This window comes from Shewanella sp. 6_MG-2023 (genome assembly GCF_030547195.1).
Taxonomy (GTDB): domain Bacteria; phylum Pseudomonadota; class Gammaproteobacteria; order Enterobacterales; family Shewanellaceae; genus Shewanella.
In genome coordinates, this window is record NZ_JAUOQU010000010.1 from 1 (window position 1) to 115,343 (window position 115,343).

The following is a 115,343-nucleotide window of genomic DNA, read 5'->3' on the forward strand; positions in this document are numbered from 1 at the left end:
TTTATTATTGAGTTCGAAGACAGAATTGTGAAGCATATTAACTAAATTGCAGTTACACAGAATCTGTTACACCCTCGAGCAGCGCAGTTATTACCGATTAAAACCAGTAAAGTACCCTCCCGACTCGCTCCCACTTTAACATGTATATGATTTATAGTGCCTGTCTATATCCTTCAGCAGAGGCAGTACCATAACAACTGCCGGTCAAGACTTTCTTACCTTCAATAGTCGACCATTCTATAAATCGCCACTCAGAGTTATACTCTAATATTTCATCTTTAAAACTGAGATTAAATGGCTCAAGAAACATTATCTCTTCTACAGAAATACCATTAACAAGCCTTTTTCTAGAGTAATCATCACTTATATTTAGAAATTCAATTTTACCGCTGTCAGTAAAGGATACCTTGGTTGAAGTTTCTTCTACGAATACATCGTTTTCTATTTGCGTAAATTCATAGAGTCCCTCTGCCCATAGCTGTTCTACTTGGATGTTTCCGACAATAGTTTTGACTTCTTCGGCATCACATTGAAAATCACTCCCGAAAAGTAATAATTCTTTGCCATCGGGGCCAATAATTGTATCCACCGTAACTGAATCGAACTGATGTGTGTATTGCCATTCACCGCAAAAATAATCTTTTTTCAAATTAAATTCATGCTTCCCTCTGATTAAACTCTTTGAAATGTCCCAGAAGCCATTCCCTGGAATGGTCAAAGTAAACTGGTATTCACTTTCTTCCTTTTTACTTAAGCAATTGTCTGGATAAGGAAATCTAAATGTATCACCTAAATTATCAGGATTATTAACCGTTGCTTTCGGCCCTTTTAGTTGCTCGTAAGAAAGAGCACACGCATCAATCTTAATCTCTATTCCGTTAATATTAGGATTGAGTTCTAAAGACTGCGTAATATCGGAGCAGACAGCAGCAAGCTTGTTTGCCAGTGTATTCTTGAAACGATTAAGTATGTCAAAAAACCCTTTTAAACCTTTAATTCCTCTTTGATTCGTTACCCACTTTGAAAGCTCATTCGAATTTTTTGCATCTAAGGTACCACCAGTATTAATGTAGTTATCCACAAACCCCTTCACCCTTGCGGAGTGTTGCAAGCCTTCAAGCTTGAAATTTTTCTTTATTATAATAGATATAAAATCAATGATGCCATCTACACCAAATTTGGCCAATTCAGGAATTTGATCTCTACACACATTTGTATTTTCTAATGTACCAAAAAAACCTAATTCATTAGGCTCATCAATCAGTGACAACTCTCTATCTTTTATTACTTTTATACCTAGAGAATTTCCACCCACTTTAACTCTTGGTAACAATTTAGACCATATTTCCCACCCTAAAGGCACTGATGGAACTAGCTCCATACATACGAATGCGGCGCTTAAGTCATTTACGCGTCCACCTTTGAGTATTTCGCGACATAATTCTTCAGCCTTATCTGCTAATGTATTTAAACGTCTCATATTTTCAGCCTGGACATTACTTCCCCATATCGCGGGAGGTGGACAGGATGCTGATCCATTTTGTAAGAGAAATGGTTCTTCGTTATCCAGTCCTAAATAAGCAGGCGAAGTATTCTTTTCAAGTGAGGTTTTATCCGCTGGTTCTTTCATAGTAATCAAATCTAAACTGGATAAGGTTTCATCGTTTACGTTTTCATTTTCTTGTGCCCACATATTCATTTTAGCGGCATATATTGAAAGTACCTCACTGGTAAACTCAACTAGAGGCTCCGGAAAATGCTCATTATTGTTAATAATGCTCATTTGCTCATCTACAATGCTATTCACCTCTGCAATGATAGATTCGACATTTAAACTTTCTGCGTTTACGATAGAATTAGAGGCAACTGTTATATTTTTAGACAGTATGATTTCCCCATCAACAATCAAGTTTGTTTCAATCTCTTTTCCCATGATTTCCACAAAAATATCATGTGGTAAATAAGCCATACCGTAACCAGGAAATGGTACGAATACGGATAATAATTTATCATCCACAGACAACTGAATACTTTCGGCTTTATCTATCAGTCTCTCATGAGATAGCGTGATATTCCCTGCCAAATTTATCGTATTTTCATAAATTTCAGGTAAGACTAATAAACCTTCACGGATAAGGCGATCCAAGTTGAGTCGATCATCTTTGTTAACATATCCATCCAAATTAATATCTGAATTTACAATATCAATTTCAGAGGGTTCAATAAGCCCAGAAAGGTAATTAGACAACATATCTAAATCTATTTCTGAAACAGTTCCGTCATTGTTGACATCCCCGATAGTAAAATAGTTATCCTCCACGACATTCAATAAGCTTAAAGTAGAAAAGTCTCCAGCTTTGGAATGAACCGAAATTGTATGCATTCCTGGTTCACCAATGAAAAAGGACACTTGTTCGGAATTTTCAACATCTATTTCAAGGCCGTTTAAACTCCAAATGAACTCAATATTTGTTAACACCTCCCCTGTAGAATCATAACCAACTGCCGAAAGGGATATCTCATCACTCAATCGATAAAAAGATGTTACACCTAATATAGATATTGTTTGTAATTGCTCGGTATTCTGTCTCGTATCAATACTCTCATCGTCATGACTATCCGTGCAGCCGAGAATAATTATTGAGAACAAAATGGCAAGTATCAACTGGTAGAGTCTATTCATTTGATTAACTCCTCATAGAATGAATGGTTTCACCATTCTAAATTTTAATGAGCAAACTATATTACTACGCTCACTTTACAACTTAGGTGGAAACTCAATCCCTAACCTCATCCAAATGGATGAGGTTAGGTGAAATAAGGAGTTTTATACTGAGGTAGCTGGAGAAATTGATTATTGCAATGACAATAAAGTGACTAGCAACTGGTTTTGCGAACTACAATTTACTTTGCTAAGGATATGTTTAAGATGGCTACGTAAAGTGTTATGACTGACCTGCTGTTGATCCGCTATTTCCGGTAGAGTTAAGCCTGTTAATAGCTGATCAATAAGCAGCAATTCTTTTGGGGTAAATTGATACACTAGTCGCCACCACTGTGGAATATCGGAGGCTGTTTTTAAGTTAAGTAAAAATAATGGCTCGTCACCCATCGACTTAAGCATGGTTAACTGTAGTTCAAGTAGCGGTATGCTAGAAAGGCGTAGAACCTGACCTTCAAAGTGTTGAAAATGGTTTACCTTACTAATGGTTTGAACTAACCAATCATGATGTCGTGGACAACGAAACTGCAGGTGTCCTATGTCGGTAGCAAGTAACTTTTGTTGCTGCAGGCAATTATAAAATGAGGTTGAGCAGTGATGTAGTACACCCTTGCAATCGATAATAGCCACCGCATCACCTGAGGATTCCAATGCTTGGCTGATATTATCCATTCGATTTTGTAGAAATAAAAGATTCTGGCGATTTTCTGAAGCGATTTTAATATGCGGAATAAGTTGATGTAATAAACACTCTTCATCAGCATCATAATCCGTTTGCAGGGCTCCCCGATTAATCGCAAATGCAATCATAAACTGTTTAGTATCAATAACTGTCGCACAAACATAACGGCTGTCCAAGTACTTATAATAGCCCCTGATAGGATGCTGCTGAATCTGCTTGTAAACATCGCTATTTAACTTAATAATCTGTTCATGAGGAAACTGCTCAGTAAAATGATAAAATGGATCGTCTGTTATCACATCTGAATATTCATTCATCAATTCTTTATTGCCACTATTACCGTCTGAAAGAGATAAATTAGCAGATTGGGCACCTGGATTTTCAAGTAAGAAGGCATTACCGCTATTTGTCATCCCTCGTAGTTCATCTAACATTGGATTGAACCACTGATCCGAGAAAGTATTGGCATGCAATAATTCAAGCAGATAAGCAAGCTGTTGAGTATTCATTTATGTTTACCCCTATACACACACACTAAAATTATAGGTAGGACTTGAACATAAATCCTTCTAGTTCACTTAAAAAGGAGCATTAGCGAATGTGCTAAAAATTCAATTTCAAAGTCTATTAGCATTAATCACTTGAAACTAGATAACTAAGCCTATGTTTACTTAAGATGTATAGGAATAAATTACGGCATTAAAAATGCTAACATTCTAGATGTTGATTACTTTACAACCACAATAAACCTACTTTCGGTTGATTTATGTTTTTTGTATTCTAAGTGCTGGAGCTATACGGAACGGAACAGCACAGTGATTGACTATGAAATCAAGCTCTCTTAAACGAGTGATGAAAAAACTCAGTCATCACTAAGTACATAGACACCAATAGTTAATGGTGGGTCAGAATAAACTAATCCAAACACCGCCGCAGACTCCAATATCCCCCATTTCAAGTTGCTGAAATACGCAGATAAAAATACCGTGTAGCCATCAGGATGATGGCTAAGGCTCGGCGGGACATGGTCGCGCTTTAGCATCCATTCTACTGCGACATGAGTAAATCCATTTACTTCAGATACCCATCTGAGCCGTTAGGTCTTATTTTAAACATGAGGATTGGAGTATGAAGCTTATTCGCTTTGAAAGAATAACTTGGTTGGGGCGGCAAGGGATATCGAAAAGGGAAATGCTGTTGTTTCCCTTTCGTCTGGTGTGGGCGAAGCGCCACGACTTTAATCAGCCGTTAGGCTGAAATGGCAGCGCCATAATCCAAACGAAGTTTGGAAACCTAAAGAGTAACCTTATGATTACTCAGGATCACTCTCTATTCAGGGTCACTCTTACTCAGGATCATAATCCAACACGGGTGCCAACCACTTCTCCGCTTCAGCCAAAGTCATGCCTTTACGCTTGGCATAATCCTCAACTTGATCGCGGCCAATATTGGTCACCCCAAAGTAACGTGATTTCGGGTGAGCAAAGTACCAACCTGATACCGCAGCGGTTGGAAACATGGCATAACTTTCAGTGATATTAAGGTTAATCGTTTCATCGGGTTTTAGTAAATCCCATAACAAGCCTTTTTCAGTATGATCAGGACAGGCTGGGTAACCAGGTGCTGGACGAATGCCTTTGTACTTTTCGCGAATGAGTGACTCGTTATCAAGCACTTCATCAGCAGCATATCCCCAAAATTCTTTACGTACCCGTTCATGCATACGCTCTGCAAAGGCTTCAGCTAAACGGTCGGCTAGGCACTTAAGCATAATGGCGTTGTAGTCATCATGGTTGGCTTCAAAACGTGCCACATGTTCATCAATGCCGTGGCCTGCGGTAACAGCAAAGCCGCCCATGTAGTCGGCGACGCCTGAGTCTTTTGGCGCGACAAAATCAGATAAACAGAAGTTGTCATTGCCCACACGTTCAAGCTGCATCCGCAAGTGATGGGTGGTCATTTCAACCGTGGTGCGTGTTTCATCTGTGTATAGCTCAATGTCGTCATGGTTGACGGTATTGGCAGGGAATAAGCCAATGACCGCTTTGGCAGTAAGCCACTTTTCACTGATGATGGTTGCAAGCATGGCTTTACCATCGGCATAGAGCTTACGGGCTTCTTCACCGACAATTTTATCATCTAAAATTTCAGGGAAGTGACCATGCAGCTCCCAGCTTCTGAAAAACGGCGTCCAATCGATGCGATCCACTAGATCTTCTAGTGGGTAATCATCAAATACTTGGCGGCCCAATTTGTTCGGTTTAAATGGGGTGTAGTTATCCCAATCGTGTTTACAGCGGTTTTCACGGGCAGCGTCAATTGACACTATGGTTTTGCGTTTGGTTTGTGATAACCGCTTTTCACGCATGATGTCGTATTCAGCATAGGTTGCATCAATGGTGGGCTGGCGAGTGTCGTTATTTACCAGTTTTGACACCATAGGCACTGCGCGCGAGGCATCGGCAATGTAAATTGCACCATGTGGATAATGTGGGGCAATTTTTACTGCGGTATGAATTTTCGAGCAGGTTGCACCGCCAATAATCGCCGGAATGGTTAACCCTTCTCGGTGGAAGGTTTTGACGTTATGCACCATTTCATCAAGGCTTGGGGTTATAAGCCCTGACATACCAATAATATCAATATTGTGCTCTTTTACGGCTTCAAGGATTTTTTCAACTGACACCATGACGCCTAGGTCGAACACTTCAAAGCCATTACAGGCTAGCACCACGCCGACAATATTTTTACCAATATCGTGCACGTCACCTTTTACGGTAACCATTAAAATTTTACCGTTTGATTGACCTTCAACTTTTTCCGCTTCAATGTATGGGTTTAAATAAGCCACGGCTTTTTTCATTACCCGGGCTGATTTAACGACTTGCGGCAGAAACATTTTGCCTGAGCCAAATAAGTCACCGACCACGTTCATGCCATCCATTAATGGCCCTTCAATCACATCAAGTGGGCGGGTGGCAGCGGCGCGCGCTTCTTCGGTGTCTTGGTCGATAAACTCAGTAATGCCTTTCACTAAGGCGTGGGATAAGCGCTCATTAACTGGCAGACTACGCCAAGCTAAGTCTTCCTTTTTAGCCACTTGTTTGCCGTCACCACGAAAACGCTCAGCAACATCTAGTAGTTGCTCAGTATTGCTTGAGTCGGCAACGGGGCAAGGTAAATTCAGTACCACATTTTCGACTTTTTCTTTTAAGTCTTTGTCGATGTCATCAAATATGGCTAACTGACCTGCGTTAACGATACCCATGTCCATGCCCGCTTGAATCGCGTGGTATAAAAACACCGCATGAATGGCTTCGCGGACTGGGTTGTTACCACGAAACGAGAACGAGACGTTTGACACACCGCCAGAAATCATTGCATGGGGTAGAGTGGCTTTAATGTCTTTAATGGACTCAATAAAATCGACGGCGTAGTTATCGTGCTCGTCAATGCCGGTGGCAATGGCAAATATATTCGGGTCGAAAATGATGTCTTCTGGGGCAAAGCCAACCACATCAACCAGTATGCGATAGGCGCGGGTACAGATTTCGGTTTTACGGGCGCGGGTATCGGCTTGGCCATCTTCATCAAATGCCATCACAATAGCGGCTGCGCCATAGCGTTTCACTAAGGTGGCTTGCTGAATAAAGGCTTGTTCACCTTCTTTCATCGAAATGGAGTTAACAATCGACTTGCCTTGAACGCATTTAAGGCCAGCTTCAATCACGTCCCATTTTGATGAGTCAATCATAATAGGCACCCGAGAAATATCAGGCTCTGAGGCGATTAAGTTCAAGAACTTTTTCATCGACTCGACGCCATCAAGCATACCTTCATCCATGTTGACATCGATGATTTGTGCGCCGTTTTCAACTTGCTCACGCACGACATCTAGGGCTTCTTCAAACTTTTCTTCTTTGATTAAGCGCAGGAACTTGGCTGAACCTGTGACGTTGGCACGCTCGCCGACGTTAACAAATAATGAGTTGCCATCAATGGTTAATGGCTCAAGCCCTGATAAGCGACAGGCAACGGGAATATCAGGTATGACACGTGGCTCATGGCTGATAACGGCATTGCGAATAACACTAATGTGCGCTGGTGTACTACCACAACAGCCACCCACAATATTGAGCATGCCTTCCCGTGCCCAATCACTGATCACTTCGGCCATTTCTTCTGGGGTTTCATCGTAACCACCAAACTCATTAGGTAAGCCAGCGTTAGGGTGGGCAGAAACATAACATTCTGCAATCCGTGATAACTCTTCAACGTAGGGACGCAACTCTTTTGGGCCAAGGGCGCAGTTAAGGCCAATGGATAATGGTTTGATATGGCGCAGTGAGTTGTAAAAGCCTTCGGTGGTTTGCCCTGTTAGGGTACGACCTGAAGCATCAGTAATGGTGCCTGAAATCATTACAGGTAGCCGATCACCAATTTGATCAAACACTAATTCGATGGCAAATAATGCGGCTTTGGCGTTGAGGGTATCAAAGATGGTTTCGACCATGATGATATCAGCGCCGCCGTTAATTAATGCGGTGGTTGACTCAACATAGGCTTCGACTAACTCGTCAAAGCTGACGTTACGAAAGCTTGGGTCATTAACATCTGGGCTGATAGAGCAAGTGCGGTTGGTTGGCCCAAGCACCCCTGCAACATAGCGTTTAATACCCGTTTGCGCAGTAACGTCATCAGCGGCTTCACGGGCAACTTTGGCGCCTTCAAGGTTAATTTCTGCTGACAACGACTGCATGTCGTAATCGGCCATAGCAATCGTGGTGGCATTAAAGGTATTGGTTTCAATAATGTCAGCACCCGCTAACAGGTATTTAGTGTGGATATCTTTAATGATTTGGCGTTGGCTTAGCACCAACATGTCGTTGTTGCCTTTTACGTCACAGTGCCAGTCTTTAAAACGCTCACCACGATAGTCGGCTTCTTCCAGTTTGTAGTCTTGAATCATTGTGCCCATGGCACCATCGAGGATAACTATGCGCTGTTTTAGCGTATTTGTAAGTTGTTCAAGTACCTGACTGTAGGAAGTCGACTTCGCCATAACGTATTACCTTAATTGCTTTTATGCTAATCACTTAATCGAGCGTTAAATAACACGCTAACTTAAGTAGTTAGTGGATTGTGTTAACGGTTTTAGATGAAATAAGCATACCTTTATTTATGCTTTTATAGGGCAGAATAATGCGAAATTCCCTGTAATAAAATTCATCTTAAAATATTTTGTTTGGACATTTAAACGTATAGACGTCCATAATACGTTTAAATAGATTGTAAGAGCAAGCCCATTGCTCACACTAAAAACATAAGCCAATTGAAACGGCCGATGGAGTCTCCTTAGATGAAGCAAGCTAAGATAATATTGTTACGCCATGGCCAATGTGAGGGCGACAGTATTTTGCGGGGTAAAACCGATGTGGCGCTAACTGATTTGGGGCTAACGAACATGCACCAGAGTGCGGCTAAGCTAGGGCTATTAGGTTGTTTGCCATCACTGCAGCTATACAGTTCGCCTTTGGTGCGCTGCCATGCGTTTGCCGCTGAATTAGCGCAGCAGTTAAACCAAGTGAGTGCTGATTTAGCTTTACAGGTTGAGATAATGTCTCAATTACAGGAAATTGATTTTGGCTTGTGGGACGGAAAAAGCTTTGCAGAGCTTTATCAGCATAGCGCTAAAGCGTTAGATGCCTATTGGGATAACCCTTGGGAGCATGGCGCGCCCCAAGCTGAGCCCATGGCTGAATTTGAACAAAGGGTGGCGCAGGCTTTTGCGCAAATAACCTTGCAAGCTTACAACTTGGCTGAAGCTCATACTGCTGAGGCTAATAGTGCTAAGGCAACAGCATCAGCCACTGCTCTGGTAGTGACTCACGGTGGAGTTATCCGTCATATTATCGCTTTGGTGTTAGGGCTTGAGCGCTGTAAAGGGCTATATGGACAACTGAATATAGATTATGCCGCGACGGTAACCATTGATGTGTTTTGGCCTGAAGCTGATGATAAATCGACTAAACCCGTCTATCGTTTAAACTGGAATAATTAGTTTTAGCCTAAAATTAGCAGAAAAAACTAACTTCACTTAGGCAGATATACCGTACAATATAAGCCGCATTTATTAAGTGCAATAAAATTTCAAATTAAGTCAATTTAGCTGCAGTTGAGTGCTTGTGTGAAATGCTTTAAGCAACACCAGTATCAAGCGGTTCGCTAAATGAGTAGGGAATCGAGAACTAGCCTAAATGCTGTTTAGCTCGAACTGTACCCGCAACTGTAAAATAGCATCTCATCACTTGTAAGATAAGTGATTAATGAATGCCATTAAGTCAGATACCTAGCTTAGTTTTTCTTGCTGAATTAGCAGCACCTAACAACAACTTGAGCGGGTAACTCAGGCGGAGTTTGTATCGTGATCAGTATTAAAACCCCTGATGTGGCTAAACATGCCTCTTGGATAACCGCAGGGGTAGTATCTTGACTACTGCGGCATTAACAGTTGATCAGCTAAGCTGGTCAGTTGCAGACAATGAGATCCTTTCTCAAGTCAGTTTTGCCTTGCAACGTGGTGAAATGCTAGGGCTTATTGGCCCTAATGGTGCGGGTAAATCCAGCTTACTGCGCTGCTTGTATCGCTATATCACCCCTGATGCTGGCAAAATCAGCTTATTTGGCGACAATATTAATGGTTTTTCTCATAAACAATTGGCCACTAAGGTTGCCGTAGTGCAGCAAGAGTCACCCCATTATTTTGATATGACCACCCATCAACTGGTTTCTATGGGCTTAACGCCCCATAAAGGACTTTTTGAAACCAATACCCAAGCAGATGCAGATGATATTGCCAAGGCGCTGGCTAAAGTGGGTCTTGAGCACAAAGCCTTGCAGCAATATGAGCAGTTATCTGGCGGTGAAAAACAGCGGGCATTAATTGCACGGGCTATCGTGCAAAAGCCGCAGTTATTGATCCTTGATGAGCCGACTAATCATTTAGATATTCGCTATCAAATCCAAATTCTTGAGTTGGTTAGGCAACTTGGCATTAGCGTGATTGCCTCTATTCACGATCTTAATTTAGCCAGCGCAATGTGCGATAGATTGCTGTTACTTGATCAAGGAAAGTGCATCGCTCAAGGTTTACCTGATGAAGTATTAACAGAAACCATTTTGGGGAACGTGTTTGATGTTTGCTGCCAAATATCAAGTCACCCACAGCACGGTAAACCGTTAATTACCTACTTTTATGGTTATCAAAGTCATTATGACAATGCTAATCAAAACACTTGTCAAAGCTCGCAGCAAAACGCATATCCAAGCTCTGAACAAAAACATGGCCAATCAAACCACGGGCAGGGCGATAAATGACAGCCATTGATGCCACACAATCAGTGAAGCTAGCAAAGCAGATGAGTTTAAGTTTTAAGCATAAGCTACTGCTGTTTGTTACTGCCATAGTGACCTTAGTTACTCCAATCGCCGCGGCAAGTTTCGGCGCTGCTAATATCAGTTTTGAACAGGTCGTTAGCTTGTTTGCTAATTTGGCATTAGGTACAGGTGAAACAGATTCACTAACGCAGCGGATTGTGTTTGAGCTGCGTTTTCCAAGAATTATTTTAGCCTTTGTGGCAGGCGCAGGTTTGGCGCTTGCGGGCAGTGTATTGCAAACGGTGACACGTAACCCGTTGGCGGATCCCTATTTATTTGGTATTAGCTCTGGGGCGTCATTTGGGGCGGTATTAGTGCTGAGCTTTTTTGGCAGCCAAGGCTTAGTGCTGCAATGGTTAGCAGAGTCTTCTGGTCATCTTGCCAATGCCATTTTACGTTCAGGCTTATTCAGTAATGATGCCTGGTGGTCTTGGTCATCCATTAGTTTACCAATTGGCGCTTTTATTGGTTCGAGTTTATCTGTGCTGTTGGTATTAGGTTTATCTGGTTTTGGTCGTGCTAGCCAAGTTGAGCGGATGCTATTGTCTGGGGTGGCCACCTCTTTCATGTTCGGCGCGCTAACCAGTTTGGTACTGTATTTTTCAAGCCCTCAAGCGGCGGCTTCAGTATTATTTTGGAGTTTGGGCAGCTTTGCTAAAGCTAGCTGGGCAGGCCTGGTTATCCCATCTGTGGTGGTAGTTTGCAGCATATTAATTATTTTAGCTTTTAAGCGTCAGGTATTAGCCATTCAAGCGGGGGATGAAACGGCGCACTCCTTAGGGGTTAACGTCGCCAAAATTCGCTTAGCAATGCTTATTTTGTGTTCATTAATTACCGCCACGCTGGTGGCAAGTTGCGGCGGCATTGGCTTTGTTGGCTTGATGATCCCTCATACCGTGCGGCTGCTCTATCCTGGGCAACAACCTATTATGATGACGGCATTAGTCGGCGGCATATTTATGGTATGGATTGATGTATTAGCCCGTTGTTTATTAGGCAACCAAGAGTTGCCGGTAGGTATTATCACTGCCGCAATTGGTAGTGTATTTTTTCTTTTTGTATTACGTCATCGTCGATGAGATTGCAGTTTTGGAGAGTAAGGGATGTTTGCGGTAGATCCAGTTAGTCATAAATTTGATGATCAAATACAGCATAAAATTAATCAGAAAACTAAGCCGCTAGGGGCGCTAGGGTTACTCGAAACGCTAGCAATGCAGATTGCGCAAGTGCAACTAACGCCACAAGCTAATATGAAACCAAAGTACAATATTAGGCATAAGTTGAGTATTAATAAGCCTGCTATGTTGGTGTTTGCTGGCGATCATGGTATTGCTGCTCATGGGGTATCGATTGCCCCCAGTGAAGTTACTCAACAAATGGTGGCTAACTTTGCCAATGGCGGCGCTGCGATTAATGTCTTTTGCCGTCAAATGGGTTTAAACCTTGAAGTGATTGATTGCGGCATGTTGCAGCCAGTTGATGACCCTCGTATTACTCAGCATCGTTTAGGCAATGGCACTCAAGCAATTCATCAAAAAGCGGCCATGAGTTTATTAGCGGTTAAAGATGGCTTTAGCTATGCAAGTGAAGTGGTGCAACGTCACTATGATTCAGGTTGTAACCTGATTGCGCTTGGTGAAATGGGCATTGGCAATACCTCGTCAGCTGCGGCGATTATGGCCGCATTATTAGGCTTAGATATTAAAGAGTGTGTCGGCCGAGGTACGGGGATTGATGATAGAGCCTTTGCTCTTAAAACCGAGTTATTGGGTGTAGCGCTTAACCTGCATAGAAGTAAATTTACCGATCCGGTTAATGTACTTGCCTGTGTTGGCGGCTTTGAAATTGTGCAAATGACAGGCGCTATTTTAGCGGCCGCTGAGAAAAAGATGCTGGTGGTTATTGATGGCTTTATTGCAACCGCAGCGGCATTAGCCGCAGTTAAATTACACCCTGATGTAAAAGATTACTTAATTTTTGCTCACCAATCAGATGAGCAAGGCCATATTAAAATGCTCGCCGCAATGGATGCTAAACCATTATTGCAATTAGGGTTTAGACTAGGTGAAGGTACAGGCGCTGCGCTATCACTGCCAATCATTGAAGCGGCGGTGAACTTCTACAATGATATGGCTAGTTTTGAAAATGCCGGCGTAAAGTCAGTGGTGTAATTGCGCTGCGAATCGAGAAGTAAATCGAGAAGTAAATCGAGAAGTAAATCGAGAAGTAAATCGAGAAGTAAATAACGCAGTAAATATTAACGCTGTGATAGCCAATTAGCTGTGATAGGCAATTAAAGGAAACGTCATGGAGCAACAGTCGTCATCTGAGGGGGCAAAAAATCAGTCTGATGAAACTGATTATCAAGCGCCTAAAAGTGGAAGTACACTAAAAAAACAACTGAATTTATTGCTTATTGCGTTAAGTTTCTTCACTCGAATCCCTGTGCCAGCTTGGGTTGAGTTTGACAGTGAAAAGCTTAATCAAGCTAGCCGTTATTTTGGCGTAATAGGGTTATTTGTTGGCAGCATAAGCGCAGCGGTGTTTTGGGCTAGTCAGTTTGTTTTGCCTAATGGCGTAGCAGTGATCTTGGCGATGATAACCGGCGTATTAGTCACAGGAGGCTTTCATGAAGATGGCCTTGCTGATACCGCTGATGGTTTTGGTGGTGGCTGGAAAGTTGCTGACAAGCTGCGCATCATGAAAGATTCAAGAATAGGCACTTATGGCACCTTAGCCTTAGTGCTTTGCCTATTATTAAAGTGGCAATTGTTAGTCGAAATTGCCCTTTATAGCCCGATTAATGCGGTCGTCGCCATTGTTGTTGCCCATGGTTTAAGCCGCGTGTTAGCAGGGAGCATTATCTTTTCAGGCCAATATGTTACTGAAGATGATGGCAGCAAATCAAAACCTCTGGCGCAGCATCAGCACATCAATGATTTATTGATTTTATGCTTAAGTGGCTTTGTGGTACTAGCCTGCTTAAACGGCGTAGTCGCCTTTGGGTTGTTATTGCTATTAGTGTTATTACGACAAGCCTTGATATGGGGCGGTAATCGTCAAATTGGCGGCTATACCGGTGACACGTTAGGCGCTGCACAACAGATTGCTGAACTACTGTGTTATGGCGCAATTTTAGTCATAGGGCTAAATTAAATTTTTGAAGTAAAAATTTTAGCTTAGATGAATGTTAATAAAGGAAAAACTGCATGATCCATCTGGTGCTTGGTGGTGCCCGTTCAGGTAAAAGCCGTTATGGTGAATCCCTTGCTGAGCCTTTCGCTTTGCAAGGGCATCGTTGCGTCTATATCGCCACCGCCACCGCACTTGATGATGAGATGAAGCAGCGAATTTTACGTCACCAACAAGACAGAGATAACTCAAATATTGATTGGCAGCTGGTTGAAACGCCGCTAGCCATTGCCCATACCTTAGTTAAATATGACTCCCCGAATACGGTATTGTTTGTCGATTGCCTCACGCTGTATTTAACTAATCATCTTGTGGCCAGTGAAGAGACCCACCGTGATGGTGTTGATGAATTATGGCAACAGCAAAAGCAGGCGTTATTGGCATGTTTACCCACTCTTGAAGCGCAGGTGATATTAATCAGCAATGAAGTGGGCTCAGGCATTGTGCCACTTGGGGAATTAAGCCGTCGTTTTGCTGATGAAGCCGGTTGGTTAAACCAAGCTATTGCTAAAATCGCTGACAAAGTCACCTTAGTGGTTGCAGGCTTACCCGTTGAGCTTAAACGCTAAACCTATGGCTAAGCTATATTCTTACAACAGCGATTGTATAAGCATGGTTAACACTGCCAATACCTCATTCACTTTCTCTAATGTCACGCCATAGCAGCTTAAATGACAGATAAAAATCAACCATGATGCAAATTAAAAACCAAACTAAAACTAGCACAAGCAATACGGGCAGTTCTGGCCATAGCTATCAAGCTGGAGCTGCTAAAACCTTAATGGTGCAAGGCACCACATCAGATGCGGGTAAAAGCACCCTAGTTGCGGGTCTTTGTCGGGTATTTGCTCGCCAAGGTACTAAGGTGGCGCCATTTAAACCACAAAATATGGCATTAAATAGCGCAGTTACCGCAGATGGCGGCGAAATTGGCCGCGCCCAAGCATTGCAAGCCGTGGCGTGTAAGCTTGCGCTGCATACGGATTTTAATCCAGTATTATTAAAGCCAAGTAGTGATACTGGCTCCCAAGTGATTATTCACGGTAAAGCCTTGACCACATTAGAGGCAAAAGCTTTTTTTGGCCCGGAAAGCCGTAACTATAAAACCCTCGCTATGGATGCGGTATTACAGTCTTTTGAGCGCTTGACCCAGCAATATCAGCTGGTGGTAGTTGAAGGGGCAGGTAGCCCTGCAGAAATCAATTTGCGCGAAGGGGATATCGCCAATATGGGCTTTGCTGAAGCGGTCGATTGCCCTGTCATTATTATTGCTGATATTGACAAAGGCGGCGTATTTTCCCACCTTGTGGGCACCTTGTCACTGCTCAGTGGATCTGAGCAACAAAGAGTTAAAGGCTTTGTGATTAATCGCTTTCGTGGCGATATTAGCCTATTACAATCTGGCATCGACTGGCTGGAAAACTACACCCAAAAACCGGTATTTGGGGTTTTGCCTTACTTACATGATTTACATTTAGATGCTGAAGATGCGCTGATTGACTCCCATGGGAAAGTCACAGGTTCGGAAAAGGACTTAGCCATTATCAATCATAAGCTCAAAGTGCTGGTGTTAGTTTTTCCAAGGATCAGTAATCATACCGACTTTGACCCTTTACGGTTGAATCCTTACATTGAGTTTCATTATCTTAGCCTGCAAACCCAATCCAGTAATCCAGATTTCCCCAAAGTGGATTTAATCATATTACCAGGCAGTAAAAATGTCAGAGCAGATTTAGAATTTATGCGTCAACAAGGCTGGGATCTTGAGGTTAATAAGCACTTACGTTATGGCGGTAAAGTCATAGGCATTTGTGGTGGTTATCAAATGTTAGGCCAATATATTCATGACCCCGATGCCATTGAAGATGTGGCAGGTAGCAGTAAAGGCTTAAGCTTACTGCCCATTGAAACCACACTGACGGCAGATAAAACCCTATGTAAAGTAAGTGGTCACTTAGCGCTTAATGAAGCTAAAGCAAGCATTGAAGGTTATGAAATTCACTGCGGGGTGACTCAAAAGCTAACTTCTGCAGATTTGCTAGCGCCTATCAGTCTCACATCACAGCAGAGTGATACGCAGTACGCAGAAGGCCTACTCAGTGATGATAACCAAATTTTGGCAACCTATGTTCATGGTTTATTTGATAGCCCAGATGCCTGTGAGCTTATATTGCAGTGGGCAGGGCTTGCTCAAGCCAAAAGCATTGATATAAACCAAATACGTGAACAACAATTAGAACGATTAGCAGATGTGCTTGAAGCGCATTTAGATATGGATAAATTAACAGGAAGTCTCTCATGAGTGATAATGAAAACCAAAACGAAAGCCAGAGCCAAACCAGTAATATCGATGCCACTAAAGCCGATCGCCATAAAGCGCGTCAGCAAAAAGTAAAACAAGGGGTTGATGCAAAAATTGCTGCCGCCCAAGATGAAAAAGGCATTTTGCTAGTGCTTACTGGTAACGGTAAAGGTAAATCGACTTCAGGTTTTGGCTCTGTTGCTCGCGCCGTCGGCCATGGACACAAAGCCGCAGTAGTGCAATTTATCAAAGGCACTTGGGCCTGTGGCGAGCGCAATCTGTTAGAAGGCGCAGGGGTTGAGTTTCATGTCATGGGCACAGGCTTTACCTGGGAAACCCAAGATAAAGAAAAAGACACTCAAGCGGCGATGGAAGTCTGGCTTGAAGCTGAAAAACTCTTACAAGATGAGTCAGTTAATTTAGTGCTATTAGATGAGTTAACTTATATGGTGAGCTATCACTACATAGAGGTTGAGCGGGTACTGAATGCGTTAAAAAATCGCCCAGCCATGCAACATGTTATCATTACCGGCCGTGCCTGCCATCGTGAAATCATTGAACTTGCCGATACAGTGTCCGAAGTTCAACCGATAAAACACGCTTTTAATGATGGCATTAAAGCGCAGCTAGGGTTTGATTATTAATCAAATTTATTTGTTGCTTTACCCTTGGTAACATTATGCAAGCCAAAGTGCTTAATACAACAGAATTTTAATAATTTAAAAAGAGAGATAATGATGAAAACAATGACCTGTAAACAGCTTGGTGGCGCTTGTGATGAAGTATTTCGCGCAGAGACATTCGAGCAAATGGTCGCGCAAAGTAAAATGCACGCTATGGCGATGTTTCAGCAGCAAGATGCCCCACACATGTTAGTGATGTCGCAAATGGCGCATTTGATGCAAGATCCTGCAGCGATGCAGCAGTTTATGGACGAGAAAAGACAGCAGTTTGATGCTTTAGCAGACGACTAAGCAGTCTAGCTATTCGGCAAAATGTGACATAAATGCAAAACAGTAAACGGACTTACAAGATCAATGAAATTAGCATTATTAAGTGATGCAACATCAATAGCATCCCAGCAAGCGATAGCAGCTATGGTGGCGACATTGTCGATTGCTGAAAAGCAAGCTGGCGTAGTTTATATAGCATCTGAGCCAGATGCTCAGCGAAGCTATTTTGCGCCAGTAGCTGCCATGTTTAAGGGCCTTGGCTTTGACAAGGTTAACTATATTGATCTTGAAGATGGCTATACCACCGAGTCGGAACGTATTTTACGCCAAGCAGGGCTAATATATTTATCCGGTGGCGATACTTATCGTTTCCTATACTGGTTAAAGCAGCGTGGGCTAGATAAGTTACTCTATCAACTGGCACTGGGTGATATAAGTCAAGATAGCCCGGAAATTGATCGCCTTAGAATTGATCGTCCTGTAAAACACAGTGCAGGAACTAGTACTGCGATTATTGGGATCAGTGCTGGGGCGATGATAATGACGCCATCAATTGATACAGCGCCTTTATGTGGTGATAGTAATCAAGTGGGATTAATTGATACCAGCGCTTTAGCCTTAGTGCCATTTTTATTTGTGCCGCACCTATCGGCCACAGAGATTAATGACGCACAAACGCAATCACTGTTTAAGTCGCTGCCATTAGCTAAACAGCAAGCATTGCTGTGTTGTTCAGATGATGATGCAATTGTGCTAGTCGATAAGCAATTGACTGAGTTTGGTGCACCAACGTGGATTAATCGGAGTTAATATGTCTGTTTCTAATGAGCCAACACTCAGTCAAACTGGCCCTAAACTGACTCGGGTTGACCATATTCATATTTATGTCAGGGATAGGGCAAAGGCATTCGCTTGGTATCAACAAGTGCTGGGTTTTAGGCTGGTCGAAGCGTTAGCCTTTTGGAGTCAAGGCGACGGCCCGCTAACTATCGAGCATGGTGATATTCATTTAGCGCTTTTTGAAAGTATTAAGCCTAAATTTACCACAGTCGCTTTTGGGGTGGATGCTAATAATTACCAGATGTGGAAACAAAAACTTGCTGAGAATAAGATAAAATATACTGAAAGCGATCATGAAATTACCTGGTCAATTTACTTTGCAGATCCCGATGGCAATCCTTTTGAAATTACCAGTTTTGAATATCAACAAATCACAGATACTAACAGCTAAAAGATCACAGCATTAGGTGGTCTTATTTACGGATTTATTACAGACACTATGACCCCAGCGATTAACACCCTCAAAAAACATAAAACTCCTCACACTATCTATGAATATGAGCATGATAGTAATGCCCAGTCCTATGGTGATGAAGCGGTAGAAAAACTTGGCGTGTCAGCGAGCCAAGTGTTTAAGACTTTAGTGGTTACAATAGACAGCAAGGAATTGGCCGTTGCGGTTGTGCCCATGACATCAATGTTGAGCCTTAAATTACTTGCTAAAGCTCTTGGTGGTAAAAAAGCGGTCATGGCGGATAAAGGGCTAGCGGAAAAAACCACCGGTTATGTATTTGGTGGAGTGAGCCCATTAGGACAAAAACGGCGTTTAAAAACCGTGATAAATAGCTCTGCCAAGGAGCTTAATACCATGTACGTGAGCGCGGGTCGCAGGGGCTTAGAAATCTCATTGGCGCCAGCAGATTTGCAAACGCTAACTCAAGCAACCTTTGCCAACATATGCAGTGAGTAATATCCAAGCGACATTTACAAGGTGATTGCAGCAGTGAGCGGACATTTTTGTATTCGATTACAGTGGTAATCATTGCAAATGTTCAACTCGGAAAGTTGAGTCGCTGAATACTGCATTGAGTCACCTCTGTTACGACTATTCCAACGAACTCGATTCAATAAAAAACGGCCTATTTAATAAATAGGCCGTTTTGATATTCAATTCGGTGCAACTATCAGCAGTTAAGTATCATTACCTCAGTAGCTGTAAATGTTAAGAAGCAATGTAATGTGTACGTCTTCTACGACGTCTCATTCTGGCTTCTTTTTCATCTTCAGTTTCTACAACTTCTTCTTTTTTATCAGTAGCTTTCTTATCATTGCTGTTAGCATTCGTTGATTTCACCAGCTGATCTGCATCATCCGGCGTTTCTGACTTTTTTGGCGGTGTCTTAGGATCCCCCTTGAAGACAGATTTGAAGATATTACTCACGCCAGATAGACCAGCCGCTTTTTCTTCAGCTTCAGATTGAGTATCTTCAGCGATGTCTTCAGAGAATTCTATTTTATCAATTTTTGCTTTAGCTTTTTTAGGTGCTACGGCAACAGGATCTAACGATTTCTTCGCTGTCAGTTCTGAGTTGTTGACGTCTTCTACTGCTGACATCATGCTTTCAGCAAGTGCTTTTTGAATTTGATCACTGATTGCAGAGACATTATCAACAGATAAAGCTGCCGAACTTACAGCAGCATCTTTAGCTACAGGAGCTGCGGTAACGGCTTTAGTATCGGTGCCGCTTTCAGCAAGCCGTTTGTTGACTCGTTGATTAAATTCAGTAACAGCTTCATTAACTTCAGTTTTAGCAATTGATAACGCACTAACTAATTCGTCAAATGAGTTTTGTAGCGAATTATATTTGTTTTCAAAAGGACTAATATTATTTTTAACTTCATCATTTAGATTATTCGTTAATTTTTTATAATTAGTAATTTCTTGCTCAAACTCAAGCAGGTAGGCCTTGGTAGAAATAACGCTTTCTTCCATGCTAAGTATTTTTGCTTGTAATGCTTTATCTTTAGCTGCAAATTCGGCGATTAATGCTTGAGGTATTTCAGCTGGTGGTGTCACTGCTGGAACAAAGGCGGCAAATTCGGGAATGCTGCTTGCAGGTTTCCATTGAGTGAATGATGGGTGCCATCCATAACAGTTACCATCACTGAGTAAAAATTCTTTTGCTTCAACTTCTGTAAATGGCCCAGTTATTTTGCCATTTTTGGAAAAAAACCATTTTTTCATAATCGTATTCTTAATGTTTTAGTTATAAACAAATGTTATATGCAAATCAGAGTAATAAGGTTTCTTTACTCAATCAGTTAACACCAGCAAGAGTCTTCTGTAATGCAGCATATTGCTCATTAACGCTTTTTAACGTTGCTTCTACTTTATCGTTTAAATCTTTGGTGGTTTGTTTAAAGCGATTGGTGTCGCGATCAATATCTGCCATTGAACTACTGATAGTTTGAATCGTATTATCTATTCGGCCTAGCGCAGCATTTAGCTCACGCTCTTTAGCTGTGAAATGCTCTATCAGTTGTTGCGGGATTTCCGCCGGTGCAGGTGGTGGAGAGCCAATAACATCGAACTCTTCTATATCACTTACAGGAACCCACTGCGCATAAGAAGGATGCCAAGCATAAACATTTGGATTTGACGCAATAAACTTATTTGATTCTGCCAGCCTTAATGGTCCGCTGATCTCACCATTATTTGAGAAATACCACTCTTTCATAGTCCACTTTTTTCCTTAAATAGTGCAGTAAGCCAAAGTTTTATTAATTTAATCAACAGCTTGTAGGAAGGCTAAAATTTATAACGTAGAAAACGTTAGCTTATTGGGTTGTTATCAATTAAATCGCATATCGTACGAACTTATTACATTAACTGATATTGATTAACATTTCCACTTGGAAATGGGGATTTTTAAGAGTTTTTATCAGTGCCAAATAGACAGAAAATTGACACTAATTCATTCAGTTGTTTAAAACTATTGTTTTATATTGTGATTATTCGAAGTCAGCATTAACTTCAAAGGTTATTCTGTGATTTGTATTAGGGTGAATAATCGACAGCAATTGAGCATGTAAATGCAGTCTTTGTGCATTTTTTCCATATAAATCATCGCCTAAAATTGGCATGTTCAAGCCTTTGGCGTGGGCGCAATGGACTCTTAATTGATGAGTTCTGCCTGTCTTGGGGAATAAGTGAATTAAGCAAGAGTTGTTTAATTCCTGTACTTTTTGCCAATGGGTTTGTGCATTTTTTCCGTGTGAATAACAGACAAGTTGCTTTGGTCTATCGTCTAAATCTACTCTTAATGGCAGTGTAATATCGCCGCGATCAAGCTGTGGGACCCCATCGATCTTAGCGATATAACGCTTGGTGACAGTACGACTGATAAATTGCTGCACTAAATGCTTATTGGCTTCTTTAGACAGCGCAATAACCATTAATCCTGAGGTCGACATATCTAGGCGATGTACTATGAGTGGCCCAGTGGCGTGGGGAAAAGCTTGCTTCATTCTGCTATATACTGAGTCGGTGATATTTTTACCAGGCACAGATAAAAACTCCGCTGGTTTATTCACGATCACAATATGATCGTCTTGGTAAACGATGGGAAGCTCGACCCCTTCAGCAGGGTTGCTAAGTAGTGGATTTTCATCAACCTGTAGGCCTTTAAGCATATGTCCTAAAATTGGGCGGCATTTTCCATGGCATGCAGGGTAATAGTTTTTATGCTGTTTAATTTCAGATTTGGGCGACATGCCCCACCAAAACTCAGCCATAGTGATAGGAGTGAAATTATGTTTAAAGGCATATTGTAGCAGTTTAGGTGCGGCGCACTCACCAGCTCCAGCAGGTGGTAAATGATTGGGCGCATCATTAAAAATCTTATTAAGATCGCTACTTTCACCTAGGGCATTTAAAAACTGATAGTGGCTAAATAACTTATGCTGTAGCCCATTAGATAGCTGCTTTCTTTGTTGTTTAATAGCACTAATAGCTTGTTCTAATTCAGCTAATGGCTCAGCAACCAGTTTAGTTTGCAGCTCCCAATGCTCTTTAAGCTCTGCTAAGCAATATTTATCATTAACGCTTTGTCTGCTCATTTCAATTGATAAGGTTTTAAAGTCAGTTTCATTGAGACTTTGCGCTTGAGCTCGCTGAGCTTTGCGATACTTTCTGTTTTCGATCATTTGCGATCGCTGCGCCGCGATGGCATTTTCAGCTTGCTGCTGCGTTAACGCTAGTTTAGTGGTCAACTGCTGTAATAATGGATCGTTTTCTAACTCAACCAGCTGGGCATTGAGTTGATTGATTTCGATATTTTCTTGTTTGAAAAAACTATTTTTACTGAGCATATCAAATACTGGCGGCACGAATTGTGGCCATAGGTTTTTATCAGCTAATTTACCTGAAAAAGCAGCTAAAAAACCCAGTTGTCCCTGAGTATTTTTGACCACTAATACCCCAAACATTTTACCTATGGCAGGAAGGTGTTTTGATGCTTCTCTTCTAAGCAATGCTTCAGTTGGTGCTGACTGATCATGTTCTTTATCGGTAATGCCAAAATTATGCAGCCAATCTGTTTGCTGTTGTAAATGCTCTTGTAGCTGCTCGGCGGCGATAATCGCTAATGGGTGTGGCTGATAATAAAAGGGGAATGTAAATTTTTCCGGCAATGTATATCCATCTACATTGGTGTTAAATGGCACAAAGCAGTGCTGGTTTGTAGTGGAATGGCTTGCGTTATTATCAGTTGGCATCTTCTACAGCTTCTTTTTCAATAAATTACTTTAAATGGTTACTAATCAGCTCTTGGGTGTGCTTGAGTAGTTCTAATCCGCCATTGTTGCCATGACCTGGTACCACAATGATTGCATCATTATAACGGCTTTTGGCTTTATCTAGGGTATTTGGCCACTCAGAAAGTGACGCTTGAGCAATATAGCCCATAGTTTTGCTAGCTTGACTTTTTATTAGGCATCCGCCGAATAGTAATTTCGACTCAGGCAGCCACACCACGAGGTTATCTTCTGTATGGCCTGCACCGAGATATTTTACTTCAATCTGCTTGTGGGCTAATTGCAACTTGTCGCCTGTAAAAGCCTGTTTTGCTAAAGGCTTATTATTGGCTTTTAAGTATGAATTGGTTAATTCAGAGGCGTTAGTATCAACCCCTATGGTATTTAAGTAGCCAATTCCGCCTGCGCGATCATCATGGGAATGAGTTGAAATACTCGCTCGCAGCGTAAAGCCTTGTTGCTTAATCCATCGCACCAGTTGAATGGTATCTTTTTCTGTCCATGGGGTATCAATCAAGTAGGCCTCTGAGCCATCGATAACCACTAAGCCATTGGCTGATACAAAGCCGTAATCTTGAGTTTGGAAGTAAGAGGTAAACTGAAATACATTGTCGATTAACGGCTTGACTGATAATTGGCCTTTTGTTGGTTCAAGCTGATTAGTGGCGCTTTTAAACTGTTCTTGGCTAGCGTGGGTGCTGGGCACTAACAGTAAAATATAAGCGAGGAATAATGCTATGGCCAATTTCATCATGCAGTCTCTGTCCAAGTGGTTACAGGCTAGAGTTTACCCTATTGCTATTAAGATGGTGCAGTCTATTAAGATAGTGTAGCCGCTTACTATTGTGGCTAATTTTACACAGGTAGCGCTTGAGGTTGATAGGCTTCAGTATGAGGGCCTTTGTTGAGCGGCATTATGAGCTATTTTGAGTGAGAGACGCTATTTGAGTTGCTGATGTCAGCCTTGGACAATTTAACAATCACATAGCGAGTATCAAGGCTATGTGATTGTTGGACTTTAAGTCATTTTTCAGTGTTTATCGTGCGGTAGAAATAACTTCAGTCGTTACTATTTTGTATTTACGACTGCGATTATTTTGGAAGTCGATGCAGTACACAAATTTTATTGCCATCAGGGTCGCGTAAATAGGCAAGGTACAAATTCATCGCAGGGTTTGAACGTACTCCAGGCGGTTCTTCACAAGGTGTGCCGCCATGAGCGGCGCCGACTTCATGCCATTTATCGCCCTGAGCAGCATCTTTAACACTAAAACCGATAGTGGTGCCGTTGCCGTGGGTTGCAGGTTCGCCATCGATGGGTTTAGTGATGGCAAAAATACCGCTTTCAGTGAAGTAAAAACAACGACCTTTATCATCGATGACCCCAGGTTCGTAACCTAAAACGGCGAAGGTGGCATCGTAAAATGCTTTTGATTTTTGTATATCGTTACTGCCGATCATGATGTGGCTGAACATGTCACTCTCCTTGTTGAATTATAAGGCGTTTATAAATTTTTTAATAAACGTCACTTTCTTATATGGGACTGTTTTATTATTAAACAAGCCTTTTGGCAATAAACGTCAGCGTTAAGTGCGAATGCTAGATGTTGTTTTGATGGCTTAAATACAGCTGCCTGACATCAATTTTTGCTTTTATGCGAAAGGCAAGTAAGTAGATACCGGCTAACTTGCGATGGATAAAAATCGCATCGGTTGGCGGTGTGTGCCATTCATCTTGTTTGGTGCTCATGGCCTTGGCTGAGTCGGTAATGCGTTTAGCGAGATTACTATTGGCAAAATCATATTCCCCTTCACATCGTAATGGCTCACAGGCTTGATGGAAAATATCGACAATGACTTGTTGCTGCTCTGGGGTAATGTGTTTTTGAAAAAAACCAATTTGCGCTGCAGCCTGGGTCATGAGTGCACTATCACTGGTCATAGCGCCTTGCATTAACATGTTATAGCCGCTGGATAAATCATCAGAAATGCTGCGGGTAGCACCAAAATCTAACAGCACAATTTTGTCAGGATCTGCTTGGTACATAAAGTTGGCAAAGTTGGGATCTGTTTGTACCAACTTAAAGGTAAACAGCTCATCTAAAAAAAGACTGAGTAACCGGGTGGCGACCTTATCGCGAATGCTTTGCGCCATATTGAGCACAGATTCTATTGGCACGCCTTCGATAAACTGCATCACTAAAATACTGTCGGTGCAAAGCTGCGAATAAACTCTTGGTACCACAAAGTGTGGCGTATCAGCGACCCAAGTGTAGTATTGCTGCAGTAAATTAGCTTCGTAGTGATAATCAGCTTCGTGGTGTAATTGTGCTTTAGCTTCAGTGAGTAACTTATCAAATTGCACATGGTCGGGCACTAACTGCGCCATTTTTAGCAGGCTCGCGACATTATCAATATCGCTGTCGATACTGTCTTTAATACCGGGATATTGAATTTTAACTGCTAGTTTTTCACCACTGTCTAGATAGGCTAAATGTACCTGACCAATAGAGGCGGCTGCAAAAGGGCGTAATTCAAATTGGGCAAAAGGAGCTAACCAATCTTGTCCCCATTGTTGTTTGAGGATCGCAACCAGTTGTTTATGGGGCATGGCTTTAGCATCATCGCGGAGTTTCGCTAAGATGTCACTGATTTCTGGAGGCAGTAAATCACCACTATCCATAGAGATCATCTGACCCACTTTCATGGCCGCGCCACGAAGTTGAGCGAGCTTTTCAGCCACTTGAGTCATATTCTTGGGAGTAAGTACCAGCTGTTGCAACTGAGGTGATTGACCTTTACTGAGCTGTTTGGCGCCTTCAAACAGTACGTTGCCAGCAACCCTTGATGCTAATGAGCCCATTTTACCTAAACGAGATAAACGACTACTGGGGATCTTGGCTACACTGCTCGCGCTATTTCTGTCAGTAACATCTCTATTCATGGGCAACTCCGGTACTTGCTCGCGTTATACTGAGTTAGATAATACGTTGGAAATTTATATTCAGATCAGAAGTTTAAAGCATAAAAAAAGGGTAATGTTATTACCCTTTAATATTGCGCTATTTAGTGTCTTTGGTGTCACTAAAACTCAAAGGTGTCTTGCCAACCGAGTAACACACTTTGTAGGCCATGTTTTTGCTCGTAACGCTCAAGCTTTTCAGGACTGGCATCACCAAGGGCAAGTTCACGGTATTTTTTGGCAAACTTAAGCGTTCGCAATAACTCTTGGTAAAAATGCTTACCTAAGTCTTGGCGAATGGTGTCTGCGAGTGGTTCTGGCAAGAGTGACAGCGCTCGGTCAGTGTGAATTTGGAGCACTTCAACACTAAACCACTTATCGTCTAACGCAATTTTACGCAGGCGCTTTTTCATGTCTTCACGTACACGAGCATCATCAAACATCATGCGATAAAGCACGGCTTCAGCCAGCACGCTTTCAAGCCCAAGACTAAATAATGGATCGAGTTCAGTTTTAGCGTAAAAGGTTTCAAGCAATACTTTCGTGGCTTCTTGACTTCTGTGGTCAGTAAGCGCTTTTTGATAATCTTGCCAACCTAGCCACTCATCTGTATCTGGCGGGGTCGAGATTTTTTCCATGAGTATTGGATTGATATCACCATAGAGTGATTTTTCACTGCCATGCATATGCTTACTCACAGTGGTCAACATGCTCCAGCCTTTTTGAAAGCATTTCATTATGCCATCAGGGGTTTTCAGCAAGTTGATTGAACCTACGGGTTCGTGACCGGTTAGTGCAATAAGCCCTAGGCTAACCACGCCAATGACATCATGGGCTGCTTGCTCCAGCAAATGCATTTTGTGCTTGTTATAAAACTTATCAGCAAGTTTAAGACTCATTAAAATCGCTTTCGATTTTATTTGGGTGACATGCTCATCGGTTAATAGTGCTTCACGGCGGCCATACTCAAGTACCCGACTAAAGTATGGGCCTTGATTGTTATCACGTAATGCTAACTGCATTAACTGGTTTCCTTAATCAAGAAAAGTAAACATATCATCGACTTCAGCGTACTCATCAGCCACTTGGTTTTTATCTTTTGCTTGTAACACCAGCTCATTAACGAATTTACCGATGATTTGTTCCCAACCAGAACTTTCATTACGCAGCAGATTTTTAATCGACTTGGCCACTTCAGGCGCAATTTGTTGAATTAATGCCAATAGGCTGCGGGGATCATCCATCGCTAGGCTATGGGCTTCTTCATCTGCTTGCCAGTTGCTATAACCCACTGTTTCACCATCATCTTCGTCATCATATGAGTCAAAAATAGTGTTGTGGTCTTGCTCGGCTGATGGCGCCAAAATCAACTCAATAAACGGAATTGATAAATAAAACAGCCCAGCAGGATCTTCTGCAATACACTCTAAAATGGCGGCTTGTTTTTCTTCAGTGCCCTGAATACGAATAAGGTAGGTTAAAAACTCAAAGGTATGATGCATTAATTCATCAACATTGGTTTTAATTTGCTCTTCCCAATACAAAGGTTGCTGACACACTATGTCGCGGATTTGCTCTGGGGTCATCAGCTCAGACATGATCGATGGACATGAAATATCATGATGACTATTGATTTGAGTTAAGGTAACAATATCCATATGCTCAATAACATCAACAAGTTGTGCATCATTCATTGTGTTGGCAATGATTTCGAATCGCTTACTGGCTTGTTGTGGCTCGACATCAGCGAGTGCTTTAATCTCTTCTGCGGCAAGTTCAATAAGATTGTTCATTAACGCTCCTCATCATCATATTGGTCGTAATAACCTTCTTCATCTTCGCTTTCTTGCTCGTCATCGTTGTTATAAGGATCATAGCCATCGTCACTATCACCACCTTCAGATGTAGCAAAAGATTTAGTCGGTGCAACTACGTTATCTTGAGTATTAAGCAGATACACCACGGCGCAGCTTTCAATTAATAGCTCTTCTGAATATTTGCGCACGGCAAGTACTAAAGGCACATCAGCATTATTAAACTGTATGGTGACTTTAAACTCGTCCCAGCTTGGCATTACCGCGCTATCGATCCAGCCGGCCCATTTGATTTTTGCTTCGTCTGAGAAACGAATACGGTTAAATAAGGCAACCGGTAAATACTCGGGTACCGCGGCTAGCATCGACGGATCGGCTAATAAAATCTCTTTCATTGAGTTAGTAAATTTAGCTAATGCATCAGGGGTATCGGGATCGTTGTACGATTCGATATTGTCATAGGCATTATTTTTTAACTCATTGATGCGTGAGATATTCAGTGTTTGGCTCATGGGTTTCTCAAGAATAAAATTGGTCCCACAGCTCGGTCATTGCCGCTGTAGGATTGGTCACGATGACATTATTAAAATCTTTAATAAATGCAGTTCTTAATTTTTTGTCAGATAAAATATCATAGGCATTTTTAACCCTTTGTAGCTGCAGGGCTGCTTGATGTTTTTCTTCTTCTGACGCGTTAAGCAGTTTATCGGGATGTAACTTATTTGATAAACGTTTATAGGCTTTTTTTATTTCGTCTTCTTTGGCACTGGCTTTGACACCGAGGACAGTGAAGTGGTTAATCATATTTTTACCTGTGGCGAATGAACTTGGATAGGCGAGTGCTAATCCATTAAATTATGATTATTTGGGTGCAAATAATAACAGAATTACTGTGTTTCCCATAAAACTATCAGTAAGTTTAGCTTAATACAAAATACACAGGTTAGATTTACAGCAATTTATTGACAATCTTGGGAGGATAAATCGAGAAACTAAGTTTGCATGCAGCAGTGTTTAGCGCAAGAAATGCGATTATTTAAGCCCAAATCATGCCCAATGATAAAGGTTACATGGGATTAAATATGACATCTAAAAAGCCATTTGCTTGGTATCAAAGCGCTAACAATCATCCATAAGGCTTTAATTTAGAATTGCTATTTGATCAACTTAAGTAATGATTTAAAGCGCTCGCCTGTCGCTTGATGTTGCAATTCAAATAAACAAGATTCAGTGTTAGTGAGTTTAGCGCCTAGGGCTTGCATCATTTCAATGCCTAAGGCTCTATTGGCCTCAATGCGCGATGACACCGCATCGGCAACTAAATGCACATGGTAACGATTAGCCAACAAATCCTGACAGGTTTGATAAACACATACATGGGTTTCAATGCCCGCGAGAATAATCTGATTGCGATTTAAGCGCGTTAACTGCTGCTGAAACTCCTGGCACTGCCATGCGCTAAAGTGAGATTTAGCAATCACTTGGGTAGTTTTAGATAAATGCTCGCTCAATTGCGCTGAGGTCGGACCTAATTTATCGGGCAGTTGTTCTAGCCATAAAATTGGGATATCAAATAATTGCGCCCCTTGGATCAAGATAGCGAGCTGATGATGCAGCGCCGAAGATTGCTGCATTACCTGTGCAAGTTTACCTTGCACATCCACAATCACCAGTACAGATTGATCCGCAGTTAACATAAAAACTCCTTTGTTTATGGCTCAATAACTGAGTTAGAGTAAACCCTGTTAGGGCGGGCTGACTATAGTCTAAAGGTCGAAGCTTTATCTGCTAGCAAGGATTGATACTATTTTATTACTTAGCACTTATTGCTGTAATTCAAGGAAGATATAATGAAAAAACGTATTGTTATTTGTGCCGATGGCACTTGGAACCGCCCAGAGAAAGACCTTAAAAAAGACTTTCCCACCAATGTGCTACGTATTGCCAGAGGTATTAAACCCATTGCCGATGATGGTGTGGCGCAACAGGTGTTTTACGATTGGGGCGTCGGCTCATATTATGACTCAGTATCTGGTGGCATAACCGGCAGTGGTGTTCAAAAGAACATTATGGATTGTTATCGCTATATCGTGCAAAACTACCACGAAGGCGATGAAATATATCTGTTTGGTTTTAGCCGCGGCGCTTATACCGTGCGCAGTTTATGCGGCTTAATTAATAACTGCGGCATTCTAAAGCGCCCCGATGCCAATCAAATTCAAGCGGCGTTTGAGCACTATAAATCCAAATCAAAACCTTATAAGCCTGATGGCGCAAAATCCATCGCTTTTCGTGAGCAATACAGTTACCCATCAAGGCAGGTCAAATTTGTTGGGGTGTGGGATACCGTCGGCGCCATGGGAATTCCATTCTCATTTTTAGGCTTATTTGAAGATAAAGATGAGTTTTACGACACTAAGCTTGGGCGTAATGTTAGCGTAGCGCGCCATGCTTTGGCCATTGATGAAGTGCGTGACGACTTTAGACCCACCATTTGGCAGCCTCGCAGCAACATGAATATTCAACAAGTGTGGTTTGCAGGGGTGCACAGTAATATAGGCGGCAGTTATAAGCCTGATGATGATCAGAGCTGTTTATCGGATATCGCGCTTAAATGGATGATGCAACAAGCCAGTGAATTTGACTTAGCATTTGAGACCCATTTGCATGACAGTTTGCGCCCTAATCCTATGGCGACCAAGCATAAGTCTAAAAAGCATGTGTATCGTATTCGTGGTGAATATCATCGCCCGCTAACTGACTGCGAGAAACCTATTTGGATACATCAATCAGTGAAACAAAGATGGGATGCTGACATGAAATATAGACCTAAAAACTTACAAGCTTACATCGATACTCACGGTTGGCCTGATACACTCATTGAGTAGCTCATTGACTGAGTTGTTTGAAGTAATAGTCGGTTGCAGATAGAGTCTGGGATAGCATTGACCCAATAACCCCAGTGTAATTTTTCAAAGGAAAAGCATGTTGTCACGAATTTCCATCAGTATCTTTTTTATCATCACCACTGTGGTAAGTCCTTTTTTAGACGCTAAGACAAAAGAAGCCGAACCCGCTAAACGTATCATAGCGCTTTCGCCCCACGCGGTTGAAATGCTCTATGCCATCGGTGCTGGCGAGTCTATTGTTGCCACTACTGATCATACTGATTTTCCAGAGGCAGCAAAGTCTATTCCCAGTATCGGTGGTTACTACGGTATTCAAATTGAGCGAGTGTTAGAGCTAAACCCTGACTTAATCGTGGTGTGGAATAGCGGCAATAAAATGGACGATATCACCCAGCTAACTCAGCTAGGCTTTAAGGTGTTTAATAGCGATCCTAAAAGCCTTGATGATGTAGCCAATGAATTAGAACAATTGGGTGAGCTTACGGGTAATCAAGATAAAGCGGCTAAAGTCGCAGCAAACTATCGTCAGCAGCTAACGGATATCCGCGCTGAAAATCAATTAAAGTCGCCGGTAAAAGTATTTTATCAGTTATGGTCAACGCCGTTAATGACAGTATCTAAAGGCAGTTGGATAGAGCATATTATCGAAGCTTGTCATGGTGAAAATGTTTTTATCGATGCAGCCAGTGAATACCCGCAAGTAAGCGTTGAGAATGTATTGCTCACCATGGCAGAAGTGATTTTACAAAGCCAAGATGAGGGCAACGTTATTGGTGTTGATTGGTCACAGTGGCCAGAATTACCCGCAGTTAAAAATCAGCATATCTATCAACTCAATGCTGATGTACTGCATCGCGCCTCCCCACGGGCTATTTTAGGTGTTGAAGCCTTGTGTGGTGCATTGGATAAGGTGCGTCAGCCCTAAAGCGGCTTGAATTAAGCAGTTCAATATAGATTGCCCAAAAGTGTCCGCGCGGACACTTTTTTGTTTTCGGACACTTCTCATTTTAATGCGGACACTTTACAGGGTGTCCGCGGACACTTTCGATTGTTGGTCGTATAATTAAAATATCTTAAGTATCTAATTAATATCATTATTTAATTTATGGCACAGCCTGTGCTTTATCCAATGCAATATGATTGATAAATGCAGCATTGAGCGCATTCTAGGATTAATGATGATTAAAGATACCAGCGGACAAGATAAGGTTATTCAGCCAAAGCTAACCAATAAGCTAAAAATGCCATTAGTGATTGGTACCCTTGGCTTGTTGATGAGTGCGTTGGTGTGGGCAAGCTTAGGACATGACAATAATATTCGCTCAATTGATGCAACTGACTTAAGGCTAGCAACACTGACTCGCGGCACTTTGGTTCGTGATATTGCCACCACCGGTAAAATCGTTGCTGCTAATGCACCTGTTTTATATAGCACTGAACAAGGTGTGGTGACTATGCTGAGCCAACCTGGCGATATCGTTGAACTTGGTCAAGTGGTTGCTCAAATAGAAAGCCCTAAGTTACAAAATTCTTATGAGCAGCAGCAATCATTGTATGGGGCAATGGAAAGTAATTTAGAACGGGCCAAGTTAGATGCTCGCCGAGAACAACTCAGAGTTAGCCAAGTGTTAGACATGGCCAAAGTGGACTTAGAGGCGGCAGATCGTGAAAGTCGCCGCGGCGATCAACTGATTGAAAGCCGTTTGATTAGTCGAATCGATTTTGAAAAGGGTAAGGATGATCTGCACAAAGCAAAATTGCTGCATCAACATGCCATTGCCGAAGTTGACTTAATGGGCGATACCTTAGCATTTGAGCTTAAAAATCGTGCCGAAGAAGTGTCTAGACAAGCGTTAGTGGTCAAGGAGTTAGCCCGTCAACTTGGTGCGCTAAATATTAAAGCCCCAGTGAAAGGCATTATTGGTAACTGGCTGGTGGAGCAAAAAGCCCGTATTGGTGCCAGCCAACCTATTTTAACCGTGGTGGATTTAAGTGCCTTTGAAGCTGAGCTCGCCGTACCTGAATCTTATGCTGATGACCTAGGTATCGGCATGGATGTAGAGCTGAGCTTTGGCAATATCAATGTCATGGGGCAATTGTCCTCAATCTCACCAGAAGTGCGTAACCGTGAAGTCACTGCCAGAGTTCGCTTTGATGCTGATGAGCAATTGTCATTACGTCAAAATCAGCGCTTATCGGCCCGAGTATTACTGGAAAACCGCCCCAATGTATTAATGGTTAAGCGCGGCGACTTTTTAAATCGCGGTGGCTCAACAGCTTATTTATTGACTGATGATATAGCCCAAAAGACGGCCGTGACTTTAGGTGTGAGAAGTATGAGTCAGGTGGAAGTGATTGAAGGCGGTAAAGAAGGTGATGTGTGGGTAATTTCAGGCACCGAAGCTTTTAGTAACGATGACACTATTCAGCTTAGATAAGCTCAAATTAGATAATCAGAATTTATAAAAACTTAAATTTTATCCAACAAATTTAATCCAAGCTCGGTAAGGATACGACCATGAAACAATTACAAACTAAACCCTTTATTAGTGTGCTGGCTTTGATGTTGTTAAGTTTAGCGATCAGCTACCGTATTGATGCCAGCCTAGATTGGTTGTCATTCACTTTTCAGCTCATTGATTTAACCGCTCAAGTGTCAGATAGCGCGACTGAAGCCGTTCAGAATGACTTAGTTAACGCCATCATCAAGTTCGATTTATTCTCGGCATTACAGATAGTGGTAATTTTTTAACGCAAATTCAATCATGCCATATCGATCATATATGGCAGGTTAAACACATTAATTGAACTTGAAGTGGTATGAAATACCGCCGAGTTAAATAAGGAAATACAACAATGTTATCAATGAAAAATATTAGCAAAGTATTTAAAACGGACTTAGTTGAAACCCATGCATTACGTGAGTTTAACCTTGAAGTGGCAGAAGGGGAGTTTGTTGCTGTAACGGGACCATCAGGTTCAGGTAAAACCACCTTCTTGAATATTGCCGGTCTACTTGAAGGTTTTACTGACGGCGAATATCACCTTGATGGCGTCAATGTATCAAACCTTAATGACAATAAAAGTGCCCAAGTTCGCAATGAAAAAATTGGTTTCATTTTCCAAGGTTTTAACCTTATTCCAGATTTGAATTTAGCTGAAAATGTTGAAGTACCTCTGCGCTATCGTGGCTTTAATAAGGCTGAGCGCAAGCGCCGTGTGGAATCAGCATTAGAACAAGTCGGTCTTGCTGCCAGAATGAAGCATTTACCGACGCAACTATCTGGCGGACAGCAACAAAGGGTTGCTATTGCTCGCGCGCTGGCAGGTGAGCCACGCTTTTTACTTGCCGATGAACCAACAGGTAATTTAGACAGCTTAATGGCGCGCCAAGTGATGGAGTTATTAGAAAATATTAATCAGTCAGGCACCACCATTATTATGGTAACCCATGATGCCGAACTTGCTCGCCGCGCTCAGCGCAATATCCAAATTGTCGATGGCCAGGTTTGTGATTTTTCGATGTATCAACAAGCTGACCACAGTGTGGTAGCCGACTTACAAAAAGCCGCTAACGGCGCTTAATGACCGAGTAGGAGAGTCACTATGTTTTTATACTATTGCGATCTTGCTTGGCGCAGCATCAAGAAAACACCCATGTTGTCATTGCTAATGATATTAGCCATATCTATTGGCATTGGTATTACCATCACCACCTTAAATGTCTATAAAACCATGTCCTATAACCCCGCAGGGGAGCGTAGCGAGCAAATTAACTCGGTGCAGTTGTGGAGCCAAGGATTAGATTCATGGGATGATTTTCAATCTAACCTCACTTATACCGATGTGATCAACCTTCGTAATAATAATGAGTTAGCGATAAAGGCAGCCTCATTTCGAACAGGGTTGGCCATGCAGTCAGAGGATCCAGAAATACAGCCAGTATTGAAAGGTGTGCGGGTTACCGATAGTGACTTTTTTACTATTTTTGAGGTGCCTTTTTTATACGGTGATCGCTGGGACAAGAGTGTCGATGCTCAGCCTACTTATCAAGTGGTGATAGGCGAGAAACTAAATCAAAGCTTTTTTGATGGGGTTAATAGTGTCGGCAAAACCATTTACTTAAACCGCAAGCCATATCAAATCGTTGGAGTCATTAAGGACTGGAATCCGCAACCTAAATATTACGACCCAACCAATGAACCTTTTAGTGACGCTGAAGAAATCTACATTCCATTTTCAATAACCCCGCTAGAAGAATTTGATGTCTGGGGTAATACCAGTGGCTGGAAATTTGAGCCGATGGTGACCTATCAAGATAGATTAAATTCTGAAAAAACGTGGATTCATTTTTGGGCGCTATTAAAAACAGATGCAGAGAAGCAGCAGTATAAAAGTTGGCTTAGCCAGTATGTTGAACAACAGCGCAGCTTTGGCCGCTTTACTGATACCGCCAAAACCCCAGCTGAAGCTGTGCAAATTAGCGATATTGAGAAGTGGTTAGTGGATAGTGAAGTTGTGCCACGGGATAACAAAATACTCGTCGGGTTGAGTGTATTATTTTTGACGGTATGTTTAGTCAATATTCTAGGTTTACTACTCACTAAATTTTTAAAACGCGCCCCAGAAGTCGGCGTACGCCGCGCCATTGGTGCTAGCCGCAGACAAATATTCAGCCAATATATGGTTGAGGTGGGCATTATTGGTTTTATCGGTGGTGTGGTTGGGCTGTTATGGGCTTGGGGAGCATTAACCCTGCTTGAGTCACAGTTTAATGTTGATGCCAGTGTGGCAGGGCTTGATAGCACTATGTGGATTATTACCCCATTAATTGCCATTTCAACGGCGGTGTTAGCGGGTGTTTATCCTGCTTGGGTGGTGTGCCGTACTAAACCAAGTGTGTACTTAAAAGCGCAATAGCCAACAAAAAAGGAATTCGACATGTTACATATCAAACCGATTATTTCGAGTTTATTGCGCAGTAAGAGCGCGCCTGTTCTGTTGTTACTGCAAATTATGCTTTCAGTAGCGATTGTGGCTAATGCCAGTTTTATTATTCACGAACGTTTAACCATGATGCAGCGTGTATCTGGCTATGCAGAAGAGCAAATCTTTAAATTTAATGTTTATAACTTTGACCCAGCCATTGATAACCTTGAACAAAACAAGATTGATCAACAAATACTACGCAATTTGCCTAATGTAATCGATGCATCATCTGCCAATATGATGCCATTAAGCGATAGCGGTTGGTCAGATATTTATAATGATGGACCTGATGCTGAAACGGCTAAACAAACGCCTAGTTTTGCTTTTTATTTAGGCAGTGAGCACCTGCTCAATACCATGGGAGCTAAACTCGTTCAAGGACGTAATTTTAGACCTGAAGAAATGAATGACAGTTTAGATGACAGCGGTATGTTGGCGATGGTGTCTCAGCCATTAGCCAAAGCGATTTGGGGCGATGAATCACCCATTGGTAAAGTCATGTATCAAGGTGAGAGTCCCATTGAAATTATCGGGGTGATTGAAAAGCTGCAAGGCGCTTGGATCAATAGTGATAACTTTGAATACAGTGTGATGCAAAATATTGATTTTGGTGGTCAAAGTGCCAATAAAACCTATATGGTGCGAGCATTACCAGAGCATATAGCAGATTTGGAAGCGGTCATCACCAAGGCTTTTCATGCTGAAAACCCGAATCGGGTTATTGCTGATTTTACCTCGCTGTCAGACCTTAAAAAACAGACCTATAGTAATCACCGTTTAATGGCGACAGTGCTGAGTATGATGGTGGTGCTATTGCTATTGATTACTGCATTAGGTTTGACTGGAATGGTGATGTTTAACATTCAGCGCCGCACTAAACAGATTGGTACTCGCCGTGCATTAGGGGCTAAAAAGCGCGATATAGTCAGTTACTTTATGGTGGAAAACTACTTGATTTGTATTGCTGGCGGTATTATCGGTGGCTTACTGGCGATGCAATTAGGTCAACAATTAATGACGCTATATAGCCTGCCTACGCTGCCCAGTGTTTACCCCATCTCTGCTGTGGTGGGTTTATTGTTGGTGACGACACTCGCTGTTATTATTCCTGCCGTTCGCGCCTCAAGTATTTCACCTGCTATGGCAACCCGCAGCGTGTAGGCAAGCTAGTTAAACTGAATGCTCGAGTAAACCGTAAGATACCCTCGTAAATGAGGCTATTTTACGGTAGTTTGAACCCCATAAGGGTATCCCTAAAAAAGAGAACAATGAACACACATGGATAGTATTTTAGTCGTTGATGATAATCATGCCATTTGTAGCGCTCTGACATTAATGTTGGATATTCATGGCTATAAATCATTAAGCTGCGAAACCCCAGAGCAGGCTTTGCTGATTGTTGCAGAGCAAGATATCAGCTTGGTTATTCAGGATATGAACTTCACCCAGGACACCACCTCAGGTGAAGAAGGCCGCCAGCTGTTCTATACCCTCCGGGAACAACAACCCAATTTACCTATCATCTTAATGACCGCCTGGACTCAGCTAGAAACCGCGGTTGAGCTGGTTAAAGCTGGGGCTGCCGATTACATGGGTAAACCTTGGGATGATGCCAAGTTGCTCAATAGCATCAGCAATTTACTGTCGATTTATCACCTTTCAAAACAGAATAATCAATTGTCTCGGGTTGATTCTGAACGCATGAGCGCCATTAAAGACGCTGACTTGTGCGGTATGGTATTTGGCAGCGGCGCCATGCAACGTTGCATTGACTTAGCACTGCAAGTGGCGCGCTCTGATGTGTCGGTGATGATCACCGGGCCCAATGGCGCAGGTAAAGATAAAATAGCTGACATTATTCAAGCCAATTCATTGTTAAAAGATAAGCCGTTTATCAAAGTGAACATTGGCGCCTTACCAATGGAGTTATTAGAAGCAGAGCTGTTTGGCGCCGAAGTAGGGGCTTTTACTGGCGCTAATAAAGTACGCATTGGCCGCTTTGAAGCCGCAGATGGTGGCACGTTATTTTTAGATGAAATTGGTAACTTGCCTTTATCAGGGCAAGTCAAATTATTGCGGGTATTACAAACGGGTGAGTTTGAGCGCTTAGGCAGTCATCAAACTCGAAAAGTGAATGTACGTGTCATCAGTGCTACCAATGCCGACTTAGCCGAAGACATTGCTAATGGTCAGTTTAGAGAAGATTTATTTTATCGCTTAAATGTTATTGAACTAGCGTTAGCGCCGCTTAATCAGCGCATTGATGACATATTACCCTTAGCGAGTTTCTTTGTCGGGGAGACATTTAGTTTTGATAAACAGGCGCAGCAAGCGCTGTTAAATCATCCTTGGTCGGGCAATGTACGTGAGCTTGAAAATGTCTGTAAAAGGGCGGTATTACTGGCTAAATCATCACAACTAAGCTGTGCTGATTTAGGGTTGTCAATGTTGCAAACGCTGACAGAGCAGAATGCACTAACAAAGACTTCATCGCACAACGTACCTCTTACTAAAGAGTTTCCTACTCAAGACCACACAGTTACGTCGACAAACACCACTGTAGAGCCTGATAAGCAACAAATTGAACAGGCGTTAACGGCTCATAATGGGGTGATTTCTAGAGTCGCTAAAGCACTGGGGTTAAGTCGCCAAGCACTGTATCGGCGGATGGAAAAGTATGGCTTGTCAGTAAATAAGTAAATTTTTGCTCAGCTGCGTGGTTATTGAACATCAACTTAGAGAACAAACCTTAAATGAGCCTACGTAACAAACTGGTACTGTCAAATTTAGTCTGCACCTTAGTGTCATTGTTGCTGGCTTACGGTCTATGGCAATGGCTTGGGGATGAGTCCTTATGGGCCGCGGTGGTTGTGAGCCTGGGTTTGTGTTTTTTACTCAGTATGTACCTGACTCGTCAGCTGGCTGAAAGTTTACAAGCGCTGGAAGTTGGGTTACTTAACTTTAAAGATAATGAATTTAGTGTGTCATTACCTGAATATGCTGAGCCGCAACTGAATGAACTGGCTGGTTTATACAATCAAGCCTCGGCCAAGCTGCGAAAAGAGCGGCAGTTTATTTATCAGCGTGAATTAATGCTCGATAAAGTGATACAAAACTCGCCTAACATCATGTTGCTGGTGGATGATAATCAGCGAATTATTTATGCTAACGATGCTGCCAGACACTTATTTAATCAGGGGATTAGAATTGAAGGCATGTTGCTTTCAGAGCTGATTGCAGTGTTACCAAGCGCGTTAAAGCAGGCATTAGAGAGTGAACATGAAGGCTTGTTTTCCATTGATGCCAATGGCGAAGGGTTAAGCGATGATAGCGCGGGTGAAATCGAAACATGGCATATCTCCCGCGGGCAATTTAATCAAAATAATCAACGTCACCATTTAATTTTACTTAAACAATTAACCAAAGAACTTAATCGCCAAGAAGTAGCGGTGTGGAAAAAAGTCATCCGCATTATCAGTCATGAGTTGAATAACTCTGTGGCGCCTATTGCTTCAATGGTCAATTCTGGCAGAGTACTCACTAAAGATTTTGATAACCAAAGATTAGCGCTGATATTCGATACCATCGAAAATCGCACCGCCCATTTAAGCCAGTTTATTTCCCATTATGCCCAATTTGCTAAATTACCCTTACCGAAAAAGGCGCCAGTTAATTGGGATAATTTAATCGAGCAGCTAGCCCAGCAGTATCGGTTCAGTTTAACTTCAGCATTGCCGCAACAAGCCATTGCCTTAGACTGTGTGCAATTAGAGCAAGTGTTAATCAATCTGCTTAAAAATGCCCAAGAATCTGGGGCTGATAAAGATGGGGTCACGGTGGCGTTTCTAGAGGTCAGTCATCCGCTAGTTGGGGTGGTGATCACCATTGAAGATAACGGTTTAGGTATGTCTAGCGAGGTGTTATCTCAAGCCTTATTACCGTTTTATTCAACTAAACAATCGGGCACAGGCATTGGTTTGCCCTTATGCCGCGAAATAGTTGAAGCTCATGGTGGCCATATCACCATGCAAAATCGTAAAGAGAAAGGCTTAAGCGTTAAATTGTGGCTGCCAAATGAGTAGTCGTACTTAGTTAATAACGGTAAGAATAAAGAAAGCCCAATAGATAGTCTCTATTGGGCTTTTTTGAAGTGTTAATCATAGTATTAATAACAATATCACTGTTTAAGCGAGTGATGATTGTTATTGATAAGTGCTACGTATAAGAGCTGTTTATAAATACTCAACTTCCAATGAAATCAACATCGCATCATCATCTTCAGAGGTGAACTCGGCTTTTAATACAAAGTCATCACTTTCGACATTAATGATCTCATACCATGCACTGGCTTGATCGCTAAAGTGTGCCAACATAGCTTCACGGGTGGCTGGGATATTAATGGATTTTAAATAAGCCATAAACTGCTCATCAGACTCAATAGGGTAGTTAATACTCTCAGAGAGTTTTACTTTTTGAATGACATTATTGTAATGCTTAACCTGCACATTTTTTGACAGTAAACTCCAAACGCCGTTGTTTGAAAATTGAATAACATTAGGCACAAAACGGTTAACTAGCGCATCGAGCGTGCTGGGTTGATTGTTCTCAGTAGGTAAAAGTACTTCAGTTAACTTTTGGCTATTGAGCTCCGAAAATAATATCTCATCATTATCACGGCTGTATTTTCTTGATTTAAAGGTGAAACCTGTGAGCAGTAATTCAGGCTCATCGCTGGTGATAGAAGAAAACTCATCAAACTCTAACGTCAGTAAGTTTTTATGATTGGAGACGATATATTCTTCAGTACTGGTTTGCTTTAAATAATCAAGCTTATTGCGCACTTGCAGTACTTCATCACGGTATCCGGCTTTATCATCAATCAGCCAGTTATTATCAAACCTTTCGTTGTAGCTAATTAAATTTTTGCCATTGTAGTTAAGTAATGAGCGATCTTTATAGGATATTTGCTGAATTTTATTGTTGTCGATAATAAACCACAGCTCGCGGCCATATAGCCATGCTTGGGATTGATCTTTTAGGGTAAATAAAGCGCTGGCAGGACCTAGTAATTCAATCAGACGTTGGGTTGAATCATCAATGCTAACCCCGTAGGCGCTAGATAGAGTCACATTAGTTGAAGGAAAGCTTGCTTCTCTTGCAAGGCTAGATAATTCTTTTTCTGACAGTATTGTAATCGCAGGGCTAATTTGTGACTGCGCTAAAGTGACTTGTGGCGCAGTGGTCGTTTTGGGTTTAGCTGTAATGCGATTGGTCGTTGCTGCTGTTGAAACCTTAGTGGCTGGCGCCGGTTTTTTAAAGCTAATGGGTTTACGACTAAGTTGATTATAAGCAGTTTTCACCGAAGATAACCGGTCATCTTCGTCGCAAAAATCAATTAAGTCAGCAGTGATAATAATTTTATTGGCTTCAATTAAATTAGTAATAATGACGGCATCGACCCGCTTTTGTTTGGCTTTTTTCTGGATCAGGCGAAAGCTGGTTTCTATTAATTTATCATTTGAGCTATTTTTAAGGGTATTTTCCACATAGATGCCATCGATCACTGTTGGCGTGCACACAGGCAGATGATCGAGTATCGGTGGTAACGATTTAGCTGAAACTTGTAAACTGACAAAGAGTAAAATGAGAACCAGTAATCTGTTCATAATTTAGCGCTTCCTTGTGGGTGTTTTTATTATTATCCATCACGAAATAAACGTCATTACATACACGATGGTTAAAAGTAACTAATCAATTAGCCTTCTTTTTCATGAGGTTATTTTTGTCACTCCAATTCATTATCAGCTGGAGCACAAGCTCTAACTTAACAATTCATTAACAAAGGTGTCAAAAGATTTTTAGGAATAAGTAGTTAAAAAATGTGCATAAAAACAACTGTTGTTGTTTAATAATAATACAGCTAGGGTGGCGAGTATTAGAGTCGTAATCTGCCAATGGTTTATCTATTTATTAGCAATGACTGACAAACCCTGAACGCGTGAAGGGTTGCGATCGTGACAGTGGCTCAAATTGCAGTGAACAGAGCACTCAGCTAAAGCTTTGATCTAAAGCTTTGAGCTAAAGAATTTAGCTAAAGTATAACTTATCGATATTGTGCATAAAATGGTTAGATTTATGCTGTCAGTAGGCTGGGGTTCATTGCTGGAGGATTACCTTTAGTAACCTCAATCAGGGCGCTGTATCAGTTGCATTGGTGAAGCTGTTACTAGGCTGTTATGACTGACAGCTAATTTAACCAAGGTGTGTTTCTGATTTTAAAGGCTTAATAATGAATCACTTTGTTTAAAATAAATTCTGATGACTGTGCATAAGTTAGTAGTAACGGTTTTACAGGGTGGAATGGTCCATGGGTAATCAATTATTTATAAAACATTAGCTGAATAAAACATTGGGCTTAAAAAGTAATTAATGATTTACTAGTAATTAATGACCTTAACTTACTCGGGCTGCTTTTATGCAAACGTTACTGATTTGTCTGTTTATCACAATCTTATTACCCTATTTAGCCAAGGGGCCAGTTGCTGTGGCAATGGCAAAACTCGGCGGTTATGACAATGCACATCCGCGGGCACAGCAAGCCAAGTTAACCGGTTTTGGCGCAAGAGCACTAGCAGGGCATCAAAACGCCTTTGAATCTTTGATCGTTTTTGGTTTATGCAGTTTAACCGCGATCGCAACTGATAATGTTAATGCTACTGTTTCGACGTTAGCTATGGTGCATGTGGTTGCTAGAGTGAGCTATCACTTGCTGTACTTAAAGGGCTTATCAACTATGCGCTCACTGGCTTGGTTTGTGGCAATTTTCTGTTCATTTGGCATTTTTTGGCAAGCTTTTTAAGCTTGGAAAATTTTAAACTTCTTTAATCGATATAAACCTTTCTACAATTTACCTTTAAGGTCAAATACTGGCATTGTAAAAATTTCATCATATAATTCTTATACCTATTGCTATCAATTGGGTTTATTAGAGGCGCTGCTATGTATACCGAGCAATTAATGATGTTAATCGCCGTATTTGAACGGGCAGCCTTAATGCTGATGCTGCTGTTTTTGCTTACTCGCACCCGCAGCTTTCAAAAAATCATCACCAAACCAAATCGAAAACCGATTGAGATGGCGATGATGTCGCTGTTATTTACTTTATTTGCGGTTATGAGCACCTACACCGGCATTGAGGTCGATGGCTCCTTGGTTAATGTGCGTATTATTGCAGTGTTATCTGGCGGTATCCTTTTTGGCCCTTGGGTGGGGATCCCAGCAGGTATCATCTCAGGGCTGCATCGTTACTTAATTGATCTTGATGGCGCGACTTCAACCGCCTGTTTAATATCGAGTATTTTTGCAGGCTTTCTGGCAAGTTGGATACATGTCGGTGTCGATAAAAAACACTATACCTGGTATGGCATTTTAGCGGGGGTTATCTGCGAGGTGCTGACCATGGTGCTGATTGTGGTGTTTTCAGATGATTATGAGCAGGCAATGGTGATTGTGCGTCACATTGGTTTGCCGATGATATTGGGCACTGTGTCCATCGGGCTGATTATCAAGTTAGTGCAAGATATTGACGATGAAAAAGATTGGATTGCTGCGCAGCAGGCAAAATTGGCCTTAGATATTGCCAATAAAACCTTACCTTATTTTCGTCAAAATGATCGTCAGTCGTTAATTGCGGTTTGCCAGATCATCCGCCTTGATACACAAGCGGATGTGGTGGCGATAACTGATACCACCTCAGTACTGGCTTATGTGGGTATAGGTCAAGAAAACTACCTAGAGCCCCACAATAAAATTAACGAGATGACCGAGCAAGCCGTTGCCACAGGCAAACAAATTATTAGCAATAACCTTGATGCCCATGACTTTCATTCATTGTTAATCATTCCATTAATGGAGAACAATGTCGTTACTGGTACCTTAAAAATATTTTACCGTGAGCCTTATCAAATTAAGTCTTCACTGCGGGAAATGGCGGTGGGATTATCGCAGCTGATTTCTACCCAAATGGAAGTGTCGCGCATCGAACAGTTAAAAACCATGGCCTCAAAAGCAGAGTTTTCGGCGCTGCAAAGTAAAATTAATCCGCATTTTTTATTTAACGCCCTCAATGCTATCTCTACGTTAATACGTATTCGGCCTCAGCAAGCTCGAGAATTGATCGCCAAACTAGCGGATTTTTTGCGCTTTAATTTAGATCACACTGATGAGCTGATAGATATCCAAGAAGAGCTGCAACAGGTGCGGGATTATGCCGCGATTGAGCAGGCGAGATTTGGGCCTAAATTAACCGTCAGCTTTGATATTGATGATGTACACACTTGTGTGCCAAGCTTACTGATACAGCCGCTGGTGGAAAATGCCATTTTACATGGCATTCAGCCTGCGTCTTATCCTGGTGAGGTGCTGATTACGGTTAAAAAGCAGCAAGATGATCGGGTGAAAATTACCATTCGTGATACTGGGGTTGGCATCGATCCGGCTTTGATTGATAAGTTGCACCAAGGAACCATAGACAGCACGAGCATCGGCTTGATGAATGTACACCAAAGGTTAAAGCTACTCTATGGTGCTGGCTTAGAGATTACTGCATTGACAAAAGGCACTGAGATGTCTTTTTTCATTCATTAGAAGACTATAGGGGGAGCTATGTTAAAAGCCTTGATTGTAGAAGATGAATACCTAGCACGAGAAGAGCTGATTTATTTGATCGCAACCCATAGTCAGATTGAAGTGGTAGCGACCTTCGATGATGGTCTTGAAGCTTTTAAATACCTGCAAAGCAATAAAGTGGATGTGATATTTCTTGATATTAATATTCCATCCATTGACGGTATGTTATTGGCGAGAAACATTCATCAATTTTCTGAAAAGCCGCATATCGTGTTTGTGACTGCCTATAAAGAGCACGCCGCAGATGCCTTTGAGTTAGAAGCATTTGATTATTTGCTCAAGCCTTTTAATGAGCAGCGGGCTATTGGGGTGTTGCAAAAACTTGAGCAAGCTCAAAAACACCTACCAGCGGCAGATATCAATGTCGAGTCTTTGCCAGTGAATACCGACAAGCCCAAGCCTAAGGCCAGCAGCCTTAATCAGACCATTAATTTAACCCAAAACAACCGCATTGTGGTCAGCTATATTAGTGATATTTATTATGCGGTTGCCAACGAAAAAATCACTGAGGTATATACTCGCGAAGGGGTGTTTCATGTGCCTTATACCATTACTGATTTGATGGAATGTTTACCGAGCGAATCGTTTTTTCGCTGCCATCGTTCCTATTGCATTAATATCGATAAAATTCGTGAGATCATCCCTTGGACCAATAGCACCTATCTGTTAAAACTGCGCGATATTGACGGTGAAGTGCTGGTGAGTCGCAGTAACATAAAAACCTTTCGAGCACTGATGAACTTATAACCGCTGCTGTCATTGGCTAGCTAACGAACTATTCAACACCGCCTACCCATAAAGACGACTCAAAAAACGATACAACCACCCTTGCTACTGCAGATAAGCTCACTCAGCATTTAACCCCCATAAATGCATTTCATGCCGATATATTGCATTTGATGCCGCTATTTTACAGCTCATGTTTTAGTTAATTCAGACTCTTGTCTTCCTCTCAAAAAGCCGTATTTTGACCACCATATTGTTAAATTAATCATTAATTATTGCTGTGGAGAGTGACACTATGTCAGCACAAATATCAAACCGAGCGCGTATTATGACGCTTATTGGTACCATTTTGGCGCAGTTCGCCTTGGGTTCGGTATACACATGGAGCTTATTCAATGCCCCGTTAGCTGAGAAACTGTCGCTTCCAGTGAGTAATGTGGCGTTTACTTTCGGTATTTTAAGTTTATCACTAGCCGTGGCTTCGTCAGTGTCAGGCAAGTTACAAGAGCGCTTTGGGGTTCGTAATGTCACCATTGGTGCTGGGCTATTAATCGGCGCGAGCTTATTTCTTACTGCGCATGCAGATAGCCTATTAATGCTATATGTATGTGGCGGCCTGTTAGTGGGTTTTGCTGATGGTACCGGTTACCTAATGAGCCTATCTAACTGCGTTAAATTATTCCCTGAACGTAAAGGTTTAGTGTCTGCTTGTGCTATTGGTGCTTATGGCCTTGGCAGTTTAGGCTTTAAATACATCAACATGTATATGCTGACCCATTCAGGTTTGGCGATGACATTTGATACATGGGCTGTGATTGCCATGGTGCTAGTCATTGCGGGTGGATTAATGATGAAAGATGCCCCCCTTCAAGAAGTCTCAACCGCAGAAAACAGCGTTGCAAACAGAGACTTTACACTGGCGCAAGCAATGAAATCATCACAGTTTTGGGTACTAGCATTAATCTTTTTAACCATCTGTATGAGTGGCTTATACGTGATTGGTGTGGCAAAAGACATTGGCGAAGGTTATGTACATTTAAGTATGGCAACAGCAGCATCTGCAGTGGCAGTGATTGCGGTGGCTAACCTTTCAGGTCGTTTAGTTCTTGGTGTGTTATCTGACAAAATGGATCGCATGAAAGTCATCAGCATTGCGCTTATTGTATGTTTAGCGGGGGTCGGTTCACTGTTATTTGTTCACTTAAATGCGTGGAGCTTTTACTTAGCCGTTGCCTGTATCGCCTTTAGTTTTGGTGGCACCATTACTGTGTTCCCATCGCTAGTGAGTGACTTCTTTGGCCTTAACAACTTAACCAAAATTTATGGCTTTATTTATCTTGGCTTTGGTATCGGCAGCATCATTGGCTCTATTGTCGCTTCGTTATTTGGTGGCTTTGTTCCGACTTTCTACTTAATGCTAGGACTTATCGTATTATCAACCGTCATCTCTTTCATGGTGAAGTTACCAGAAAACAAGCCTTCTTTAGCCATGGCTAGCTAGTTTTAATTACGCTATTGGGCCAAGAGGTCTGAATATTGCGTTAAGCTTTTTTCGTTCCAACCTCCTTTTCGCCGCAGCAATGCGGCGTTTTTTTATCTGAACTTAAACAGGTCAGCTTAAGTCTTTGAAAAAGTAGTGCACTTTAACTCGCCAAGCTGCTTTCTCATGTTTAGATTGGTGTTATTGGGGTATGATTCATTATTAATGAAAGGCCCTGAATGAGTATTAACCAATCCTCCTATGAATGAAGATATCACCATTGCACTGCCTTCGCTTATTCATCGCATCGGTGGCAGCGCCGCCAAGCAGGCTAAAGATATGGCTACGCAATATGGTTGTGAGCTTAAGCGAGTGCGTCGTTCTCGCAATTGGCAACTCGTGGGAGATGCCATTAATATTCAGTCTTTTGCCGCACAGTTATCAGGGCAAACTAATAATGAGTTTGCCTACCTGATTAAAAAGCTAAACATCGCACTGCTTGAACATAGTGACAAGTTAGAACCATTAGCCGTAAAACTGGTGCGCCTGCTCACTGAACGCCCGAGTACCACCTTAGCTGAGTTGATACAAAGCACCGGCTGCACAGAGGCTGAAGCCAGAGTGGCTCGTTTTGAGGCTGACTCTTAGTGATGATGCTTTAAGGTGTTATAAGCAGGGCAATGTTGCTGTTTAGATGAAGTATTACAATTTGAATTGGCTTCCATGCCAAGCTCACGAGTTCTCGGAATAAAGAGTGCAGCGTCTCGCAGTTGTATCTGCACATAAGGTCGCTGTTTCACATCTAACTCATAGGGATATGGGTTAGATGTCATTATGATGTAGGGAACATCATTGACTATGTGATCGCGACATTCGTATATTCTATATAGCACCTGCGGCAGGCAATAGATTAAACTGAAGTAATGGACTACTGAAAAAGAGCCAATATAAACGAAGTATAAAGTTGGTGGCTGTAACGCATTTATGCCCAAAAATGAGTTTAAAGTTGGTATATTTTGTAGTGAGCCCCAGAGTTTTCTAGCATTATCTGAACTTATCCAAATTTATTATATTGAGGGAATGCACAAACTCATTTCTGTCCAAAAGTGATTTAGGCGCTTAAATAATACTTGCCTACAAACTTCTCTAATACAAAAAAAGCAGCTAACCACGGTTAGCTGCTTTTTAAAATTCTTTAATTCTTATGTGTATTCAGAAGAATAAGTTTCTGAATAAGTATGAGAATACAGTTCAAATAGGTTTCCAAATGGGTCTTCTAGATAGACCATTTTGTAAGGCTTATTACCATCTTCTGGATGATAGCGCATGATGTCCATTCTGACTTTACCGCCGAATTTTTCAACTCGCTCGATAACGCCTTCAAAGTCATCTGTTTCTAACGAGTAATGGAAGATACCGATTTTAGTGAAGTCGACATGATGTCTTTCTTCGCGGTCTTTCATTTCAAATAACTCAAAGCCGATGCCATCAGAAGTGACGAGGTGGGCGATGTTAAAACCTTTAAAACCATCACCAAATACCGCAATACACATTCTACCAATGGCAGTTTGTTTTTCTTCGATGACTGTTGAATTGCCCATGACAATTTCAAGACCTAATGCTTGGGTATAAAACTCGACGGCTTTATCCATGTCACCAACCATAATACCTACATGACTCATTTTCATAATAATCTCGCTTTATACGTTAATTGCTAAGTTGTTGCTTGTTCGTTTTGATGGAAGAAGTATAGGGCGAAGTAATGATTTAATAAAATTATCAAATTTTATAAAGATAATAATATTTTGTTATTAAATGTATAGTTGGATCTAGTGCATGCTTGGGTCAATTGTATGCTTGGGTCAATTGTATGGTTGGAGCCGAAAGAGATTTGCTGAAGCGGTTCGTGGTTAAGGCTTAGCACCTTTCGCCAGTCATCAGCTAACTGGCTTTAAAGGAGGTTTTGAATATAAAAGTAGATTACTGAGCTTTCATTGAGCGCCAAAATAATTCAAAGCTTGCTTGGCGCTGGCTTGGGTCATTGCCCCATTGCGGGTTGTCAGTAAAATAGCGAATAGCGGCAAGGTATTGGCCGTGACAGTTTTCAAGCATTAGCGCAACTGGAAAATCAGCAATAATCTTTTGTTGCTGGCCTTTACTAATAAGCTGCACTACAAAATGCAAAATACCGTTCATGGCTTGACCGCGAATTGCCGCATCAATGTCGCTGGACATAGAAAATTGCAAAAAGAAGCGCTGCTTAATAGGGTGCTTTAAGGCCCAATCAATCGCTTGTTGCCAAAGGTATTCGGCATCGGTTTTTAAATCTTCGCCAGCATTGTCAAAGGTGGACAATGCTTGAGTAATGTCATCAGCAAATTCTTGTTTAATTGAAACAAATAAATGATTGAGTAAATCATCTTTACTGGGAAAGTGATGAAATAATGTCCCAGTGGCGACAGCGGCTTTTTTAGCGATGGATGCGGTGGATGTGCCATGAAACCCTTGCTCAACAAATAGCTGTAAAGCGCTATCGAGTATCGCTTGTTTCTTGTCTACTTTAGGTTTTTTGTTGGCTACAGTTTGGGTCATATGCTGTTCGTATTTTCAATGAGCTATTTATTAATGGGCTCTTTATTAAAGGAGTGTTGATGAGTGAGCGATTTATCAATCGGGATTTTGAGCGTGCGAGTTTAGCACCAAGGCGATAATCGCACACTCAATTATTGGCATTTATCTAGCGCATTAGCGTAAGAAAAACTTCATCAACAAGGCTTGGATTTTAGTGCCATAAGGCGGGTGCACAAATAAACCTGAATTGAACTTGCCGCTTTTTAAGACCGTTTTCGCATGGCTAAAAGTCAAAAAGCCTTCCTTACCATGATAATGGCCCATACCTGAAGGGCCAATACCGCCAAACGGGGCGTCATCGGCTGCCACATGGAAGATAGTTTCGTTAATACATACGCCACCAGAGTGGGTTTGTTGGATAATATTTTGCTGGGTTTGACTGTCAAAACTCATGATATAAAGCGCTAATGGGCGCTCATTGTTATTGATATATTCAATGGCTTCATCAAGGTCTTTATAACCGATTATCGGCAGTAATGGCCCGAAGATTTCTTGTTGCATAATGGCCATATCAGCACTGACATTGGTCACTAGCTGTGTTGGTAATTTACGTATTTCGCTATCAATGCTGAACTCAGTTGCGGGGTGAATGGTCGCGCCTTTTTGTTTAGCGTCATCAAGTACCGCGAGTAAGCGACTGTATTGACGCTGATTAATCACATTGCCGTAGTCTTCATTACTGGCAAAATCTGGGTACATGTTATTAAAACGAGTTTTGTAGGCACTGATTAGCGCATCGATTTTGTCTTCTGGACATAAAATATAATCGGGTGCGACGCAGATTTGGCCTGCATTTAAACACTTACCGTAAATAAGGCGCTCAACAGCAGTATCGATATCAATATCAGGCGCTACAATGACTGGTGACTTACCGCCTAGCTCAAGAGTCACTGGGGTGAGGTTATCAGCAGCTGCGCGCATGACATGGCGACCCACTGTTGTAGAACCTGTAAATAATAGGTGGTCAAAGGGTAGGGCTGAGAATTGCGCGGCAACATCGGCTTCGCCTTCCACTACGACAACTTCATCTTGGCTAAATATCTCTGCTAATAAGCGAATCAATACTTGGTTGGTGTCTGGGGTAAATTCTGACATTTTAAGCATGGCGCGATTACCTGCTGCAATGGCGGTAATTAACGGGCCAACAGCCAGCATGACAGGGAAATTCCACGGCACGATTATGCCAACAACGCCAAGGGGTTGGTAATGCACTGTGACCGAAGAAGGGGACAGCAATAACCCTGCATGGCGTTTATTGGGTTTCATCCATGATTTTAGATGTTTCAGACTGTAGTTGATGTTATTCACACAAGGCATGATGTCTGAAATCATGGTGTCATTGGCTGAGCGATGGCCATAATCTGTGGCTAATGCACTAACAAATTGCTCACTATAACTGAGCAAGCCGGCTTTGAGTTTATTGAGTTTATCAACTCTGGATTGGTAACTAGGCGCAGGCATTGACTGATAGGCTTGGCGTTGCTGCTGAAGTAATTGTTTTAATGGACTTTGCTGAACATTGTTAGCGGCCATATTCATAAAGCGCTCCTAGAGTGATATTGATACTGACATCATTTCAATAAATTAAAAAAACCGACTGATTAGTCGGTTTAGTATGTGCTGAGTTAGGTCTAATTGCAAGCCTTTGGATTCTTGAGCTGGGTCAAGGTGGTTTTTTACTATTTGCACTACACTTTAATTAGGAGGATATTTAAGTAGTTTGTATCTGAAACTATCATGTTAACGATGGTTATTTTTTATAACTATGGTCATGATTACAGTGATGATGCTTATGGAAAAGTGACTGAAATTGTTCATACTTTTAGTTTACTTTATACCGCTAGCTATATTTACTTAAATAAGTGGGATAAGTTTGTTTAATGCTAAAGCTCACTTATTTTATCTACAGGAGGAACTCACATGCGTTCACGTTCAATATTATGGCCAACAGATTTTTCTGAAACGGCATCCCATGCGCTGCGATATGCCATTGAAATGGCCAATTTATATGAAGTGGGTATTCGTATTTTACATGTGGTTTCTCAGCCCCTTGGTGACGAGAACTACATGATTTTGGCTATTACTCCTGAGGAACTCGCTAAAAGCATGGAAGAGGCTGCAGCCACCAAAATGCAAAATTTACTTGCTGATTTAAATACTGACTTGAAGGTCGAAACCGTAATTAGGCGTGGTGATGCCATTGAAGAAATTGTCGATGAGGCCAACAAAGGCGACATTGGTATGGTGGTGATTGCCAGCCATGGACGCAGTGGTCTAGCGCATTTTCTGCACAGTAATGTTGCTGAAGAGGTGGCTAATCAGGCCAGTTGTCCTGTGCTTGTGGTTAAGTAGCGCTAGTTAACAAGTGCTAGTTAACAAGTGCTAACTAGCGCTAACTCGCATTGGTTGATTATTTAGAGCTAGTTATTCACCATTAGCCAATATGCCATTAAGATAAGCGTTTATATCCAATTACGGTAATCTTGCTTAATGGTTTGCATGGCTTTTTCGGCAATGAATAAGGCGTCTTTTTCAGCGATATAGGGCAGAGTTAAGCTGCCGCTAGCTAGGCCAATTTCGATATAGGCATGACTGCTGCGTTGTTGCCCTTTTGTTTGGGTGATAGATACGTGCTGTATTTTTTCATAAGGGATCCGTTTCCAATGATGGCCAAATAAGCCGCTATGTTGCCATAACACTTCATCTTCAATCACATAGCCCCACTGCTTGTACCGCAAAAATGTTAGTCCCATAACCGCAGTAGCAATCAATAAAGCCACTTCAGAGATCGGATTTAAGCCGGTAAAGATTAAAATTAATAGCGCTGGAATGTACATTAACAAGCCGCGTCTTAAAAACCATGCCAAAGCAATAGCTTGGTATCGCGCTGGGATATTAGTTGTCCCGCCTGCTAATTGCGGTATTTGCGCCAATATTGCAGCAATCTCTGCAGTTTTAACGCTGGGCAGTAACATATGCTCAGTAGTTTTTTGCTCAACCTCTTGGCCTTTAACCTGCTTAAAATACAGTGTCCATAAGCCTAATAATTTAGCTAAAAATGGCTGACTAAAGTGCACTAGCTGCACTCGGCGAATAGCTAATGCGTCTTGCTGGTGGGAGATCACCCCGCCGCTGCGCTGCAGGGTTTGTTGCTGTTTTTCTAATGTATAAGGATGATATTTAAGTACTGCCGCCACAATAGAAATTATTGAAAACAGGCAATATACCAACAACAATGTCAGCATAATGGCAATGGCTTGTAGAGCAATACTTGGGCCGCTATAGCTGACAACAGCGCTCCAAAATTGTTGAATAATAGGAAGCTCGACGATCTGCTCCCATTTAATTTGTCCCATAATGGGGCCTGCTATCACCGCAAACCAAATCAAATTATTTTGATAAAAACCAAATTGGATTAGCTGCTTTAAATTACGCACTACAATCGTGTTGTGGGTTTTATCGCTAGGTGTGTTAACACTATTGGCAGTGTTTTTAGTGCTGATTTCATCGACAGCGTCATTAGTTGCAAGCTGCTGGGGAGCGAGTTGCAGTAATTGCTGTTTAAGCTTGCTGGCTTGGGCTGCATCTAGCGCCGATAAATGCGCTTCGTCATCTTTTGAGCCTGCAGTTTCAACGATTAAGGTGCCGAGCTTAAATGGCTTGAAATAAAATGGCTGGCTGTAACGAATATTTTGAATTTTGTTGAGTGGGATTTCATCTTTACGGGTAAAAAACAGCCCACGTTTAATATTGAGTTGTTGCCCTGAAAGCTTAAAGCGGTAGGTTCGCCATTGAATGAATGAGAATATAGTCAGTAAAAGTATTGCCGCAACAAAGCCGAGCAGGCCCATTTGTAAATCAAAACCACTCTGCCAACCGGCATACACCACAGGAATGATGGCGTAACCATTAGATAAAATGGCTTTTGCGCTGCCAAAAATAAAGCTTAGCATTGACCAAGGAGACAGCGATTGCCATTGGGTTAAGGCATTGACATTTTTGTCAGTTGTAGTGGATTTTGAGCTTGACGTTGAAGTCGCTTTTTTTGCTTGTGATGAAGGATTCTCAGAGGTTTGCAGTGAAGAATGCGCTACTGAAATCTTGTTATCTTTTTGAGGCTCATTTGGCTGGTTACTCATCAGCGGCCTCTTTTGTTAGCGGCTTTTCAGTGTTTATTGCAGGGCTTATATTTGAGCTTGTATCTGAACTTATATCAGAGGCTATATTAGAGCTTATGTCGGAGCCTAAATTAGAGCTTATATTAGAGCTTGTATCTGAGCTTATGCCAGAGCCTATATTAGAGCTTATGTCAGAGCTTATATCTGAGGAGAGCGGTTGTTGATGATAAGAGGCTTTATTCAGTAAGTGCTGCCTTAACTTTTCTGCCAAGGTAAAGCTCAGTCCCGGGAGGAAAATCTCTGCCGCGCCACTGCCAGCACTGAAGCACTTTATGGTGGCTAAGTTGAAGCGCCTTTGCAATGGGTTTTGCGACAAACTCACGTGCTGCAAGCGGCTATAAGGTAAAGCTGTGGTCTTTATCCACCATAAGCCTTGGCGTATTAATATTTCATGTTCAAGTACGCCGTAGCGCAACTTTTTAGCCGCCAAAAAGCGGATCAATGTCAGCACGACTCCGGCAATCAATACTCCACTAATGATGAGGTATTCATTACGCCCTAAGGCTTGGTTTAATGTCATGACGACAACTAACGCGGCTAATATTAACAGTAACAGCCCAATGCTTTGGCTGAATATTTGCTTCGGGTAGTTTTTATCTACCTTGGTTAATGTCACTTCTGTATAGCTCTGCCACTTTGCCTCAGCTATGAGCAGTTTTTCTGAGGTGCTAGCTACTGTCACATCTGATTCTGGTGTGGCCGACATATATAAATCCTTTTGCTAAGTTAGTCGCAACTGTTTGCTAAAAGCTTGTTTACTAAAAGCTTGATTGGTAGAGATTGATGAATAATAAGTGTCGATTAGTCTTTCTTAACCACTCATAATCCATTACTTTAAGCTTATATAGTATATGGGATTGAGTAATATGGAAAAAGTAACTGCTGCAGCGGCTAATAATGGATTTTTAGTGCGACCTGTCTCTAAAGCGCAAAAAGCGTTTTTACGTAAAATCTATCTGGCGGGACTCATTGAGCAGCAACAGCATAATTTGTTGTCATTACAAAAGCAGACCCAAATGCCAAGACGCACCTTGCAAGACAACATAGCAGCTTTCACTGACATAGGCATTGATGTGCAATTTGTACAGCAGGGGCAAAGACACAATGCGGGTTTTTATCAGCTGCTGGATTGGGGGCCGATTAATGGAGCTTGGGTAAACAGTCATTTTGATAAAATTACATTAGCACTTGAGCTATCTTTAACTGGCGACGCTATGGGTTAATGCCTGTTCACTATTACATATTCTGTTTCTGCCGGCTCGTTTAGCTTGATATAGGTGTTTATCGGCTTGTTCAATTAAGGCTGGTAATTGATAGATTTCAGCATTACTGGTCACTATGCCAATACTGGCTGTAACCTGCACTTTAACGTGTTGGTGCTGCAAATTGAGTTTGGCAATATTTTCACAAATCCGCATTGCTAAACTATCGGCCTCTTTTGCAGCCGTTTGCGGTAAAAAAACAATAAACTCTTCGCCACCCCAGCGCGCCACAATATCATTTTTTCGTAGGGTATCTCTAATGATAGATGCGACTTTAACCAAGACTAAATCACCAAAAATATGCCCATATTTATCATTAATATCTTTAAACTTATCGATATCAATCATTACGATAGAAGGGGTATTACTCGGCGATTCCATAGTGCCATTGGCTTGATTAAATTGCGGCTCCACTAATTGGTAAAAAGCGCGGCGATTATTAAGCAGGGTTAACGGATCCATTTGAGCCATCTTTTCTGCGATCAGTTTTTCATTTTCGATTCGTCTAAATCGCTCAGTTAATGCTAATGCCAGTAAAAGTACATCAATACCTACCCCTATTTCAGCAGCGCGATAAGTAAAGTCATTAAATGGAATATATGACCACACCGCAAGCGCGGTTATGGCAATACCTATCATTGATGATATTGAAGCCAGTAAAAATAACCGTGCGGAAATATTGCCGAAATTTAATGACAGCACCCCTAATACAATCATCAAGCCACTGAATAACAGCATCAAATCAAAAGCAAAAATCAACCCTAATACTCGGTCTTGCAGTATCACTGCCAACAGCATCAATATTGGAAAAAGTACGCATAAGCTTTTTAAGATGTTATGTAATAGCGGCAGTTGATATCGCAGACGTAAAAAGTGGCACGCGAATACAATGCCACTGGAGCAGAAGGTGACCATAAGGATTGGCACAGCCCATTGTTGCCAATAAGGCGAATTTGGCCAAAGCCATAACGAACCATGACCGCTATATGCCATATTTAATATTAGAAAGTTAAGCAGGTATAGGCAGTAGTAAAAGTAGCTTCTCAGACGTAAGCCTAAAAATAAAATAAAGTTATAAATCAGCAGCGCAATAATCGCGCCGTATAAAAAACCGTAACTATAGGAGTTAAATATACTGTTTTGAGCGCTTTGGCTTTCATCAAATAAATATACCGGAATGACCATGGCATCTAAGGTTTGAAGCCTAATTAATACCGTGGTTATACCTGGTGGATAGCTATATTGAAAATTATAGCTGGGTTGAAAAGTCGGTTGTTTATAAAATAGCGATAGATCACCTTGGTGCTCAAAATGAGCAATTCTATCTGAGCTTAGCCAATAAGCACTGACTTCATCGAGCCAGTAATTATCAAAGTGGATGATGCGGTTTATCAGAGTTTGAGTTGGATTATTAATGGATAGACTAATCCATACAGGGTTAGAGCCGATGCCGTAGTTGCTAATTTCCTCGCTGCCTGACTGGAAGTGGCCATTACGGAATAATTGATAAGCTTGCGATGCGTTAATACGATCTGTTTCGGTGTAATACCCTATAGATTGGCCTATTGGCGCGGTGTAAGTCTCAGTTAAGTTGAGCTTTTCAGCATGGGCATTGCTGATGTTGAACATGGCAATGCTTAAGCAGAACATAATGCTTAGATTGACAAGCAGATCCAATATCCATTTCATAAGTGCAATAAACTACCTTTATCTTTTATAGACTAACAGTGCTAAAACCGCCGATAAGATAGTGGCGGCGCTGCTGCAATGACGGTGTTGGGATAAACATTAAGGCGGTTCACCTAGCTTAATAAAACAGCTTACGTTGTAATTTTAGGCTCTCATAAAGTTTAGTGAGTTAATGTTAGAAAAGTGTAAAATAATGTATTGATATACTAAAGGATTAGTCACAAAGTGTCGGTTGTCAACGTTAGCCTCTCTTTAAGAGGCAAAAGGAGGGCGGGGGTGAAACAAATCGAGTTTAAATTATCTGATCAGCACAGCAGTGACAATCAAAATAGCCCCAGCGCTAAATCCAAGAGCCATGGCGCGCCAATAACTGCGCCAATAACGTATATAAAGGGCTTTTTATCACGCGGGGAGCAGCAACAGTTGCTAGCCGATGCCGATAGCTACCCCTTTGAAAAACCGATAATTACGCTTTTTGGTAAACAGCATCCTATCCCTCGCGCTCAAGTATGGTTTGCTGATCCTGGTTGTGAATATCAATATTCTTCTTTATTAATTTCACCGCAGCCTTGGCCACACTTATTAGCAGATTTAAGGCAGCGGCTGCGGGATGAACTGCAGTTTAATTGCAACGGGGTATTGGTTAATCGTTATCAAAACGGTTTAGATTCTATGGGCTGGCATAGTGATGATGAGCCTGAAATAGTAGCCAATAGCGCAATTGTGTCAGTCAGTATTGGCGCCAGTCGAACTTTTGCCTTACGGCATAAAAGCCTCAATATAAAACAAAACGTTGAGCTTGAAAGCGGTGATTTACTCATTATGCATCAAGGGATGCAATCACAGTGGCAGCATGCAGTACCAAAGCGTTTAAAGGTTAAGAACTGTCGGTTAAATCTAACCTTTAGGCAGTTAATTGTCGGCTATCATCAATTGAAGGGATAATTCATCAGCGTAATCTTTAACTTACTAGGTTAGCTTGCATTGTTAACTAAAATTGCCACTTAAATCAGATTGCCGACTGGCTAGTTTGATTTATGGGGAGTTAAGCAGTAGTCTTCAAACTTTAAAATGTAGTTATAAAGAGTTTGTTATGTCAGTTGAACAAATCATTAGCGATAAACTGAACCAGTCTTTTAGTCCGATACATTTAGATGTGCTTAATGAAAGCAATCGCCACCATGTGCCGCCTAACTCAGAAACACACTTCAAAGTGGTGGTGGTGAGTGAGCAGTTTGAAGCGCAGCGATTAATTGCCCGCCACCGAGCAATAAATGCTGTGTTAGCGGATGAGTTAGCCAACGGCGTGCATGCACTTTCCATTAATGCATATACTCAGGCTGAGTGGCAAGCATTAGATGCAGTGCCTAAAACGCCAAATTGTAAAGGTTAATCCATAAGGCCATTTATGGTCATTGTAGATTAAGGCAAACTAGCCAAATTAGCTTAAAAATCAAAACCTCGTCTTTAGATGAGGTTTTTTGCTTTTTAGTCTTTAGTGTTTTAATAAAAGTAATAAGTATCGGTCATCAGTTTGTCACACAGACAGGTTATTACATGAAGATAACTCCGGTTTATCCCATGTTTACATAGCTGTCTGGTTTCAATTTTGATGCTATGATGCCAAACATCTTTTACTTAGCCTTAAGGAATGAGTCATGCCTTTACTTGATAGTTTCACTGTTGATCATACACGAATGGAAGCTCCTGCTGTGCGTGTCGCAAAGCATATGAGTACACCTAAAGGTGACACCATTACGGTATTTGACTTGCGTTTTTGTACGCCAAATAAAGATATTTTAAGTGAACGTGGTATTCATACCCTTGAGCACTTATTTGCCGGTTTTATGCGTGATCATTTGAATGGTGACTCGGTAGAAATTATTGATATATCGCCAATGGGTTGTCGCACCGGTTTTTACATGAGCTTAATTGGTCAGCCGACAGAGCGGGTTGTTGCCGATGCGTGGCTTGCAGCAATGGGTGATGTACTTAAAGTGGTTGAACAAAGTGAGATCCCTGAATTAAATGAGTATCAGTGTGGCACTTATGACATGCACTCACTTGATCAAGCCCAAGATATTGCTCGTGCAATCATTGCCGCTGGTGTAAGTGTCAATCGTAATGATGACCTTAAATTGAGTGACGACATTTTAGGTACGCTATAGGCTAGCTGTTAATCCTAGGTTTTAGTTTGACACCAAAGCGGCTTCGGCCGCTTTGTTTTTTTTGTGGTTAATTTTATTAAAATACTGTTTTTATTTGCATGAAAACGTTATTGTTAAAAGTTAGTAATAGGATGTTATTTATAATAATAAAGGCGTAGCGGATTGCGATGCCGATGATGTATTTTGGGAGTTAACCATGTCTAAAGGCCAATTCAGCTTGTCTGTAATTGCTTCTGCTGTGCTGTTTGTGTGTCATTCTTCAAGTTTTGCTGCAAGCTCTGTGACGGCATCCTTGGATGAATCAAATAATACTGTTGTACTCGACCAGCCTCAGACAGCTCCATTTCATTATCGCAGCAGTACAATACCCCTAGCATTGTCAGGAATGACAATCATGCCTGCTGCCATGGGGCAAACCACTGACATCAGTCATCGCGGCGCGGTCAATGGCATTGCGATTTCTCAAGATAGAGTATCCTTTTCACCGTCTCCTTATTCAGCGCCTCATTTAGTGTTACAACCGAATTTAGCCTTACAAACCCAAGTGACTACAGCCAGCATGACTGGAGTGACAAAAGGCGGTAAAGGGGCTTTTGGTAGTGTGGATTACACCACGGCGCAGATCAGCCCAACAAAATTAGATGCTCAGGCTAACATCGAAATTAATGATAATGGTGGTGGCCGCGTGGGCGCCATTGCCAGTGGCTTAAATAAAGAATACGGCATGCTGTTTGCGGTGGATTACCAAAATACCGCCGAAGAAACAGGTTTTGTGACCAACCTTGATAGCGACCACAGCCAAACCGATATCATGTTCAAAATTAATGCTGATAGTCTTGCTGGCGCTAGAAACCCACAAACGACAGAGTTTATGTACCAATACACTAACTCAGAAAATGATCACTCCAATATCGGTTTAACCAGCCAAGATTGGCAGGCTAAACCGGGTAGGGCGTATTCGGCTACCGAAAATGATAACCGTGAAGGCCAGCGCCATAAGTATCAAGTGAGCCATATTGTTAATCTTAGTGATGGCTCGGTGGTGATGTCCGATTTTTATTACCAATCCTATGATGAGCAAATCTCGCAATTAAACTCGTTATCTGGCGTGTTTATTGGTACAACAGAATTATCAGCGATTTCAGCTTTTGATAAAGCCCCGACTACAGGCGGTTTGGCTTTAGGCTCTATGCTTGAAGATAATCAATATTCGGGCTATGGCTTGCAAACGGAAGGTGTAAGTCAATATGGCGCTCATCAAGTGACCTATGGTGCGCTGTTTCATTCAGATAAAGCCAAAATGCGTTTTGGCCAGCAAGATTGGACCTGGAGCCAAGATAGAAGTCTTGCGAGCACCAATATTGATAATGCGCTGCTAGCTTATATCGACGATGTTAACGTACTCATTACCAGCGCTGACGCCAAACTCAACTATGGCGCTTTGTCGATAAACTTAGGCTTGAGCTTTGAAAGTGTCAGTACTACTCGCGAAATTGACGTTGAAGCCTATGGCATAGAGGCGGCTGATTTTTCTGATGATGGCTGGATCCCGGCAATCGAAATTGCCTATACCACAGGTGCTTGGAAAGCGGCTGTTTCAGCTAAGCAAGCTTGGACAGCTGCATCAGCGGGCAATGCATTGCAACAAGCGCAGGAGTCGTTGCAGTATCAATTAGCACTTGGCTATAGCAATGATGCACTAAATGTTGGTTTAAATGCTTACGTACAAGACTTTGATAATCAACATGTGACTTGTATGTGGAGTATGGCGTGTGATTATTCACAGCGTTATGTACAAGACAATTTTAACGATACGTCCGTTAACGGCATCGACTTGTCGGTCGATTACACTGTCGGCTTTGATAGCTTTTCAATCCCTCTTTCTGCTCAATACCAATACAGCCAAGCTGAGTTTGGAGACTCTGGTTTTAACGACTTAATCGGTCTTTATGTAAAAGGCGAACAACTTCCTTGGGTACCTGAGCAACAATTAGCTTTAAATGCGGGCTTAATAATGGGTCAATTTAGTGTCATCGCCCAAGCTTTATATCAATCAGAAATGGGTTATGCCACTGCCATTAATGGCGGTGAACAAATTGATACACAATGGAAGCTAGACTTAGCAGCTAACTATCATATTTCTAATGTGCACGAAGTTTATTTGCGTATAGAAAACTTACTTGACGAGGATTTAGTCAGTCAACAGTCTAATTTAGGCATTACTTCTCAAGGCGAGATGCTGAGTTACCTTGGATATCAGGCCAGATTTTAACTGTCTCACCTCTTCTTCCTCTTGTAGGTGCTTGTTTTAATTCTGCTTTAGTATGGGCTATTTTAGCTCGTACTAAAGCGAATTTTGTTAACAAATCCGTAAATCACTTCTTATATTATTTCTTTTAAAATTAATGTTATAGTGCCTGTGTTACTGAAATATTGCATTCAATGACGTTAAATCAGACTGTTCCACACCCTATTTGAGTGAATTGTTTAAAAATGAACAATCTAAAAATTCAATCACTGGTTTTTTTCGTGGCGATAGCGCACATTTTGGGGTAAAATGCGCGCGACCAGCGTGATTGCGATCGCATTTTCGTGATAAATCTGCGCTAGCTCAACACTGAAGTGTTTGTTAACACTTTGTTTTCTTTTGGGTAGGAACGCGGCGCATTGTCTTTCCTTCAAACGTAGTGCTTGTGGATATGATTACAATAAAGAAAGGATTGGAACTACCTCTAGCAGGTGGCCCTGAGCAAGTTATCCATAATGGCCCAGCCATTAAGAACGTAGCGACTTTGGGTGAAGAGTATATTGGCTTACGTCCAACGATGAAAATCAAGGTTGGCGAAAAAGTCTTGAAAGGTCAGGTGATTTTTGAAGATAAAAAGAACCTTGGCGTTAAATATACTGCTTTAGCTAGTGGTACTGTATTAGAAATTAACCGGGGTGCGAAACGTGTACTTCAGTCAGTGGTTATTGGCGTTGAAGGTGATGATAAAGTCAGCTTTACTCAATATAGTGCTGATAAACTTAACACGTTAGATGCTAACGTTGTCAGAGAAAACTTGATTGAATCAGGTCTTTGGACAGCTTTACGAACTCGCCCTTTCAGTAAAGTACCTGCTGTTGATTCAGTCGCTGCTGGTATTTTCGTCACCGCAATTGATACTCAACCACTTGCTGCAGATCCTGCTGTAGTGATTGCTGAGCATAAAGATGATTTTGCTAACGGCTTGACGCTACTAGCGAAATTAACAGAAGGCAAACTTTTCCTTGCTAAAGCGCCTGGTGCTGATATCCCTTCTGGCAATGCTCAAGTTGAAGAGTTTGCAGGTATACATCCTGCTGGCCTAGTGGGCACTCACATTCATCATCTTCTTCCTGCTTCTGCAACACGTACGGTTTGGCATATTGGCTACCAAGACGTGATTGCTGTTGGTCAATTATTCACTCAAGGTGAACTTAACACTCAACGTGTTATTGCGATTACTGGCCCTGAAGCTAAAAACCCACGTTTAGTTCGTACAGTATTAGGTGCTAGCACTGTTGAATTAACTGCTGGAGAAATTGAAACTGACAATGTTCGAGTTATCTCAGGTTCAGTATTAAGCGGGCGCCAAGCGGCGGGTCCTCATGGCTATTTAGGTCGCTATCATCAACAACTTAGCTTGTTGAAAGAAGGCAATGAAAAAGAATTATTTGGTTGGGCTATGCCTGGTGCTGATAAGTTCTCTATCACTCGCGCATTCTTAGGTCACTTAAACCGTACAGGTCTGTTCAATATGACCACAACTACGGGTGGTTCAGATCGTGCCATGGTGCCAATTGGTAACTATGAACGTGTTGTTCCATTAGATATCTTACCGACAATGTTACTTCGCGATCTTGTTTCTGGTGATTATGACGGTGCTGCTGCACTGGGCGCACTAGAGCTAGATGAAGAAGATTTGGCATTGTGTACCTTCGTATGTCCAGGCAAGTATGACTATGCATCATATCTGCGTGATTGTTTAGATACGATCGAGAGGGAAGGCTAATGAGCTTGAAAGATTTTATCGAGCGTATTGAACCGCAATTTGAAAAAGGCGGCAAGTACGAGAAGTGGTACGCCCTTTATGAAGCGGCTGCTACTGTGTTTTACACTCCAGGTAAAGTAAACAAAGGCACCACGCACGTGCGTGACAGCCTTGATCTAAAACGTATGATGATTACGGTTTGGGCCTGTACTTTCCCGGCAATGTTCTTTGGTATGTACAACGTTGGCTTGCAAGCTCAAGATGCGCTGATGGCTGGCTTTGCAACTCCTGATGTATGGCAAGTCAGCCTATTCAGCCTATTTGGTACTGAATTAACCGCAAGTTCAGGTGTGCCTGCACTGATGTGGTATGGCGCTTGTTGGTTCCTACCTATTTATGCGGTGACTTTTGCCGTTGGTGGTTTCTGGGAAGTCTTATTCGCGTCTGTACGTGGCCATGAAGTTAACGAAGGTTTCTTTGTAACTTCCATTCTATTTGCGCTGACCTTACCAGCAACTATTCCATTATGGATGGTTGCACTGGGTATTACCTTTGGTGTTGTGGTTGCAAAAGAAGTGTTTGGCGGCACAGGTCGTAACTTCTTAAACCCAGCGTTAGCGGGTCGTGCATTCTTATTCTTTGCGTATCCGTTAAGCATGTCAGGTGACACAACATGGGTTGTGGCTGACGGTTTCTCTGGTGCTACGGCATTGAGCCAAGCTGCACAGGGCACGTTTGAATATACTAGCGCTAACTGGTGGGATGCCTTCTTAGGTTTCATTCCAGGTTCCGTGGGTGAAGTCTCTACCTTTGCTATTTTGCTAGGTGGTGCAGTTATCGTTTATACCCGTATCGCCTCATGGCGTATTATTTCAGGTGTGATGTTGGGCATGATTGCAGTTTCTTACCTACTTAACTTTATCGGTAGCGACACTAATGCAATGTTTGCAACACCTTGGTATTGGCATCTTGTTTTAGGTGGATTTGCCTTCGGTATGATGTTTATGGCGACGGACCCAGTTTCTGCGTCTTTCACTAACAATGCTAAATGGGCTTACGGTATCTTAATTGGTGCAATGGCAGTGTTTATTCGCGTCATTAACCCAGCGTTCCCTGAAGGAATGATGTTAGCCATCCTGTTTGCTAACTTATTTGCACCGTTATTTGACCATTTCGTGGTTCAAGCAAATGTGAAGCGGAGGATTGCTCGTGGCCAGTAATAAAGAATCAATCGGCAAAACATTATTTGTTGTAATCGGCCTGTGTTTTATCTGCTCAATGTTGGTATCAACTGCAGCAGTATTACTTAAGCCAATTCAGCAAGAGAATAAATTGCTAGATAAGCAAAAGTACATTCTTGAAGCGGCAGGTTTAGTGGATACTAAAGCTGGCAAAGTTGAGAAAGACGTTATTATTGCAAAGTATGGTAAGTACGTTGAAGCTCGTCTTGTTGATTTAAAAACCGGTGAGTTTGTTGAAGGTGATGCTGATACTTTTGATGTTGAAAAAGCGGCACGTACGCCTGCAACGTCTTTTAAGCCTGAAAATGACATTGCCTCTGTTAAGCGCGTTGCAAATCAAGGTGTTGTTTATCTAGTTAAAGATGACAACAATGAACTACAAACCGTGATTATTCCTGTTAAAGGCTACGGTTTATGGTCAACCATGTTTGCATTCTTAGCGGTTGAAGCGGATATGAATACCATTCGCAGCTTAGTGTATTACGACTTCACTGGTTCTGGTGAAACACCGGGCCTAGGTGGTGAAGTTCAAAACCCTCAGTGGATTGCTAAGTGGGAAGGTAAAAAACTTTATGACGACAATGGCGACTTAGCTATTCAAGTCACTAAGATCCCGACAATTGCATCTTCAGTTCACGGTGTTGATGCCTTATCTGGTGCGACGTTGACCAGTAACGGTGTTCAGTACTCGCTAACGTTTTGGTTAGGTGAAGAAGGTTTTGCACGCTTTATCGAAAAAGCACGCAATGGAGGACTAGGCTAATGGCTGACGTTAAAGAACTTAAACAGGTTCTGACTGGACCTATCATTAATAACAACCCAATTGCTCTGCAAATTCTGGGTGTATGTAGTGCACTGGCTGTTACCGCTAAAATGGAAACGGCTATTGTTATGACATTAGCATTGACTGCGGTGACCGCGTGTTCGAACTTATTTATTTCGTTACTACGTAATCATATTCCAAGCAGCGTTCGTATTATTGTGCAAATGACAATTATTGCTTCATTAGTAATTGTTGTAGACCAAGTATTGCAAGCTTACGCCTATGACGTAGCGAAGCAATTATCAGTATTTGTTGGCTTGATTATCACCAACTGTATTGTAATGGGTCGCGCAGAAGCATACGCAATGAAAACGCCGCCTCTAATGAGCTTTATGGACGGTATTGGTAATGGCTTAGGCTATGGCGCCATCCTATTATCAGTTGGTTTCTTCCGTGAACTACTCGGTAATGGTTCATTGTTCGGCGTTGAAATCCTCAGCAAAATCTCTGACGGTGGTTGGTATCAGCCTAATGGCTTGTTACTTCTTCCTCCAAGTGCGTTCTTCTTGATCGGTATGCTGATCTGGATTATCCGTACTTATAAGCCAGAGCAAGTAGAAGCAAAAGGGTAGGCGCAATGGAACATTATATTAGTCTGTTAATTCGTTCGATTTTCATTGAGAACATGGCGTTAGCCTTCTTCCTCGGTATGTGTACTTTCTTGGCGGTATCAAAGAAAGTCACCACTGCTATGGGTCTAGGTGTTGCGGTAATTGTGGTACTGGCAATTTCAGTGCCTGTTAACCAAATCATCTATCAAGGTTTACTGGCTCCTGGCGCATTAGCTTGGGCCGGTGTACCTGATGCAGATTTGAGCTTCTTGAAGTTCATTACCTTTATTGGTGTTATTGCTGCATTAGTACAGATTCTGGAAATGGCATTAGATAAGTACTTTCCACCTTTGTACAACGCATTAGGTATTTTCTTACCATTGATCACGGTTAACTGTGCAATTTTTGGTGCGGTTTCATTCATGGTTGAGCGTGATTATAACCTTGGCGAGAGCTTGGTATTCGGTATCGGCTCAGGTGTTGGTTGGGCATTAGCAATTGTATTGCTTGCCGGTCTACGTGAGAAAATGAAGTATTCTGATGTGCCTAAAGGGCTACGTGGTTTAGGTATTACCTTCATCACTTCTGGCTTAATGGCGCTAGGTTTCATGTCGTTCTCAGGTGTGTCTCTTTAAGACACCCGTACGACGTATTAATTTGAACCTTAAAGGATAAGTTAATGGATATTCTTAAAGCTACTCCGATAGATGTTTATCTAGGTGTGAGTATGTTTACCGCGATTGTACTGGTTTTAGTATTAGTGATTTTATTTGCTAAATCTAAACTAGTAGCCAGTGGTGATATCACTATCTCAATTAATGATGATAGCGAAAAAGCAATTAAAACCGGTGCTGGTAGCAAGCTGCTCGGCGCACTAGCTAACAATGGTATTTTCGTTTCAAGTGCTTGTGGTGGCGGTGGCTCATGTGGTCAGTGTCGGGTAAACATTAAGTCTGGTGGTGGTGATATTCTGCCTACTGAACTTGATCACATAAGCAAAGGTGAAGCACGTCAAGGTTGTCGTTTAGCCTGTCAGGTTAACGTTAAAACTGACATGGAAATCGAACTTGATGAAGAGATTTTCGGCATCAAAAAATGGGAATGTGAAGTTATCTCTAACGATAACAAAGCGACGTTCATTAAAGAGCTTAAGCTGCAAATCCCTGATGGTGAGTCTGTGCCGTTCCGCGCGGGTGGCTATATTCAAATTGAAGCCCCAGCTCACCACGTTAAATATGCTGACTTTGATGTACCAGCGCAATACCGTGGCGACTGGGAACACTTTGGTTTCTTCAACTTAGAATCTAAGGTTGATGAAGAAACTATTCGTGCATACTCAATGGCTAACTACCCAGAAGAGTTTGGCATCATCATGTTGAACGTGCGTATCGCTACGCCGCCGCCAAGAAACTTAACTTTACCTTGCGGTAAGATGTCATCGTTTATTTGGAGCCTCAAAGAAGGTGACAAAGTAACGATTTCTGGTCCATTTGGTGAGTTCTTTGCTAAAGATACCGATGCTGAAATGGTGTTTGTCGGTGGTGGTGCAGGTATGGCGCCAATGCGTTCACATATCTTTGACCAACTTAAGCGTTTACAGTCTAAACGTAAGATGAGTTTTTGGTATGGTGCTCGTTCTAAGCGTGAAATGTTCTACGTAGAAGATTTCGATGGCTTAGCGGCTGAGAATGAAAACTTTAAGTGGCATGTTGCGTTATCTGATCCGCAAGCGGAAGATAACTGGGATGGCTACACAGGCTTTATTCATAACGTATTGTACGAAAACTACTTACGTGACCATGACGCACCAGAAGATTGTGAGTTCTACATGTGTGGACCTCCAATGATGAATGCTGCGGTAATTGGTATGCTTAAAGACTTAGGCGTTGAAGATGAAAACATCTTACTCGATGACTTTGGTGGTTAGTGACTAACTGCTAACCCTTTGCAAAAGACATTGAACGTCATAAATTGCAGCTAGCTGACACGGTGGTCACCATTGTTAAGCTAGCTGCAATTTTTATTTTAGGGACTTTGTAGTTTAGTCGTTGTTGCTTTAGCCACTGTTGCTTTAGCTAAGAATGATTTAAACATTAACCATATAAAAATTGAGAATTTGAACATTTACATGATAAAAATTTCGATGAAGACGCTGGCAGTATTTTTTGGTTTGTTGATTTTAGTCGGCTGTGGAACTGAAGATAAGATAGTGTCACTGTCAGGCAATACCATGGGGACCACTTATCATATAAAAGTGGTACGTAATGAGCGCCTGCCAACCACTCAACTACTACAAGCTGAAATTGATATCGCTCTTGAGTTAGTTAATGATCAAATGTCCACTTACAGACCGAAGTCAGAACTATCACGTTTTAACCAGCTAGGTGTTAATCAACGCCTGAAAGTTTCAGCGGATACAGCCAAGGTTTTAAATGAAGGCTTACGCCTTTACGACACGACTCAAGGCGCGCTGGATATTACCTTAGGGCCATTAGTTAACCTATGGGGCTTTGGTCCTGATAAGCGCCCAACAGCGATCCCAAGCGCTGAAACGATTGCCGAGATGAAAGCTAAATCGGATATTCATGGTTTTAGTGTCAAAGATTTAACTGTCACCAAGTTAAGCCCTGATCTCTACATTGATTTATCTTCCCTTGCTAAAGGCTATGGTGTCGATAAAATTGCTGCACTACTCAATAAATACCAAGTAGAGGGATACTTAGTGGAAATTGGTGGTGAGATTAGCGTTAAAGGTGTTAAAAATGACGGCAGCCCATGGCGTGTTGCAGTTGAGAAACCTTCGAGCCAAGGGGCGGCTATTCAACAGGTGATAGAGCCTGGTAATATGGCGCTAGCGACATCTGGCGATTACAGAATTTATTATGAAGAAAACGGCGAGCGTTTTTCGCATTTAATTGACCCTAGAAGCGGTTATCCAATAAAGCATAAGTTAGCGTCAGTAACCGTTTTGCACCCTAGTAGTATGACTGCAGACGCTTATGCAACTGCAATGATGGTATTAGGTACGGAAGAGTCTTTAGCGTTAGCTGAGCGTGAGAAACTGCCAGTTATGCTGATTGAAAAAGACGACGATGATTATGACGTATTTTATAGTGAGTCGTTTGCACCTTACATTCGTTAATGGCATTTAAAGATTTATTTGATGACCAATTTAGCTTGGAGAATATGATGAGTACTTTTATCGCAGCATTTGTGGTGTTGTTATTATTTTTTTTATTAATGTCCGTGGGCTATATCGTGAAGCGCAAGGCGGTTGAAGGCAGTTGTGGTGGTTTAGGTGTTTTGGGTATTGAGAAAGCTTGTGATTGTGATGACCCATGCGATAAACGCAAACGCCGCATGGCTGAAGCTGAAAGAGAAGCAAAACTGAATCAAAACCGGATTATCTAGTGCGCCAGCATTAACTTTAAGCCCACTTTCAAGTGGGCTTTTTTACGACTGTTACAAAATTTACAAAACTAATTACAGCTAACATTTACCCTTACTAGTGTGATTATTGTCACTATTAAAAACCAGCAAAATTAGCTAGAGATGTGATTCTATTAAGAAATATTCAAACGTGAAAATGCTGAAGCGAGATAAGAACCTAAGTTATAATGATAATAGTTATCAATGACTAAGTTTATGATAATAAAGGGGAATTGTTTTTTGAAGTCACATGTACTATGCTGGTCGAAATTGATCCAGATCAATCTAGCATTTAAGGACTAAATCATGAAAGGCCATCCAAAAGTAATTAGTCAGCTTAATCGTGTACTGACATGTGAGCTCACTGCCATTAATCAATATTTTCTTCACGCGCGTATGTTCAAGCATTGGGGACTCGAAAACCTCAATGAGAAAGAATATAAAAAATCTATTCAAGATATGAAACATGCAGACAAGTTAATTGAGCGGGTATTGTTTTTGGAAGGTTTACCTAACCTTCAACAATTAGACAAGTTACGCATTGGTGAGCATTGCGAAGAAATGTTTGATTGTGATCAGCAAGCGGTAGTCGAGCAGTTGGTCGTTTTACGAGAGGCGATTAAGCTTTGTGAAACAGAGCGCGATTACGTTACTCGTGATTTATTAGAAGATTTACTTGAAGATGAAGAAGAGCATCTAGACTGGATTGAAACCCAAAAAGAGCTGATTAACCAAACCGGTATTCAGAACTATCTTCAATCACAAATTAAAGATTAATAGGACATTATCATGAAAGGTAATCCAGAAGTTATTGCAGCTTTAAATGCATTATTAACCGGTGAGTTGTCAGCGATGGATCAATACTTTGTACATGCACACATGTACGAAGATTGGGGATTTGATGAGCTTTATACGCGCATCTTACATGAGTCAGATGACGAAAAAGCCCATGCTGCTAAGTTAGTTCAACGCATTCTTTTCTTGGAAGGCACGCCAGATGTTGCAAGTCGTGAAGCATTAAACATCGGTAAAGACGTAGAAGAGATGCTTAAAAATGACTTGAGCTACGAATATCAAGTTGCTGATCATTTACGTGAAGTCATCGCTTTATGCGAAGTAAAAGGCGACTTCCAAACCCGTGAAATCTTAGAAGTACTACTTGATGATACTGAATCTGATCACATGTATTGGTTAGAAAAACAAATTCGATTAATTGATCGCGTTGGTTTACAAAATTATCTGCAAACCAAAATGTAATCATTGAGTTTGCTACAAAACAAAAGCCTAACTGAGTTAGGCTTTTTTTATGGGATTTTTAAGCGTTATAAATTGGTAACGCTATAGTTTGAACTGATTAATCATATTGGTTAGCTCCACATTGATTGTGGCAATATTATCCGTTTCATTTCGCTGCATAATGCCTTCATCATTTAAGGTTTCAACCATATCGTGAATTTGGTGCATGCTTCGATTAATTTCCTGAATAACAATATTTTGCTCATTTGCTGAAGTGGATATCTGGCTATTGAGGGCATTGATTTGAGCAACAATAGTACTCATGGTTTGTAAATTATCAGAAGTATTACTGACCTCAGTAACCGTGTCTGAGCAGGCTCGTTCAGTACTGCCAATGGCCGCCACCACCGCAGTGGCTTCAGCTTTTAATTTTGCCAGCGCGATTTCAATTTCACTGGTACTTGTTTGGGTGCGACTGGCAAGGGCGCGCACTTCATCTGCAACCACAGCAAAACCACGCCCTTGCTCTCCGGCCCTTGCAGCTTCAATCGAGGCATTAAGCGCTAACAGGTTGGTTTGCTCTGCAATACTCCCAATCACATCAACAATGCTTTGAATACTGCTGGTTTCATTATTCATGTGCTCGACATTACCAGCAGTTTGATGGATTTCAGCAGCTAAACCTTGGATACCCACTTGGGTTAAGTTAATGGTCTTCAGTGATTGCTCGCCAGTAATATTAGCCTCATTAGTATGCTTGGCTGCGGTTTCGGTATTCTCAACCACAGTGACAGCGGTATTTGATAGCTCTTCAATGGCGGTCACAATTTGGGTTGTTTCATTGGTATGGGCTGTCAAAATTTGTTCGCTGTTTTGGCTATAGTGCTGCAGCTTATCAATACCGGTAGATAATTTAATTGTCGATTTATTGATGGCTAACAACATGGTTTGTAGTTGTGAAATAAAGGCGTTAATTCCGAGGGAAATTTTTCCGATATCGTCATCATTTTTGACTTCCAAACGACGGGTTAAATCACCATTACCTTGAGATAAGCCAGTGACTAAGTCACGTAGTTCATTAATCGGTTGATAGAGCTTATTCAGTAGTATTAATAACGCCACAACAGATAAGCCAAGTACCAATAATATGATGCCGCTGAGTTTTAATGTGGCATTAACAAGCGGTGCGAAAGCTGTTGCTTCATCGAGGGTGACAATCACATACCATTGGTTGTTATCAATTAAAGGGATTTTTTGACTAGCAATAATCGTGCTAACGTCATTTATATCACTGAGCGCCCATGAGCTATCCTGACCGAGAATACTTTGATAGATCTCGCTTAGTTGGCTATTGCTGCTGATATTGTCTTTTTGATTAGTTAAGGCTGAATTAGAGGCTAACACTAAGCCATTTTTATCAATAATAAAGCCAGTGGCACCTTCAATATCTGCTAATGCTTGTAGTTGCAGTTGCAAGTAGTCAAAACGTAAATCCGCCATGATGATCCCGCCATCAATTGGGTGCATAACCCCGACCATAGGTATACCGTCTGTACGGGTAAAAAACACTTCGCTGAGGGACAAGGTATTTTTTTGTTTGCCGTTTTGGTACCAAGGACGAGTGCGGGGATCATATTTATCGACTACACCGACGCCGTCAGGAAAAGACTCTGAAGCAATAGAGGCAAAGGATTGGCCATCATCAAACCCCATAATGACTTTAGAGACGCCACCTAATTTCGCTGTGTATTGAGTCATGGCGACATGGCCGGCATCCACATTGTTATGACGGTATAGACTCGCGAGTTCAGTTACCGCGGAAGTGGTGCGATTAAATGAGCTTTCTATTTCACTGACTTTGGTTTTTATTTGGTGGTGGATGTCGGTTGTCAGCTTGTCTGTTATTTGTTGTTTTAATAATTGGTGAGTGACCAGCCCGCTAATGATCAAGGCGAAAGCTAATAGAATTGTTAACGCAAATAGTAAACTCGCTTTAAAGCCAAACTTGTTCATAACTCACCTAATTGTATTATTATTTTTGTTTGATTGTACCTGCTTATAAATCAAAATATACCCTAAGCTCATAAAAAAGTTAGTGATTTGCATCATGTAATGTTGATTTTGTTTTTGTGTTGTCTGATGTTTAGTGTTCTTACTGTTATTTATTTGTATTGCAAATTAGCGCTATTTTGTAATTTGAAGCTTTCAACGCGACTGGTGATAAAGGTTTAATTTGAACACTGTTTTTATATACAGTATCATGATGTCATTCAGTGACTTCTTTATGAAAACGCCATGCGTAAAATTATCCACATTGATATGGATTGCTATTATGCCGCAGTTGAAATGCGTGATTTTCCACAATTGCGTGGTAAACCTATTGCTGTAGGTGGGCGCAGCGATCGCCGTGGTGTTATCAGTACCTGTAGTTATGAGGCGCGTAAATATGGCGTTCGTTCTGCTATGTCGAGTTATCAGGCATTAAAACTCTGCCCAGATTTGATATTGGTGCCAGGCAGGATGGAGGTTTACAAAGCGGTTTCGCTGCAAATCCGTGAAATATTCCATCGTTATACAGAATTAGTTGAGCCGTTATCATTGGACGAGGCGTATCTTGATGTTACTGATTGTGATGCATGTAAAGGTAGCGCCACCTTAATTGCTGAGCAGATCAGAGCTGAAATCTTTACGGTAACCGGGCTTACTGCTTCCGCGGGAGTCGCACCGATTAAGTTTTTAGCTAAAATAGCTTCTGACTTAAATAAGCCTAATGGTCAATATGTGATCACGCCTGCTGAGATCCCTTCGTTTATAAAATCATTATCCTTAAGTAAAATCCCTGGGGTGGGAAAAGTAACCTCGGCTAAGCTTGCAGCGCTCGGGCTTGAAACCTGTGAAGACGTGCAGCGCTACCCGAGTGACAAGCTCATCAGCGGTTTTGGTAAATTTGGCCGCGTGTTAATTGAGCGCACTCAAGGTATCGATACACGTCAAATAAGCCCAAATCGTATCAGAAAGTCGGTTGGGGTTGAGACCACCTTAGCCCAAGATATTTTTACTATAGAGCAATGCAGCAATGTCATGCCGCAGTTAATCCAAGAGCTTATTAGCCGGGTGCATCGCAGTGCTAAAGACCGGCAAATTCATAAACAGGTAGTAAAACTTAAATTTAACGATTTCAAGCAAACTACCATTGAGCATCGCAGTGATGAAATGTCGCTTAACTTATTCCAGACATTGTTAACTCAAGCACTAGAGCGGGCCAATGGCCGAGGTATAAGATTAATCGGTGTCAGTGTTGGTTTAGCTGATAATAGCCAGCCAGAAGTGGTTACAGATGATAATAGCGAGCAATTAGATTTGCAGTTCTAGTGATTATCGCTAGAAACAAAAAGGCTGCCTTTTCTTATATCAAGAATAGAGCAGCCTTTTTATTAAGCGCGTAATTTAATAGAGAGTTAAAGCTCAGTCTTTTGCTGGAATACGCTCTAGTACCGCAAGCAGTAGTTCCCAATATTGGCCAACAGTGGTGATGTTCACCATTTCGTCTGGGCTATGTGGGAAACGAATGGTTGGGCCAATAGAGACCATATCCATGGTTGGGTATGGTTCTTTAAATAGTCCACATTCAAGACCGGCATGGATAACCATAATCGTCGGGTCTTTCTTATAAATATCATTATACGTTTCACGGACAATGGCCATCACTGGTGAGCTATTATCAGGCTTCCAACCAGGGTAAGCGCCTGATAGATCAATGCTAGCACCTGAAAGGTTTGCTAATGCCGTTAATTGCGTTTCAATTTGCACTCGGCCTGAGTCAATCAATGAGCGGATAAGACATAGCACTTCAACAGATTCGTTGTCAGTGTTAATCACTCCGACGTTAAGCGATGTTTCAGTCACACCTTCAACTTCATCGCTCATACGCATTACGCCGTTAGGGCAGGCGTGCAGTAAATCGATTAAGGTATTTTGCGCATCTTCACTCATGACTTTTGCTGGAGCGTCAATGGCTGCAAGTGTTAGCAACATGTCAGGGTCAGCAATTGCCAGCTCTTCACGAACAATCGCTTGATATTGAGCAATGGCTTGCTCAAGCTTGGCTTTATTTTCGCTTGGCAGCATAAAGTTGATGCTAGCTTCACGGGGGATAGCATTACGTAAAGAGCCGCCAGTGAAGTTAACTAATTCAATTTGTAAATCATCACCATAACTAAATAAGAAACGGGCTAATAATTTATTGGCATTGCCGCGACCTAAATGAATGTTGACGCCTGAATGGCCGCCCTTTAAACCTGAAAGGGTTAAGCTAAAGCTGGCATTGCTTTGCTCAGGTGCTTGCCATGACATAGGAACGCTTAGCTGTGCATCAACACCGCCAGCGCAACCCATGTAGATTTCGCCTTCTTGCTCTGAGTCAGTATTAATTAAAATATCAGCATCAAGGTAACCTGCTTCAAGGCCGAAAGCGCCAGTCATGCCCGCTTCTTCATCAATGGTAAGCAGCACTTCTAATGGACCATGTTTAATGTCGTCAGCGCCAAGAATTGCTAACGCTGAAGCCATACCAATACCGTTATCAGCACCTAAGGTGGTGCCCTTGGCTTTTAGCCATTCGCCATCTACATAGGCTTCAATAGGATCTTTTTCAAAATCATGCACTTTATCGGCATTTTTTTGTGGAACCATATCAATGTGGGCTTGTAATACCACAGTCTTGCGTTCTTCCATTCCAGCATACGCTGGCTTTTTAATGATCAAGTTACCGACTTTATCTTCGACGACAGGCAAACCTTTCGATTTAGCCCATTGCTGGATATGTTCACTAAGTGCTTGTTCAAACTTGGATGGATGCGGAATCGCACAAATTTGTTCAAACCATTGCCATAATGGCTGGGGATATAATTGATTAATGGCGGTCACGAAGACTCCCTAAATGCTATGAATGTGGGAATAGATGCGCTGAAGTTTACCATATTGTCGTTACTAAGTAGTGACCTAGAGCAAGTAGAGAGGCTGGGTTAAATTAATTTTTGTAAATATATTTTAACTCTATCGTAAAGCTAAGCTTATATACTTTAACCACCATTGGTCGTTATGATTTGTGATTCAGCACCTGAAATTACTGATTAGCAAGCAATAATAACAATCTATTTAAAAAGGATGCCCCATGTTTCAAGTCAATATCGTTGATGTAGCAAATGATCAAGCCATTTTTGAAGGCCATGGCTGGGACGCCGTAGTGGTAGTCGCCACCGATTTAGCCGCCATTGCCCAAGATGAAATAAAAATACTCGCCAAGCATGCGAAACAAATCGATCAGCGCATTGGTCAGTCGGCAACATTGTTACTGGCGCCCGGACTTGCGGGTGGCAGACTGATTGTCGCCCCAGTTGTTAATGCCACTAATGAATACAGTGATGTGAGTGTGTTTGCCAAAGCAGCTAGAGAAGGCGTTGTTATTGCTAAGGCTGCGGGAGCAAAACAACCGCTGTTGGTGGTAGAAACCAGCCAAGATAAGCGCTATCAATTTGCTAAACAGGTTGCTGCACTTGCCTGTGGTCAGGAACTATGGCAATCACTGGAGCTGCGAGAAGCCACAGCAATTACCCCAGCATTTAGCGCCATTGGTTTGCTTGGCAGCGACAATTGCAGTGGCCTGCTCAATGCTGTCGAAGCCGGTAAGATTTTGGCAAGGGATCTATGCGGCACTGAGCCAGAAAGAATGGCGGCGCCAGCATTTGCTGATTATTGCGTTGAGGCGCTAAAAGACAGTGGTTTAGCAATCAGAGTCATTGAAGAACGTGAAGAGTTAGAGCGCGATTACCCGCTGCTTTGCGCAGTAGGGAGAGCCTCATTTAATGTGCCTCGGCATCAACCTCGCGTGGTTAAACTGGAATATGTGGCAGAGGGCGCCATTGATCGCACCTACTTGTTTGCTGGTAAAGGAGTTATTTACGATACTGGCGGCGCAGATATTAAAGTCGCCGGTGGCATGGCGGGTATGAGCCGAGATAAAGGCGGCGCTGCAGCGGTGGCAGGCTTAATGAAAACCTTATCTATCTTAAAGCCCAAAGGCATTAGAGTGATAGCAGAGTTAGGTTTGGTGCGAAACAGTATTGGCAGCGATGCCTTTGTTCCTGATGAAATCATTACCAGCCATGGCGGTGTTAGAGTGCGTATTGGTAATACTGATGCCGAAGGGCGCTTAGTGCTGGCAGACTTATTATCTCACTTAAGACTTCAGGCAATGACAGCAATTAAGCCGCAAGTATTTTCTGTGGCAACCTTAACCGGCCATGTGGTGCGCTGTTATGGCGGCTATACCGCACTAGTCGAGAACAAAGTGGCACAACAAGCTGGTATGGGTCACACCCTAGCTGGCATTGCTGAGCAATGGGGCGAACCATTTGAGTTATCTAGTTTGCGTCATGATGATTTTGCCAAGGTACATAATATCTCTGGCCAAGGGGAGTTATTGTCATCTAATAACGGCCCTTCTGCCATTACTGCCAGAGGCCATCAATATCCCGCAGCATTTTTAATTAATGCTTCAGGCTTGGGCCAACATGGCACAGGCTCTGCCATGCCATTGCCTTTTGCGCATCTTGATATTGCCGGTAGTGCCACAGAAGGCCATAGTTTGTATGGGAAACCCACAGCCTCGCCTTTGGTAACTTTATTACAAAGCGTTTTGGGCGGCAATGTGTAGTTTGTTTTTTGCTCAACCACTATATATTGTGCTATTTAGTGGTTGATTGTTTACTAATGAGAACTCTAAATTCTTAATTTGTCATACAAGTGTGCTTTTATTTCATTTTTTGATTGAAATATAAAATAATTAAATAAATACTTGTAATAAAATTACACTTTGGTATTATTCCTCTCGTTGGACAGCGACGGTGCTTTCCAATTCTAGTTAATCCAGGATGGATATAGTCTCCAAGGAATCGAGTGATGAGTTGTCTCAATGGATTGAGAAAAGTTTGTTCCAAGGAACCGAGCCAAGCAAGACTAGGTTTTCGCAACTTTATTTGGAGTATGATTATGTCTTCTACAGACAGCTATACTATTTATGGACAAGGCACTTGGTTAAATCCAGCTGTTCTGTCTTTTGGCATTTATGCCATGACGTTTAAGGGCTAACCCTCCTTATTCATTGATTTACCGTATCAACCCTTTTTTCTGTCGCCTTTGGGCGGTTTTAGACAACAAGTAAATTGGTTCTCTATTGCCAATTTACTTTTTAAGTTTTATCACTTAATTGTGATGCAGTTTTCCTCTCCCCATACGGAAAACTTTTAACTTGTCTGCCTACTCTTTTGAGTAGGCATTTTTTTTGCCTGAAATTTATCAACCACTGGCTTTTCATTGAGTTAAATTGTCTTTCATACGAATATAAGTGTTTAGTTATCTAACATGGCTATAAACCTTATAAGTACCTATAATCCGAACGAATTAATTCACCTCTGATTTTGACTGTAATTAGCCAGTAGCGGCTATAGCAGCCAATTACACCCCCTTTTCAAGGAACAAGGCTTCATGTTAGAGAAACTGTTTAAACTCAAAGATAATCAAACGAATTTAAAACAAGAAGTTGTCGCGGGTCTCACTACCTTTCTCACCATGGCTTACATTATTTTTGTTAACCCTATGATGTTAGCTGATGCCGGCATGGATCATGGTGCAGTGTTTGTGGCCACTTGTTTAGCCGCGGCAGTGGGCTGTTTAGTGATGGGCTTAGTGGCCAATTACCCCATCGCATTAGCGCCGGGTATGGGGCTTAATGCTTTCTTCACTTATACCGTTGTCGGCGAAATGGGCTATAGCTGGGAAACTGCACTTGGCGCAGTATTTATGTCTGGTATTTGTTTCTTAATTTTATCTTTGGTGAAAATTAGAGAATGGATAGTTAACAGTATTCCAATGAGTCTGCGATTAGGTATTGCCGCGGGTATCGGTTTGTTCTTGGCCTTTATTGGCCTTAAAAGCGCCGGTATTGTGGTGGCAAGTCCGGCAACATTAGTCACTATGGGGGATATCACTTCATTCTCAGCTGTGATGGCTGCGGTGGGGTTTTTCTTGATCATTGCTATGGTACAGCGTGGCTACAAAGCGGCGGTGATATTAAGTATTTTCATTGTCACAGCCATTGCATTGTTAGCTGGTGAAGTGAGTTATAACGGCGTTATGTCGATGCCACCATCGATAGCACCGACATTCATGAAAATGGATTTATCCGCAGTGCTTGAAATCAGTATGATTTCAGTGATATTTGCCTTCTTGTTTGTGGATTTATTTGATACCTCAGGCACCTTGGTTGCAGTCGCGCAGCGTGGCGGATTTTTAGATGAACAAGGGCGTTTACCAAGAGTGAAACGCGCCTTAAGTGCAGACAGCTTAGCCACCATCGCAGGGGCGACGTTAGGAACATCAACGACCACTAGTTATATTGAAAGCACGGCAGGCGTTAGCGCCGGTGGCCGTACTGGCTTAACCGCTGTTGTCGTCGGTTTGTTGTTTATTGCTGCATTATTTTTTGCCCCACTTGCCGGCATGGTACCCGCTTATGCTACCAGTGGCGCCTTGTTTTATGTGGCGATTTTGATGATGTCTGGCTTAGTCAATGTTGAGTGGGAAGACTTAACAGAAGCGGCGCCTGTGGTCATTGTGTGTTTATTGATGCCATTAACCTTTTCAATTGCTAATGCCATAGGGTTTGGTTTTATCTCTTATGCGGTGATTAAACTACTTACTGGCCGTTTTAAAGAGTTAAATCTTGGTATCTTGTTTATTGCGGCACTATTTTTAGCTAAGTTTATTTGGGGTTAACCTTGGCTTTGCTCGCCATAACACCTGCTGAGTAAGGTCATGTGTGGGTTATCAAGCTGTAATTAAGCAGCAATGATAAATTAGTGATTTTTGTTAAGGGTTATGCAATGCATAGCCCTTTTTTATGCTGTATAACAAATAAATATAGTATTTGTTTACTCAATTATGGGCTTTACTATGAATTATTCGCTGAATTAGGTATAAAAATATTTCAGTCAATATTTTTGAGTTTGAAAAGGCAGTCATGACTTACAAGCGGGTCGTCGTAAAATTAGGTACCAGTGTCTTAACTTCGGGCAGTAACAAGCTCGATAAAGCACATATGGTGGAACTGGCCAGACAAATGTCTGTGCTTGTGCGTTCAGGTATTGAAGTTGTATTGTGCACATCTGGCGCAATAGCGGCTGGTCGCGAACATCTGCAATACCCCGTATTGCCCGATACTATGCCCAATAAACAATTATTAGCCGCCGTGGGTCAAAGTCAGCTTATTTTAGCTTGGTCAGAACTGTTCAGTATTTATGGTTTGCACGTGGGACAGTTATTGTTAACCCGCGCCGACTTACATGATCGTGAACGCTATCTAAATGCTCGAGATACACTCAATGCATTGTTAGATAATAATATTATTCCGATTATTAATGAAAATGATGCCGTTGCCACCAATGAAATTAAAGTGGGCGACAATGACAATTTATCAGCTAGGGCCGCATTATTATGTGATGCTGACTTATTAGTGTTATTGACTGATCAAATCGGCTTATTTGATGCCGATCCACGCAATAACCCCGATGCCAAGTTAATTACTTCAGTGGTCAATATTGATGATAACTTACGCTTGTTAGCGGGTGGCGCAGTTTCAGGTTTAGGCACTGGCGGCATGGCGACTAAGTTAGAAGCGGCCGATGTGGCTAGGCGAGCAGGTGTTGAAGTGGTCATTGCTTCAGGTCATTTGCCTAATGTGATTTCACAAGTAGTCAGTAAAGAATCGGTCGGCACTCATTTTAGTGTCACTAAAAATCCCCTTGAAAGCCGAAAACAATGGATTTTAGCTGGCCCTGCAACAGAAGGGCGGCTGATATTAGATGGTGGCGCCTGTAAAGCGGTCGTTGAAAATGGTCGCAGCTTATTGCCTAAAGGGATTGTCAGCGTAGAAGGGCAATTTGAACGTGGCGCAACTGTGTTGATTGCCGATAAATCAGGTCACGTGCTTGCTAAAGGCATGAGCCGTTATTGTGCTAAAGCATTAACGATAATTGCAGGAAAGCACTCCAACGAGATTGAAACATTACTTGGCTATGATTACGGCGTAGCAGCAATACATCGTAATGACATGGTGGTACTAGATAGTGAATAAATTAAAGGACGAAAACATGTCACAGCAGCAATATTTAACCACGCTAGGTAAGCAAGCAAAAGCAGCAAGCTTTGCCCTTGCTAATTTATCGAGCCAAAACAAAAACGCTTTGCTTCGTTGTATTAGCGAGCAACTAACGCTAAATACCGAAGCGATTTTAGCGGCGAACGACCAAGACGTGCAGGCAGCAAAAGCCAATGGTTTAACCGATGCGATGATCGATAGATTATTGCTAGATAGCGAGCGATTAGCTGGCATTATTGCTGATATTGAAAATGTGATTAATCTTGCCGATCCTGTGGGCAGTGAATCAGCTAGCCAGTTATTAGATAACGGTTTACGTTTAACTCAACGCAAAGTGCCACTGGGAGTTGTTGGGGTGATTTACGAAGCACGCCCTAACGTCACTGTTGATATTGCCGTACTAGCACTAAAAACCGGTAATGCAGTGATCCTTCGTGGCGGTAAAGAAACCTTAACCTCAAATAAAGTTTTAAGTGAGGTGATCCGCACAGCGCTGACATTACAAGGTTTACCTGAAGATGCTGTGCAGCTGATTAACTCTACCGATCGCGACTTAGTGACTGGCTTACTGCGCCTTGACCAATATGTGGATATGATTATTCCTCGCGGCGGCCAAACCTTACAACGCCTTTGCGCTGAAAAAGCCAGTATTCCGGTGATTTTAGGCGGCATTGGTATTTGTCATTTATACCTTGATAAATCAGCGGATTTATCTCGCAGTGCTGAGGTGATCATTAATGCAAAAGTGCAGCGTCCAACAGTGTGTAATGCCTTAGATACCTTACTGGTTCACGAAGCTGTTGCGGCTGAGTTTTTAGCAGATTTGTTTACGCAGATGTCGGCATTAGGCGTGAGTTTTTATACTTGTGAAAAAACGCAGCAGTTATTTGCAGCAAGTCAGTTTGATATTCATCCTGCAACGGATGAAACCTTCAGTACTGAGTGGTTGTCATTAACACTTGGGGTTAAGATTGTGACTGATATTGACCAAGCAATTACCCATATTCGTCAACACTCTAGCGGTCACTCTGAAGCGATTTTATCTGACGATATTAATGCGACCTGCCACTTTATGAATCAAGTAGACTCAGCAGCGGTATATGTCAATGCAAGCACCCGTTTTACGGATGGCTCGCAATTTGGTTTAGGGGCTGAAGTGGCGGTCAGTACCCAAAAGCTACATGCTCGCGGACCAATGGCTCTTGATGCACTAACGACTTATAAGTGGTTGGCAACTGGTGATTATACTTCTCGCAGCTAAAATAAACTAACCCAAGCCAGATTTGAAGCTGACGATGCTGTGAGTGACAAACTGACTTGATTTGCGCTTAAAACTTAAAAAGCACCTCGGTGCTTTTTTTGTTTTTTTGAGCACTGAAATAGCAGCAGCTTTGAAATGTGCCGCTAGAGGTTATTGTCGCCAGAGGTTATTGCCGTTATAGGATTATTGCAGGTATAGCCCATGGCTGGAAATCGCAGGAGTAGATAAACGTATATAAGTGGTGTAACACCAAATCAAAAAGCTGCTCAGCGTCATAAATATGCTTACAAGCCTAGCTGCTTGAACATACTCCATGATAAGCGGGAAGTACTTTTCTTGTATGCTATTAGTGAAGTAGACCGCAGGAAAAACAAAAATACATATATACATGGCGGGGTATTGGGTTGAGATATCACCGTTGAGATATTCATAAAGCATAATAGCCGCGGTAAGCATTAAGCTATAGCTGCGAATTTTATTTTCAGTGGTGTCACTTAAATTCCATCTCGGCATTCCCATTGCCAATCTCCTCCTTGAAGCATCCTTTGTATCTTGTACACCGTATTAACTGCACACCTTATTAATAGCAACTAACTGCCATGTTGACAATAAAGTTTAAATTTTAATCGTTTAAATATCGTAAAATGCTTTAACCACTGCTACTTATTATGCTTATGGCTGATCTTTAAACTGGATTTTCTCAACAGCTGTGGGATTACCTTTTGCAATATTAACCCCGTTAAAATAAAGCATAGACCAATATAGGTACTGCTGGCGATTTGCTCTTTTAAGATTAGCGCGATAAACCCAACAGACAGCACAGGGGTTAAAAATACAAGCGTGGTGATGTTAGAGGTTTTCTCGGTGCTTTTAAGTGCCATAAGCCATAAAACAAAGGTGATACCCATTTCAAATAGCCCCACATACACTCCAGCAGTTAGCGCTTGCCAACTAAAGTCGCTTATGGGTTGATGGATTAGCATGGCAATAGTCACTAAAGGTAAACCAATTAAAAAGCTAAGTAATAAGCTTACAGTGGCATCGCCGTCATCCTTGGTATTGGTTACCCAATATAAGCACCAAATCACCGTACTGCTTAATACAAAAGCAATCCCTTTAGGGCTATCAAAGTTAAATGCGGTGATATTGCCGCCGGTTGCGATAATGTAAACGCCGCTATAGGCAATCAGCGCGGCAATGACATCAACCTTTGTGAGCTTATGACCCAGCAAAGGGACAGCTAAAATGGGCAATAAAATCGCCCAAGTGTAATTAAGGGATAAGGCTTGTTGAGCTGGAAGCAAATCGTAAGCTTCAAACAGCACAAAGTAATAAAGAAACGGATTCAGAATACCGCTAAGCAAATAAAATCCTGGGCGACGTTTAAATTGTCGCAGCATTAATGTGTGCTTTCTTTGCCATAGGATAATCACACTCAATGCAATAATAGAGGTGAGCACTGCAACAAATACCAATTGTAAGGGTGTATAAAAACTTAGCGCGACTTTAAATGCAGTCGCGACTGTCGACCAAAGTAAAACGGCAACTAAACCATAGATATAGGCAAGAGAAGTGTTTGGCAAAATCATTCCTAATAATAGTAATTATGCATAATATCCAAGGGGTGGATTAGTAAAGCAAGCAAGTATGGATAGATTGTATGCAATATACAAAATGAGGTCACGGCATATTTACTTAAGATATTTTTAATAATTTTTTTGATCAGCCCTTGTATTTTAGTTAGCTGTCCCAATATATGCAGTAAGGCTGATATGAGAGGCAAAAATTAGGACTTGAAAAATCAATTCCTGACCCCATATCAACAAACATAATCAAATTAGTTACATTAAAATTTTATATTTCGGAGATCCTCATGGGCAAAATTATTGGTATTGACTTAGGCACAACTAACTCTTGTGTGGCTGTCCTTGATGGCGGTACTGCTCGCGTAATCGAGAATGCTGAAGGCGAACGTACAACAGCATCTATCATCGCATATACCGATGACGAAACATTAGTAGGCTCACCTGCTAAGCGTCAAGCAGTTACAAACCCAACAAATACTTTTTTCGCGATTAAGCGTTTAATCGGTCGTCGTTTTAAAGATGACGAAGTTCAACGTGATGTTGACATCATGCCTTTCAAAATCATTGGTACTGACAATGGTGACGCATGGGTTGAAGCTCACGGCAAGAAAATGGCACCACCACAAGTATCTGCTGAAATCTTGAAAAAGATGAAGAAAACAGCTGAAGATTTCTTGGGTGAAGAAGTAACAGAAGCGGTTATTACTGTTCCTGCATACTTTAATGATTCACAACGTCAAGCAACTAAAGATGCTGGTCGTATTGCTGGTCTTGATGTTAAACGTATCATCAACGAGCCAACTGCTGCTGCACTAGCTTACGGTATCGACAAAAAACAAGGCGACAACGTTGTTGCAGTATACGATTTAGGTGGTGGTACTTTTGATATCTCTATCATTGAAATTGATAGCAACGATGGTGACCAAACTTTCGAAGTACTTGCTACTAACGGTGATACTCATTTAGGTGGTGAAGATTTCGATAACCGCCTAATTAACTACTTAGCTGACGAGTTCAAAAAAGAGCAAGGTCTAGACTTACGTAACGACCCGCTAGCAATGCAACGTGTTAAAGAAGCTGCAGAAAAAGCGAAAATTGAACTTTCAAGCACAACACAAACTGAAGTTAACCTGCCTTACATCACTGCTGATGCAACAGGTCCTAAGCATTTAGTGGTTAAAATCACTCGTGCTAAGTTAGAGTCTTTAGTTGACGACTTAATCCAACGTTCTTTAGAGCCATTAAAAGTTGCGCTAGCTGATGCAGACTTATCTGTTTCAGACATCAACGAAGTGATTTTAGTTGGTGGTCAAACTCGTATGCCTAAAGTACAGGCTGCAGTAACTGACTTCTTCGGTAAAGAGCCACGTAAAGACGTTAACCCAGATGAAGCCGTAGCCGTAGGCGCAGCAATTCAAGCTGGTGTACTTTCTGGCGACGTGAAAGACGTATTGCTACTTGACGTTACACCACTATCATTTGGTATCGAAACCATGGGTAGCGTAATGACTAAGCTTATCGAGAAGAACACCACTATCCCGACTAAAGCGAGTCAAACGTTCTCAACTGCTGAAGATAACCAAAGTGCAGTAACAATTCACGTACTTCAAGGTGAGCGTAAGCAAGCTAGCTACAACAAATCTCTAGGTCAATTCAACCTAGAAGGTATTGAACCAGCGCCACGTGGCATGCCACAAGTTGAAGTATCTTTCGACATCGATGCTGATGGTATCTTAAACGTATCAGCAACTGATAAGAAAACCGGTAAAGCGCAAAACATCACTATTAAAGCTAACTCAGGTCTAAGTGACGAAGAAGTAGAGCAAATGGTTCGTGATGCAGAAGCTCACGCTGATGAAGATGCTAAATTCGAAGAGCTAGTGACTGCACGTAACCAAGCTGATGGCATGGTTCACGCAACTAAGAAGCAAATCGAAGAAGCGGGTGAAGCATTACCAGCTGAAGAAAAAGAGAAAATTGAAGCAGCAATGGCTGACGTTGATACCGCAACTAAAGGTAACGACAAAGAAGCAATTGATAAAGCGACTCAAGCATTAATGGAAGCGTCTGCTAAGTTAATGGAAATCGCTCAAGCGAAAGCACAAGCGCAACAAGGTGAAGCTCCAGCACAAGATGCGCAAGAAGCTAAGCCTGAAGATGACGTTGTTGATGCTGAGTTTGAAGAAGTAAAAGACGACAAAAAGTAAGCTAAATTAGTTAGTTAACTTTCAGGCGGGCGTTGGGAGAAATCTCTAACGCCCGTTCGTACAATACCTGCTTGAGAAAACTGAGATTATGTCAAAGCGAGATTATTACGAAGTTCTAAGTGTCGGTCGCGATGCCAGTGAACGAGAAATCAAAAAAGCCTATAAGCGTCTAGCGATGAAATATCATCCTGACCGTAACCCAGGCGACAAAGAAGCTGAAGTTAACTTTAAAGAAGCTAAAGAAGCTTATGAAATTTTAACTGACGCGAATAAGAAAGCGGCTTATGACCAATTTGGTCATGCAGGCGTTGATCCTAATCGTGGCGGCGGTCAAGGTGGCGGCGGTGATTTCGGTGATATCTTTGGTGACGTGTTTGGCGATATCTTTGGCGGCGGTCGTCGTGGCGGTGGACAACGTCAAGCGGCTCGCGGTAGTGACTTACGTTACAACTTAGACTTATCACTTGAAGAAGCGGTTCGTGGCCTTACTAAAGAGTTACGTATTCCTACCTTAGCATCGTGTGATAGCTGTGATGGCAGCGGCGCTAAGAAAGGCTCGTCAGCAACCACTTGTGGTACCTGTCATGGTCAAGGCCAAGTACAAATGCGTCAAGGCTTCTTTGCTGTTCAGCAGGCGTGTCCGACTTGTCATGGCCGCGGCAAGATCATTAAAGATCCTTGTAAGAAGTGTCATGGCGAAGGCCGTGTTGAAAAGAGCAAAACCTTATCAGTTAAAATACCAGCTGGTGTTGATACTGGCGATCGTGTTCGCTTAACCGGTGAAGGTGAAGCGGGTGAGTTTGGCGCGCCTCCGGGTGACTTATATGTACAGGTGAGCGTTCGTGAACATAATATTTTTGTTCGTGATGGTAATAACCTCTACTGCGAAGTGCCAATTTCATTCAGCAAAGCTGCATTAGGTGGCGAGATTGAAGTGCCAACACTTGATGGTAAAGTGAATTTGAAAATACCTGCAGAAAGCCAAACTGGCCGTATGTTCCGCTTGCGCGGTAAAGGTGTTAAATCGGTTCGCAGCCACGCCGTTGGTGACTTACTTTGTAAAGTCGTCATGGAAACACCAGTTAAACTTAACGAAAAGCAAAAAGAGCTACTTCGTGAGTTTGAAGCGACCTTAACCGGTGAGTCAAAGAAGCACAGCCCTAAAGCTGAAGGGTTCTTTGATGGCGTAAAAAAGTTTTTTCACGATTTAAATAGCTAAATTTATTTATTAAATTTAGCTATTAGCGAGTCGATTAAAAGGTTAATTACTGCAAAGTAATTAGCCTTTTTTATTGGCAAGTTTTTAAAGCACTTTGCAGGCTATTAAACAAACACAGCTTAAGACAATGACGTCAGTGTGCGGTAGACTGCATCTCATTGCTTCTTTGGATCACTATTTCGATGTCTTTTTTACAGTTAAACCTCAATCCAAGCCTTATCTCAGCTTTACCTAAGCAATTAACAGCGGCCACTAAAATTCAAGCGCTGGCCATTCCTGCTGTGTTATCAGGTAAAGATGTATTGGCTTTAGCACAAACAGGGAGCGGTAAAACTTACGCCTTTGGTTTGCCTATGCTGCAAGCTATTGATCTAGATAAAGCTGACCCTGTTCAAGCGCTAGTAATTGCGCCGACTCGTGAGCTGGCTAATCAGGTTTATCAAACGCTTAATCAGGTTGCGAAGCCTTTAGGCATAAAGGTGCAGCTTTTATGTGGCGGCATTGATGTTGAAGCCCAAGTCGCTGATTTGAAGAGACCGCCGCAGATTATCATCGCCACCCCATCAAGGTTAGTGCAGTTTATAAAGCTGGAACATGTGTCTTTATCAGCGCTGAAGTTGTTAGTACTTGATGAAGCAGACCGGTTATTAGATATGGGCTTTTGGGCAGACATTAAAACCATAGTGCAGCAAACGCCGGTAAATAAGCAGACACTATTATTTTCAGCCACCATAGATGACACAGTAGCTAAACAAGTTAGTGTGATTTTGAAACATGATCTGATCCGTATTGAAGCTGATAAAGCCAATTCAGTGGTAGATCACATTGAAGAGCAGCTTTATTTGGTCAATAAAGGCAGTAAAGCACAAGCACTGATTGCGCTAATAAAGCAGCATCAATGGCAGCAAGTGTTGGTGTTTAGCAATACTAAAGATAGCGCAGATGCACTAACCAAAAAGCTGGTAAAAGCTGGAGTTAATGCGGCAGCATTGCATGGCGATAAAGAGCAAGCGATACGCACTAAAACCTTAAAGGACTTCAAATCAAAGGCGTTAACCGTATTAGTGGCAACTGATGTGTTAGCCCGCGGTATAGACATTGATGCATTACCTGTGATTATTAATGTGGATTTACCCGCAAGCGCAGCAGTGTATGTGCACCGCATTGGCCGCACGGCAAGGGCGGGTGCTAATGGTTTGGCGCTATCGTTAGTGTGTCATGGTGAATCTGATGCACTACAAGCTATCAGAACCTTAACTGAGCGCGCGCTGCCAACACTCGTCTTAGCAGATTTCCCGGTGACGGATAAACCGAGTTCGGGTAACAGTCAACGGCCAAAAAAAGATAAGCAAGCAAATCGCCGCAGTCAGAAAAAGCGCAGTATTAAGGACTTTAAAGGTAAATAAACACCAAGGTAAGCTGCTGTTTTTAGTGATTGCTGAGCTAAAAATGACTTACAATAGCGCGCAATAGGTTCATTTGTAATCAATCTATTGAGTACTAAATATATGATGAACTATTGCCAACGCTCACAAAATAATAAAAGGATAATTATTATGAAAGCCGTTTTTTGGGGGCTATTTGCCACCATTATTATCTCAGGTTGCGCAACCCACAAATCCCCAACTGGCCGCAGCCAAATGCTGTTATTTGATGAGTCTCAAATGTCGCAAATGGGGGCGCAATCATTCGATGCGATGAAAAAAACGGAAAAAATCAGTACCGATAAACAGCAAACCGCCTATGTGAACTGTGTTGCCAATCGCATTACTGCAGTATTACCTGATCAAAGCTTAAACTGGGAAGTTGTGTTATTTGATTCAGATCAGATAAATGCTTTTGCACTGCCTGGTGGACATATTGGCGTGTACACAGGATTACTTAAGGTGGCGAGCGATCAAGACCAGTTAGCGACAGTAATAGGTCATGAAGTAGCCCATGTGCTAGCAAGGCATGGTAATGAGCAAGTTTCGCGTTCACAAATGACCAATGCAGGTATGCAAATGGCTGATATAGCCCTAGGTGCTGGCGGCGTGGCCAATAAAGATCTTTATATGGCGGGCTTAGGCTTAGGTGCGCAAGTCGGTATTTTATTACCCTTTGGCCGCGATCAAGAAAGTGAATCCGATGAGCTTGGTTTAGAGTTAATGGCTAAAGCGGGTTTTAATCCTGCTAAAAGCGTTACGCTTTGGCAAAATATGGCCAAAGCCGGTGGTGAACAAGGCCCTGAGCTATTTTCAACCCATCCATCTCATTCGACACGTATTGCCGATTTAAAAGCCCTTCAAGCTAAAGTGACACCAGTGTATCAAGCAGCTCTAAAGAATACGCTTGCCAAGTGTCATTAAGGCTACTGAAAAATAGTCATAATCGAGGTAGATTAGCACCCATCAGCAACGAAAGTGTGGTAAACTGCCCCGCAAATTTTAACCGATGAATTAAGAGTAAATACGATATGTCAGAGTTCAACACAATGGAACAGCAAGCAAGTTACGGTGTAGGTCGTCAAATGGGTGAGCAATTAGCTGCTAACCCTTTCGAAGGCATCGATATCCCTGCTGTACAAGCTGGTCTAGCTGATGCATTCGCTGGTAAAGAAAGTGCTGTAGCTATGGAAGACTTACAAGTTGCTTTCACTGAAATCAGCCGTCGTTTACAAGCTGTTCAAGAAGAAGCTGCTGCTGCAGCATCTGCTGAAGGTGAAACATTCCTAGCTGAAAATGCTAAGCGTGAAGACATTATTGTTACTGAGTCAGGACTTCAATACGAAGTTATCACTCAAGGTGAAGGCGAAAAGCCAACGCTTGAATCAACTATTCGTGCACATTACCACGGTACTTTCATCAACGGTGAAGTATTCGATAGCTCTGTAGCTCGTGGCGAGCCTGCTGAATTCCCAGTTTCTGGTGTTATCGCTGGTTGGACTGAAGCATTACAACTAATGCCTGTTGGCACTAAGCTTAAACTATTCGTTCCACAACACTTAGCTTATGGCGAACGTGGTGCTGGCGCTTCTATCCCGCCATTCTCGGCGTTGGTATTTGAAGTCGAATTATTAGCAATCGTTTAATGAAAAGCGCCTAAGTTTACTTAGGCGTTTTTGTATCACTGGGAGAAGTAAATGACTGCAAAAGTAAGAGTCGCTGTTGTTGGTGCCAGTGGCCGTATGGGTCGCACACTGATTGAAGCTGCAAAGCAACATGAGGTGATATATTTGGGTGCTGCTATTGAGCGTACAGGTTCAACACTGATTGGTGTTGATGCTGGTGAGCTTGCTGGTGTTGGTACTATGAATGTCGCGATTACAGATTCATTAGATATTGCATCAGAACATTTTGATGTATTAATTGATTTTACCTCTCCAGAGTCGTCGTTGGTTCACCTTGATTGGTGCGCTAAAAACCATAAGGCGATTGTGATTGGTACTACTGGGTTCAATCATGCTCAAAAAGAGTTGATTGGTGCTTATGCTGAGCAAACACCGGTTGTGTTTGCACCGAATATGTCAGTAGGCGTTAACTTAACGCTGAAACTATTAGAGTTAACGGCAAAAGTAATGGGTGATTATACCGATATCGAAATCACCGAAGGCCATCATCGCTTTAAGAAAGACGCCCCTTCAGGGACTGCATTAAAGATGGGCGAAGTTATCGCTGAAACTTTAGGTCGTGATCTTGAAGAGTGTGCTGTATATGGTCGTGAAGGTATGACTGGCGAACGTGATAGAAATACCATTGGTTTTTCTACTATACGTGCCGGTGATATTGTTGGTGATCATACGGTGATGTTTGCAGATATTGGTGAGCGAGTTGAAATAACGCATAAAGCCACCAGTCGAATGACCTTTGCAAATGGCGCAATGCGCGCCGCCTATTGGCTATCCGATCAAGATGCTGGTCTTTATGACATGCAGCAAGTATTGGGACTCAATTAATATTTAAAAAAACCACCGTTGGTGGTTTTTTTTTGGGAAAATATTGTTCCCAAAAAAACATAACTCAAGCATAGACGCTTACACATAATTCATATAGAATCGCTGGAATTTGCCAAATTTTCGTAATTTTGTAAATCTGTAGAAATTAAAATTCAATAATTTCAGTGGTTTGACTCTTATTTTTGGAGGTCGCGTTGACACAGTCTGCCTTACTCGTACTCGAAGATGGAACCGTATTCTCTGGCACAGCAATTGGTGCCGATGGACTTACTGTTGGTGAAGTCGTTTTTAATACTTCAATGACAGGTTATCAAGAGATTTTAACGGATCCGTCATATTCTCGCCAGATTGTCACTTTGACTTACCCGCACATTGGTAACACCGGAACAAACGATGAAGATACCGAATCTGATTCAGTTCATGCCTGTGGTCTAATCATCCGAGATCTCCCTCTATTAGCTAGCAACTTCCGTAATCAACAATCCTTAAGCGATTATTTAAAAGCGAATAATGTTGTTGGTATCGCTGATATCGATACCCGTAAATTAACTCGTATTTTACGTGAAAAGGGTGCCCAAGCCGGTTGTATTATGGTCGGCGATATCGATGAAGCTAAAGCATTAGCAGCAGCCAAAGCATTCCCTGGTTTGAAAGGCATGGATTTGGCTAAAGAAGTGACCACAGAGTCGACCTACCAATGGCGCAAAGGCACTTGGCGCTTAGTGGGTGGTTTACCGGACGAAACTCCAGCGTCAGAGCTTAAGTTTAAAATTGTTGCTTTTGATTATGGTATCAAGCGCAATATTTTACGCATGCTAGTTGACCGCGGTTGTGATGTTACTGTTGTCCCTGCACAAACACCGGCAGCTGAAGTATTAGCAATGAATCCTGATGGGATTTTCCTATCAAATGGCCCTGGCGACCCAGAGCCATGTGATTATGCGATTACGGCTATCCAAGAAATTTTAAAAACTGAAATCCCAGTATTTGGTATTTGTCTTGGTCACCAATTACTTGCATTAGCATCTGGGGCAAAAACTTTGAAAATGAAGTTTGGTCATCATGGCGCTAACCACCCGGTAAGTAATATTGAAAAAGGTAATGTGATGATCACCAGTCAAAACCACGGTTTTGCTGCTGATGAAGCGACGTTGCCTGCGAACATCAAAGTGACTCACAAATCGTTATTTGATGGGTCTTTGCAAGGTATTCACCTTACTGATAAACCAGCGTTTAGTTTCCAAGGTCACCCAGAAGCAAGCCCTGGACCGACCGATGCGTCACCACTGTTTGATCACTTTATTGAGTTGATTGAACAATATCGTCAAAACGCTAAATAGTTAGGTCATTCGGAGAATAGATAAGCAATGCCAAAACGTACTGATATTAAAAGTATTCTGATCCTAGGCGCTGGCCCAATTGTGATTGGTCAAGCCTGTGAATTTGACTATTCTGGCGCACAAGCGTGTAAAGCGCTGCGTGAAGAAGGTTATCGAGTTATCTTAGTTAACTCTAACCCTGCAACCATTATGACTGATCCAGAAATGGCTGATGCGACATACATCGAGCCAATTCACTGGGAAGTTGTGCGTAACATTATCGCTAAAGAAAAACCTGATGCGATTTTGCCAACTATGGGTGGCCAAACCGCACTTAACTGTGCACTGCAGCTAGAAGCTGAAGGTGTACTAGAAGAGTTTAACGTTGAAATGATTGGCGCGACAGCTGACGCAATTGATAAAGCTGAAGACCGTAGTCGTTTTGATACTGCAATGAAGTCAATTGGACTTGACTGTCCTCGTGCTGGTATTGCCCATACAATGGAAGAAGCTTACGGTGTTTTAGACCAAGTTGGCTTTCCGTGTATTATTCGTCCATCTTTCACCATGGGTGGCAGTGGCGGTGGTATTGCGTATAACAAAGAAGAGTTTGAAGACATTTGTTCTCAAGGCCTTGAGTTATCGCCAACTAGCGAGCTGCTAATCGATGAGTCACTAATCGGTTGGAAAGAGTACGAAATGGAAGTGGTTCGTGACCGCAATGATAACTGCATCATTGTGTGTGCCATTGAAAACTTCGATGCCATGGGCGTGCATACCGGTGATTCAATCACTGTTGCACCAGCGCAAACACTGACCGATAAAGAATACCAATTAATGCGTAACGCTTCTTTAGCGGTACTGCGTGAAATTGGTGTTGAAACCGGTGGTTCAAACGTTCAGTTTGGTATTTGTCCAAACACTGGCCGTATGGTCATTATTGAAATGAACCCGCGTGTTTCTCGCTCTTCTGCGTTAGCTTCTAAAGCAACCGGTTTCCCGATTGCTAAAATCGCCGCGAAATTAGCGGTAGGTTTCACCTTAGACGAGCTAATGAATGATATTACTGGTGGTCGCACCCCAGCATCATTCGAGCCTGCAATTGATTACGTTGTGACTAAAGTGCCGCGCTTTAACTTTGAAAAATTTGCTGGCGCTAATGACCGTTTGACGACGCAAATGAAGTCAGTGGGTGAAGTCATGGCCATTGGCCGTACTTTCCAAGAGTCATTACAAAAAGCATTACGTGGACTTGAAGTTAACCGTAACGGTTTTGACCCGATTGTTGACCTTGCATCGCCTGAAGCAATGCAAACAATTCGTCATGAGTTAAAAGAGCCTGGTTGTGACCGTATTTGGTACATTGCTGATGCCTTCCGCGCTGGTCTAAGTCGTGATGATATCTTCAAGCTAACTAATGTTGATCATTGGTTCTTAGTCCAAATTGAAGATCTTATCGCCCAAGAAGCTAAAGTGGCTGAAGTGGGGATGTCAGGTCTTAACGAAGCCTTCTTACTGCAACTTAAGCGTAAAGGTTTCTCTGATGCACGTTTAGCACACATCTTAGGTGTCAGTGATAGCGAAGTGCGTAAAATTCGTGACCGCTTTGATATGCACCCAGTGTATAAGCGTGTCGATACCTGTGCGGCAGAATTTGCCACAGACACTGCTTACATGTACTCAACTTACGAAGAAGAATGTGAAGCCGCGCCATCAACCCGTGAAAAAATCATGATTCTTGGTGGCGGCCCTAACCGTATTGGTCAAGGTATTGAGTTTGATTACTGTTGTGTTCATGCGGCATTAGCATTGCGTGAAGACGGTTACGAGACCATTATGGTTAACTGTAACCCTGAGACAGTTTCGACCGATTATGACACCTCAGATCGCTTGTACTTTGAGCCAGTGACCTTTGAAGATGTGCTTGAAATCGTTCGTATTGAGAAGCCAAAAGGCGTTATCGTACAGTACGGTGGTCAAACACCGCTAAAACTGGCACGTGAACTAGAAGCGGCAGGTGTACCGATTATTGGTACAAGCCCCGATGCCATTGACCGCGCTGAAGACCGTGAGCGTTTCCAGCAAGCGATTCAACGTCTTGAAATGAAGCAACCTGAAAACGATACCGTAACAACGGTTGAAGGTGCGGTACTTTCTGCTGCCCGTATCGGTTACCCGTTAGTGGTTCGTCCATCTTATGTATTAGGTGGACGCGCAATGGAAATCGTTTATGACGAGCAAGACTTACGTCGCTACTTCAATGAAGCAGTAAGCGTATCTAACTCATCACCAGTATTGCTTGACCGTTTCCTCGATAATGCCATTGAAATCGATATCGATGCAGTTTGTGACGGCGAAATCGTGGTTGTGGGTTCTATCATGGAGCACATTGAACAAGCGGGGGTTCACTCAGGTGACTCAGGTTGTTCGTTGCCGCCATACAGCTTAAGCGAAGATGTTCAAAACCGTATGCGTGAGCAAGTGGCTAAATTAGCCATGGAGCTGGGCGTAATTGGTTTGATGAACGTTCAGTTTGCGGTTAAAGATGACGAAATCTACATGATTGAAGTCAATCCACGTGCTGCGCGTACAGTGCCATTTGTCTCTAAAGCAACCGGTATCCCGCTAGCGAAGATTGCTGCACGTGTAATGGCTGGTCAAAGCTTAGCATCGCAGAACTTCACTAAAGAAGTGATCCCACCATACTTCTCAGTAAAAGAAGTGGTATTGCCGTTTAACAAGTTCCCAGGTGTTGACCCAATGCTTGGCCCCGAAATGCGCTCTACAGGTGAAGTTATGGGTGTGGGTGAAACCTTTGCTGAAGCTTATGCTAAAGCCCAGCTTGGCGCCACAGCTGAAGTACCTAAGTCTGGCCGTGCATTAATTTCTGTGCGTAACAGTGATAAAGCGCGTGTGGCTGAACTTGCAGCTGAACTGATTGAGCTAGGTTATCAAATTGATGCAACTCATGGCACTGCAGTTATTCTAGGTGAAGCAGGTATTAATCCGCGTCTAGTTAACAAGGTACATGAAGGCCGTCCACATATTCTCGACCGTATTAAAAATGGTGAATACACTTACATCATTAATACCACTGAGGGGCGTCAAGCGATTGAAGATTCTCGTCAAATTCGTCGTGGTGCACTGCGTTATAAAGTGAACTACACCACAACATTGAATGCTGCATTTGCTACCTGTATGGCCCATTCAGCAGATGACCGTAATAACGTCAATTCAGTACAAGAATTGCATGAACGAATCGCTAAAAGTTAATAATATTTAATTTAACGTCGATTCGGTTAAAAAGGCTGCAGTCATGCAGCCTTTTTTATTACTATTTTTTGACACTCACTAGTAACTACTCGCAAGCTTATGTAAGCTTAGCTATCATCATTTGCTAGCCCTTCAGCGCGCGAGACTGTTTTGTTGCCACATGTCGCTATAAGTGAATGTGAGCATGACGACTCGACGTTTAATAATATAGATTTTACTGTGTTGATATGCGTGTCGACACGGGGTGCTTTTGTTTTTAAAGGAGACATAAGACATTATGAATACCGTCCCTATGACGATCATCGGAGCTGAACAGCTGCGTAAAGAATTAGATGAATTAAAATTTGTGCGTCGTCCAAGCATTACTGAAGCTATTGCTTCTGCACGTGAATTAGGCGACTTGAAAGAAAATGCTGAATATCATGCAGCCCGTGAAGAACAAGGTATTTGTGAAGCACGTATTCGTGATATTGAAGGCAAGTTATCAAATGCACAAATCATTGATGTGACATCAATGCCAAACAATGGCCGAGTGATTTTTGGCACAACAGTGACCATTGTCAATGTTGATACCGATGCAGAGTCAACTTACCGTATCGTCGGTGATGATGAAGCAAACATTAAAGAAAATCTTATTTCAGTGAATTCACCGATAGCGCGGGGATTAATTGGTAAGAACCTTGATGATGAAGTTGCCATTACCACACCTGGTGGCACCGCAGAATATGAAATTATCGCTGTAGAATACGTTTAATAAGTTACGACTTAAGACTGGTTTGCTATAGCGATAAAAAAACCACTGCATGGCAGTGGTTTTTTTAGGTCATATTCAATACCAGTTAATCAACAATCGACTAATATTAAGTAACCCAGATGTTTGACGAAATTATTTTGCTTTTGGAACGGCAATTTTCATTTCAGCAGACTGACGGAAAATAACTAAGGTGTGACCGATAAGCTGTACTTTGGTAGATTGAGTTTCGCGAATAATCGCGTCAACTACAGCATTTTTAAGCTCTCTATCAGAAGAGCCTACTTTCACTTTAATTAGTTCATGATGAGTGAGTGCACTATCAATTTCAGCCAGTACACCTTCGGTCAAACCATTAGCACCAAGCAGCACTACAGGCTTTAAATTATGCGCCAGGCCTTTTAAATGCTGTTTTTGTTTGGTTGTTAAGTTCATTTGTACCAACTTTTTAAATGTTACTGTTGAAAAACGGCTATTCTACCCTTATATAAGCATGATGTAACTCCAAATCGTTACGGAATTTAAATGGCAACGAAGAAACGCTCGGCAAGTTCAAGCCGATGGATGCAAGAACATTTTGATGATCACTATGTAAAACTGTCTCAAAAGCGAGGTTTACGCTCTCGAGCTGCATTCAAGTTGGAAGAAATCCAACAAAAAGACAAATTAATTAAACCTGGTATGACAGTAGTAGACTTAGGCGCAGCGCCTGGCGGTTGGTCTCAAATTGCAGTTAAACTAGTGGGAGAAAAAGGTAAATTAGTCGCATGTGATATTTTACCTATGGATCCCATCGTGGGCGTCGACTTTTTACAGGGCGATTTCCGTGAAGAAAAAGTACTTGATGCTTTACTTGACCGCGTTGGTGAAGATAAAGTTGATGTAGTACTATCAGATATGGCGCCTAATATGAGTGGTTCAGATGGTGTGGATCAACCAAGGGCAATGTATTTAGTAGAATTAGCATTAGATATGTGCCATCAAGTTTTGGCATCTAATGGTAGTTTTGCAGTCAAAGTTTTTCAGGGGGAAGGCTTTGATGAATATATGAAAGCAGTGCGACAAGCTTTTACAACAGTGAAAACACGCAAACCAGATTCATCACGACCACGTTCACGTGAAGTTTATATAGTGGCGACTGGTTACAAGTTATAGTAGTCTAACGATTAATTATCGTGGGTCTTCAAGAGGTCTAACAATTTGAGTGACATGGCAAAAAATTTAATTCTCTGGGTTGTCATCGCCGTCGTGTTGATGTCAGTGTTTCAGGGCTATTCCCCCTCTTCTTCGTCAACGCAGAAGATGGATTATTCCGTATTCTTAGATAGTGTCCGAAACGGCAATATCAATTCGGTAGAAATTAAAAGTGATCAACGTACCATTGAAGGAGTAAGACGCTCTGGAGAGAAGTTCACTACAATCATGCCAATGTATGACCAAGATTTAATCAATGATCTTGATCGTAAAGGGATTTCAATGAAGGGGCAAGAAGCTGAAGAGTCAGGCTTCCTAACCCAAATCTTTATCTCTTGGTTCCCGATGCTGTTATTAATTGGTGTGTGGATATTCTTCATGCGCCAAATGCAAGGCGGTGGCGGTAAAGGCGCGATGTCATTTGGTAAGAGTAAAGCCAAATTGATGAGCGAAGACCAAATTAAAACCACTTTTGGTGATGTTGCAGGTTGTGACGAAGCAAAAGAAGACGTAAAAGAATTGGTTGATTACCTAAAAGAGCCAACCCGTTTCCAAAAGCTTGGTGGCCGCATTCCTACCGGTGTTCTTTTAGTTGGCCCACCGGGTACGGGTAAAACCTTACTTGCAAAAGCCATTGCTGGTGAAGCTAAAGTTCCGTTTTTCACTATTTCTGGTTCTGACTTTGTTGAAATGTTTGTCGGTGTCGGTGCATCACGTGTACGTGACATGTTTGAGCAAGCTAAAAAGTCTGCACCATGTATCATCTTTATCGATGAAATTGATGCTGTAGGTCGCCAACGTGGCGCTGGTGTTGGTGGCGGTCACGATGAGCGTGAGCAAACCTTGAACCAAATGCTGGTTGAAATGGATGGTTTTGAAGGTAACGAAGGTATTATTGTTATTGCTGCGACCAACAGACCAGATGTGTTGGATGCTGCATTGCTACGTCCAGGTCGTTTTGACCGTCAAGTGGTTGTTGGCTTACCGGATGTTCGTGGTCGTGAACAAATTTTAAAAGTTCATATGCGTAAAGTACCGTTAGCAGATGGTGTCAAAGCCAGCGTTATTGCTCGTGGTACCCCAGGGTTCTCAGGTGCTGATTTAGCAAACTTGGTGAATGAAGCTGCGCTATTTGCTGCTCGGGGTAATCGCCGCGTAGTGAGCATGGAAGAGTTTGAAAGTGCTAAAGACAAAATCATGATGGGTGCTGAGCGCCGCACTATGGTGATGTCTGAAGATGAAAAAGAAATGACCGCATACCATGAAGCAGGTCATGCGATTGTTGGTTGTTTAGTGCCTGAGCATGATCCTGTGCATAAGGTTACTATTATTCCACGTGGCCGTGCATTAGGTGTGACTTTCTTCTTACCTGAAGCTGATGCAATTAGTCAAAGTCGCCGTAAACTTGAAAGCCAAATTTCAGTTGCCTACGGCGGACGTTTAGCGGAAGAGATGATCTACGGTACAGAGCGCGTATCGACAGGTGCTTCACAAGACATTAAATATGCAACGTCAATTGCACGTAACATGGTGACCCAGTGGGGCTTCTCTGAAAAATTAGGCCCGGTACTTTATGCTGAAGATGAAAACGAAGTATTCCTAGGACGCAGTATGGGTAAAACCCAACATATGTCCGACGATACCGCCCGTATCATCGATGCCGAAGTAAAACACTTAATTGATTCAAATTACGATCGTGCGCATACTTACTTAAATGACAACATGGATATCCTCCATGCCATGAAAGATGCGTTAATGAAATTTGAAACCATCGATGCCGATCAAATTGATGATTTAATGAATCGTCGCGAAGTTCGTCAGCCAGCCGATTGGGATGCTGATGACTCAATTGATGATAAAGATAAAGGCACGCCTGCAAACGCGACAGAGACTAAAGCTGACTCTGAAGCAGCAGACGCAGATAAAGCAGATGATAAATCAGAATCGACACCAGATACTGATGCGCCTGCTAAATAACGCTGAGTTAAATTAACGTAAAAAACCCCGAAAGGGGTTTTTTTATATTTATTGCTTTGTGAACAAAAGTATTTTAATTCAGCTAATAGAGTTAAATATTATCTAACTCATTAAATTGAGTATAAGTGAGGTTGTGTGTTTGAACTTAAATCGGGAGATAAAACCCTCTCGCTAGCGAGTCCGATTGTTATGGCTATCATTAATGTAACCCCAGATTCTTTTTCTGATGGCGGTCAACATGCCACGTTTGAAAGTGCTTGTCAGCAAGTTGATAAAGTCATCAGTCAAGGGGCTAAAATAGTTGATATTGGCGGCGAGTCAACCAGACCAGGTGCTACAGCAGTTACTTTAGAAGAAGAGCTCGCTAGAGTTATTCCTGTCATCGAATATACTGCCCAAAACCATGATGTGTGGATTTCAATCGATACCAGTAAGCCGCAAGTCATGGAAAAAGCAGTTGCTGCAGGCGCCCATATTATTAATGATGTTCGTGCGCTACAAGAGCCCGGCGCGCTGGCAATGGCAACTATGCTCGATGTGCCCGTATGTTTAATGCATATGCAAGGGCAACCAAAAGATATGCAAGACTCACCAGAATACGACGATGTTATCCAACAAGTTAATGACTTTTTGTCGCTAAGGGTAGATTATTGTTTAGCAGCAGGTATGTCTCGAGAAAATATCATTTTAGATCCAGGCTTTGGCTTTGGTAAAACTCTTGAGCATAATTATCAGCTGTTAGCCAAGTTACCGGAACTACATAGTTTGCATTTTCCCGTGCTGGTAGGTTTATCAAGAAAAAGCATGATCGGGGATTTATTACAGCGTGATATTAATAATCGCTTAGCGGGTAGTCTTGCTGGGGCGATGATTGCGGCGCAGCAAGGGGCGCAAATTATACGGGTACATGATGTTGAAGAAACCGTGGATGCACTCACTGTGATGTCAGCGACAATGGCAAGTTTACATAACTAACCTTTTCAGTCATTTTAAACATGCATTTTTTGCCTAGGTTACGTTATCAAGTGGTATGAATTCACTTTGAGAGGTACACATGCAGCAAAGACAATTTTTTGGAACTGATGGTATTAGGGGCAAGGTCGGCGCGGGTAAAATGACCCCCGAGCTTGCTCTTAAGCTTGGCTGGGCAGCGGGAAGGGTGCTTTCACGCAGTGGCACCAAGAAAGTGATTATCGGTAAAGACACACGGATTTCGGGTTACCTGTTTGAATCCGTACTGGAAGCCGGCTTATCTGCCGCTGGCTTAAATGTATTATTGGTTGGGCCTATGCCGACGCCAGCTATTGCTTATTTAACCCGAACTTTTAGGGCCGAAGCTGGCATTGTTATTAGTGCCTCCCATAATCCCTATTACGATAATGGTATTAAGTTTTTTTCAGCTGACGGCAGTAAGTTAGATGATGCGCTTGAATTAGAAATAGAGCATGAACTTACCAAAGACTTAGTTTGTGTTGAGTCTCATTTATTGGGCAAAGCGGCAAGAATTGATGATGCAGCAGGGCGCTACATTGAATATTGTAAAGGTCATTTCCCTGCTGAGCTGACTTTAGCTGGGCTTAAAATTGTGGTTGATTGCGCTCACGGCGCAACATATCACATTGCTCCTAGTGTTTTTAAAGAGCTTGGCGCAGAAGTGATCACCATTGGTGATAAACCTAATGGATTAAATATTAATGACAATGTTGGCGCGACATCCATGGCGTCAATATGCGAGCAAGTGCTGCTAGAACAGGCTGATGTCGGCATTGCCTTAGATGGCGATGGTGATAGGATCATGATGGTGGATCATCAAGGTAATGTGATTGATGGCGATCAAATTCTTTATGTGCTTGCCGCTAATGCGCTTAATAATGGCACTTTGAAGGGCGGGGTTGTTGGCACCTTGATGTCAAATCTAGGCTTGGAGTTGGCGCTTAAGAGATTGAATATCCCCTTTATGCGCTCAAAAGTAGGTGACCGTTATGTCATGGCGTTGATGCGTCAACACCACTGGCGTATTGGCGGCGAAAGCTCTGGACATATACTCGATTTAGATCACGGCACGACAGGGGACGGTATCGTGGCGGGAATTTTAGTGTTAGCGGCAATGCAGCAGCAACAATTATCGTTAGCACAGTTGGTTAAACCGCTAAAAATGTTGCCTCAAGTATTAATTAATGTCACTTTTAATAGTGAGACTGATCCATTATCAGCGTCAGCGGTCATCACTACCCTGCAGCATGTAGAGCAGCTATTAGGTAAAACCGGTCGAGTTTTACTTAGAAAATCCGGCACTGAGCCCTTAATAAGGGTGATGGTTGAAGGTGAAGATGTGGCATTGGTCACATCTTTTGCACAACAGATTGCTGATGCAGTGCAACGCGTTAGTAAATCCTAAATGTTATATATTAATTGTTTATTTATTAATACTTAATCGTACCGAGTAAAAAAACAACACTCTGACACGTTATAGTAATTATTCCTAACTTAGGTATTGTAACTTGTTTGGTGGTTCGTTATTATTCACGCCGCTTTGAAAGGAGACAGTAATGGCACTCAGACGTCCTATGGTAGCTGGCAACTGGAAAATGAATGGCAGTTCGGCTTTAGCCCAAGAGTTATTCAGCAAGTTCGCTACAAAGCTCCAAAATGATTCTGCTGAAGTAGTTTTGTGTCCACCTTCAATTTACCTTGAAAGTGTAAGACAACTACTTGAAGCAAATAAGCAAACCTTAGATGGCGCGCTTGTAAGAATGGGCGCACAAAACCTTAGTCAGCATGACTTTGGAGCCTACACTGGTGAAGTTTCCGGTAAAATGCTAAAAGATTCAGGATGTCGATATGTGATTATCGGCCATTCCGAACGCCGTCGTATGTATGGCGAAACAAGTAATATCGTTGCAGAGAAATTTGCTGCAGCACAGAAACATGGTTTAACGCCGATTCTTTGTGTTGGTGAATCTGGTCCAGCTCGTGAAGCAAGACGTACTTTTGAAGTGATTGCCGAAGAGTTAGACATTGTGATTGAAAAGAATGGCACCATGGCTTTTGATAATGCCATTATTGCTTACGAGCCTTTATGGGCTGTAGGTACTGGTAAGAGTGCAACTCCAGAGCAGGCACAAGAAGTCCATGCGTTTATTCGTCAAAGACTTTCTGAAGTGTCACCGTTCATCGGAGAAAATATTCGTATTTTGTACGGTGGTAGTGTTACGCCTTCAAATGCAGCCGATATTTTTGCACAGCCAGATGTTGATGGTGGACTGATTGGCGGTGCTAGCTTAAACTCTAGCGAGTTTTTAAGTTTATGTTCCATAGCGATGAGCGCTTAATATTATGTATGAAGTTTTAATTGTAGTTTACTTGGTTGTTGCGATTGGTCTTGTTGGCCTAATCCTTCTTCAGCAAGGTAAAGGTGCTGATATGGGTTCTTCTTTTGGTGCTGGTGCATCAGGAACTCTATTTGGCTCCGGCGGTTCAGGTAATTTCCTGACACGTAGCACAGCTGTGCTAGCAATTGGTTTTTTCACTTTAAGCCTAGTATTAGGTAACTTAAGTGCTAACCATTCAAAGCAAGATGATGCATGGAATGATTTAGGTTCTGCAGTAGAGCAAGTTGAACAAGCTCCTACTCAAACTGAAACAAAGATTCCAGACTAAACAACAAATTGAGGCAACATAGTTTGTTGCTTCCATTAAGTTTTGTCTCTATTAGCTAAGTTAAGTTTCCCTCTCTCAAACTTAACCTTAACCTCAAATTAGCTAATAGAAAATAGTAACAGTTACATATGCGGATGTGGCGGAATTGGTAGACGCGCCATCTTGAGGGGGTGGTGAGCTATGCTCGTGTGGGTTCAAGTCCCACCATCCGCACCAAATTTGATTAATCAAAGTTAATTGGATTAATCATTGCAAGAGAAGACGTAAGTTAATATAATTGCGCAAGTTGACGCGGGGTGGAGCAGTTTGGTAGCTCGTCGGGCTCATAACCCGAAGGTCGTCGGTTCAAATCCGGCCCCCGCAACCAGCTTATTGTCGATTGATTTTACGAAATTGCGTAAAACATTCTTCAATTAAAAGGTTCTATATTAAGACCTCGTCATTACGGGGTTTTTTGTTATATGGAGCTTGGTAACTCCGTGATTATACGGACTTTTTTGGGGCTTATGCCCTTTTTTTCGTTTTTGGGGGTCATTTTTGGCAACATTAGAAACTAAACTGACAGAAATGCTGACAGTACCTGTTGAGGCTATTGGTTTTCAACTTTGGGGTATTGAGTTTGTCCATGCTGGGCGTCATTCAATATTACGTGTATTTATTGATGGTGAAAGTGGTGTCAATATCGAAGATTGTGCCGAAGCCAGCCGTCAAGTTAGTGCTGTTCTAGATGTTGAAGACCCAATCTCGACAGAATACACATTAGAAGTTTCTTCGCCTGGGGTTGATAGACCTTTATTTACTGCAGCGCAATACGCTGCATATATTGGCGAAGATGCAAAAGTACAATTGACGATGCCAGTAGCGGGTAGTCGTAATTTAAAAGGTGTCATCACGGCAATCGAAGGGCAAATGCTAACGATAAACGTAGATGGTGAAGATTTGATAGTGGCTTTAGATAATGTACGCAAAGGCAACATTATTGCGAAGTTTTGATAGTTTCAAGGTGAACGAGGCAAGACATAATGAATAAAGAGATTCTGCTAGTCGCAGAGGCGGTATCAAATGAAAAAGCCGTCCCGCGTGAAAAAATATTCGAAGCGCTAGAAATTGCTCTAGCCACTGCAACTAAGAAAAAGTATGAAGGCGAAATTGAAGTTCGCGTTGCTATCGACCGTAAAACTGGCCACTACGACACTTTCCGTCGTTGGATGGTTGTCGATGATCAAGGTGAAGCTTTAGAAAACCCTTACAGCGAAATCACACTTGAAGCTGCGCGATATGAAAATCCAGAAATTCAACCTGGTGAGTTCATCGAAGATGAAATCGATTCAGTTGTGTTTGACCGTATTACGACGCAAACCGCGAAGCAAGTTATCGTACAAAAAGTACGTGAAGCTGAACGCGCTCAAATCGTTGAACAGTTCATTGAACGTGAAGGCGAGATTGTTACTGGTGTCGTTAAGAAAAGCACCCGTGAAAGCGTTGTTGTTGATCTAGGTAATAATGCTGATGGTGTTATTTACAAAGAAGACATCATTAGCCGTGAATCATTCCGTCCTGGTGACCGTGTACGTGCTTTACTTTATGCAGTTCGCCCAGAAGCTCGCGGTGCGCAGTTATTTTTAACGCGTAGCAAGCCTGAAATGATCATTGAGTTATTCAGAGTAGAAGTACCTGAAATCTTAGATGAAGTGATTGAAATCATGGGTGCAGCACGTGACCCAGGCGCTCGCGCTAAAATCGCCGTGAAAACCAATGACAAACGTATCGATCCTATCGGTGCTTGTGTTGGTATGCGTGGCGCACGTGTTCAAGCTGTTTCAAATGAGTTAAGTGGTGAGCGTGTTGATATCGTTATGTGGGATGACAATCCAGCACAATACGTTATTAACGCAATGGCACCTGCTGATGTTGCTTCAATTATTGTTGATGAAGACAACCACTCAATGGACATTGCTGTTGAAGCAGACAGCCTAGCACAAGCGATTGGTCGTAATGGTCAAAACGTACGTTTAGCGACTCAGTTAACAGGCTGGGAATTAAACGTAATGACTGTTGAAGACCTTAACAAGAAGCATCAGGCTGAAAGCGCTAAAATCGTTAACTTATTTGTTGAAACACTTGAAGTTGACGAAGATTTTGCAACAGTACTTGCAGAAGAAGGCTTTACGTCTTTAGAAGAAATTGTTTACGTACCTGAAACAGAATTATTAGACATTGATGGTTTTGACGAAGACATCGTAACTGCGCTACGCGAACGTGCAAAAGCGGCGATTTCAACTAGAGCATTAGCGTCAGAAGAAGCACTTGATGGTGCTGAACCGGCTGCAGATTTATTAGCGTTAGATGGTTTAGAAAAGCATTTAGCATATGTTCTTGCAAGTAAGGGTGTAATTACCTTAGAAGACTTAGCGGAACAAGGCATTGACGATTTAATTGATATTGAAGAATTGACAGAAGAAAAAGCAGGTGAGCTCATCATGGCTGCCCGTAATATCTGTTGGTTTGGCGAAGAAGCATAAGTCGATCAACAGGGGGATTTAATTGATGGCAGATACAAGTATAGATAAATTGGCCGCGGAAGTGGGCAAAAATGTAGACAGACTGATTGAACAGTTTGCCGACGCAGGGATCAAGAAAACCAAAGCTGATTCAGTTTCAGAAGCTGAAAAGCAAACATTGCTTGATCACTTGAAAAAGCAACACGGTGGCGATCAAGCGCCGCAAAAAATGACATTACAACGCAAAACCGTTTCAACACTCAGTGTTAATGCCGGTGGCGGGCAATCTAAAGACGTTAAAGTTGAAGTACGTAAAAAACGTACTTTTGTTAAACGTGACGATAGCGATGCAGCGAAAGAAGCTGAACTAGCAGCGCAAAAGCAGCAAGAAGCAGAAGCTGCGGCGAAAGCTGCTGCAGAAGCTAAGGCTAAAGCGGACGCAGAAGCGAAAGCGAAAAAAGATGCAGAAGCTAAAGCAAAGAAAGAAGCTGAAGCGGCTAAAGCCAAAGCAGCTAAAGCTGAAGATCCTGAGTCTGCTGCTGCGCAAGTAGAAGCTGATCGCCTTAAAGCGGTTCAAGAAGCGACATTAAAGAAAAAGCAAGAAGAAGAAGCGGCATTAGCTGCTGAAACTGCTCGCAAGTTAGCTGAAGAAAACTCAAAGCGTTGGGCTGAAGAAGAGCGTCAACGTATTGAAGCTGAAAAGAACGGTGATCACCATGTGACTACCTCTAAAGCGGCGCGTGCTGCTGAAGATACTTCAGATGCTAACGATGAAAAACGTGGCCGTCGTGCACGTAACAAGAATGCTAACAAGAAACGTGGTGGCAAAGGCGGTCGTGATAACCGTAGCAATGCTGCACGTAACAAGAGCACTGCTCCTGAATCTATGGCACATGGTTTCAACAAACCTGTTGCTGTGGTTAAAGGCGAAGTACGTATCGGTGAAACAGTATCTGTTGCTGAACTTGCTCAACGTATGTCTCTTAAAGCCACTGAAATCATCAAGCAGATGATGAAAATGGGCTCTATGGTTACCATTAACCAAATCTTAGACCAAGAAACAGCACAAATGGTTGCTGAAGAAATGGGTCATAAGGTTATTCTTCTTCGTGAAAACGAATTAGAGCATCAAGTACTTGGTGATCGTGATGAAGAAAATGTGGTACTAGAGACTCGTGCTCCAGTCGTTACCATCATGGGTCACGTCGACCACGGTAAGACTTCATTACTTGATTACATTCGTCGTGCCAAAGTTGCTGACGGTGAAGCCGGTGGTATTACCCAGCATATTGGTGCATACCATGTAGAAACTGAAAATGGCATGATCACTTTCTTAGATACTCCTGGTCACGCGGCGTTTACGTCAATGCGTGCTCGTGGTGCTAAAGCAACTGATATTGTTATTTTGGTTGTGGCTGCAGACGATGGTGCTATGCCGCAAACTATCGAAGCGATTCAACATGCTAAAGCTGGTAACGTGCCGTTAATCGTTGCAGTGAACAAAATGGATAAGCCAGAAGCTGACCCAGAGCGTGTTAAGAGTGAATTAGCTCAACACGGTGTTATGTCTGAAGATTGGGGCGGCGAACACATGTTCGTAAACGTTTCGGCTAAAGCGGGTACCGGTATTGACGAATTACTTGAAGGCATTTTACTTCAGTCTGAAGTATTAGAGCTTAAAGCTGACCGTTCAGGTATGGCTGCTGGTGTTGTTATTGAATCTAAATTGGATAAAGGTCGTGGCCCAGTTGCTACTGTACTTGTTCAAGAAGGTACTTTACGCCAAGGCGATATCGTTCTATGTGGTCTTGAGTACGGTAAAATCCGTGCAATGAAAGACGAGAACGGTAAAGCAATTACTGAAGCTGGTCCATCAATCCCTGTAGAGATCTTAGGTCTTTCAGGTGTACCTTCAGCTGGTGACGAAGCAACAGTTGTTCGTGATGAGCGCAAAGCACGTGAAGTTGCACTTTATCGTCAAGGTAAATTCCGTGATGTTAAACTAGCACGTCAGCAAAAATCTAAGCTTGAAAACATGTTCGCGAACATGACCGAAGGCGAAGTGCAAGAACTTAACATCGTTCTTAAAGCAGACGTTCAAGGCTCACTTGAAGCAATTTGTGAATCATTAGCTAAACTGTCTACTGATGAAGTTAAAGTTAATATCATCGCTCGTGGCGTTGGTGCATTAACTGAAACTGATGCTACGCTAGCTGCAGCTTCAAATGCCATCATGGTTGGTTTCAACGTGCGTGCTGATGCACAAGCGCGTAAGACTATCGATTCTGAAAGTGTTGATTTACGCTACTACAGCGTTATCTACGACTTGATTGATGAAGTTAAAGCGGCGATGACGGGCATGCTTGCTCCTGAATTCAAGCAACAAATCATTGGTCTGGCAGAAGTTCGTGATGTATTTAAGTCGCCTAAGATTGGTGCAATTGCCGGTTGTATGGTTACCGAAGGTACCATCAAGCGTAGCGCTCCTATCCGTGTACTACGTGACAACGTGGTTATCTACGAAGGTGAGCTAGAATCATTACGACGCTTTAAAGATGACGTTGCTGATGTTCGTAACGGCATGGAATGTGGTATCGGTGTGAAGAACTACAATGACGTCCGAGTGGGCGATCAGATTGAAGTCTTCGAGACGGTCGAAGTGGCCCGAACGCTGTAACACAGAAAGGGCGGCGTAAGCCGCCTTTTTTATTTATATAAGGCTATGGTAACAATATTATGGCAAAAGAATTTAGTCGTACTCGTCGAATCGCGCAGCAGCTGCAACAAGAGCTTGCTATGGTGTTACAGCGCGATATGAAAGACCCTCGCATCGGTTTTGTTACAGTAAACGATGTTGATGTGTCACGAGATTTAAGCTACGCAAAAGTATTTGTGACCTTCTTTGAAGAAGATCGTGAATTAGTCGATCAAAAAGTCGAAGCACTTGCTGCAGCAGCTCCTTACATCAGAACACTAATTGCTGGCCGCATGAAGCTACGTGTTATGCCTGAACTACGTTTTGTCTATGACAGTTCATTAGTTGAAGGTATGCGTATGTCTAACTTAGTAAGCCAAGTGATTACGAGTGATAAGGCAAAGCAAGAAAAGTTTGGTTCTGAAGAATCAACTGACGCTGAAGAAAATACAGAAGGAAAAGACTAATGGCTCGTCGTCGCAAAGGGCGTTTTATTGATGGCATAGTGCTATTAGATAAAGGAACTGGCATCAGTTCTAACCATGCTTTGCAACGTGTCAAACGTCTCTACCAAGCTAACAAAGCCGGCCATACTGGCGCTTTGGATCCATTGGCAACCGGGATGCTACCTATTTGTTTAGGTGAAGCAACCAAGTTTTCTCAACATTTACTTGATGCTGATAAGCGTTATTTAGTGACGGCCAAGTTAGGTGAAAGAACTGATACCAGTGATTCTGACGGTGAAGTTGTGCAGATAAGACCTGTCAATTTTACCCAAGAAAAGCTTGAAGTGTCACTTGAACACTTTCGTGGTAAAACCATGCAAGTTCCTTCTATGTATTCGGCATTAAAGTATCAAGGTCAGCCTTTATACAAATATGCACGTGAAGGCATTGAAGTCCCCCGTGAAGCCCGACCAATTAATGTGTTTGAGTTGCTATACGTCGGCTTAGAAGGTGATGAGTTAACCTTAGACATTCATTGTTCTAAAGGTACTTATATTCGCACCATCGTTGATGATTTAGGGGAAATGCTAGGCTGTGGGGCCCATGTCATTATGCTTAGACGTACTCAAGTTGCTGACTATCCATATGAAAAAATGGTGACCTTAGAGCAATTGATGGCGATGGTAGATGAGGCTGAAAAGTCTGAAATACCTTCAAGTGATGTATTAGACCCATTACTATTACCAATGGATACCGCGGTCGCGAACTTTGCTGAAGTAAATTTACCTGAGACCAGTGCTCAGTATATTTTACAAGGCCAACCTGTTCAGGCTGAAGGTGTGCTAGATGATCAACTTCTACGGATCACTTTAGGTGAGTCAAGAAAGTTTATTGGCATTGGCTTTAAAAATGATGATGGCTTACTCGCACCCAAAAGATTAGTGGTTGACCACAGTCAAGAGTAGTGGCTCTAACTTGTTAGTTTAATCTATATCAATCTGTATATTTTACTGTGGCAAGATTGCCACAGTCGGATATGCAGATTTTTTATTGCGGTAAGCTGCGCTTTCGGTTAATATATCGCGCCCTCAGGCTGAGTTAGTGATCGGCTTGAGATAATTTAATTTTTTCTGGAGATATTTATGTCACTAAGTAATGAACAAAAAGCTAAAATCGTAGCTGAATTCGCACGTTGTGAAAACGACACTGGTTCAACTGAAGTACAAGTAGCTTTATTGACTGCACAGATTAACCATCTACAAGGTCATTTCAAAGAGCACATCCATGATCACCATTCACGTCGTGGTCTACTACGTATGGTTAGCGCACGTCGTAAGCTTACTGCTTACCTTAAGCGTACTGACGTAGCTCGTTATACTGCTCTAATCCAGAAGTTAGGTTTACGTCGTTAATAACGACGTTTAATTTGCTTATTGCTTGCGGTAAGTAGATCAAACCGTAAAAAAGGAGGCTATGCCTCCTTTTTTATTGGCTAAAATAAATGTAGTTTAACTAGCATTCTTGTTTACGCCTGCTCTACCTTTACCTGCTGCTCACCAAAATAGCGCGCTTCAAACTCGTCTTGTGGTAAAGGTTTACTAAATAGAAACCCCTGACCAACTTGGCAATGATGTTGTTGTAGCCATGCCAGCTGCGCTTGGTTTTCAATCCCTTCTGCAACAATATCCAGATTTAGCTGTTGCCCTAGCATTAGAATAGTGGAGGCGATGGCGCCATCATGGGGTAAGTCAGAGACAAAGCAGCGGTCGATTTTCATTGTGGTAATAGGCAAACGGCGTAAATAAGACAAAGATGAATAGCCGGTACCAAAATCATCCACGGCAATACCAAAACCGGCACTTTTAAGTTGTTCGAGTTTAGCGATGGCTTGAGTGATATCATTCATCAGTGATGTTTCGGTTATTTCGATTTCCAATAACTCGGGGCGAATTTGATAACGTAGCGCCAATTGTTTGATATCGGATACCAAGCTTGCATCAGCAAACTGCTGTGAAGCGACATTTACCGCAATGGGAATGACGCGATTGTATTTTTTCTCCCACTCACGGAGCAGCTTACAACTTTGTTCAATAACCCATCTGCCGATGGGAATGATAATGCCAGTTTCTTCAGCGATAGGAATAAACGCCATGGGTGGCACAAGTTTGCCGTCTTTTTGCCAGCGGATTAAGGCTTCACAGCCGACAATTTCATTAGTTTTAAGATCTAATTTGGGCTGAAAATAAAGCCTAAATTCATTTCGCTTAAGCGCATTGTGTAAAGAGGCCTCGGTTTTTAATCTAAGAGCGGCATGTTCGGTCATTTGCTGCTTGAAAAAGGCCCACTGGTTTGAACCCGCGGCTTTAGCGCTATACATGGCAATATCGGCGTGCCGGATAAGATCCTCAGCGCCTTGGCCATCTTCAGGGTATATCGCAATACCAATCGAGGCCGCAGGGTGAATCGTATGCTCATTCAGCTGTATTGGCATATTGAGTTGCTTTAACAGCTGTTCAACGAAATCAGCGGCGTGTTGCGGGGTTTTTATTTCATCTGCAACGATAACAAACTCATCACCTCCTAGGCGGGCCACGCTGCCTTTATCAGCGATGCCCGATTCTAAAATTCGGGCTATTCTTACAAGGAATTGATCACCGATAGTATGCCCTAAAGAGTCATTTACATTTTTAAATCTATCGAGGTCAATAAATAATAGTGCGAATTGGCGTTTGTGAACGCGCGCACGTTGTATGGTGACACTTAATGTTTCAAGTAGTAGGGTTCTATTGGGCAAATTAGTGAGAGGATCTCGGGTGGCCATTTTTCGTAATTTGTTTTGAGCCTGACTGAACTGCAATAAGATTTGATTTAATTTTGTGGAGACAAGTCCAAGCTCGTCATCTTTATGGGCACAGGTTATGGGAATGAGGTTTTCATCCGGTAATTCAGGATCAATGTTATCAATGGCTTCGCTGATCTGCGCGATTGGCTGAGTGAGGAATCGGTGAAACACAATCGTGAGCACTAAAGTGAGCAATAAGGCTCTGGCTAAGGTGGCGATAAAACTTAACTGAAGTCGGTTAAACAAATTATTGGTCATTGCTTGAATATCGTAATGGATAGATAAGGTGCCAATTTGTTGCTGTTTTTTATCGCCCTCAAAATAGTGCGGTCGATACAAAGGTCGTGAGATTTCCTTTAACTCATCAAAGAGCAAGTAACTCAAACTGTCATAGTAAGTTGGATATCGTTTGGCCTGATGACTTGCTTCAACATACAAGGAATTGTCATCTAAGGTGATGATAGCAGAACGAATATCATCAATTTTTACAATACCTTCTAAGTTTTGCTGGGTCTGTTTGTCATCTAAAGCCCACACCACATTAGATATGGTTTGTTCAACAGAATTGACGAGTTCTTGCTGGGAGGCCTGGATTTGCTGTTTGGTGGTAATAACAACCAGTGCAAGCTCGACAATAAAAATAGCAATAGCAAAAAATAATGCTGTGAACACCACTAAATTTGTTTGCTTCCATGTCAAAGACTTAAACTGTGGCGGCATTATTTTATTTCCATTTGCAATAACGTTGAGCTTACTTTTGTTGGCGGGCTAACAAAATCTTAAATTACCTAAAAAACCTGCTTGTTATTGTTAGGTATTTTCTACCTTTCACTGTAGATAAATTTGTTCAAAAAGTCATTAAGTATAGCGTTTAGCCCAAGGATTAAAGCCTATTTTTCGGCCAGGGCATTGTTATTATCATTTTATATTGCCATGAGATATGAATTCATATAACCATATCGACCTTAAAAGGCAAAATATAAATTATTTTTTAGACTGATATGGCGATGACCTTTAACTATTATAAAAAATTGAAGTATACTTGTGCGCGTAATTTAAAGGTCAATAATTAAGGAATGGGTCACGTGAATCCAATTGTAAAGAGTTTTGAGTATGGTCAACATACTGTCACCTTAGAAACAGGTGTTATTGCACGTCAAGCTGATGCTGCAGTACTAGCGAGCATGGGCGATACAACTGTCCTTGTTACTGTAGTTGGTAAAAAAGTTGCGGATTTAAGCCGTGATTTCTTCCCACTAACAGTTAACTACCAAGAGAAGACTTACGCTGCTGGTAAGATCCCTGGTGGTTTCTTTAAGCGTGAAGGTCGTCCAAATGAAGACGAAACGCTTATTGCTCGTTTAATCGACCGTCCAATTCGTCCTTTATTTCCTAACGGTTTTAAAAACGAAGTCCAAGTCATTATTACTGTTGTTTCTGTAGACCAACAAATTGAGCCAGACATTGTGGCTATGATTGGTACTTCAGCAGCGCTGGCTATTTCTGGTATTCCATTCAATGGACCATTAGGTGCTGCACGTGTTGGTTATATCAACGGTGAATACTTACTTAACCCATCAGTAGATCAAGTTGCTGAAAGCGACTTAAATCTTGTTGTTGCAGGTACTAAAAGCGCTGTATTGATGGTTGAATCTGAAGCTAAGTCACTTGCTGAAGAAATCATGCTAGGCGCGGTAACTTACGGTCACGATCAACAACAAGTTGTGGTTGATGCGATTGCTGAGTTTAAAGCTGAAGCGGGCAAGCCTACTTGGGATTGGACTGCTCCTGTTCAAGATCAAGACTTAGTTGCTAAAATTAAAGATTTAGCTGAAGTTGGCATGACTGAAGCTTACCAAATTGAAGTTAAGCAAGATCGTTATGCGCAAGTTGGTGTTGTTAAAGCAGCAGCAAAAGCGGCATTAGTTGCTGAAAACGCAGATGTTGATCAACGTGAAGTTGATAACTTACTTGGTAGCTTAGAGAAGAACATTGTTCGTGGTCGTATTATCAGTGGCAAGCCACGTATCGACGGTCGTGAACCAGATATGATCCGCGCATTGAATGTACTTGCTGGTGTACTTCCACGTACTCACGGTAGCTCATTATTCACTCGTGGTGAAACTCAAGCGTTAGTTACTTGTACTTTAGGTACAGAACGTGATGCACAGAAAATTGATAGCATCATGGGCGAGCGTACTAACCGCTTCATGCTTCATTACAACTTCCCTCCATACTCAGTTGGTGAAACTGGCATGGTAGGTTCACCTAAGCGTCGCGAAATCGGTCACGGTAAGCTAGCTTGGCGTGGTATGAATGCCGTTATGCCTTCAGCTGAAGAATTCCCATACAGCATCCGCGTTGTTTCAGAAATTACTGAATCAAACGGCTCAAGCTCTATGGCTTCTGTTTGTGGTACTTCATTAGCATTAATGGATGCGGGTGTACCAATCAAGAGTTCAGTTGCTGGTATCGCAATGGGTCTAGTTAAAGAAGGCGACGACTTTGTTGTTCTTTCTGACATTTTAGGTGATGAAGATCACTTAGGTGACATGGACTTTAAAGTAGCTGGTACCCGTGATGGTATTACTGCTCTGCAGATGGATATCAAGATTGAAGGTATCACTCAAGAGATCATGGATATCGCTCTGCAACAAGCATACGGCGCTCGTGTTCATATTCTTAACGTGATGGACCAAGCAATTGGTGGCGCACGTGAAGATATCTCTGATCACGCTCCACGTATTACGACTATCAAGATTAATCCTGAAAAAATTCGTGACGTTATCGGTAAAGGTGGTGCAACTATTCGTGCACTTACCGAAGAAACCGGTACAACAATTGAATTAGATGACAACGGTACTGTTAAAATTGCTTCTTCAAATGGTGAAGCAACTAAAGAAGCTATCCGTCGCATCGAAGAGATTACTGCTGAAGTTGAAGTCGGCCGTATCTACAAAGGTAAAGTTATCCGTATCGTTGATTTTGGCGCATTCGTTAACATCTTACCTGGTAAAGATGGCTTAGTTCATATTTCTCAAATCAGTGAAGAGCGTGTTGCTAACGTTTCTGACCACCTTGAGATGAACCAAGAAGTTGACGTTAAAGTGATGGAAGTTGACCGTCAAGGTCGTGTAAGACTTTCTATCAAAGAAGCTGTTACTAAAGCAGAACCTGCTGCAGAATAGTTGTTAGATTAACTCAGTTAATCTAATCGATAAAGGAGAGCTAAGGCTCTCCTTTTTTATTGGCAAAATTTAGCCAATGATAAATTTATCTTTAACTGCGTAGCCCTTGGCGCTATTGGTTGATATGATGCAAACTAACTATAGAACCTGATAAGGTATTTAAATGGAACATAAATTACGGACCACTGTGGTAGCATTATGTGTCGGTGCCAGTATGTTATTGTCAGGTTGTGCTTCACTTTCAGGCAATGATAATAGCGCAGCGTCAGGCAAAGTGATGGTTTCTCCCAAAGTGCCTGATTACAAGTTAGAAGTCACTTTAGCTAAGCTCAATGACATTTTAGCCTCTATGGAATTAACCACTGAGCAACGAGCACGCTTTCATTATGACCGTGGTGTTATCTACGATAGTGTTGGCCTACGACTACTAGCTAAAATTGATTTTCACCAAGCGATAAAATTACAACCTAATCTTGCTGATGCATATAATTTCTTAGGGATTTATTACACCCAAGAAGGCGAGTTTGAACCTGCTTATGAGTCTTTTGATGGGGTCTTAGAGTTATCCCCCCAATACGATTATGCTTATCTCAACCGTGGTATTGCTTTGTATTACGGTGAACGCTATGAGTTAGCCACTGAAGATATGCGCACATTTTTGGCCCAAGCACCTGCTGATGGTTATCGTGCTTTGTGGTTATACCTAGTGCAAGTGCCGACAGATCAGCAAGCAGCGCAAGCCGAGCTATTAACTAACCGCCAATCGCTTAACGATCAGGCGTGGTCTTCAGTCATCATTGATTATTACCTTGGTAAGCTGACTAAAGAGCAAGTTTTTGATGCAGCTAAAGTCAACCTGACTCAACCTCAGGAGTATGCTGAGCGTCTGTGTGAAGCCTATTTCTACCTAGCTAAAAAAGCGGTGGAGCAAAAAGATTATCAACTGGCAGCGGATTATTATCGCTTAAGCTTGGCAACAAATATTTATGATTTTGTTGAACATCGTTATGCCAGAATAGAGCTAGCCCAAGCGCTGCAAATACTTGAACAATCTACAGTCGCTAATTAATAATAATTGTTAGCTCAGCACAAAGGCTAATGCATCGGCATTAGCCTTTTGGGTTTTTGAGTTTTTTAAACCATCACCATTTGGGTTTAAGTGAGTTTACCTAGCCAACCTAGATGGGAAACGCTATAATTTGCGCCTTTTTATTATGCTAGGGCAAGTAAACCATGTCAGTTCAAACAGTAGAGGTCGATAAACGTCGTACCTTCGCGATTATTTCGCATCCTGATGCCGGTAAGACCACTATTACTGAGAAAGTACTTTTATTCGGACAAGCAATTCAAACTGCAGGTACCGTTAAAGGTCGTGGCTCTAAACAGCATGCAAAATCTGACT

At 42.1% G+C, this 115,343-nt stretch carries 100 protein-coding genes, 2 tRNA genes and 1 riboswitch (1 of these 103 running past the window's edge); of the genes, 73 read left to right on the plus strand and 29 right to left on the minus strand.

What is annotated here, in order from left to right; genetic code table 11:
- Positions 1-151 precede the first annotated feature (151 nt).
- The 4 genes from Q4533_RS07690 to metH all read right to left on the minus strand — a co-directional run bounded on the left by Q4533_RS07690 (position 152) and on the right by metH (position 8,466).
- The gene (locus Q4533_RS07690; RefSeq protein ID WP_303502545.1) at positions 152-2,683 is read right to left on the minus strand and encodes a dockerin type I domain-containing protein; all 2,532 of its coding nucleotides are present in this window, start codon (positions 2,681-2,683) and stop codon (positions 152-154) included.
- Between the two features lie 171 nt (positions 2,684-2,854).
- Positions 2,855-3,913 carry a helix-turn-helix transcriptional regulator gene (locus tag Q4533_RS07695; protein ID WP_303502546.1) on the minus strand — a complete coding sequence of 353 codons (1,059 nt, stop codon included), beginning with the start codon at positions 3,911-3,913 and terminating at the stop codon, positions 2,855-2,857.
- A gap of 353 nt (positions 3,914-4,266) precedes the next feature.
- Positions 4,267-4,446, minus strand: coding sequence for a hypothetical protein (locus Q4533_RS07700; RefSeq protein ID WP_303502547.1), 180 nt, complete (start codon positions 4,444-4,446; stop codon positions 4,267-4,269).
- A 303-nt stretch (positions 4,447-4,749) separates the two neighbouring features.
- Entirely contained in the window at positions 4,750-8,466 is a 3,717-nt protein-coding gene (gene metH, locus Q4533_RS07705) for a methionine synthase (protein WP_303502548.1), read from the minus strand.
- A gap of 297 nt (positions 8,467-8,763) precedes the next feature.
- On the opposite strand from metH, the gene Q4533_RS07710 reads away from it, so the two are divergent.
- From Q4533_RS07710 to ybaK, 12 genes are all read left to right on the plus strand, one after another.
- On the plus strand, positions 8,764-9,465 hold the full coding sequence (locus tag Q4533_RS07710) for a histidine phosphatase family protein (protein ID WP_102520145.1): 702 nt from the start codon (positions 8,764-8,766) through the stop codon (positions 9,463-9,465).
- Between the two features lie 138 nt (positions 9,466-9,603).
- Positions 9,604-9,776, plus strand: a riboswitch (cobalamin riboswitch).
- A gap of 117 nt (positions 9,777-9,893) precedes the next feature.
- A complete protein-coding gene (locus tag Q4533_RS07715; RefSeq protein WP_102438676.1) occupies positions 9,894-10,781 on the plus strand; it encodes an ABC transporter ATP-binding protein in 888 nt (295 codons plus the stop codon).
- A 41-nt stretch (positions 10,782-10,822) separates the two neighbouring features.
- The gene (locus Q4533_RS07720; RefSeq protein WP_241904041.1) at positions 10,823-11,920 is read left to right on the plus strand and encodes an iron ABC transporter permease; all 1,098 of its coding nucleotides are present in this window, start codon (positions 10,823-10,825) and stop codon (positions 11,918-11,920) included.
- Positions 11,921-11,944: 24 nt separating this feature from the next.
- Positions 11,945-13,012: a nicotinate-nucleotide--dimethylbenzimidazole phosphoribosyltransferase gene (cobT, locus tag Q4533_RS07725; protein ID WP_102438672.1), complete on the plus strand. Its 1,068-nt coding sequence runs from the start codon at positions 11,945-11,947 to the stop codon at positions 13,010-13,012.
- A 136-nt stretch (positions 13,013-13,148) separates the two neighbouring features.
- Positions 13,149-13,997 carry an adenosylcobinamide-GDP ribazoletransferase gene (locus Q4533_RS07730; RefSeq protein WP_303502549.1) on the plus strand — a complete coding sequence of 283 codons (849 nt, stop codon included), beginning with the start codon at positions 13,149-13,151 and terminating at the stop codon, positions 13,995-13,997.
- A gap of 53 nt (positions 13,998-14,050) precedes the next feature.
- On the plus strand, positions 14,051-14,602 hold the full coding sequence (cobU, locus tag Q4533_RS07735; RefSeq protein ID WP_102438667.1) for a bifunctional adenosylcobinamide kinase/adenosylcobinamide-phosphate guanylyltransferase: 552 nt from the start codon (positions 14,051-14,053) through the stop codon (positions 14,600-14,602).
- A gap of 212 nt (positions 14,603-14,814) precedes the next feature.
- Positions 14,815-16,335 (plus strand): cobyric acid synthase, encoded by a 1,521-nt coding sequence (locus tag Q4533_RS07740; protein WP_303502578.1) that lies wholly within the window; start codon positions 14,815-14,817, stop codon positions 16,333-16,335.
- The gene (gene cobO / locus Q4533_RS07745; protein ID WP_303502550.1) at positions 16,332-16,979 is read left to right on the plus strand and encodes a cob(I)yrinic acid a,c-diamide adenosyltransferase; all 648 of its coding nucleotides are present in this window, start codon (positions 16,332-16,334) and stop codon (positions 16,977-16,979) included. The genes Q4533_RS07740 and cobO overlap by 4 nt, the downstream gene beginning before the upstream one ends.
- Positions 16,980-17,069: 90 nt before the next feature.
- Positions 17,070-17,309 (plus strand): hypothetical protein, encoded by a 240-nt coding sequence (locus Q4533_RS07750; protein ID WP_198589317.1) that lies wholly within the window; start codon positions 17,070-17,072, stop codon positions 17,307-17,309.
- 63 nt (positions 17,310-17,372) lie between these two features.
- Positions 17,373-18,098: a Type 1 glutamine amidotransferase-like domain-containing protein gene (locus Q4533_RS07755; protein WP_303502551.1), complete on the plus strand. Its 726-nt coding sequence runs from the start codon at positions 17,373-17,375 to the stop codon at positions 18,096-18,098.
- Between the two features lies 1 nt (position 18,099).
- Positions 18,100-18,519, plus strand: a complete 420-nt coding sequence (locus Q4533_RS07760; RefSeq protein WP_102531049.1) for a VOC family protein — start codon at positions 18,100-18,102, stop codon at positions 18,517-18,519.
- Between the two features lie 48 nt (positions 18,520-18,567).
- A complete protein-coding gene (ybaK, locus tag Q4533_RS07765; protein WP_102520138.1) occupies positions 18,568-19,038 on the plus strand; it encodes a Cys-tRNA(Pro) deacylase in 471 nt (156 codons plus the stop codon).
- A gap of 252 nt (positions 19,039-19,290) precedes the next feature.
- Here the strand turns inward: ybaK and Q4533_RS07770 are convergent, their stop codons facing one another.
- The 11 genes from Q4533_RS07770 to Q4533_RS07820 form a co-directional block, all read right to left on the minus strand.
- On the minus strand, positions 19,291-20,313 hold the full coding sequence (locus Q4533_RS07770; RefSeq protein WP_102476307.1) for a DUF4339 domain-containing protein: 1,023 nt from the start codon (positions 20,311-20,313) through the stop codon (positions 19,291-19,293).
- Between the two features lie 73 nt (positions 20,314-20,386).
- Positions 20,387-20,806 (minus strand): DUF4339 domain-containing protein, encoded by a 420-nt coding sequence (locus tag Q4533_RS07775; RefSeq protein ID WP_102438656.1) that lies wholly within the window; start codon positions 20,804-20,806, stop codon positions 20,387-20,389.
- A 274-nt stretch (positions 20,807-21,080) separates the two neighbouring features.
- Positions 21,081-22,844, minus strand: coding sequence for a pseudouridine synthase (locus Q4533_RS07780; protein ID WP_303502552.1), 1,764 nt, complete (start codon positions 22,842-22,844; stop codon positions 21,081-21,083).
- Positions 22,845-22,869: 25 nt separating this feature from the next.
- Positions 22,870-23,637, minus strand: coding sequence for a subclass B1 metallo-beta-lactamase (gene bla / locus Q4533_RS07785; protein ID WP_303502553.1), 768 nt, complete (start codon positions 23,635-23,637; stop codon positions 22,870-22,872).
- Positions 23,638-23,975: 338 nt separating this feature from the next.
- Positions 23,976-24,359 (minus strand): VOC family protein, encoded by a 384-nt coding sequence (locus Q4533_RS07790; RefSeq protein WP_102438649.1) that lies wholly within the window; start codon positions 24,357-24,359, stop codon positions 23,976-23,978.
- 124 nt (positions 24,360-24,483) lie between these two features.
- On the minus strand, positions 24,484-25,827 hold the full coding sequence (locus tag Q4533_RS07795; protein WP_303502554.1) for an AarF/ABC1/UbiB kinase family protein: 1,344 nt from the start codon (positions 25,825-25,827) through the stop codon (positions 24,484-24,486).
- Positions 25,828-25,967: 140 nt separating this feature from the next.
- Positions 25,968-26,867 (minus strand): hypothetical protein, encoded by a 900-nt coding sequence (locus Q4533_RS07800; protein WP_102520135.1) that lies wholly within the window; start codon positions 26,865-26,867, stop codon positions 25,968-25,970.
- Between the two features lie 12 nt (positions 26,868-26,879).
- Entirely contained in the window at positions 26,880-27,638 is a 759-nt protein-coding gene (locus tag Q4533_RS07805; protein WP_303502555.1) for a hypothetical protein, read from the minus strand.
- Positions 27,638-28,171, minus strand: coding sequence for a hypothetical protein (locus Q4533_RS07810; RefSeq protein ID WP_102531969.1), 534 nt, complete (start codon positions 28,169-28,171; stop codon positions 27,638-27,640). The genes Q4533_RS07805 and Q4533_RS07810 overlap by 1 nt, the downstream gene beginning before the upstream one ends.
- A gap of 7 nt (positions 28,172-28,178) precedes the next feature.
- Positions 28,179-28,463: a J domain-containing protein gene (locus tag Q4533_RS07815; protein ID WP_102531968.1), complete on the minus strand. Its 285-nt coding sequence runs from the start codon at positions 28,461-28,463 to the stop codon at positions 28,179-28,181.
- A gap of 350 nt (positions 28,464-28,813) precedes the next feature.
- Positions 28,814-29,356, minus strand: coding sequence for a hydrolase (locus Q4533_RS07820; protein ID WP_102476310.1), 543 nt, complete (start codon positions 29,354-29,356; stop codon positions 28,814-28,816).
- A 153-nt stretch (positions 29,357-29,509) separates the two neighbouring features.
- On the opposite strand from Q4533_RS07820, the gene Q4533_RS07825 reads away from it, so the two are divergent.
- The 9 genes from Q4533_RS07825 (at position 29,510) to Q4533_RS07865 (ending at position 39,639) form a co-directional block, all read left to right on the plus strand.
- Positions 29,510-30,547, plus strand: a complete 1,038-nt coding sequence (locus Q4533_RS07825) for a DUF2235 domain-containing protein (RefSeq protein WP_102438640.1) — start codon at positions 29,510-29,512, stop codon at positions 30,545-30,547.
- Positions 30,548-30,644: 97 nt separating this feature from the next.
- Positions 30,645-31,493 (plus strand): cobalamin-binding protein, encoded by an 849-nt coding sequence (locus Q4533_RS07830; RefSeq protein ID WP_102438638.1) that lies wholly within the window; start codon positions 30,645-30,647, stop codon positions 31,491-31,493.
- Positions 31,494-31,746: 253 nt separating this feature from the next.
- Positions 31,747-33,006: an efflux RND transporter periplasmic adaptor subunit gene (locus tag Q4533_RS07835; RefSeq protein WP_102476311.1), complete on the plus strand. Its 1,260-nt coding sequence runs from the start codon at positions 31,747-31,749 to the stop codon at positions 33,004-33,006.
- Between the two features lie 80 nt (positions 33,007-33,086).
- Positions 33,087-33,320, plus strand: a complete 234-nt coding sequence (locus Q4533_RS07840) for a hypothetical protein (RefSeq protein ID WP_303502556.1) — start codon at positions 33,087-33,089, stop codon at positions 33,318-33,320.
- A gap of 104 nt (positions 33,321-33,424) precedes the next feature.
- The gene (locus Q4533_RS07845; RefSeq protein ID WP_303502557.1) at positions 33,425-34,153 is read left to right on the plus strand and encodes an ABC transporter ATP-binding protein; all 729 of its coding nucleotides are present in this window, start codon (positions 33,425-33,427) and stop codon (positions 34,151-34,153) included.
- A 21-nt stretch (positions 34,154-34,174) separates the two neighbouring features.
- Positions 34,175-35,488 carry an ABC transporter permease gene (locus tag Q4533_RS07850; protein WP_102520132.1) on the plus strand — a complete coding sequence of 438 codons (1,314 nt, stop codon included), beginning with the start codon at positions 34,175-34,177 and terminating at the stop codon, positions 35,486-35,488.
- Between the two features lie 21 nt (positions 35,489-35,509).
- Positions 35,510-36,718 (plus strand): FtsX-like permease family protein, encoded by a 1,209-nt coding sequence (locus Q4533_RS07855; protein ID WP_303502558.1) that lies wholly within the window; start codon positions 35,510-35,512, stop codon positions 36,716-36,718.
- Between the two features lie 117 nt (positions 36,719-36,835).
- Positions 36,836-38,257 carry a sigma-54 dependent transcriptional regulator gene (locus Q4533_RS07860; protein WP_303502559.1) on the plus strand — a complete coding sequence of 474 codons (1,422 nt, stop codon included), beginning with the start codon at positions 36,836-36,838 and terminating at the stop codon, positions 38,255-38,257.
- Between the two features lie 53 nt (positions 38,258-38,310).
- Positions 38,311-39,639: a PAS domain-containing sensor histidine kinase gene (locus Q4533_RS07865; RefSeq protein WP_303502560.1), complete on the plus strand. Its 1,329-nt coding sequence runs from the start codon at positions 38,311-38,313 to the stop codon at positions 39,637-39,639.
- Between the two features lie 150 nt (positions 39,640-39,789).
- Here Q4533_RS07865 and Q4533_RS07870 read toward each other — a convergent pair whose 3' ends face one another.
- Positions 39,790-41,223: a hypothetical protein gene (locus tag Q4533_RS07870; RefSeq protein ID WP_303502561.1), complete on the minus strand. Its 1,434-nt coding sequence runs from the start codon at positions 41,221-41,223 to the stop codon at positions 39,790-39,792.
- Positions 41,224-42,032: 809 nt separating this feature from the next.
- Between Q4533_RS07870 and Q4533_RS07875 the strand changes: the two genes are divergently transcribed.
- The 5 genes from Q4533_RS07875 (at position 42,033) to Q4533_RS07895 (ending at position 47,099) form a co-directional block, all read left to right on the plus strand.
- The gene (locus Q4533_RS07875) at positions 42,033-42,416 is read left to right on the plus strand and encodes an MAPEG family protein (protein WP_102438632.1); all 384 of its coding nucleotides are present in this window, start codon (positions 42,033-42,035) and stop codon (positions 42,414-42,416) included.
- A 140-nt stretch (positions 42,417-42,556) separates the two neighbouring features.
- A complete protein-coding gene (locus Q4533_RS07880) occupies positions 42,557-44,203 on the plus strand; it encodes a LytS/YhcK type 5TM receptor domain-containing protein (RefSeq protein WP_198589937.1) in 1,647 nt (548 codons plus the stop codon).
- A gap of 18 nt (positions 44,204-44,221) precedes the next feature.
- On the plus strand, positions 44,222-44,992 hold the full coding sequence (locus Q4533_RS07885; protein WP_303502562.1) for a LytTR family DNA-binding domain-containing protein: 771 nt from the start codon (positions 44,222-44,224) through the stop codon (positions 44,990-44,992).
- Between the two features lie 274 nt (positions 44,993-45,266).
- On the plus strand, positions 45,267-46,472 hold the full coding sequence (locus Q4533_RS07890) for an OFA family MFS transporter (RefSeq protein WP_102438629.1): 1,206 nt from the start codon (positions 45,267-45,269) through the stop codon (positions 46,470-46,472).
- Between the two features lie 240 nt (positions 46,473-46,712).
- On the plus strand, positions 46,713-47,099 hold the full coding sequence (locus tag Q4533_RS07895) for a ribosome recycling factor family protein (RefSeq protein ID WP_102438627.1): 387 nt from the start codon (positions 46,713-46,715) through the stop codon (positions 47,097-47,099).
- Here the strand turns inward: Q4533_RS07895 and Q4533_RS07900 are convergent.
- The 4 genes from Q4533_RS07900 to Q4533_RS07915 all read right to left on the minus strand — a co-directional run bounded on the left by Q4533_RS07900 (position 47,096) and on the right by Q4533_RS07915 (position 50,621).
- Positions 47,096-47,284, minus strand: a complete 189-nt coding sequence (locus Q4533_RS07900; protein ID WP_303502563.1) for a hypothetical protein — start codon at positions 47,282-47,284, stop codon at positions 47,096-47,098. The two genes, Q4533_RS07895 and Q4533_RS07900, sit on opposite strands and share 4 nt — an antisense overlap.
- A gap of 369 nt (positions 47,285-47,653) precedes the next feature.
- Positions 47,654-48,139 (minus strand): VOC family protein, encoded by a 486-nt coding sequence (locus tag Q4533_RS07905; RefSeq protein ID WP_303502564.1) that lies wholly within the window; start codon positions 48,137-48,139, stop codon positions 47,654-47,656.
- A gap of 292 nt (positions 48,140-48,431) precedes the next feature.
- Positions 48,432-49,043 carry a TetR/AcrR family transcriptional regulator gene (locus tag Q4533_RS07910; RefSeq protein ID WP_102477138.1) on the minus strand — a complete coding sequence of 204 codons (612 nt, stop codon included), beginning with the start codon at positions 49,041-49,043 and terminating at the stop codon, positions 48,432-48,434.
- A 153-nt stretch (positions 49,044-49,196) separates the two neighbouring features.
- Positions 49,197-50,621 carry a coniferyl aldehyde dehydrogenase gene (locus Q4533_RS07915; RefSeq protein WP_303502565.1) on the minus strand — a complete coding sequence of 475 codons (1,425 nt, stop codon included), beginning with the start codon at positions 50,619-50,621 and terminating at the stop codon, positions 49,197-49,199.
- A 381-nt stretch (positions 50,622-51,002) separates the two neighbouring features.
- Between Q4533_RS07915 and Q4533_RS07920 the strand changes: the two genes are divergently transcribed.
- Complete coding sequence (locus tag Q4533_RS07920; protein ID WP_102437970.1) at positions 51,003-51,434, plus strand: universal stress protein; 432 nt, start codon at positions 51,003-51,005, stop codon at positions 51,432-51,434.
- A gap of 110 nt (positions 51,435-51,544) precedes the next feature.
- Here the strand turns inward: Q4533_RS07920 and Q4533_RS07925 are convergent, their stop codons facing one another.
- Positions 51,545-53,221 carry a PH domain-containing protein gene (locus Q4533_RS07925; protein WP_303502566.1) on the minus strand — a complete coding sequence of 559 codons (1,677 nt, stop codon included), beginning with the start codon at positions 53,219-53,221 and terminating at the stop codon, positions 51,545-51,547.
- Complete coding sequence (locus Q4533_RS07930; RefSeq protein WP_102477141.1) at positions 53,214-53,966, minus strand: PH domain-containing protein; 753 nt, start codon at positions 53,964-53,966, stop codon at positions 53,214-53,216. Before Q4533_RS07930 ends, Q4533_RS07925 begins: the two co-directional genes overlap by 8 nt.
- A 160-nt stretch (positions 53,967-54,126) precedes the next feature.
- Between Q4533_RS07930 and Q4533_RS07935 the strand changes: the two genes are divergently transcribed.
- A complete protein-coding gene (locus tag Q4533_RS07935; RefSeq protein ID WP_102437967.1) occupies positions 54,127-54,483 on the plus strand; it encodes a winged helix-turn-helix domain-containing protein in 357 nt (118 codons plus the stop codon).
- Here the strand turns inward: Q4533_RS07935 and Q4533_RS07940 are convergent.
- Positions 54,460-56,151 (minus strand): diguanylate cyclase, encoded by a 1,692-nt coding sequence (locus Q4533_RS07940; protein WP_303502567.1) that lies wholly within the window; start codon positions 56,149-56,151, stop codon positions 54,460-54,462. The two genes, Q4533_RS07935 and Q4533_RS07940, sit on opposite strands and share 24 nt — an antisense overlap.
- 336 nt (positions 56,152-56,487) lie before the next feature.
- Here Q4533_RS07940 and Q4533_RS07945 point away from each other — a divergent pair, with 336 nt between their 5' ends.
- The 14 genes from Q4533_RS07945 (at position 56,488) to bfr (Q4533_RS08010) (ending at position 69,693) form a co-directional block, all read left to right on the plus strand.
- A complete protein-coding gene (locus tag Q4533_RS07945) occupies positions 56,488-57,156 on the plus strand; it encodes an alpha-ketoglutarate-dependent dioxygenase AlkB (RefSeq protein WP_241903504.1) in 669 nt (222 codons plus the stop codon).
- A 148-nt stretch (positions 57,157-57,304) separates the two neighbouring features.
- The gene (locus Q4533_RS07950) at positions 57,305-57,604 is read left to right on the plus strand and encodes a BolA family transcriptional regulator (RefSeq protein ID WP_102437964.1); all 300 of its coding nucleotides are present in this window, start codon (positions 57,305-57,307) and stop codon (positions 57,602-57,604) included.
- Positions 57,605-57,869: 265 nt separating this feature from the next.
- Complete coding sequence (luxS, locus tag Q4533_RS07955) at positions 57,870-58,379, plus strand: S-ribosylhomocysteine lyase (RefSeq protein WP_102437963.1); 510 nt, start codon at positions 57,870-57,872, stop codon at positions 58,377-58,379.
- Positions 58,380-58,575: 196 nt separating this feature from the next.
- Complete coding sequence (locus Q4533_RS07960) at positions 58,576-60,651, plus strand: TonB-dependent receptor (RefSeq protein WP_102477146.1); 2,076 nt, start codon at positions 58,576-58,578, stop codon at positions 60,649-60,651.
- Positions 60,652-61,078: 427 nt separating this feature from the next.
- A complete protein-coding gene (locus tag Q4533_RS07965; RefSeq protein ID WP_303502568.1) occupies positions 61,079-62,413 on the plus strand; it encodes a Na(+)-translocating NADH-quinone reductase subunit A in 1,335 nt (444 codons plus the stop codon).
- A complete protein-coding gene (locus Q4533_RS07970; protein ID WP_102437961.1) occupies positions 62,413-63,612 on the plus strand; it encodes an NADH:ubiquinone reductase (Na(+)-transporting) subunit B in 1,200 nt (399 codons plus the stop codon). Before Q4533_RS07965 ends, Q4533_RS07970 begins: the two co-directional genes overlap by 1 nt.
- Complete coding sequence (locus Q4533_RS07975; protein WP_102437960.1) at positions 63,602-64,396, plus strand: Na(+)-translocating NADH-quinone reductase subunit C; 795 nt, start codon at positions 63,602-63,604, stop codon at positions 64,394-64,396. Before Q4533_RS07970 ends, Q4533_RS07975 begins: the two co-directional genes overlap by 11 nt.
- Positions 64,396-65,028, plus strand: a complete 633-nt coding sequence (locus Q4533_RS07980; protein WP_076542777.1) for an NADH:ubiquinone reductase (Na(+)-transporting) subunit D — start codon at positions 64,396-64,398, stop codon at positions 65,026-65,028. The genes Q4533_RS07975 and Q4533_RS07980 overlap by 1 nt, the downstream gene beginning before the upstream one ends.
- Before the next feature lie 5 nt (positions 65,029-65,033).
- Complete coding sequence (gene nqrE, locus Q4533_RS07985; protein ID WP_076542779.1) at positions 65,034-65,642, plus strand: NADH:ubiquinone reductase (Na(+)-transporting) subunit E; 609 nt, start codon at positions 65,034-65,036, stop codon at positions 65,640-65,642.
- A 44-nt stretch (positions 65,643-65,686) separates the two neighbouring features.
- Complete coding sequence (gene nqrF / locus Q4533_RS07990) at positions 65,687-66,934, plus strand: NADH:ubiquinone reductase (Na(+)-transporting) subunit F (protein WP_102437959.1); 1,248 nt, start codon at positions 65,687-65,689, stop codon at positions 66,932-66,934.
- 216 nt (positions 66,935-67,150) lie between these two features.
- Complete coding sequence (locus tag Q4533_RS07995; protein WP_303502579.1) at positions 67,151-68,149, plus strand: FAD:protein FMN transferase; 999 nt, start codon at positions 67,151-67,153, stop codon at positions 68,147-68,149.
- Positions 68,150-68,196: 47 nt separating this feature from the next.
- Positions 68,197-68,418 carry a (Na+)-NQR maturation NqrM gene (gene nqrM / locus Q4533_RS08000; protein WP_076542875.1) on the plus strand — a complete coding sequence of 74 codons (222 nt, stop codon included), beginning with the start codon at positions 68,197-68,199 and terminating at the stop codon, positions 68,416-68,418.
- Between the two features lie 324 nt (positions 68,419-68,742).
- The gene (gene bfr, locus Q4533_RS08005) at positions 68,743-69,213 is read left to right on the plus strand and encodes a bacterioferritin (RefSeq protein WP_102520116.1); all 471 of its coding nucleotides are present in this window, start codon (positions 68,743-68,745) and stop codon (positions 69,211-69,213) included.
- A gap of 12 nt (positions 69,214-69,225) precedes the next feature.
- Complete coding sequence (bfr, locus tag Q4533_RS08010; protein WP_102437953.1) at positions 69,226-69,693, plus strand: bacterioferritin; 468 nt, start codon at positions 69,226-69,228, stop codon at positions 69,691-69,693.
- An 81-nt stretch (positions 69,694-69,774) separates the two neighbouring features.
- On the opposite strand, the gene Q4533_RS08015 is transcribed toward bfr (Q4533_RS08010), so the two are convergent.
- Positions 69,775-71,685 carry a methyl-accepting chemotaxis protein gene (locus tag Q4533_RS08015; RefSeq protein WP_303460060.1) on the minus strand — a complete coding sequence of 637 codons (1,911 nt, stop codon included), beginning with the start codon at positions 71,683-71,685 and terminating at the stop codon, positions 69,775-69,777.
- 282 nt (positions 71,686-71,967) lie between these two features.
- Here Q4533_RS08015 and dinB point away from each other — a divergent pair, with 282 nt between their 5' ends.
- Positions 71,968-73,044 (plus strand): DNA polymerase IV, encoded by a 1,077-nt coding sequence (gene dinB / locus Q4533_RS08020; RefSeq protein WP_102437949.1) that lies wholly within the window; start codon positions 71,968-71,970, stop codon positions 73,042-73,044.
- A 93-nt stretch (positions 73,045-73,137) separates the two neighbouring features.
- Here dinB and Q4533_RS08025 read toward each other — a convergent pair whose 3' ends face one another.
- Entirely contained in the window at positions 73,138-74,598 is a 1,461-nt protein-coding gene (locus Q4533_RS08025; RefSeq protein WP_303502569.1) for an aminoacyl-histidine dipeptidase, read from the minus strand.
- Positions 74,599-74,845: 247 nt separating this feature from the next.
- On the opposite strand from Q4533_RS08025, the gene Q4533_RS08030 reads away from it, so the two are divergent.
- The 4 genes from Q4533_RS08030 (at position 74,846) to Q4533_RS08045 (ending at position 81,149) form a co-directional block, all read left to right on the plus strand.
- The gene (locus Q4533_RS08030; RefSeq protein ID WP_303502570.1) at positions 74,846-76,387 is read left to right on the plus strand and encodes a leucyl aminopeptidase family protein; all 1,542 of its coding nucleotides are present in this window, start codon (positions 74,846-74,848) and stop codon (positions 76,385-76,387) included.
- Between the two features lie 830 nt (positions 76,388-77,217).
- A complete protein-coding gene (locus Q4533_RS08035; protein WP_076542805.1) occupies positions 77,218-78,507 on the plus strand; it encodes an NCS2 family permease in 1,290 nt (429 codons plus the stop codon).
- A gap of 244 nt (positions 78,508-78,751) precedes the next feature.
- Positions 78,752-79,864: a glutamate 5-kinase gene (gene proB / locus Q4533_RS08040; protein WP_303502571.1), complete on the plus strand. Its 1,113-nt coding sequence runs from the start codon at positions 78,752-78,754 to the stop codon at positions 79,862-79,864.
- Between the two features lie 16 nt (positions 79,865-79,880).
- Positions 79,881-81,149 carry a glutamate-5-semialdehyde dehydrogenase gene (locus Q4533_RS08045; protein WP_303502572.1) on the plus strand — a complete coding sequence of 423 codons (1,269 nt, stop codon included), beginning with the start codon at positions 79,881-79,883 and terminating at the stop codon, positions 81,147-81,149.
- A gap of 183 nt (positions 81,150-81,332) precedes the next feature.
- On the opposite strand, the gene Q4533_RS08050 is transcribed toward Q4533_RS08045, so the two are convergent.
- Together Q4533_RS08050 and Q4533_RS08055 are read right to left on the minus strand one after the other, a co-directional pair.
- Positions 81,333-81,662, minus strand: a complete 330-nt coding sequence (locus Q4533_RS08050; protein ID WP_241904024.1) for a hypothetical protein — start codon at positions 81,660-81,662, stop codon at positions 81,333-81,335.
- A gap of 146 nt (positions 81,663-81,808) precedes the next feature.
- Positions 81,809-82,732 carry a DMT family transporter gene (locus tag Q4533_RS08055; protein ID WP_303460054.1) on the minus strand — a complete coding sequence of 308 codons (924 nt, stop codon included), beginning with the start codon at positions 82,730-82,732 and terminating at the stop codon, positions 81,809-81,811.
- 290 nt (positions 82,733-83,022) lie between these two features.
- On the opposite strand from Q4533_RS08055, the gene dnaK reads away from it, so the two are divergent.
- The 9 genes from dnaK (at position 83,023) to greA (ending at position 95,441) form a co-directional block, all read left to right on the plus strand.
- Positions 83,023-84,942 (plus strand): molecular chaperone DnaK, encoded by a 1,920-nt coding sequence (gene dnaK, locus Q4533_RS08060; RefSeq protein WP_102437933.1) that lies wholly within the window; start codon positions 83,023-83,025, stop codon positions 84,940-84,942.
- 88 nt (positions 84,943-85,030) lie between these two features.
- Positions 85,031-86,161: a molecular chaperone DnaJ gene (gene dnaJ / locus Q4533_RS08065; RefSeq protein WP_102437931.1), complete on the plus strand. Its 1,131-nt coding sequence runs from the start codon at positions 85,031-85,033 to the stop codon at positions 86,159-86,161.
- A 182-nt stretch (positions 86,162-86,343) separates the two neighbouring features.
- Positions 86,344-87,567: a DEAD/DEAH box helicase gene (locus Q4533_RS08070; protein ID WP_102477154.1), complete on the plus strand. Its 1,224-nt coding sequence runs from the start codon at positions 86,344-86,346 to the stop codon at positions 87,565-87,567.
- 150 nt (positions 87,568-87,717) lie between these two features.
- Positions 87,718-88,509: a M48 family metallopeptidase gene (locus Q4533_RS08075; RefSeq protein ID WP_303502573.1), complete on the plus strand. Its 792-nt coding sequence runs from the start codon at positions 87,718-87,720 to the stop codon at positions 88,507-88,509.
- A 107-nt stretch (positions 88,510-88,616) separates the two neighbouring features.
- On the plus strand, positions 88,617-89,231 hold the full coding sequence (locus tag Q4533_RS08080) for an FKBP-type peptidyl-prolyl cis-trans isomerase (protein ID WP_102437925.1): 615 nt from the start codon (positions 88,617-88,619) through the stop codon (positions 89,229-89,231).
- A 51-nt stretch (positions 89,232-89,282) separates the two neighbouring features.
- Complete coding sequence (gene dapB / locus Q4533_RS08085; RefSeq protein ID WP_303412135.1) at positions 89,283-90,095, plus strand: 4-hydroxy-tetrahydrodipicolinate reductase; 813 nt, start codon at positions 89,283-89,285, stop codon at positions 90,093-90,095.
- 182 nt (positions 90,096-90,277) lie between these two features.
- Positions 90,278-91,435: a glutamine-hydrolyzing carbamoyl-phosphate synthase small subunit gene (carA, locus tag Q4533_RS08090; protein ID WP_303502574.1), complete on the plus strand. Its 1,158-nt coding sequence runs from the start codon at positions 90,278-90,280 to the stop codon at positions 91,433-91,435.
- A gap of 27 nt (positions 91,436-91,462) precedes the next feature.
- Entirely contained in the window at positions 91,463-94,687 is a 3,225-nt protein-coding gene (carB, locus tag Q4533_RS08095; RefSeq protein ID WP_102477158.1) for a carbamoyl-phosphate synthase large subunit, read from the plus strand.
- A gap of 277 nt (positions 94,688-94,964) precedes the next feature.
- Entirely contained in the window at positions 94,965-95,441 is a 477-nt protein-coding gene (gene greA / locus Q4533_RS08100; RefSeq protein ID WP_076542843.1) for a transcription elongation factor GreA, read from the plus strand.
- 132 nt (positions 95,442-95,573) lie between these two features.
- Here greA and yhbY read toward each other — a convergent pair whose 3' ends face one another.
- Positions 95,574-95,873, minus strand: coding sequence for a ribosome assembly RNA-binding protein YhbY (gene yhbY / locus Q4533_RS08105; RefSeq protein WP_076542846.1), 300 nt, complete (start codon positions 95,871-95,873; stop codon positions 95,574-95,576).
- 90 nt (positions 95,874-95,963) lie between these two features.
- Here yhbY and rlmE point away from each other — a divergent pair, with 90 nt between their 5' ends.
- The 14 genes from rlmE to rpsO all read left to right on the plus strand — a co-directional run bounded on the left by rlmE (position 95,964) and on the right by rpsO (position 109,323).
- Complete coding sequence (rlmE, locus tag Q4533_RS08110; RefSeq protein ID WP_055023704.1) at positions 95,964-96,593, plus strand: 23S rRNA (uridine(2552)-2'-O)-methyltransferase RlmE; 630 nt, start codon at positions 95,964-95,966, stop codon at positions 96,591-96,593.
- A 54-nt stretch (positions 96,594-96,647) separates the two neighbouring features.
- Positions 96,648-98,609: an ATP-dependent zinc metalloprotease FtsH gene (gene ftsH / locus Q4533_RS08115; protein ID WP_241904025.1), complete on the plus strand. Its 1,962-nt coding sequence runs from the start codon at positions 96,648-96,650 to the stop codon at positions 98,607-98,609.
- Between the two features lie 135 nt (positions 98,610-98,744).
- Positions 98,745-99,584: a dihydropteroate synthase gene (gene folP / locus Q4533_RS08120; protein ID WP_102437915.1), complete on the plus strand. Its 840-nt coding sequence runs from the start codon at positions 98,745-98,747 to the stop codon at positions 99,582-99,584.
- Between the two features lie 79 nt (positions 99,585-99,663).
- Complete coding sequence (gene glmM, locus Q4533_RS08125) at positions 99,664-101,007, plus strand: phosphoglucosamine mutase (protein ID WP_303460041.1); 1,344 nt, start codon at positions 99,664-99,666, stop codon at positions 101,005-101,007.
- 151 nt (positions 101,008-101,158) lie between these two features.
- Positions 101,159-101,941 carry a triose-phosphate isomerase gene (gene tpiA, locus Q4533_RS08130; RefSeq protein WP_076542857.1) on the plus strand — a complete coding sequence of 261 codons (783 nt, stop codon included), beginning with the start codon at positions 101,159-101,161 and terminating at the stop codon, positions 101,939-101,941.
- A gap of 4 nt (positions 101,942-101,945) precedes the next feature.
- Positions 101,946-102,269 (plus strand): preprotein translocase subunit SecG, encoded by a 324-nt coding sequence (gene secG / locus Q4533_RS08135; protein WP_076542859.1) that lies wholly within the window; start codon positions 101,946-101,948, stop codon positions 102,267-102,269.
- 130 nt (positions 102,270-102,399) lie between these two features.
- Positions 102,400-102,485: transfer RNA gene (locus tag Q4533_RS08140), tRNA-Leu, on the plus strand.
- Positions 102,486-102,559: 74 nt separating this feature from the next.
- Positions 102,560-102,636: transfer RNA gene (locus Q4533_RS08145), tRNA-Met, on the plus strand.
- 170 nt (positions 102,637-102,806) lie between these two features.
- Complete coding sequence (rimP, locus tag Q4533_RS08150) at positions 102,807-103,262, plus strand: ribosome maturation factor RimP (RefSeq protein ID WP_076542862.1); 456 nt, start codon at positions 102,807-102,809, stop codon at positions 103,260-103,262.
- A 29-nt stretch (positions 103,263-103,291) separates the two neighbouring features.
- Positions 103,292-104,791, plus strand: a complete 1,500-nt coding sequence (nusA, locus tag Q4533_RS08155; RefSeq protein ID WP_076542863.1) for a transcription termination factor NusA — start codon at positions 103,292-103,294, stop codon at positions 104,789-104,791.
- Positions 104,792-104,816: 25 nt separating this feature from the next.
- The gene (gene infB, locus Q4533_RS08160; protein ID WP_102477160.1) at positions 104,817-107,447 is read left to right on the plus strand and encodes a translation initiation factor IF-2; all 2,631 of its coding nucleotides are present in this window, start codon (positions 104,817-104,819) and stop codon (positions 107,445-107,447) included.
- 59 nt (positions 107,448-107,506) lie between these two features.
- Entirely contained in the window at positions 107,507-107,932 is a 426-nt protein-coding gene (gene rbfA / locus Q4533_RS08165; protein ID WP_102439559.1) for a 30S ribosome-binding factor RbfA, read from the plus strand.
- Positions 107,932-108,876 carry a tRNA pseudouridine(55) synthase TruB gene (gene truB / locus Q4533_RS08170; RefSeq protein WP_102520105.1) on the plus strand — a complete coding sequence of 315 codons (945 nt, stop codon included), beginning with the start codon at positions 107,932-107,934 and terminating at the stop codon, positions 108,874-108,876. Before rbfA ends, truB begins: the two co-directional genes overlap by 1 nt.
- A 177-nt stretch (positions 108,877-109,053) precedes the next feature.
- The gene (gene rpsO, locus Q4533_RS08175; RefSeq protein ID WP_076542867.1) at positions 109,054-109,323 is read left to right on the plus strand and encodes a 30S ribosomal protein S15; all 270 of its coding nucleotides are present in this window, start codon (positions 109,054-109,056) and stop codon (positions 109,321-109,323) included.
- Between the two features lie 113 nt (positions 109,324-109,436).
- Here the strand turns inward: rpsO and Q4533_RS08180 are convergent, their stop codons facing one another.
- Positions 109,437-111,473: a bifunctional diguanylate cyclase/phosphodiesterase gene (locus Q4533_RS08180; RefSeq protein ID WP_303502575.1), complete on the minus strand. Its 2,037-nt coding sequence runs from the start codon at positions 111,471-111,473 to the stop codon at positions 109,437-109,439.
- 365 nt (positions 111,474-111,838) lie between these two features.
- Here Q4533_RS08180 and pnp point away from each other — a divergent pair, with 365 nt between their 5' ends.
- The 3 genes from pnp to prfC form a co-directional block, all read left to right on the plus strand.
- The gene (gene pnp, locus Q4533_RS08185; RefSeq protein WP_102439556.1) at positions 111,839-113,941 is read left to right on the plus strand and encodes a polyribonucleotide nucleotidyltransferase; all 2,103 of its coding nucleotides are present in this window, start codon (positions 111,839-111,841) and stop codon (positions 113,939-113,941) included.
- Between the two features lie 163 nt (positions 113,942-114,104).
- Complete coding sequence (gene nlpI / locus Q4533_RS08190) at positions 114,105-115,010, plus strand: lipoprotein NlpI (protein ID WP_102439555.1); 906 nt, start codon at positions 114,105-114,107, stop codon at positions 115,008-115,010.
- A gap of 164 nt (positions 115,011-115,174) precedes the next feature.
- On the plus strand, positions 115,175-115,343 hold the 5' portion of the coding sequence (gene prfC / locus Q4533_RS08195) for a peptide chain release factor 3 (RefSeq protein WP_076542871.1). Its footprint extends 1,415 nt past the window's final position; only the first 169 of its 1,584 coding nucleotides appear in the window; its start codon is at positions 115,175-115,177; the stop codon falls past the right edge of the window.

What these genes read in the sequence shown, in the direction of transcription:
- Q4533_RS07690 (WP_303502545.1), bottom strand. Translation starts at nt 2,683, where the DNA reads ATGAATAGACTCTACCAGTTGATACTTGCCATTTTGTTCTCAATAATT.
- Q4533_RS07695 (WP_303502546.1), bottom strand. Translation starts at nt 3,913, where the DNA reads ATGAATACTCAACAGCTTGCTTATCTGCTTGAATTATTGCATGCCAAT.
- Q4533_RS07700 (WP_303502547.1), bottom strand. Translation starts at nt 4,446, where the DNA reads ATGCTAAAGCGCGACCATGTCCCGCCGAGCCTTAGCCATCATCCTGAT.
- metH (WP_303502548.1), bottom strand. Translation starts at nt 8,466, where the DNA reads ATGGCGAAGTCGACTTCCTACAGTCAGGTACTTGAACAACTTACAAAT.
- Q4533_RS07710 (WP_102520145.1), top strand. Translation starts at nt 8,764, where the DNA reads ATGAAGCAAGCTAAGATAATATTGTTACGCCATGGCCAATGTGAGGGC.
- Q4533_RS07720 (WP_241904041.1), top strand. Translation starts at nt 10,823, where the DNA reads ATGAGTTTAAGTTTTAAGCATAAGCTACTGCTGTTTGTTACTGCCATA.
- cobT (WP_102438672.1), top strand. Translation starts at nt 11,945, where the DNA reads ATGTTTGCGGTAGATCCAGTTAGTCATAAATTTGATGATCAAATACAG.
- Q4533_RS07730 (WP_303502549.1), top strand. Translation starts at nt 13,149, where the DNA reads ATGGAGCAACAGTCGTCATCTGAGGGGGCAAAAAATCAGTCTGATGAA.
- cobU (WP_102438667.1), top strand. Translation starts at nt 14,051, where the DNA reads ATGATCCATCTGGTGCTTGGTGGTGCCCGTTCAGGTAAAAGCCGTTAT.
- Q4533_RS07740 (WP_303502578.1), top strand. Translation starts at nt 14,815, where the DNA reads ATGGTGCAAGGCACCACATCAGATGCGGGTAAAAGCACCCTAGTTGCG.
- cobO (WP_303502550.1), top strand. Translation starts at nt 16,332, where the DNA reads ATGAGTGATAATGAAAACCAAAACGAAAGCCAGAGCCAAACCAGTAAT.
- Q4533_RS07750 (WP_198589317.1), top strand. Translation starts at nt 17,070, where the DNA reads ATGATGAAAACAATGACCTGTAAACAGCTTGGTGGCGCTTGTGATGAA.
- Q4533_RS07755 (WP_303502551.1), top strand. Translation starts at nt 17,373, where the DNA reads ATGAAATTAGCATTATTAAGTGATGCAACATCAATAGCATCCCAGCAA.
- Q4533_RS07760 (WP_102531049.1), top strand. Translation starts at nt 18,100, where the DNA reads ATGTCTGTTTCTAATGAGCCAACACTCAGTCAAACTGGCCCTAAACTG.
- ybaK (WP_102520138.1), top strand. Translation starts at nt 18,568, where the DNA reads ATGACCCCAGCGATTAACACCCTCAAAAAACATAAAACTCCTCACACT.
- Q4533_RS07770 (WP_102476307.1), bottom strand. Translation starts at nt 20,313, where the DNA reads ATGAAAAAATGGTTTTTTTCCAAAAATGGCAAAATAACTGGGCCATTT.
- Q4533_RS07775 (WP_102438656.1), bottom strand. Translation starts at nt 20,806, where the DNA reads ATGAAAGAGTGGTATTTCTCAAATAATGGTGAGATCAGCGGACCATTA.
- Q4533_RS07780 (WP_303502552.1), bottom strand. Translation starts at nt 22,844, where the DNA reads ATGCCAACTGATAATAACGCAAGCCATTCCACTACAAACCAGCACTGC.
- bla (WP_303502553.1), bottom strand. Translation starts at nt 23,637, where the DNA reads ATGATGAAATTGGCCATAGCATTATTCCTCGCTTATATTTTACTGTTA.
- Q4533_RS07790 (WP_102438649.1), bottom strand. Translation starts at nt 24,359, where the DNA reads ATGTTCAGCCACATCATGATCGGCAGTAACGATATACAAAAATCAAAA.
- Q4533_RS07795 (WP_303502554.1), bottom strand. Translation starts at nt 25,827, where the DNA reads ATGAATAGAGATGTTACTGACAGAAATAGCGCGAGCAGTGTAGCCAAG.
- Q4533_RS07800 (WP_102520135.1), bottom strand. Translation starts at nt 26,867, where the DNA reads ATGCAGTTAGCATTACGTGATAACAATCAAGGCCCATACTTTAGTCGG.
- Q4533_RS07805 (WP_303502555.1), bottom strand. Translation starts at nt 27,638, where the DNA reads ATGAACAATCTTATTGAACTTGCCGCAGAAGAGATTAAAGCACTCGCT.
- Q4533_RS07810 (WP_102531969.1), bottom strand. Translation starts at nt 28,171, where the DNA reads ATGAGCCAAACACTGAATATCTCACGCATCAATGAGTTAAAAAATAAT.
- Q4533_RS07815 (WP_102531968.1), bottom strand. Translation starts at nt 28,463, where the DNA reads ATGATTAACCACTTCACTGTCCTCGGTGTCAAAGCCAGTGCCAAAGAA.
- Q4533_RS07820 (WP_102476310.1), bottom strand. Translation starts at nt 29,356, where the DNA reads ATGTTAACTGCGGATCAATCTGTACTGGTGATTGTGGATGTGCAAGGT.
- Q4533_RS07825 (WP_102438640.1), top strand. Translation starts at nt 29,510, where the DNA reads ATGAAAAAACGTATTGTTATTTGTGCCGATGGCACTTGGAACCGCCCA.
- Q4533_RS07830 (WP_102438638.1), top strand. Translation starts at nt 30,645, where the DNA reads ATGTTGTCACGAATTTCCATCAGTATCTTTTTTATCATCACCACTGTG.
- Q4533_RS07835 (WP_102476311.1), top strand. Translation starts at nt 31,747, where the DNA reads ATGATTAAAGATACCAGCGGACAAGATAAGGTTATTCAGCCAAAGCTA.
- Q4533_RS07840 (WP_303502556.1), top strand. Translation starts at nt 33,087, where the DNA reads ATGAAACAATTACAAACTAAACCCTTTATTAGTGTGCTGGCTTTGATG.
- Q4533_RS07845 (WP_303502557.1), top strand. Translation starts at nt 33,425, where the DNA reads ATGTTATCAATGAAAAATATTAGCAAAGTATTTAAAACGGACTTAGTT.
- Q4533_RS07850 (WP_102520132.1), top strand. Translation starts at nt 34,175, where the DNA reads ATGTTTTTATACTATTGCGATCTTGCTTGGCGCAGCATCAAGAAAACA.
- Q4533_RS07855 (WP_303502558.1), top strand. Translation starts at nt 35,510, where the DNA reads ATGTTACATATCAAACCGATTATTTCGAGTTTATTGCGCAGTAAGAGC.
- Q4533_RS07860 (WP_303502559.1), top strand. Translation starts at nt 36,836, where the DNA reads ATGGATAGTATTTTAGTCGTTGATGATAATCATGCCATTTGTAGCGCT.
- Q4533_RS07865 (WP_303502560.1), top strand. Translation starts at nt 38,311, where the DNA reads ATGAGCCTACGTAACAAACTGGTACTGTCAAATTTAGTCTGCACCTTA.
- Q4533_RS07870 (WP_303502561.1), bottom strand. Translation starts at nt 41,223, where the DNA reads ATGAACAGATTACTGGTTCTCATTTTACTCTTTGTCAGTTTACAAGTT.
- Q4533_RS07875 (WP_102438632.1), top strand. Translation starts at nt 42,033, where the DNA reads ATGCAAACGTTACTGATTTGTCTGTTTATCACAATCTTATTACCCTAT.
- Q4533_RS07880 (WP_198589937.1), top strand. Translation starts at nt 42,557, where the DNA reads ATGTATACCGAGCAATTAATGATGTTAATCGCCGTATTTGAACGGGCA.
- Q4533_RS07885 (WP_303502562.1), top strand. Translation starts at nt 44,222, where the DNA reads ATGTTAAAAGCCTTGATTGTAGAAGATGAATACCTAGCACGAGAAGAG.
- Q4533_RS07890 (WP_102438629.1), top strand. Translation starts at nt 45,267, where the DNA reads ATGTCAGCACAAATATCAAACCGAGCGCGTATTATGACGCTTATTGGT.
- Q4533_RS07895 (WP_102438627.1), top strand. Translation starts at nt 46,713, where the DNA reads ATGAATGAAGATATCACCATTGCACTGCCTTCGCTTATTCATCGCATC.
- Q4533_RS07900 (WP_303502563.1), bottom strand. Translation starts at nt 47,284, where the DNA reads ATGACATCTAACCCATATCCCTATGAGTTAGATGTGAAACAGCGACCT.
- Q4533_RS07905 (WP_303502564.1), bottom strand. Translation starts at nt 48,139, where the DNA reads ATGAAAATGAGTCATGTAGGTATTATGGTTGGTGACATGGATAAAGCC.
- Q4533_RS07910 (WP_102477138.1), bottom strand. Translation starts at nt 49,043, where the DNA reads ATGACCCAAACTGTAGCCAACAAAAAACCTAAAGTAGACAAGAAACAA.
- Q4533_RS07915 (WP_303502565.1), bottom strand. Translation starts at nt 50,621, where the DNA reads ATGAATATGGCCGCTAACAATGTTCAGCAAAGTCCATTAAAACAATTA.
- Q4533_RS07920 (WP_102437970.1), top strand. Translation starts at nt 51,003, where the DNA reads ATGCGTTCACGTTCAATATTATGGCCAACAGATTTTTCTGAAACGGCA.
- Q4533_RS07925 (WP_303502566.1), bottom strand. Translation starts at nt 53,221, where the DNA reads ATGAGTAACCAGCCAAATGAGCCTCAAAAAGATAACAAGATTTCAGTA.
- Q4533_RS07930 (WP_102477141.1), bottom strand. Translation starts at nt 53,966, where the DNA reads ATGTCGGCCACACCAGAATCAGATGTGACAGTAGCTAGCACCTCAGAA.
- Q4533_RS07935 (WP_102437967.1), top strand. Translation starts at nt 54,127, where the DNA reads ATGGAAAAAGTAACTGCTGCAGCGGCTAATAATGGATTTTTAGTGCGA.
- Q4533_RS07940 (WP_303502567.1), bottom strand. Translation starts at nt 56,151, where the DNA reads ATGTTCAACATCAGCAATGCCCATGCTGAAAAGCTCAACTTAACTGAG.
- Q4533_RS07950 (WP_102437964.1), top strand. Translation starts at nt 57,305, where the DNA reads ATGTCAGTTGAACAAATCATTAGCGATAAACTGAACCAGTCTTTTAGT.
- luxS (WP_102437963.1), top strand. Translation starts at nt 57,870, where the DNA reads ATGCCTTTACTTGATAGTTTCACTGTTGATCATACACGAATGGAAGCT.
- Q4533_RS07960 (WP_102477146.1), top strand. Translation starts at nt 58,576, where the DNA reads ATGTCTAAAGGCCAATTCAGCTTGTCTGTAATTGCTTCTGCTGTGCTG.
- Q4533_RS07965 (WP_303502568.1), top strand. Translation starts at nt 61,079, where the DNA reads ATGATTACAATAAAGAAAGGATTGGAACTACCTCTAGCAGGTGGCCCT.
- Q4533_RS07970 (WP_102437961.1), top strand. Translation starts at nt 62,413, where the DNA reads ATGAGCTTGAAAGATTTTATCGAGCGTATTGAACCGCAATTTGAAAAA.
- Q4533_RS07980 (WP_076542777.1), top strand. Translation starts at nt 64,396, where the DNA reads ATGGCTGACGTTAAAGAACTTAAACAGGTTCTGACTGGACCTATCATT.
- nqrE (WP_076542779.1), top strand. Translation starts at nt 65,034, where the DNA reads ATGGAACATTATATTAGTCTGTTAATTCGTTCGATTTTCATTGAGAAC.
- nqrF (WP_102437959.1), top strand. Translation starts at nt 65,687, where the DNA reads ATGGATATTCTTAAAGCTACTCCGATAGATGTTTATCTAGGTGTGAGT.
- Q4533_RS07995 (WP_303502579.1), top strand. Translation starts at nt 67,151, where the DNA reads ATGAAGACGCTGGCAGTATTTTTTGGTTTGTTGATTTTAGTCGGCTGT.
- nqrM (WP_076542875.1), top strand. Translation starts at nt 68,197, where the DNA reads ATGAGTACTTTTATCGCAGCATTTGTGGTGTTGTTATTATTTTTTTTA.
- bfr (WP_102520116.1), top strand. Translation starts at nt 68,743, where the DNA reads ATGAAAGGCCATCCAAAAGTAATTAGTCAGCTTAATCGTGTACTGACA.
- bfr (WP_102437953.1), top strand. Translation starts at nt 69,226, where the DNA reads ATGAAAGGTAATCCAGAAGTTATTGCAGCTTTAAATGCATTATTAACC.
- Q4533_RS08015 (WP_303460060.1), bottom strand. Translation starts at nt 71,685, where the DNA reads ATGAACAAGTTTGGCTTTAAAGCGAGTTTACTATTTGCGTTAACAATT.
- dinB (WP_102437949.1), top strand. Translation starts at nt 71,968, where the DNA reads ATGCGTAAAATTATCCACATTGATATGGATTGCTATTATGCCGCAGTT.
- Q4533_RS08030 (WP_303502570.1), top strand. Translation starts at nt 74,846, where the DNA reads ATGTTTCAAGTCAATATCGTTGATGTAGCAAATGATCAAGCCATTTTT.
- Q4533_RS08035 (WP_076542805.1), top strand. Translation starts at nt 77,218, where the DNA reads ATGTTAGAGAAACTGTTTAAACTCAAAGATAATCAAACGAATTTAAAA.
- proB (WP_303502571.1), top strand. Translation starts at nt 78,752, where the DNA reads ATGACTTACAAGCGGGTCGTCGTAAAATTAGGTACCAGTGTCTTAACT.
- Q4533_RS08045 (WP_303502572.1), top strand. Translation starts at nt 79,881, where the DNA reads ATGTCACAGCAGCAATATTTAACCACGCTAGGTAAGCAAGCAAAAGCA.
- Q4533_RS08050 (WP_241904024.1), bottom strand. Translation starts at nt 81,662, where the DNA reads ATGCCGAGATGGAATTTAAGTGACACCACTGAAAATAAAATTCGCAGC.
- dnaK (WP_102437933.1), top strand. Translation starts at nt 83,023, where the DNA reads ATGGGCAAAATTATTGGTATTGACTTAGGCACAACTAACTCTTGTGTG.
- dnaJ (WP_102437931.1), top strand. Translation starts at nt 85,031, where the DNA reads ATGTCAAAGCGAGATTATTACGAAGTTCTAAGTGTCGGTCGCGATGCC.
- Q4533_RS08070 (WP_102477154.1), top strand. Translation starts at nt 86,344, where the DNA reads ATGTCTTTTTTACAGTTAAACCTCAATCCAAGCCTTATCTCAGCTTTA.
- Q4533_RS08075 (WP_303502573.1), top strand. Translation starts at nt 87,718, where the DNA reads ATGAAAGCCGTTTTTTGGGGGCTATTTGCCACCATTATTATCTCAGGT.
- Q4533_RS08080 (WP_102437925.1), top strand. Translation starts at nt 88,617, where the DNA reads ATGTCAGAGTTCAACACAATGGAACAGCAAGCAAGTTACGGTGTAGGT.
- dapB (WP_303412135.1), top strand. Translation starts at nt 89,283, where the DNA reads ATGACTGCAAAAGTAAGAGTCGCTGTTGTTGGTGCCAGTGGCCGTATG.
- carB (WP_102477158.1), top strand. Translation starts at nt 91,463, where the DNA reads ATGCCAAAACGTACTGATATTAAAAGTATTCTGATCCTAGGCGCTGGC.
- greA (WP_076542843.1), top strand. Translation starts at nt 94,965, where the DNA reads ATGAATACCGTCCCTATGACGATCATCGGAGCTGAACAGCTGCGTAAA.
- yhbY (WP_076542846.1), bottom strand. Translation starts at nt 95,873, where the DNA reads ATGAACTTAACAACCAAACAAAAACAGCATTTAAAAGGCCTGGCGCAT.
- rlmE (WP_055023704.1), top strand. Translation starts at nt 95,964, where the DNA reads ATGGCAACGAAGAAACGCTCGGCAAGTTCAAGCCGATGGATGCAAGAA.
- ftsH (WP_241904025.1), top strand. Translation starts at nt 96,648, where the DNA reads ATGGCAAAAAATTTAATTCTCTGGGTTGTCATCGCCGTCGTGTTGATG.
- glmM (WP_303460041.1), top strand. Translation starts at nt 99,664, where the DNA reads ATGCAGCAAAGACAATTTTTTGGAACTGATGGTATTAGGGGCAAGGTC.
- tpiA (WP_076542857.1), top strand. Translation starts at nt 101,159, where the DNA reads ATGGCACTCAGACGTCCTATGGTAGCTGGCAACTGGAAAATGAATGGC.
- secG (WP_076542859.1), top strand. Translation starts at nt 101,946, where the DNA reads ATGTATGAAGTTTTAATTGTAGTTTACTTGGTTGTTGCGATTGGTCTT.
- nusA (WP_076542863.1), top strand. Translation starts at nt 103,292, where the DNA reads ATGAATAAAGAGATTCTGCTAGTCGCAGAGGCGGTATCAAATGAAAAA.
- infB (WP_102477160.1), top strand. Translation starts at nt 104,817, where the DNA reads ATGGCAGATACAAGTATAGATAAATTGGCCGCGGAAGTGGGCAAAAAT.
- rbfA (WP_102439559.1), top strand. Translation starts at nt 107,507, where the DNA reads ATGGCAAAAGAATTTAGTCGTACTCGTCGAATCGCGCAGCAGCTGCAA.
- truB (WP_102520105.1), top strand. Translation starts at nt 107,932, where the DNA reads ATGGCTCGTCGTCGCAAAGGGCGTTTTATTGATGGCATAGTGCTATTA.
- rpsO (WP_076542867.1), top strand. Translation starts at nt 109,054, where the DNA reads ATGTCACTAAGTAATGAACAAAAAGCTAAAATCGTAGCTGAATTCGCA.
- Q4533_RS08180 (WP_303502575.1), bottom strand. Translation starts at nt 111,473, where the DNA reads ATGCCGCCACAGTTTAAGTCTTTGACATGGAAGCAAACAAATTTAGTG.
- nlpI (WP_102439555.1), top strand. Translation starts at nt 114,105, where the DNA reads ATGGAACATAAATTACGGACCACTGTGGTAGCATTATGTGTCGGTGCC.